Genomic DNA, 115343 nt, shown 5'->3' with positions numbered 1-115343 from the left:
CGGATTCCTCTTTGCGGTAGCGGAAACGGGAAATACCGGCGGCTTCCTCGAAAATTTCGCGGCGGTCTTCGGAACGCGCGGCGACGATGCTGTCAATCTTGCCCTGTCCGATAATCGAATACCCATCGCGGCCCAAACCGGTATCCATGAACAGCTCGTTGATATCTTTCAGCCGCACCGCGGCCTTATTGATTAAATATTCGCTGTCGCCCGAACGGTAGTAGCGGCGGGTAACGGCGACACTGTCCCCGTCGAACGGAAGCTGGCGCCGGGTATTGTCAATATTCAGCGTAACTTCAGCAAATCCCTGCGCCTTGCGCACGGGAGTACCGTTGAATATGACGTCCTCCATTTTTGTACAGCGGAGTACGCGGTTGGACTGTTCACCCAGAACCCAGCGCACCGCGTCGCTGATATTGCTTTTTCCGCTGCCGTTCGGGCCGACGACCACTGTTATTCCGTTGTCGAAGCTGAGCGTGGTTTTGTCCGGAAATGTCTTAAATCCCTGAATTTCCAGTGATTTCAGCAGCATATACTCACCCCAGTTTTTCTATCGTAAAGCGGTTTTCCTCTACACCGGTATCCTGTACCATCCGGGTCGGATATCCCAGCTCGTTAAGCGCATGCAGATTGCTTTTCTTCTGTCCCAGCGCCTTTGAAATTGCTTTCGGGTTCACCTTTATGATTAAATTGCCCTTCGGCACATGATTGCCTTTCAAATAATCCATGATTTTCTGAAGGATGCGGGCGCTTTCGCACAGTTCGCGGAAAGCCGGATGCCACGGCCCCGCGAGCATGTCCCGTTTCAGTTCCGGGGAATCATGCAGCCCGAGCCGGATGACCGGAATGCCCTGTTCTTCAAAATAATCAAGCAGCCGGGCGCAGAGCGCTACGGTTTCGTCCAGACTCAGCGTTCGGTACTCTCCCCTGAGGTATCGTTCCCCCAGTTCGGTGTCGCGCATGATGATCGTCGGGTAGATGCGGACGTTATCCGGGTGCAGTGCCGCCAGTTTTCGCGCCGTCTGCATGCTTCCTTCTGCGGTATCGCCGTAAAGGCCCGTCATCATTTGAAGGCCGAGAGTGAAAGAATAGGACTGAATCCGTTTCGCCGCGTCTTCCACCTGCTTTTCCGTATGACCGCGGCCGTTCAGCGCCAGCACACGGTCATCCATACTCTGCGCGCCCAGTTCAATGGCGGTTACTCCGTATTCTTTTAATATCTCTAAGATTTCAGAATCAATATAGTCCGGTCTTGTGGAAATCCGGATTCCGGCAAATGTTCCGTCCTTTACGAACGGCGCCGCCGCTTCCAACAGCGAAATCATATAGCTTCGTTCAATCGCGGTAAAGCTTCCGCCGAAAAAGGCAATTTCCGCGTTCTTTGTTTCATCCCGAAGGCTGGCCTTTGCAATTTCAACGGCATTTCGGACATCCTGCGGGGAAGGCTGCGACTGCCGCCCGGTAATGCTTTTCTGATTGCAGAAGCTGCATTTGTGGGGACAGCCGTTATGGGGGACAAAAAGCGCAACGTTTGCGTGCTTCAATAGCCCATCAGCTCCAGCGCTTCGCGGGCGGCCTGCTGCTCCGCTTCCTTTTTGCTGCGTCCGCCTCCCTTTCCGATCACATTGCTGTTCAAATGCACCTCGACCGTAAAATGTTTATCATGGTCGGGGCCGGATTCCCCGGTCAGTGCATATTCCAGATGCTCCTCGGGATTCTGCTGGATAATCTCCTGAAGCGCCGTCTTATAATCCTTAAATGCCTTCGGTTTTGCCGACTGCATCAGCGGAAGCACAAAGCGAAGGATAAATTTGCGCGCTTCCTCCATTCCGCCGTCCATATAGATTGCCGCGATAATCGATTCGAAAGCATCGGCAAGAATGGACGAGCGGGTACGCCCGCCGGAATTTTGTTCCCCGTGGCTTAAAAGCAGGTATTTTCCCACATTGAGCTGGGTGGAAAAACCGCAGCACGCTTTTTCACAGACCAGCGCGGCTCTTTTTTTGGTCAGGTCGCCCTCCGGCAGATCCGGAAAATGCTTGAATAAATAATCCGCGACCACAAGCCCCAGAATGGAATCGCCCAAAAATTCCAGCCGTTCGTTACTCCCCCCGGGCGCCTTGGTTTCATTAGCATAGGAGGAATGGGTGAGCGCTGTTTTAAGATAGCTCTGATCCTGAAAATGATAGCCTAATTTCTCTTCTAATTCTTTCATAAACATATGCTCCCATAGCGAATGAAGTTTTATTCATCGTCCTCCGCGGATTCCTGCCCGTGACTTTCCCGGTAACTCGCAACAGAACCGGCAATTTCGCTCACCACGTCTCCGTCCACGTAGGCTTTTGTAAGCCGCAGAGCGTTATAGAATGTTTTCGCCTTCGCACTTCCGTGCGCTTTAAAAACAGGTTTCGCACAGCCCATCAGCGGAGCGCCGCCGTACTCATTGTAATCCATGGTTTTCATAAGCGCTTTTATATCTTTTAATAAGATAGCAGCCGCCATTTTATTCAGGGCACTCTTTGTAAAAATCTCCTTTAGTTTACCCAATAATAAAATTGCAACGCCCTCATACGTTTTCAAAAACATATTGCCTGTAAAGCCATCGGCTACAACAACATCCGCGGCGTCGATCGGAACGTCGCGCGCTTCCACATTTCCGATAAAATTCAGATCCGTTTTTTGCAGCATCGCGTAAGCTTCGTGCTGCAATTCGCCGCCCTTATGCTCTTCGGTGCCGATATTCGCAAGCGCAACACGCGGATTCGGAATTTTCATGACCTTTTGCATGTATATGGAGCCCATTACGCCGAACTGGCACAGCATTTCCGGTTTGCATTCCACATTCGCGCCGCTGTCGATCAGCATAAAGCAGCCGTCTTTTTTCGGAATTATCGGGGCAAAGGCAATCCGTTTAATCCCCTTGATCCGCTTAACCAATAGGGTTGCCCCCACAACAAGGGCGCCGCTGTTTCCCGCGGACAAAAACGCGTCGCCTTCCCCCGCCGCCAGACGGCGAAGGCCTTCCGCCATAGAGGAATTTGTTTTTGATTTCATGATTTCTCCGGCGTGGTCTTCCATGGTAATGACATCCGGTGCGTCAATAATTTCCATGCGGTTCAGAGAAATATCGTTCTCCTTCGCCACACGCAGGATTTCCTCCTTGCGTCCGGTAAGCAGGATATCGATATCCAGTCCGTCAACCGCCTGGGCGCATCCTTTTAAAATTTCGAGCGGGGCATTGTCACCCCCGAAAGCATCCACTATGATTTTCATTCGTAACACCTCTAACTTCTTGATAACCCAAATTCAACTATAATTTGTTCCAAATCCTTCAGCGCGCGTGCCGAAAAGGCCGCATAACGCTCTTTTTTATCACGAACAGGGGATTCCAGCGCCGGCATAATTCCAAAATTCGCTCCCATCGGCTGAAAATCCGCCTCACCGCCGGATGCGACGTAGCGGCTCAGCGAGCCGATCATCGTGGTTTGCGGCAATGTCACCGTACTCTGCCCCTTCATCCGCCGAACCGCGTTGAGCCCCGCCATGATGCCGGAAGACGCCGATTCCATGTATCCTTCCACGCCGGTAATCTGACCGGCGAAGAACAGGTTCGGGTTGGAGCGCAGGCTGTAATCGGATTGAAGAACCTTCGGCGAATCAAGGAAGGTGTTTCGGTGCATTACTCCGTATCGTGTAAATTCGGCGTTTTCCAAGCCCGGTATCATCCCGAAAACCCGCTTTTGCTCTCCGAATTTCAGATTCGTCTGAAACCCGACCAAATTATAAAGCGTGCCGTTTCTGTCTTCACGCCGCAATTGCACAACCGCCCACGGACGGTGCCCGGTTCTGGGGTCCCGCAGGCCAACAGGCTTGAGCGGACCGAAACGGAGGGTATCCTTCCCGCGTCCCGCCATAACCTCCACCGGCATACAGCCCTCGTAAACCTTTGGGCCGGCGGCGTCAAACTCATGGACCGGAGCGCGCTCGGCGGATACCAGCGCGTCGTAGAAACGTTCATACTCTTCTTTGTTCATCGGGCAGTTCAAATAGGCGTCGTCCTCGCCTTTTCCGTAGCGGGAAGCGGCAAAGATTCTGTCAATTGCAAGGCTTTCCGCGGTTACAATCGGCGCGGCTGCATCGAAAAAGCTGAGGCTTCCGCCGCAAAAAGAAGAAATCTGCCCGGCAAGCGCGTCGGCGGTCAAAGGTCCCGTTGCAATAACGGTCATCCCATCCTCCGGAATATCCTTTATTTCCTCATGATGGATATGAATCAGCGGATGTTCCGCGATCTTTTTGGTAACGGCTTCGGAAAAAGCGCTGCGGTCAACGGCAAGCGCCCCGCCCGCCGGTACGCGGCAGGAATCCGCGCAGGGCATCAGGAGGGAGCCGAGCCGCCGCATTTCTTCTTTTAAAAGACCCGCCGCGCTTTCCACCCGCTCGGCCTTTAAGGAATTTGAGCAGATCAGTTCGGAGAAATTCGGGCTGTGATGTGCCGGCGAGTACTTTTGGGGCTTCATTTCATAAAGTTCCACTTCTACGCCAGCCTGTGCGATCTGCCACGCGGCTTCGCACCCGGCAAGACCGGCTCCGATCACTCTGATACTCATTCTTCCTCCGTCTTTTCGTAACCGCAGTCCGGCGTAATGCAGTAGTACTTGGGATGTTTCCCCTTTTTCTTCAAAAGGGTCTTGCCGCAGCGCGGGCATTTTTCCAGAGTCGGTTCATCCCAGGAGATAAAATCGCAGTTCGGATATTCCGAACATCCGTAAAAAATCCGTCCCTTTTTGGATTTTTTCACAATGACCTTGCCGCCGCACTTCGGGCATTCGGCGCCGTTTTCCTGCACCAGTTTTTTAATATTCTTACATTCGGGATAACCGGGACATGCGATAAATTTGCCGTACCGCCCGGTCTTAATAACCATTTTGCGGCCGCATTTCTCGCAGATGATATCGGTTTCATCTTCCTTGAGCTGGATTTTTACACCCTGCATATCTTCTTTTGCCTGTTTCAGGGTCTTTTCAAAATCGCCGTAAAAATCATGGAGCGTCTGTACCCAATCGGTTTTGCCGTTTTGAACGCTGTCCAGATCGTTTTCCACCTGCGCGGTAAACTTTACATTTACGATTTTCGGAAACCGTTCTTTCATCAGCTTGGTCGAGACCTCGCCGAGTTCTGTGGGTTTCAGGGACTTGCCGTCGCGCGCTACATATTCGCGGCCCGTAATGGTTGAAATGGTCGCGGCATAGGTGGAAGGACGTCCAATCCCGTTTTCTTCGAGCGCCTTGATCAGGGAAGCTTCCGTGTAGCGGGCGGGCGGCTGCGTAAAATGCTGATTTCCGAGAATTTCTTTCAGCTTTAACAGCATATCCTTTTCAAGCGGAGGAAGGGTTGCTTCTTTTTCCGTTTCCTCGTCCTTGCCTTCCACATAAAGAACGGTAAAGCCGTCGAACGTAACGGTATAGCCGGAGGCCTTGAAGATATAATCCTTTGCCTGAATATCGGCCTGTGTGGTGCTTTGTATGCAGTTCGCCATCTGGCAGGCAATAAAGCGCTCCCAGATCAGCTTATACAGTTTATACTGGTCGTTGGAAAGGCTGTCTTTCACCTTATCCGGCGACAGCTCCGGCATGGAGGGACGGATGGCTTCATGGCCGTCCTGCGCATTCGCCTTGGTTTTAAAATGGCGCGGGGTATCGGGAAGATATTTTTCGCCCCAGCGATTCTTGATATATTCGCCCGCGTCGCGAATGGCGTCTTCCGACAAACGCAGGGAGTCGGTTCTCATATACGTAATCAAACCGACCGCGCCCATCTCTCCGATTTCAATACCTTCGTAAAGCTCCTGCGCGGCTTTCATCGTGCGCCGGGCCTGAAAACCAAGCCTGCGCGAGGCTTCCTGCTGCAACGTGGAAGTAATAAACGGCGGAGCAGGGGATTTTTTGCGCGTGCCTTTTTTCAGTTTCACAATGCGGTATTCCGCGTCCTGCAAGTCGGCAAGAATTTTATCGGATTCTTCCTTGCTGGATATTTTCATTTTTCCTTCGGTATTGCCGTAGAAAGTCGCGCCGAACACCTTGCGGGAACCCTGCGGGTTGAATTTGGCGTCGATTGTCCAATATTCTTCCGGAACGAAAGCGCGGATTTCCTCTTCGCGGTCAACAATCAACCGCACCGCTACGGACTGCACGCGCCCGGCGGAAAGACCTCGGCGGATTTTCTGGGAAAGGAACGGGCTTAGTTTATAACCAACCAGACGGTCCAGTATACGGCGGGCCTGCTGCGCGTTGACAAGATCAATGTCAATACTGCGCGGATTTTCCATCCCCTTTGAAACGCCTGTTTTTGTAATTTCATTAAAGGTTACCCTGTTGTTATCCTGAATGTCCAAACCCAGGATATACGCAAGATGCCATGAAATCGCCTCTCCCTCGCGATCAGGGTCGGTCGCGAGAAAAACGGTATCACTTTTTTCGGCTTTATCCTTCAACTCCTGAACAAGTTTTTCTTTTCCTTTTATAATATCATATTTGGGTTTAAAATCATTTTTTACATCAACGCTCAGACGGTTTTCCGGTAAATCGCGAACATGACCCATGGATGCGATTACGTCATAGCCCGAGCCTAAAAACTTCTTGATTGTTTTGGCCTTGGCCGGTGATTCGACAATCACTAGCTTTGACATGGAAATCACCTCATATTTCGTTATTTCATTATTTAAAATGCAGAATTCTTATTCAAAAGGGAAACCCACCATAAAGGAATCATAAACATTGTTAAAACCCGCCGCATGAATCGGCAGTTTTTAACAATATTCAGCCCGGCAGGCTGTAGCGCCGGCCGGAATAGGACCGGATGCAGTCGGAAAGCTCCAGCTCCGTTACGGCGGTTAACAGCCGCGGGGTCGGAATGCCCGTCTGCTTCTCCAAATCGGAAATATGGCACGGCTCCTCCGTAAGCGCGGCATAAAGGGATGCCGCGTCCGCGGAAAGATTTTCCGGCAGTTTCACCGTATTCGGCCGTGTAACCTCCGGTTCCGGGTTTGCCGGATCCGGCAGAATCACATTGGCTCCGATATCATTTAAATTAATTTTATCGGGAAAACGGTAAAGATATTCTTCTAATATTTCACCCGCGTTGGAAACCGGCTTCGCGCCGGATTTGATCAGGTTGTTTACCCCCTGCGAAACAGGGCTGTAAATTCCGGAGGGAACGGCGAAAACATCCCTTCCCTGCTCCAGCGCGCATTGGGCGGTAATCAGCGAGCCGCTTTTGCCCGCGGCTTCAATCACCAGTGTGCCCAAAGCAAGGCCGGAAATAATCCGGTTCCGGATTGGAAAATTGGAATTCACCGGCTGGGTGTGCGGCGGATATTCGGAAAGAACGGCGCCGGAAAGGGAAACGGATTCGCGAAGCGAGGCATTGCTCATCAGATAATTGTAGTCAATGCCGCAGCCGAGCACGCAAACCGTTTTGCCCCCGGCCTGCAGGGCGCCCTTGTGCGCCGCCGTATCAATTCCCAGAGCGCCGCCGCTGACGATGACGGCGCCCAGCTTCGCCAGTTCAAAGGCAAAAGACCGCGCCGCCGTGATCCCTGTGGCGGTCGCTTTTCGCGTACCGACAATAGCGATCGCGGGAATGGACGAAAAATCCGGCAACGTGCCTTTTACATAGAGGGCGCAGGGCGGATTATGAATCTGCCGGAGCGGTTCCGGGTAGTCTTCGCAGTCGGGTGTAAGAACCTTTTGGCCTATTTTTTCCGTGTATTCAATTAAAGCCGCGGCATCTGAAACGGAATAAGCGCTGAGCTTTCCAAGTTCATTCTGGGTAAAATATCCCTCTAAAAGCCAGCTTTCCCTGCCTGCGGCATAGAAATGTTCCAGATTATGGTAATTGGTAAGGATGCGGTTCTGCTTGGAGCTTCCCGCTCCGAGCGCATGCTGCAGCCAAACCCAGTATGCCCTTTTATTGACGGCCAACGGAAACGCCTCCAGACTCTTTGCGCATCATTTCCCACATCAGGATGGCGGCGGAAGCAGACGCATTGAGCGATTCCGCTCTTCCAAGCATCGGAATTGTCACCCTGCCCGAACAGGCTTCAATCGTTTCCCCCGTAAGCCCGTTCCCCTCATTGCCCACAAGAAGCACGGTGGGATTTTGAAAATCAACAGCGGTTACTTTCTGCGCCGCGGCGTCCGGAACGGCTGCAAGACAGACGAATTTCTTTTGACGCAGCAGCTTTACGGCAGAAGGCATGTCGGGGGCGAGAAAAAAGGGCAGACGGAATACGGCGCCCATACTTGCGCGCAGCACCTTCGGGGAATATACGTCACAGCAGTTTCCGCCCAGAATCACCCCGCCGATTCCCAGCGCCTCCGCCGTACGCAGAACCGCGCCGAGGTTGGCGGGGTCCTGAATATTTTCCAGCGCAAGATAATGACGGCCGGGATGAATGTCCTCAAGCGTGCGTGCTTCGCCGCTCATTTTACAGACGCAGAAAACACCCTGCGATGTTTTTGTTTCGGACAAAAGCGCGGCAACGTGGGGCGCTATCTCGTAAACAGCCTGTGCGGAAACGGCAACGGCTGCAATATATTCCTCATATTTCTCTTTTGCCTGCGCGGTATAAAAAAGGGTTTCCACCCTTACCCCGCTTTTAGCGGCGTCGCGGCAGAGCCGCGCGCCCTCAACGAGAAACAATCCCTGCTCCCTGCGGGCTTCCGCGCTGGTGCAAAGCCGGGCGGCTTGCTTTATCATCTCATTTTTACGGCTTGTAATTTGGTCGGGCATTCTGTTCTCTCCATATAAAATTTGCGCCCGGGCATCTTCCGGGCGCAATTACAGCTTTTTATAGTGCTGCCTTCGCTTTTTCAATCAGGCTCTTGAAAGCAGCTTCGTCGGCAACAGCGATTTCCGCAAGCATTTTGCGGTTCAGGGTAATGCCCGCTTTTTTAAGTCCGTTCATAAATACGGAGTAGCTGACGTCGTTTGCACGGCATGCAGCGGAAATACGGGTAATCCACAGACGGCGGAAATCTCTTTTTCTGGCTTTACGGCCGATAAACGCATAATTTCCGGATTTCATAACAGCCTGTTTGGCCATTTTAAAATGTCTGCTCTTGGAACCCCAGTAGCCCTTCGCAAGCTTTAAAACTTTCTTTCTTCTTTTGCGCGTCATCGTCGCGCCCTTTATACGTGCCATTCTATTACCTCCAATAAATGGTTATTTTTTATTTCGACTCATTCTTATTTATAAGGAATCAGTCTCTTAACTTGCACCACATTCGTCTTGTCGGCAACAGTGGTTTTCCTGAGTCCTCTCTTGCGTTTGGTCGTCTTCTTGTTCAGGATGTGTGATTTATTCGCATGGCCGCGAATAACCTTTCCGTTTTTAGAAAGCTTGAAGCGCTTTTTTGCGCCTGAATGTGTCTTAATTTTAGGCATGGTATTGTCCTCCTTGTTTATGATTACTTAGCGGGTTTGGATGCAAGGAACATAAGCATATTCCGTCCCTCTAACTTTGCCGGCTTTTCCACATTGGCTATTTCGCTGAGGGCCTCGGCGAAATTTCTCATAATGACATAGCCCTGCTCCGGATGTCCCATTTCACGTCCGCGAAAGCGGATAGAAGCTTTTACTTTGTCGCCATCCTTTAAGAAGCGGGTTGCGTGACCTACTTTCGTATTAAAGTCGTGTGTGTCAATGTTCAAAGATAAACGAATCTCTTTAATGTCGACTATGCGCTGATTTTTCTTCGCTTCTTTTTCACGCTTCGCCTGCTCAAATCGATATTTGCCGTAATCAATAATCTTGCACACCGGCGGCACGGCTTGCGGTGCGATTTTTACAAGATCAAGATTCTGCTCAAACGCTTTCTGCAAAGCCTGAGCCGAAGACATCAGCCCAAGCTGGGAACCGTCCGAACCAACAACACGCACTTCTCTGTCACGAATTTCCTCATTAATCTGCAGTTCCTTGTTGCTAATTGTTAAGCACCTCCAAAACACGTTGTTCATTTAAATAATAAAGCGCGGGCCGAATATCCGCCCGCGCACCAATACTTACAACGACAGCCCGAAAGCTGTTTTCGTATTGACCTATGACGGACGAAACCCCACAGGTGTGAGCATAAAATGCCCCGCTTTGTTTTACTGGATTATTTTATCAGTCCTCAGCCGGTTTGTCAAGCATTATTTTCAACTGCGGCATTCAGACTGAAAGAATAAAGAAGACAGCCGCCGACTTTTTTGCCCGTACACTGCTCCATCGCAAGCCGGTACAGCGAAAGCTGCGCGCGGTAGCGCTCCCATAACTCCCCGGGATCGCGCGTTTTGTCGGTTTTATAATCCACGATAATCAGGCCGCCGTTTTCCTCAAAAGCGCAGTCCACCGCGCCCTGAAGTACAACCGGCTCTTGTTTCAGACTTTCCGAAAGCCCGGGCCGAACGTCGCCCGCGGAGATTTCCACGGTAAAACGGTATTCCCGCATGACATTTTTGGAAGCGAGAATCCGTTTTGCAAGGGGGCTGCGGAAAAATGCCCGCACGCGCTCCAAATCAACCGCTCCGCCCTGCTCGCGGGTAAGGTAGCCCTGCGCAACCAGGCGTTCCAGTTCGCTGCCCGGGGACTGAGCCGCCTTTTGGTAATCCGCAAACTGCATGTAGGCGTGCAGAGCCGTCCCGCGCTCCGCGGGCGTCAGGCCCGACTTACTTAAAAAGGCGGGACGGGACACCGTGGCGTACTGCTCGGAAAATTCGCGCGCGGCAAGGTCGGACGCCGCTACCTTCGCCTGAACGCCCTTCAAATCGGCGAAAGGATAAACAAAATCCATCTTTTTTTCCATTTCCGCCCGAAGGGAACCGTCCGGTTCGGCCGGAACCGTCCTTTGCGGCTGGACATCAGTTTCCGCCGCCGTTTGCGAAGCAATCAGGTGAATGCTCCACGGTTCGTCGGAATCCGCCGTGATTCCCGGAAGCGCGCCCGCCAGCTCGCGAAGGCTTCCGCCGCTTGGATGGCGCAGGGCGCACAGCAGAAGCCAGTCGGAAATACAGCCCGCGCCGCGCACAACATAGGGCTGTATCCGCTTTTCTTCCGTCAGCCGGGTAGCAAGCTTCCCCAGCGTTTTCGCCGCGTTTTTTACGGCGGTTACCATAATCAGCTTTTCCTTTGCCCTTGTCATGGCGACGTACAAAATGCGAAGCTCCTCGCTCATTTCATCCCGGTCCAGTTCCAGCGCGACGGCTTCCCGCGGCATGGTTGTGTAGCGGGAAAGGCCGTTTGCGCTTTTCAATTTTACGCCGAGCCCCAAAGACGGGTGCAGAAGAACGTCCCCCCTGTCCTTGTTGAATCTTCTGGCGCAGCCCGCAAGGATGCAAACGGGGAATTCCAGACCTTTGGAGCGGTGAATACTCATGATTTTCACCACGTTGGCGGCCTCGCTGATCGTAGACGCCGCCGCCAGATCGGCGTTGTTTTTCTGAAGGCGGTCAATCAAGCGGATGAATCCGGAAAGCCCGTTATAACCGGATGCTTCGTATTTCTTCGCATATTCCAGCAGCAAACGCAGATTGGCAAGACGCAGCTCGCCGTTCGGCATGGACTGAACCAGATTCAGGTATCCGGTTTTTTCGTACAGAATGCGGATCAGCCGGTCCGAAGGCATTGTCGCGGCGAGGGTGCGGTATGCGTCGATATCCTTCAAAAACGCGGACGCGCGCTCGTTGCCGCTGTGCGCCGACGAAACAAGCGCAAGGTAAAGCGGCGTTCTGCGTGAAGGGATACGGATATCCGCCATGTCGTCCGGCGTAAAGCCGTAAATCGGGCTCATCAGAACCGAAAGAAGCGGGATATCCTGCATCGGATTGTCGATTACGCGCAGCAGCGAGACGGCAACCCCAACCTCCGCCGCCGCAAAGAAACCGCCTGCCGTGTCCGCCCAGGCCGGAATGCCGAGGGAGGACAATTCACGCGCGTACTCCTGCGCATATTTGTTGGCGCTGCGGAGAAGGATGCAGATATCGCGGTACATAACCGGGCGCTGTTTTCCCTTATCCGTTACGGTGGTTCCGTTTGCGGTCATCCGGTAAATCAGCTCGGCGATATGCCGGCTTTCCGCCGGTACCGTTTCCTCCTCGCTGTCACAGGCGGAGAGGTCAATGATTTCAAGCTGTGCGGCGGGTTCTTCGCAGGGCGGGTAATCCGCGCCCGCGTCCAGTTCCTCCGCTTTGGTATAATCCAGTTCGCCCGTCTGTTTGCTCATTAGCTGGCGGAATACAAAATTGATCGCCTCCGTCACGCCGCGGCGGCTGCGAAAATTTCTGTCCAGCACAACACAGGCGGGATATTCGTCCGTTGCACGGTCATAATCCGGATACTGTTCACGGCGGCGCAGAAAAATCTGCGGCATGGCCTGACGGAAACGGTATATACTCTGTTTCACGTCGCCTACCATAAATAAATTGCTTTCCCCTTTGGAAACCGCGCGGAAAATCATATCCTGCGCTTCATTCGTATCCTGATATTCGTCCACCATCACTTCATCGAAGCGGCCGGAAAGCTCGACAGCATCTTCGGTCGGCTCAAAACCATCCTCCGTATCCCTTACAAGCAGCTTTAAAGCGTAATGCTCCAGATCGCTGAAATCGGCGGCGCGGCGTTCTTTTTTCATCCCGTCAAGGATTTCGCCGAATCGTTCGGTAACTTGAAACAGTTCCCGCACCAGCGGCGCCAGCCGTTCGATTTCCTCCCCGCACTGTTTGGAATCGGAACAAAACAGTTCCGCAAGCTTTTTAACGGTGCCCTGCACTTCTTTGCGGCTTGCCGTCAGCTTGATTTTCAGAGGGTCGTCACTGTACCCGCGCAGGGCTTTCAGCCTTGCAAACTGAAAATTGTTGCTCTGAAAGGCGATTCTATCCCAGTCGCCCGTATCGGCGGCTTCTTTTAAAGCCATAAGCCCCGCAAGGTCGGAATGAAAAGCGTCGCCGTAAGCATCCGCGATTTTCGCGTCCTCATCCATCAGCGAAAGCGAATTGCGGGTCAGGGAAATGCCGTAATCCACCGCATCCGCGGCATAGGCAAGAATCGTCTTTCCCCATACGGTTTGCGGCGCCGGGATACCGGAAGCATACAGGGACGCTTTTTCAGCCAGCCAGCGTTTTGGAAAGGGGTGGGAACGAACAAAATCATACAGGGTAAAAACCGTCTGTATCAGGCGGCTGTCGTCCCGTCCGGAGGAAAACGTATCCGCGAGGTCGATAAAAACCGGGTCGTTTTTGGCATAGAATTCTTCCAGCGCGGCGGAGGCGGCATCACTGCGCAGCAGATTCATTTCACTGTCTTCCAAAATCCGGAAATCCGGCGAAATGCCGAGTTTATAAAAATTCTCCCGAATCAAATCGCTGCAAAAGCTGTGAATCGTGCTGATGTGCGCGCGGGTAAGCAGAATCTGCTGGCGCCGCAGGGACGCATTAAAAGGGTCGGATTCCAGAAGCTTCGAAATTTCAGCCGCAATACGGCTCCGCATTTCGGCGGCGGCGGCTTTCGTGAAGGTTACGACCAGCAGCCGGTCCGCGTCGGTGGGATGTTCCGGGTCAGTGATGCGTTCGATTACGCGCTGAACCAGTACAGCGGTTTTTCCCGAACCGGCGGCGGCGGAAACAAGCAGCGTTCCGCCTCTTGCGGTAATCGCGTCTTTTTGGCTTTGCGTCCATTCGCGTGCGCTCATTTCTTTTCACCGTCCCTGCTTTTTAAAAGTTCTTTCACGGCCGCGTCCCTGTCCCATTTCTGCATTTCGCGGGAAGGGCCGTCCGGTTCATGACCGCATACGGCGCGATAGGGGCACCATGCGCACGCGTCGCAGTCCCCGGAAAGCGGCAGCGCGGAAACGTCGCCGCTGTGCAGTCCGTCCGCCATTTCGCGGATAAGGCCTTTCATATGGAGCAGTACGCCGGATAATTCGGAAGAGGTTACCACATGGTCACGTTTACTCGGCGCGCCGTCTTTCAGCGAAACCGGAAGGTATTTTCCTTCCCCTTTATGCTCCATGGCCCGGATAAGCTCGGGGTCGTCGAGTATCAGACCGTCCATACGCAGTTTCTTGGCGGCTTCCTGCTCGACGGTTTCCGGAGCCGCATCCCGTGACGCGGAAACAATCGGGCGGTTTGCGGGCATGTACAGCACCCCGGCGGGACGGACTTCCCCATACCGGGTATCCCCGTTTTCCAGCAATGCCGCCAGATAGATCAGCATCTGCATATTGATTCCGTAAACCAGATCGGAGAGCTTGAACTCCTTGTGCCCGGTTTTATAGTCAACAACGCGCACGTAGCAGGCGTCTTCCCGTTTTAGGATATCCACGCGGTCAATTTTCCCGTCGATCTCCACCGTTCCGCCGCCCGGAAGCGGAATCGTCAGCGGAGGAACGCCGCCGTTTCCGACGGCAAGCTCAAAGTCGGCGGGCGTAAATTCGCTTTGCGCAAGCTCCTGTGCAATATGATAAGCAATCACCTGCGCGGAATCGGCAAGACGCTGAAACAGGTACAAAAAGCGCGGCGACTGCTTTTGAACACCGCCCATTTTTGTTTCCGCATAGATTTTAAGCAGCCTGAGAATCTTCTGCCTGAGTTCGCCCGGCTTCATTGCGAGGATTGCCGCGCTGCCGATATTCCGGAACAGTTTTTCCAGCAGATAATGCATTAGGCTCCCGTATTCCAACGCGTCGAGTTCCGCCTGCCTGCGCTCTTTCGCATTCAGGCCGAAGCGGCAGAAATACTGAAACCGGCATTGATAAAATTTTTCAATCTGCGTTGCGGAAACCTGCATATTTTCCCCGAAAAGCGTGCGGGATTTCTCACCGGAATCAAACACTGCGGGGCGGTTTTTCGCCGCGCGGTCAATTGCGGCAAGGCGGTAACCGTACCCGCGCGCTTCGAACAGACTTTTTAAAGTAGCGGAAAGCACGGTATTCCGGTTCCATTGCTGCGCCACCAATTCAAACGCCGGTTCTGAGGCATTCGCAAAATACGTCTGTGGCAGGAGAAGTGCATTACACACATTTATATTCTTAAGGATAGAACAGGCTTCGTTCGGAATGGACGAGGGAGTGTTCGGTTCCCCGGAAGTTCCCGAAAGAGGATACGATATGTACAGCCGCTGCGAAGCGGCGCTCATGGCCGAATAAGCAAGGAAGCGTTCCTGCACCGCCATCCCCTCAAGGGTATCGTTCAGCGGCAGACCAAGGCGAATGAGTTCGCGGCGCTCTCCGTCGCTGAAAACACAGTTCCCGCCGGGAGAAAGCGGAAACCCGCCCTCAACCGTCCCGATCAGGAACACGACCTTCGGCGCGCCGGTTCGCGTGCGGTCGGCGGCTCCGGCGGTGACCTCGTCCAGCCCCTGCGGAATACTGGCCATGTTGTTCGCCAGTATGACAAGGTGCAAAAGCTCAGCGTAACGCGATAGACTGACCGGATTATGGTTCAATACCAGCGCCGTTTGATCGAGGATGTTCATCAGTAAATCCCACAATCGAAGCTGGCGGTCGGCCAGTTCCGTTTCGCCGCAGTCCGATAAATGATGCGCAAGCGCTTTCAGATGGTCGGCCGCGCCCACATCCTGCAGCAGCGTGTATACCGCCGCCGCCATTCCCTCGCCGTCCGCCGAGCGGATATCCGCGGCAAACCGAAGCAGCGGAGCGATTGCGGTTTTGCGGCTCACGTTGATTTCCGCCAGCAGTTTTTCATCCTCCGCCGTCATCTTTTCAGCGAAACCTTTCGGGTGTTCCTTCCACTCCTCTTTCCATCTGCTTCCGGAAATGTCCCAGATAAAAGCATAATTTTCAAGCTGCGCAATTTCATCGGTGCCAAGACCCGCCAGACCGGTTTTCAGGTAGAAAAAAACGGAATCGGAAGAAAAGCCGGACTGAATAATGCGGAACGCCGAAAGCACCAGGCGCATAAGAGGCTCGGCGTCGATCGCCTGCGGCTTGTCCATAAAATACGGAATTTCCCAGCGCTCCAGCGCCGTATCCAAAATACCCCGGTAATCGTCGGGCGTACGCGCGATAATCGCAAAATCACGGTACCGGTAATGCTCTTCCATTACCAGCCGGCGAATGGTTGCGGCGACAAAGGCGGATTCGTCATATGCGTTTTCCGCTTCATAAAGAACAACATCCCCGCAGTCACAATCGCATTCCTTATGTCCGCCGCGGTACACGCCCGCCTCCAGCGCGGCCAGAGCGGGATTTTGAAAACGAAGGCCGCTTTCCAGCTTGACGGGGGCAGCAATTTTCACATTGTTCTGCTGAGCGAGCCGCATCAGATTTTTCCCCGTACGGCGAACAAGCGAAAAAAGGCCCATCCCGTGTTCCGGATCGTCCAGACCGTCGGTGCAAAGCGTAACGTAAAGATCGTCCGCCTGTGCCAGAATCAAATGGATAATATCGTATTCCTGTACCGTAAAGCTCTGAAAGGAATCCAGCGCAACGGTGTAACCCTCGAAAAACGAGTGGCTCTGCAAGATCTTTTTCAGCCTTGTCAGATCGTCGAGCGGATCAACGTAGCTTTGCGCGACAAGCGCGTCGTATGCGGAAAGGATGAGGGAAAGCTCGGTCATTTTCTGTTTCAGCGAATCCTGCTCAAGCTCCGACGCAGTTCGCTCCATATCGGACGGCTGGATTCCGCACATTTTAAATTCTGCGGATACGGAAAGCATCAGCCCGACAAGTTCGGCGCTGTCCGCGTTTTTACGGTAAAAGCGGAGCTGATCCTTTACCTGTTCCAGAGCAAGACTCATAAACATGCTCCGCCCGCCGTCGTCAAGCCGCCGCCCGGCCCCTCCGCCGTAACGGCGGAACACTTCGTCCGCAAGGCGGGAAAAGCTGGTAACCGATACACGCTGCACGTCCTTTGCGCCGAGCCGGTGGAGCATGGCGCGCTCATTTTCAAACGAGGATTGCTCCGGTACGATCAGCATTAACTTTTTCGCGGAATTCCTTGCCATGTTTTCCAGTTCCGCCCGAAGCGTTTCGGTTTTTCCGCTGCCCGCGCGGCCCAAAATAAAACGCAGCATCGTATGCCCTCCATGTTCCGTAATCAATACAGATCATTATAGCATAGATACTGCGCAGAGAAAAGAATCGCAAATTTCTTAAAAGGGAATCAATCCTCTTATTTGTGTTCCATGTAGTCTTTGAATTGCTCATAAAGCTCGACCGCTTTGAATTTCACCTCGAAATCGCCCTTGCCCTCCACAATCTGAAGCTGGTTCGCGTTCAGCACGTCCCCAAGCTCCTTCGGCTCCTCCGCGGCAGGAAGGCACATCGGCGGGAAAATGACGCACCACCAGTTATGCCCCTCGGCCTTGCCGATGGTTACGCGCAGGGAATCGTATTCGCCCGCGGGCAGGGTTACGGTTTTGTACTGCCTTGTTGTAAAATACAGACGCTCCATTTTTACGTCCACCGGGTAATGGTATCCCTGTTTTTGAACCTCATCCTCGGCGGCGGATTTCAGCTTTGGAAGAGCCGTACGGACGGCATTCTGGGCTTCCGCTTTATTGGCAACATTGTCCATTATATGGGAACTTTCCGCTAAAATCCGGTCCCGTACTTTCAGTTTCAGCGCCTGATCCTCTTTTGAATCGGAATTCGCAAGAACATGCAGGCGGAGAACATGATTCGGTATATCTTCACAGCCGGCGGCAAAACCGGTAAACGAAAACAGCACAGTGAATATGAATGCCAAAAGAAGCGACTTTTCAATTAATTTCATAAGTAAATCCTCCAGTAATTATGTTACAGGAGGATTATTGGCGCAATATTTTCTTTTTATTCGTTGTATTTCGGAGATTCGTATTATATAATCATGATAATTTACATAAAGAGGGGTCAATATGTCTAAAACAGTATTCTTTTCTTTCCTTTCCCGCTTTGGTTTTCCGCTTCTGGCAGGACTGATCGTCTATATTCTTTGCTTCATCCTGTTCTTCCGGCATAAAAAACCGTTTCAAAACTTTTGGCTTGCAATTCTGTTTCTATACCTTGCCGTGGTAATCGATCTGACAATTCCCATCACTCTGCCCCAACTCCATATGAACGCAAAAAGTACTGCATGGGCCGTCAGCCAGATCAACTGGATACCGTTTCAGTCGGCGGGAAATATCCTTAAAAATTCCATCCGTATCGGCAACTTTAAAGAGTTCTTCCGCGTGATCGGCGGAAATTTTGTTTTACTGATGCCGCTCGGCGTTCTTGTACCGTTAATCAACCCCCGCTTTCGGCTGGGCCGGATGATTGCGGTATCGCTGCTTGTTCCCATCGGAATCGAGGGATTGCAGCTGCTGCATAATATTCTTACAGGCTCGGTTACCAGAAGTGTGGAGATGGAGGACGTGGTATTAAATGCAGCAGGATGCCTAATCGCTTATTTGATTTTTGCGGGACTGCGTAAACTGTTACATCCCGGACGAACCGCAAAGCACCGTGCTTAACGGTCAGGCAATACGCATTCGTCCCAATCGCAGGATTCTTCAAGAATGCGGGCAAACTCTTCCAGTTCATGAGCATCCTTTTCATCAAAGCGGTTAAGAATCGGGCTGTCGATATCCAGTACGCCGATTACCTTCCCTTCCCGACGCAGAGGAATCACAATCTCCGAACGGGAAGCGCAGTCGCAGGCAATATGGCCCGGGAACTGATGCACATCCTTTACAAGCTGTGTCGCGTTCCGGGCACAGGCCGTACCGCATACGCCCTTCCCCCATGCGATATGCACGCATGCGGGTTTTCCCTGAAACGGGCCCAAAAGAAGTTCTTCCCCATAGCGAAGGTAAAAACCGACCCAGTTAATGCTGCGAAGCGCTCCATTTAACAGCGCGGATGCGTTGGACAGGTTGGGAAGCACGTGGCGCTCGCCTTCCAACAATGCTTTCAACTGCTCTTTCAAAAGAGCATACATTTCTTTTTTATCGTCGGAATAAAGGTATTCCTCCATTGAATAACCTCCAGTTTTACAGAAGAACCGCACACCCTGATCGGTATGCGGTTCTTTTTATTTTACGGGATTGGTGAGTTTTCCAATCCCTTCGATTTCGCATTCCACAATGTCGCCGGACTTCAGGAATTTCGGCGGCGTAAAACCCATGCCGACGCCCGCCGGGGTTCCCATAGCAAGGATGGTTCCGGCTTTCAGCGTAATGCCCTGAGAGAGTTCACTGATTGCCCGGGCAATCCCGGTAATGAAAAGCGCGGTGGTGCTGTCCTGCCGCAGTTCCCCGTTGATGCGGGAACGAATCGCCAACCGGGGCGGCTTTTCAAACGCGTCGGCGGTAACGATCCACGGCCCCATGGGGCAGAATCCGTCCAGGCTTTTGCCAAAATACCACTGTTTATGCCGGGTTTGCAGGTTCCGGGCGCTGACGTCGTTTAGAATGGTATAGCCGAAAACGTAGGAAAAAGCGTCCGCTTCGGATACTTGAAAGGCATTCTTCCCAATGATAACGGCAAGTTCCGCCTCATAGTCCAATGAATCCACTATATCAAAATGTCCGTCAATCGAGTCACCGTCCGCAACCGCGCGGTTTACCCGCTTCGAAAAATAGACCGTATCCTTGCGGTCATTCGCAAAGGCTTCCTTTTTAAACCGCGCCGACTCCTCCGCATGAGCCATAAAATTCACGCCTAGGCAAAGGATATCCTGCGCAGGCTCCGGAATCGGGGCCAACAATTTTATTTGATTCAGCGGAACCACATCCGCCGTTTTTGAAGCAAGCTGTTCTTCCCAATCCGAAAACCGGTGCATTCCGTCCCTGCGGATAAACGCGTTCAGGCTTTCTTCCGCACAGCCGAACGCAGAAAGCGGATAAAAATCCTTCCCGTTATTCGAAAGAATACCCGCAAGTTCTTTTCCTTTATAAGAGCAAGTTACAAATTTCATTTTAACCTCTTTGATTTGATTGGTACTCTGTAAACCTTTTAAATGATAGGCAGTCGAGAGGATGTTTTAAGCAAAGCAAAGCAGGATACGATATTCCGATTAACAACAATGCAGTTACAGAGTCATTTCGCGGATTGGTTCGCAAAGAAACACATCCTGATAATAATCCAAAAGCTTCGTTTTGCAGCGCGCGGCATCCTGTAAATCGGTGAAAATCCCAAATACAGCGGAACCGCTGCCCGTCATACAGGCTCCAAGCGCACCCGAAGCTTTCATAGCGTCTTTAATATGGTTTACTTCCACCAGATGCATCACTTGTTCAAACTCGTTTCCAAGGCTTGCCGCAACCGCGCGGATATCGGAAGCACGCACCGCGTCCAGCATGGCGGCGCAGTACCCGCTTTTCGCCTTTGCGGCGGCGTCCGCCAGTGCGTAGGCTTTTTTTGTGTCGACACTGACCACCGGTTTGCAGATTACAATGCGGCAGGAAGGCAGGGGCAAAAGGGCCGTCAGCTTTTCCCCGACGCCCTCGGCCAAAGCGGTTCCCCCCGCGATGCAGAACGGAACATCGGCGCCGACCTGAAGTCCCAGAGCGCAAAGAGTTTCCCGGGAAAGCGCCGTCCCGTTCATCGCATTCAGCGTGCGAAGCACGGCGGCCGCGTCCGCGCTTCCGCCGCCCAGCCCCGCCTGGGAAGGGATTGTTTTATGGATACGAATCGTCACATCCGGCGCAATTCCGGTATGTTTGAAAAAAGCCGCCGCGGCTTTGTAAACCGTATTGCTTTCATCGCAGGGAATATCCTTGCGGCTGCAAACCACGCGGATTCCCGGTTCTCCGTTTGTAATTTTTATTTCGTCATACAAAGAGACCGACTGCATCACCATGCGGAGAAGGTGATAGCCGTCCTCCCGTTTTCCGGTGATATCAAGCGCTAAATTAATTTTCGCAAAGGCTTTTACCGAAGCAGGCATAGCGCGTTTCCTTTCCATATATATTAATTTAACGTTTTCAAAAAATGCCGGATACGCGACAAAGCTTCCGTAATATGTTTAATAGAATAGGAATACGATACACGCAGGTACCCTTCCCCGCATTCCCCGAACGCGTCGCCGGGAACAACCGCGACACGCTCCGCGTAAATCAGCTTCTCACAAAATTCCTGGGAGGTCAAACCCGTGCTCTTGATGCAGGGGAACACGTAAAACGCCCCTTCCGGTTCAAAACAGGTCAGCCCCATGGCATTCAGCCCGTCAACAATCAGGCGGCGGCGCATATCGTACTGCTCGCGCATATAATCGATGTCGCCGTCCCCGTTTTTCATCGCTTCAATCGCCGCGTACTGCGCCATGGTCGGAGCGCTCATGATGCCGTACTGATGCAGCTTCGTCATCTGCCCGATAATTTCCTTGGGGCCGACCGCGTAGCCAAGCCGCCAGCCGGTCATGGCAAAAGCTTTGGAGAAGCCGTTGACGACAATCGTACGTTCCTTCATGCCGTCGATGGAAGCAAAGGAGACGTGGCGGGTTTCGCCGTACGTAAGCTCGCTGTAAATTTCATCGGAAAGGACCATCAGGTTATGCTCTTTCACGACTTCGGCGATTTCCTCCAAGTCCGCCCGGCGCATAACCGCACCGGTCGGGTTGTTCGGATACGGGAGAATCAAAAGCTTTGATTTCGGCGTAATCTTTTCCCGCAGTGCCTTCGCAGTTAAACGAAATTTGTCCTCCTGCCGGGTCTGTATCGTTACGGGAACGCCTTCCGCCATTTCGGCAAGCGGCCGGTAGCAGACAAAACTCGGTTCCGGAATCAGCACTTCTTCGCCCGGACTTACCAGACAGCGAATGCACAGATCAATCGCCTCGCTGCCCCCCACCGTAACCACCACGTCGGTTTTCGGCTCATATTCGACCCGGTAATGGCGTTTCAGCCAGCGGCAGATTTCCTCCCGCAGCTCCATAAAGCCGCGGTTCGGGGAATACCATGTCTTCCCGTCTTCCAGCGACTTAATTCCTTCCTGGCGAACATGCCACGGGGTGGAAAAATCGGGTTCGCCGATGGATAGGGAAATCACATTATCCATTTCATTTGCAATATCAAAAAAACGTCGGATACCGGACGGTTTTAATTGCTTTACCTCGTCGTTGAGCATGGACTGGTAATCAATCACAGAGAACACTCCTTCTCTCGTCCTTTTCATCCTCGGAACTCAGGATGATGCCGCCGTCTTTGTAACGGGTGAGAATAAAATGGGTTGCTGTTGAAAGGACGGAGTCAAGCGTGGAAAGGCGGCGCATAACGAACATCGCGATTTCCTGCATGCTTTTCCCATGCACCTTTACCGCCAGATCGTAGCCGCCGGACATCAGGTATACGCTTTCCACTTCTTCAAACTGCATAATGCGCCCCGCGATTTCATCAAACCCGCGGTCGCGCTTCGGGGATACCCGCAGCTCAATCAGCGCGCTGGCTTTATTTTGGTCGACCTTTTCCCAGTTGATCAGTGCCTTGTAGCCTCGGATCACTCCCTGTTTCTCATATTCCGCAATGGCGTTCTCAACCTCATCCGGTGTCTTGCCAAGCATCACGGCAAGCTGTTCGGTGGAAAGACGGGCATTTTCATCCAAAAGATTTAATAAACGATCCATAATAGAACTCCTCTCAATAGATAACGATTATTTTATTCGATCGGCAGCATTTTCGGTTCATGGTGCTGATAAATGGTAAAATGGTGGAAACCGGCGCTGCACAAAAGACTGAGCCCCTGTTCAATTCCTCCGCCCACATCCGCCCAGCGGTGCGCGTCGGAACCAATGGTAATGAGTTTTCCGCCTAATTCGCGGTAACGGGCAAGGATCGGAAGATCCGGCAGGGTTTTTCCGATTTTCTGGCGAAGGCCGGAAGTATTGACCTCCAGCGCCTTATGCTTTGCAATCAGGGCTTTTAAAACCATATCGATTCTGTCGCTGTACGTATGGACGGGAGCTTTCCTCTTTTCATTCATATAACGCCAGGGATATGTAAGATGAGCAAGCGAATCAAATTTTCCCCATTCGATTGTTTCGAGCAGTTCATCGAAATAACGGCTGAGGATGTCATCCATGTCCACCTTACTGTAATCGACATCAAAAAAATCCGGAAGATTTTTTACATTATGCACGGAAGCCAAAGTAAAATCAAAATCGCACGCGTTCAGAACATCCTCTGCGGCTTCCTGATCCTGCATGGCCTGTCCCAGTTCAACGCCTGCGTAAACATGCAGGCGGCTGTTGAAAACCGCGGAAGCCTTCCGTGTTTCAAAATAGGACTGGCGGACGCTTCGGTCGTAGGATTCCGAACGGTAAACATTGCACTCACAGTGATCGGTTATGGTAAGCGAGTAAAAGCCGAGCCTTGCTGCGCTTTCGCACATCATCATGACCGGGTCGTTTGCGTCGCGTGAAGAATCCGAGTGAACATGGCTGTCGGATATTAAAGGATATTTCATAGAATACCTCCCGGCATAACCGGTAAAAGTTTTTCTCCCGGCCTGCCTTTTTATAATATTATATAATAGCATAAAATCCTGCATAGTTACAGATGTATCCTAAATTATTTCGAAAGGCGTTTCAAAAACATTTTTAAACAGTTTTACCATTCTGTCCGGCGGACGCACCGGCTCAGCTATTGACAATGCAGGCATTTTCGCTCATAATTACAAAATAAGTTTATACAATCCATATTCATACGGAGGTAATGATATGCGCGCTGTAATCACGGTAATCGGCAAAGATATGGTGGGTATTCTCGCCCGTGTTTCGGCGATCTGCGCGGATAACGGAGTGAACGTTGTTGAAGTAACACAGTCCATTCTTCAGGATTTATTCGCCATGATCATGATGGTTGACATTTCAAAGTCCACTGTCCCGTTCAACGAGCTTTCGGACAAACTGACCGCCATCGGAGACGACATGAACCTTACGGTCCATGTGATGCACGAGGATATTTTCAATTCCATGCACAGGATATAATGTAACATTTACGGAAAGGTCGGAGCAAATGGTAAATTCTCATGACATACTCGAAACAATTAATATGATCGCCAACGAAAACCTGGATGTCCGCACCATTACGATGGGGATCTCCCTTCTCGACTGTATCGACTCCGATGTTGGAAAGTCCTGTGACAAGATTTATGATAAAATATGCCGCTACGCAGGAAATCTGGTAAAGACCGGGGAAGACATCAGCAAGGAATACGGCATTCCGATTATTCACAAACGAATTGCCGTAACCCCTATCGCGATGGTCGCCGCGTCCTGTCCTACAAAAAGTCCCGTACATTTTGCAAAAACGCTCGACCGCGCCGCAAAAGCCACCGGCGTCAATTTTATCGGCGGATACTCGGCGCTGGTTCATAAAGGATTCGGCCCCGGCGATTACGCCCTGATCGAAAGCATTCCGGAAGCATTGAGCGAAACGGATCTGGTCTGCTCCTCCGTGAATATCGGAACCACCAAGGCGGGCATCAACATGGATGCCGTCGCCAAAATGGGCGTTATTGTGCGAAAGCTTGCGGAAGCGACCGCCGACCGCGACTGCATCGGTCCCGCGAAATTAGTCGTATTCTGCAATGCACCGGAAGACAACCCGTTTATGGCCGGCGCGTTCCACGGGGCAGGCGAACCGGACTGCGTGATTAACGTGGGTGTTTCCGGCCCGGGCGTTGTGCGCGCCGCCCTTGCGAAAGCGGGCGACTGCGATATTACGGGAGTTGCGGATATTGTAAAGAAAACCGCGTTTAAAATTACGCGTATGGGGCAGCTTGTCGCCCGTGAGGCTTCGCGCAGGCTCTTTGTTCCGTTCGGCATTGTTGATCTGTCCCTTGCGCCAACCCCGGCCGTGGGCGACTCGGTTGCGCATATCCTGGAGGAAATGGGCCTTGAAAGCTGCGGCGCGCACGGAACAACGGCAGCCCTTGCCCTTCTGAACGACGCCGTGAAAAAGGGCGGTATTATGGCTTCTTCCCACGTTGGCGGGCTTTCCGGCGCGTTCATCCCGGTAACGGAGGACGCGGGCATGATCGATGCCGCAAGATGCGGCGCCCTGAGTATTACAAAGCTCGAAGCAATGACCGCCGTATGTTCCGTCGGGCTCGACATGATTGCGGTTCCGGGCGATACGCCGGCGGAAATCATTTCCGCCATTATCGCGGACGAAGCCGCCATCGGTATGGTGAATTCAAAGACAACCGCTGTTCGCCTGATTCCGGCGATCGGCAAAAAGGCCGGCGACGAGCTGAACTTCGGCGGACTTTTAGGCGGCGGGCCCGTTATGGAAGTCAACCGTTATTCCCCGCTCAAATTCATTCAGCGCGGCGGACGTATTCCTGCACCGATGCAAAGTCTTAAAAACTAAAAAGTATCGCGCCCAGGACTTATGTTTTATAATTTCCCGGGCGCGTTATTTTCAAAAAAAGAAAATGACTTTTATTCATAAACCGGTCACAATTCTAACATAATAACTAATATATGAAAAAAACGATTTCGTGGATTGCGTACAATTACATATTGTAAACGCCAATAAAAGGAGCTATAATAGATTATCGCTTGATCGATAATTAACAAAATTTAGTAAATAAATTGTTTAATTTATCAAGGAGGTGCGGTTAAGTGGAGGATTTAATAAAGCAAATTGTCGACATGGATCGTAAAGCCAGAGAAATTACCGATGCTGCACAGATGGAAAAAGTCAACTCCGAAAAAGAAGTTGCCGCTAGAAGGGAACAGATCCGAAATGATTATCTTGAAAGGGCAAGAAGACGGATTGCCTTAAACGAACCCAAGGAACGCGCGGTTGCCGAGGAAGAATGGAAAGAGAAGGAAAAGAAGAACAAAGTACTTTTTGAAAAACTTGATAAACTTTATGCCGAAAATGGCGATAAATGGGTCAGGGAAATTGTAGAACGCGTTTTAGGGAGTGATTGAAATGATTTCCAACCTCTCTTCCAACGTCATTTTGGCGAAAGCACGCGCAATGTACGGCAGACGCCTGACGATGGAAAATTACAAAGACCTGTTGGCCTGCCGCAATGTGAGCGAGGTTGCCGCTTATTTAAAAACAAGAACCGTTTATAAAAAGGCGCTCGTCGGTATCGACGAAAACAGTGTCCACCGCGGACAATTGGAAGCGAAGCTAAAGCAAAAGCTTTTTGAAGATTACGCTTCGCTCTGCCGGTATGAAATTACCGTGGGTGAACATTTTGCACGATATCTGATTAAGCGCAGTGAAATTGAACAGATTCTGCACAGTCTTCTTACTCTGCATACCGAAACCCCGGGGGATTTTACCCTGCCGATGTATATTACAAGGCATACGCAGCTGAATCTTGCCGCGCTGAATCAAATCGAAAATTTCGACGATCTGCTAAAGGCTTTGAACAAAACCCCTTACCGGAAGATTCTGGAAGGATTCCGGCCTGTTGCCGGTATCCCGCTGAATTACACCGGGATTGAAAACGCACTGTACACGTATCTGTACAACGATGTGTTCGATGTTATTAAAAAGCATACTCGTTTTGAAACAGCAAAACAGCTTCGCGAAATCTTTACCACCTATATTGATTTGACCAATTACGCCCGTATTGTCCGGCTGAAGGTATCCTATAACGCAAGCCCGGATTTTATCCGCAGTTCCCTCCTGCCTTTCGGTCATGTTGAGAAAAAGCTTTTTTCCGATATGATGGCCGCGAACAGCGCTGAAGAAATAACGGAAATCATGGAAAAAACGTTAGTTGGGAAACACTATTTAAAAATCAAGCATTCTTATGTGGATGAAATACCAAATTTTGCAAAATATAGCATCAGCCGCCATGACATGCGGTATTCCACGCATCCTTCGGTTGTATTAATGTCTTATATTTTTCTAATGCAGGCCGAACTGACCGATATTATCACAATCATAGAGGGGATCAGATACAAATTACCTCCTGATGAGATCGTAAAACTTCTCATCATTTATAACTACAAAGAAAGGGGTGATTAATATTTGGCCGTTTTAAAAGTTAAAGTAGTGAGTATGTTCGGATTGATGGCAGACCTGGACCAAACCACCACACTGTGCGGAAAAACCTGTTTTTTCCATCCGGATAATGCATTATCCTTTTTCTCGGATACATCTGATTTTTCACCTCTGATGAATGAAGAAAATCCTTTCGCGGAACCCCTGCAGCAGCTTTCCGATGTTCTGGCGCATTTCCATTATAAAATGGATCTGTTAAGTGAGGAGGAAGTCGAAAAAATTACGACCCCTCAGGAAGAACTATTTTCCTACGTCGGTTCCCTCTCCGCTTCGATCAGCAAACTGCAAAAGGAATATGACGAAGCGCAGGACAAAATTCGCGAGCTGTCCGTTGAAATCGATAAAATCAGTCACTTTGTCGGTTTGAATCTGAATCTCAGTGAAATTCACGACTGCAAATACATTAAAGTCCGGTTTGGCTCCCTGCCAAGGGAAAGCTACGAAAAACTGAAAAACTATAAGCAAAACCCTTATATTGTATTTTTCCCGTCCACAAGTGATCCTTTGCGTTATTGGGGCGTTTATTTTTCACCGATTGAAAACGTAACCGAAGTTGACCGGATTTTTTCGAGCCTCTATTTTGAAAGAACGCGGTTAACCGAGCTGGTCGGCAGCCCCGAATCCGAAGTGGAATCCCTGAAAGCTAAGCTTGACGCCACGAAAAAACAGTTGAAAGACACGGAGGAAGCTTTTGAAAAACTCTGGGAAAAAGAATTCCCCATGTGCCGGAAGGTTTATTCCTGGCTGACCGAGCGGTCCGTTTATTTTGACATGCGGCGGTATGCCGCAAGGTACAACGACAGTTTTATCCTTACCGGCTGGATTCCGGCGGACAAAGAGGAATCCTTCAAAGAGGAACTGGATAAAGTCGGATCGCTTGCCTACACCTTTGACGGCGGAGAGGATGAACTGATCCATTCGCCGCCTGTAAAACTGCAAAACAAAAGTATCTTCCGGCCTTTCGAATTCTTTGTGGATTTGTACGGGCTTCCGTGTTACGACGAGGTCGACCCTACCGCTTTTGTTGCCATTACCTACTTTTTACTCTTCGGCATCATGTTCGCGGATCTCGGGCAGGGGCTTTGCGTTGCGCTTATTGGCTGGCTGGTATGGAAGAAAACGAAAAACAAGCTTGGCCAAGTAATGATCGCCTGCGGTGTTTCCGCCGGTATTTTCGGAACGATATTCGGTTCGGTTTTCGGATTCGAACATGCATTGGATCCTCTCTTTAAGGCAATGGGATTTGCCGAAAAGCCAATCGAAGTCATGAAGCCCGCAACCACCAGCATGATTGTTTATTCCGCCGTCGGAATCGGTATTGCACTGGTTATCCTTGCAATGCTGGTCAATATCTATTCGTCTTTAAAAAGGAAGAACTACGGAAACGCATTATTCGGCCCGAGCGGACTTGCTGGATTAATCTTTTATTCGTCCCTGATTGTCGGCTTCGGCGGACAACTTGCGTTCGGCTGGAAAATTGTAAATAAAACATATGTAATTTGCTGTCTCATACTGCCGCTTATCTGTATGTTCTTCCGCGACATTCTAGGCGATTTGGTTAAGCGCAAACCGGACTGGAAACCAAAAGCATGGGGCGATTACATCATGCAGAACTTTTTCGAAGTATTTGAGTTTTTGCTGAGCTACGCCACCAACACAATGAGTTTTCTGCGTGTAGGCGCCTTCGTTCTGGTTCACGCCGGTATGATGCTGGTTGTATTTACGCTTGCCGAAATGAACAGCGGCATCATGTACCTTCTGATTATCGTAATCGGCAACGCGTTTGTCATGGCGCTGGAAGGCCTGCTGGTCGGCATTCAGGTTTTAAGGCTGGAATTTTATGAGATGTTCAGCCGCTTTTTCGACGGCGGAGGCCGTCCGTTCAACCCAGTTGTTGTTCGTAAGAAGCAGTAATGTTTTTTGCGTGTAACTTTATTTTAATAACATATTTAGTTGGAGGAAGTATCATGATTAAAGTATTAATTTGTTTACCGGTAATCTTTTTAGTAGTCTCCGTTATTCTTTCGATTCGTTCCGTTAAAAACGGAAAGAACCCAAGCCGCGCCGTTTCAACGCAGATCTTTACTTTCCTTGCCGTTTGCCTTCTTACCTTTGCGATCCCTGTTGTTGCTTCAGCCGCAACCGGAACAGATGTAAAAGATACAGCGGCGGCTCCTACCTCTCAGTCTCAGAATGCTCCCATGTCGGATTCTTCAAAAGGTCTTGGTTTAATTGCGGCCGCGGCTGTTACGGCAATTTCCGGTATCGGCGGTGCAATCGCCGTTGCGACTTCCGCTCCTGCGGCAATCGGCGCAACAAGCGAAGAGCCGAAGGTTTTCGGTAAAGCACTGATTTTCGTTGCTTTGGGCGAAGGTATTGCATTGTACGGACTTTTGATTTCCATTCTCATCCTGAACAAGATTTAACCCATTGAAAGCAGAGGTGCATGTTTTATGCGCTTTTATCTAATCAGTGACAATGTGGATACGCAGGTTGGGCTTCGTTTGGCGGGAATCGAGGGCGTTGTCGTCCATGAGCCCGCCGAAGTAAAAAAAGCCCTGAAAGAGGCAATGGAGATGGAGGACGTGGCGGTTATTCTGATGACCGAAACACTGATTTCCCTTTGCCCCGACATGGTTTATGACTTAAAGCTGAATCAGAAGCGCCCGCTTATCCTGGAAATTCCGGACAGACACGGCAACGGCCGTACAAAGGATTCGATCACCCGTTATGTCCGTGAGGCAATCGGGCTGAATATTTAAGCCGCTTGACGGCGAAACGGGGGGTTGTTATGGCTGTCAACGATGATAAAATAAATAAATTCTATGTGGCAATCAATCACTATGCCGAAGAACAGCGTAAAAAAATCGAACAGGAAATAGACTCATTTAAGAGGAAAGAGCTTGAAGGAGCGGAGGTTGACGTATTAACCGAAGCTTACCGGCTGATCCAGAAGGAAATGGCCGAAATGAGAAACGGCATTTCCAAAGAAATGGCGCAGCGCGAAATGAACGTCCGGAAGGACCTCCTTTCAAAACGCAGGGAAATTACGGACGAGGTATTCGAACAGGCAAAAAAAGCGCTTTCCGAATTTACAAAGGAAAAAGGCTACGCGGATTTATTGGTTAAGAAAGCAGAGATATTGTCTAAGACCTTCCAAAAACCGGGCACGGTTATCCGTATCCGAAAAGAAGATGAGCAGTACAAAGAGCTGATTCAGAAGGCTTTCGGAAACGACTGCGAGTTTAAGATCAGCGACGATATCCAAATCGGCGGCATTCTTGCCTATAACTCTGAAATGGGTATCGCGGCGGACGAAACGCTCGATTCCCTGTTGGAAGATCAGCGTGAGTGGTTTGAGGAAAACTCAGGCATGGCCGTAGTCTGACCTATACCTAGTGATATCGGAGATGAATAAGATGGATAATCAGAATGTTATATACGGCATTAATGGTTCTGTTGTAACCATTAAAAACTCACGCAGCTTCTCCATGATGGAGATGGTTTTTGTTGGCAATGAGCGCCTTGTCGGTGAAGTCATCGGTATTACGGACCAGTTTATTACCATACAGGTTTACGAGGAAACAACCGGACTAATGCCCGGCGAACCGATTTACGGCACCGGTAGCCCCATGAACGTAACCTTAGGCCCCGGCATCATCGATAATATTTTTGATGGAATCGAACGGCCGCTCAAAAGCATCGCGGAGCAATCCGGCGCGTTTATCGCGCGCGGCAGCAACGTTTCCGCGCTGGATGAGAACCGTCTCTGGGACGTAACCGTAAAGGTAAAAGAAGGCGATCAGCTCAAAGGCGGCGACATTTACGCCGAGTGCCCGGAAACGACCATCATAACGCATAAGTGCATGGTTTCTCCCCGGCTTTCCGGCGTTGTTAAGAAAGTCGCGGAAAACGGACAGTATAAAGTAAACGACACCATTCTGGAGCTGGAGGATCAGCACGGAGAAATCCACAAGCTTACTCTCTGCCAGAGATGGCCGATCCGCACCCCGCGCCCGGTAACCGAGCGCCTTCAGACGAAGGTTCCGCTGATAACGGGCCAGCGCGTAATCGATACCCTGTTCCCCATTTCCAAGGGCGGCACGGCGGCGATTCCGGGCGGGTTCGGCACCGGAAAAACCATGACGCAGCATCAGCTTGCAAAATGGTGCGACGCCGATATTATCATTTATGTCGGCTGCGGAGAGCGCGGCAACGAAATGAGCCAGGTTCTGGACGAATTCACCGAGCTGATCGACCCGAAATCGGGCAGGCCGATGACCGACCGAACCGTCTTGATTGCCAACACGAGCAACATGCCGGTTGCGGCGCGTGAAGCTTCCATTTACACCGGTATCACACTTGGCGAGTATTACCGTGATATGGGGTATCACGTAGCCATTATGGCCGACTCCACTTCACGCTGGGCCGAAGCGCTGCGCGAAATTTCCGGACGGCTGGAAGAAATGCCGGCGGAAGAAGGCTTCCCGGCATACCTGCCGAGCCGCTTATCCGAATTCTACGAGCGTGCCGGCATGGTTAAGAATTTAAACAATACGGACGGCTCCATTACGATTATCGGCGCCGTTTCCCCGCAGGGCTCGGACTTCTCCGAGCCGGTTACCCAGAACACCAAGCGTTTTACCCGCTGTTTCTGGGCGCTGGACAAAGCCCTCGCTTATGCGCGACATTACCCTGCAATCAACTGGACGCAGAGCTACAGCGAATATTTCAGCGATCTGGACCCGTGGTACGTTAAAAACCTCGGCGAAGAATTTATAAAATACCGCGTACAGATCAACCGCATCCTGCAGGAAGAAAACCAGTTAATGGAAATCGTAAAGCTGATCGGTTCGGACGTTCTGCCGGACGACCAGAAGCTGATCATCGAAATTGCGCGTATCATCCGCGTCGGCTTCCTCCAACAGAATGCATTCCATGCGGAAGACACCTATGTCCCGCTTGAAAAACAGAAGCGGATGATGGAAGTGATCCTTCACCTTTACAAAAAATCGAAGCAGCTTGTAACCGCCTCCGTTCCGATTTCGGTGATAAAACAGACCGGGCTGTTCGATAAATTAATCAAAATGAAGTACGATATTCCCAATAACAAACTGGAAATGTTCGATGATTACATTCAGGAAATTGACCAGGCTTTGTCTGCGATTCTTCAATCCTGATCTGGACGGATTTTTAATTTTTACCTAAGAAGGTGGTTACGCCATGATTCTTGATTATATTGGCTTAAAGGAAATCAGCGGTTCGCTGATTGTAATGGACAACGTTGAGAACGCGTCGTTTGAAGAGGTTGTCGATATCCGTCTGGACAATGGTACCATGCGTCAGGGAAGAATTGTTCAGCTGGACGGCAAGCGGGCCGTAATACAGGTATTTGAAGGCACGCGCGGTATTTCCCTGGACAACACGCGTACCAGACTGAAAGGGCACCCGATGGAGATGCCGCTTTCTCCGGAAATCCTCGGCCGTGTATTTGACGGCGCGGGCCGCCCGATCGACGGACTGGGAAACATTTTCCCGGTGAAAAAAGCGAATATTAACGGAACGCCGATCAATCCGGTATCCCGTGAATACCCGAAAAACTATATTAATACCGGCGTTTCAACCATTGATACGCTGATGACGCTGATTCGCGGACAGAAGCTTCCGATTTTCTCCGGTTCCGGTATGAAGCATAACGAGCTTGCCGTTCAGATCGCGAGGCAGTCGAAAATCAGCGACGACAGCGGCAGCAATTTCGCGATTGTTTTCGCCGCGATGGGCGTTAAAAACGACGTCGCTGAATATTTCCGCCGTTCCTTCGACGAATCCGGCGTACTGCAAAGAGTTGTTATGTTCCTGAACCTTGCAAACGACCCGATCATCGAAAGAATTCTGACGCCCCGCTGTGCGCTGACGGTTGCGGAGTACCTTGCTTTTGAACTGGGAATGCATATCCTTGTTATCATGACGGATATGACCTCCTACGCCGAAGCGCTCCGTGAGTTCAGTTCCTCCAAGGGCGAAATTCCGGGCAGAAAAGGGTTCCCGGGCTATCTGTATTCCGACCTTGCCTCCCTTTACGAACGTGCCGGCATGATACGCGGCAAAAAAGGTTCCGTAACCCAGATTCCGATTCTGACCATGCCGAACGACGACGTTACGCACCCGGTACCGGACCTGACCGGATACATTACCGAAGGCCAGATTGTGCTTGACCGCACACTGGACGGTTCCGGTGTATATCCGCCGGTCGCCGTTCTCCCCTCCCTTTCCCGTCTGATGAAGGACGGCATCGGCGAAGGCTTCACACGTGAAGACCATCCGGCGCTTTCCAACCAGCTTTTCGCCTCCTACGCGAAGGTTATGGACGCCCGTTCCCTCGCCTCCGTTATCGGTGAAGAGGAACTCTCCCCCGTCGATAAAAAATATATTGAGTTCGGTAAACTGTTTGAATCCCAGTTCGTGGCGCAGGGCTTTAATGAAAACCGTTCCATCGAGCAAAGTCTGGATTTGGGCTGGAAGCTTCTTGCCACGCTGCCGCGTGAAGAACTCGATCGTGTGGACGACGCCATTCTTGACAAATACTATGAAAAAGCAATACAGGAGAAATCCTCTGAAACCGAAGCTGAACCTGAAAAAGGCACAAAGGAATAGTATGAGAGCGCAGGATTGCATGTAAAATTGCGCAATATTTTTTGGACTGCACAATTTTTACCAACCAAAGGAGGTGAGCCGCATTGAACAACCAGATCGTTCCAACCAAAGGCAATTTGCTCGCCACAAAAAAGTCCCTTGCGCTTTCACGCACGGGTTTTGATCTTCTCGACCGGAAACGGAACATTTTAATACGGGAAATGATGTCCCTGATTGAGCGGGCGGCTAAAATTCAGGGGAAAATTGACGATACGTACGACGCGGCCTATGCCGCGCTTCAAAGAGCAAATATTACACTCGGTATCTGCGATGAATTGTCGCGCACCGTTCCGCTTGACAACAGCCTGAATGTGGCTTATCGAAGCGTTATGGGCGTGGAAATTCCCATGGTGTCGTTTGACCCCGTCAGCATTCCGATCCCGTTTGGGCTGAATTCCACCAATATTATGCTGGATGACGCCTACAATAAATTCGGAGAAGTAAAGCGCCTGACCGCCGAGCTGGCCGAAGTGGAAAACAGTGTATACCGGCTGGCCGATGCGATTAAAAAGACGCAGAAAAGAGCCAACGCTCTGAAAAATATTATGATCCCCCGGTTCGAAACCACCGTAAAGTTCATAACGGACGCACTGGAAGAAAAGGACCGCGAAGAATTTTCACGGTTAAAAGTGATTAAAAAGCAAAAGATAAACAAATAAAAGGATGCGTCCGCTAAGGATGCACCCTTTCTTTGTATCTTTTTTGAAATCAGATATCTTCCAGATCGACGACCGTTTTATCTTCCGTGGAAGCATAGGTCAGTTTCTCGACGATTTCCTTGGTGTCGCGGGCGATAACGAGCTCTTCATTTGTCGGCACGACATATACGGCAACTTTGGAGTCAAAGGCGGAAATTTTGCCTTCGCGTCCGTGGATCATTTTGTCGTTCAGAACCGGGTCGATTTTTACGCCGAAAAATTTCAGGCCACGGCAAATGGAATAACGCAGATGGGTCTGATTTTCACCCAAGCCTGCCGTAAATACGATACAGTCAAGACCGTTCATCGCCGCCGCGTAGGAACCGATAAACTTGATAATCTGGTAGCTCAGCATCTCGTGAGCGAGAATGGCTCTCTTATTTCCTTCGATTTCCGCCTTTGTAACATCGCGGTCATCGCTGAAACCGGAAATACCGAGAAGGCCGGATTTCTTATTCAGGATTTCGTCCATCTGTTCCGGGGTAAGTCCCTCTTTTTCCATAATAAAGGTTACAACGGACGGGTCAAGAGAGCCGGAGCGCGTACCCATCATGAAACCGTCCAGCGGAGTAAGGCCCATGCTGGTATCAATTACCTCGCCGCCGTGGATTGCCGCAAGGGAAGAACCGTTTCCGATATGGCAGGTAACCATATTGATATCTTCCAGAGGCTGATGCATCAGCTGTGCGCAGCGCGCGCTGACGTAACGGTGGGAGGTGCCGTGGAAGCCATAGCGGCGAATCTTATATTTCTCATAGTATTCATACGGAATGGCAAACATATATGCCTTTTTCGGCATGGTGGAATGAAAAGCGGTATCGAAAACAACGCACTCGGGCACGTCCTTCCCGAAGATCTCGCGGCTGGCCAGAATGCCCTGAAGCTCCGGGCCGTTGTGAAGGGGCGCCAAAGGAATCAGGCTTTTAATTCCTTCTATAACATCATCATTAATGAAAAGGGACTTGCTGAATATGGCGCCGCCCTGCGCTACGCGGTGGCCGATTGCCGTAACCTCGGACAGATCTTTGATTACACCAACCTGTTTATCCGTTAAAGCAGCCGTAACCAGCTTAAATGCATCGGTATGGCTTGCCATTTCGACTTGTAAATCCTTTTTGCGCCCGTCTGCGGTTTTGTGGCTGAATATTCCCCCTTGAATCCCTATCCTTTCGCAGTTGCCTTTTGCAATCATCTCTTCCGTATCCATATCAATCAGCTGATACTTCAGGGAAGAACTGCCGGCGTTGATTACCAGAATCTTCATTCTTATTCCTCCTAAATTTTGCTTTTTGCTTGTATCGACACAAATAACACCATATACTATAATAGTACTACCACTTCGGAAATTCAAGGAGTTTATAGAAAATGCTTGTTTCGGGGATTGTTTCTGAATTTAATCCGTTTCATCGCGGACATGCCTCGCTAATATCGCGTACCCGGATGGAAGGGGCTACGCACGTTGTTGCGGTCATGAGCGGTAATTTTGTTCAGCGCGGTGAACCGGCCATTCTGTCAAAATGGGCAAGGACAAGACAGGCGCTTGCGAATGGCGCCGACCTTGTCATCGAGCTTCCGCTTCCGTGGGCACTTTCCGGCGCGGAGACCTTTGCATTCGGCGGAGTTTCCCTTTTGGATGCCCTGAGCGTTGATATGCTGAGTTTCGGAAGCGAATGCGGCCGAATCGACGAGCTCCGGAAAGCGGCGCAGGCGCTGTCTTCCTTCCGCTTTCACCATGCGGTTCGAAACGAGATGAAAAGCGGAGCGACCTTTGCAAGGGCAAGGCAGAATGCCGTAAGCCAAATTGACGGCGAAGCTTCCCGCCTTCTGCGTGAGCCCAATAATATCCTCGCGATCGAATATCTCAAGGCGCTGAACCGCCTGCAATCAAAAGCGGTGCCGTTTACAATACAGCGCCTTGGAGCCGCGCACGACGCGCAGGCCGCCGTGGATGAAATCGCCTCCGCTTCCCAAATACGGATGTGCATGCACGCCGGGGAGGACTTTGCCAAATGGATGCCGAACAGCGCGGCGGAGATCGCGCTGCGTGAAATCGAAGCGGGCAGCGCGCCGGTTTCGATCGCCGCGGCGGAACGGGCCGTCCTCGCAAAGCTGCGAAGTATGAACCGGGAGGAATTCGCCGCGCTGCCGGATATCAGCGAGGGCTTGGAAAACCGCGTATATGAAGCTTCGCGCAAAGCATGCTCCCTTGATGAATTATATTCCCTGATCAAATCGAAAAGATATACCCATGCGCGCATCCGGCGAATTGTGCTTTCCGCCTTTTTAGGATTGGATTCCTCCATGAACAAGGGGATTCCCCCGTATCTTCGCGTCCTTGGTTTTAACAAACGCGGAACGGAAATTCTGCATTTGTTAAAGCCTTCCGCAAAACTTCCTGTTGTTACCAACACATCAGACATATTGTCCCTTGACAATGACGGGAAAAGTATGATTGAATTAGAAAGCAGGGCGACTGACCTTTATTCCCTTTGCTCTCCCAAAGCCGCGCCCTGCGGAAGCGATAGGACAACCGGTATTCTTTCCATTTCGTCTTGAAGCTGAAAGGATGTGTCTTCAATTGTCTGTTGAAATAAAAGAAATAGAGTATGAGAACTATGGAAAATGTTTGCAGATAAGCAATGGATTAATCGACGTTGCCGTCACAATCAACTTTGGCCCGCGGATTGTACGTTTCGGTTTTACCGAAGGACCGAATGTTCTTTATAATGATCTGGAACGAAAATATACAGTACAGAATGAAAAAACGACGGAACGCTTTGGCAAGGACGCTTTTACCTTTTACGGAGGACACCGCATCTGGCTGAGTCCGGAAAAGATGCCGGATACCTATTACCCGGACAACGAACCGGTGGTATACGGAATTTTGCCGGAAGGAGTCACCTTTACTCCTCCCCACCAAAAGCAGAATGATATGCAGCTTAGCTTTGAAATTATCATGAGCGAAGGTACGACCGACATCATGGTCGTACACAGCGCCAAAAACAGTTCAAAAGAAAAACACGCCTGCTCTCTTTGGGCGATTACGATGCTGAACGGCGGCGGGACGGAAATTCTTCCGCTGAACACGGACAACAGCAATGCAACGGCGCCGAACCGGACCATATCCTTGTGGCCGGGCACGGATTTTCATGATGAACGCCTTTCCTTCGGCAGCCGGTTTATGACCGTGCGGCATGATAAAAATAACGAAAAGCCCTTAAAAATCGGGCTGAACAATCCTTTGGGATGGGCCTGTTATGCAAACGGAGATACCGCGCTGGTTAAACGATATGTGCATACTCCTTCCGCGCCCTACCCGGATTACGGCTGTTCTTCCGAAACCTATATGTGCAAGGATTTTTTGGAAATGCAGACGTTAAGCCCGCTTTACAGCCTGGATCCCGGCGAGGGAATCCGGCACGTGGAAAACCTTTTCCTCATAAAGAAACCTGCTGAATTTGACCCGGCAAATGAAGATTCCGTCGCGAAGTATATACAGGAATTAAATTTATAGAAAAAAGGCTCTGAACCGTAAAAGTTCAAAGCCTTTTTTCATACGCGGATTATCTGCCCCTGTGTTTTTCTTTCTTCTTTTTTTGGCGCAGTGCAAACCGGCGCTGTCCTTCCTCTTCCGACCGCTTCCGGTAAAAAGATTTTCGCTCCAGCTTCCCCTGCTCCTGCTGCAGCTTCAGGGCCTGCTGCGCCTTTGTGCCGATTCCGCTTTGCGACAATTGGCCGTTGATCAGCCGCTGCAGCCGTTTCGGATTGATTTTCGCTTTTTCAATCTTTTGGTTTGCAACGGGCGGACTAAATCGCAGCCTTTTCCAGTTTTTTAAGAAATAGCTGTAGATCTCATAATCCTTCGGTTCGGCGCCGAAGGTTACTTTCGCGGCTTCCAGCTTTCCGTCGGTCAGCCGTTCCATTGCGCCAACCCAGAAGGGGTCCTCAAAAAACACCGTAATTCTGCATTCGTCCATGTGAAATTCCTCCTAAAAGCAACTTAACAAAGACCGGACAACCTTAGGAGGCAGGTTACTGACGGCTGAATGCCGCGTCTGGACTACCGACCAGAACTGTGTTTTCGTCTTTGCGATCTTATCTTACCTGAACAGCAGGCTCTTTTCAAGTCTATTTTTCAAAATGATTCTGTTTATAGGCAACAAACAGGGCCGTATTCCCTTCCTGCGAGATAGCAAAAGGAGCGGTCAAAAAACCGCTCCCCGTTTTAAATTTTAACACTAGGCGAGCCATTGGATAAATGCCGTTTTATCTTTTCGGTTATAGCCTGCCTGTTCGTAAAAATGCAACGTACTTTCCTGCTTTGAACCTGTCATCAGCATAATTTTGTAACAATGCTCTTTTTCAGCGATTTTTCTGGCACATTCCAGAATGGCAGTTGCATTGCCTTGATGACGATTGTTTTCATCGGTAATTACATTCTCAATAAAGGCGTAGGGCCTTTGCCCATGGGTTAAATTCGGAACAATAACGATTACACAGGAAGAAACGATTTTTCGATTCTCAAGTCCAAGCAGAATATGCTGGTTTCGATCATCTAAAATCCGTCTCCAAAGCTTTTCGATGTCCTCGTCTATATCCGGCAGAGGATTCTCGTGCAGTTGCGTATAAAGTTCCAGTAAACCGCGCAAATCCTCTTCCCTTGCTTCCCGAATATCCAATGTGGCCCTCCTGTTCCGATTGTAGGAATGAATCTATTAAAGCGTTCCGAAAATGCGGTCGCCGGCGTCGCCGAGACCCGGGACGATGTAGCCGTTTTCGTTCAGATGATCGTCAACGGCGGCGCAGTAAAGCTCTACGTCCGGGTGCACGGCTGTGAAGGCTTTAATTCCTTCCGGCGCCGCGATAATGCACATAAAGCGGATGCTCTTCGGGTTGCTGCGCTTAATGATTGTCACGGCATCGATTGCCGAACCGCCGGTTGCAAGCATCGGGTCCAGAACAATGACGTCGCGCTCGTTAATATCCAGCGGGAGCTTGCTGTAATATTCGACCGGCTGCAAGGTTTCGTGATCGCGGTAAAGGCCGATATGGCCGACCTTTGCGGCGGGGACCATGCTAAGCACGCCGTCGACCATGCCGAGGCCCGCTCTTAAAATCGGAACAAACGCGAGTTTTCTTCCGGCGATCACCTTCGTTTTTGTTTCACTGATCGGGGTTTCAATCGTTGTTTCCTCCAAGGGCAGATCCCTTGTCGCCTCATAACACATCAGCATTGCGATTTCGCCTACCAGCTCGCGGAATTCCTTTGAACCGGTATTTTTATCACGCAGAAAAGTAAGTTTATGCTGAATGAGGGGATGATCCATAATAAAGACCTGTTTATCCATACTGACAGCCTCCAAAATTATTAACTTTTTTATTACAGTTCGCCGCGCTCGATCGCTGCGATTTCGTCGAGACGACGCTGGTGGCGGCCGCCTTCAAACTCGGTCTGCAGAAAAATCTTTGCAAATTCAACTGCTTTCGCTTCGTCAATCACCCTTCCGCCCATGCAGAGGATATTCGCATTGTTGTGACGACGGGTCATTTCTGTGCAGTATGCGTCGGAGCAAACGGATGCGCGGATGCCTTTCACCTTGTTGGCGGCAATGCTCATGCCGATTCCTGTTCCGCAGCAAAGAATTCCGCTTTCCGCCTCACCGTTTGCAACGCAGTGCGCCACTTTCGCCGCAATCGGCGCGTAGTCGACGGAAGTTTCGTCAAACGTTCCGAAATCCTTGCATTCTATGTTTTCGCTTTCCAAATACTTCTTGATCGCTTCTTTTAACTGCAATCCGCCGTGGTCTGCTCCTAAAGCTATCATTTGTTTTCTCCTTTTATTCGTTTTTTTAATTCGCGCTCCGCCTGCGGCGGGCGCAGATAAACCGGCATCAGAGCTGCCGGAGACACCGCTCCGCCCTGCTCATATACTTTGCACGCGGATTTTGCAACCCCGCAGGCACGCTGATAAATCAGGGGTTCGGGCGGCAAAATCGCATGAAGACTTTGAAACCGCTCATTATTATAGCACAATTTCGCGCCATCTCCAACAAGCATCAGCGGTTTTGCATATTTTTCACATTCCGCCGCTAAATTCGGAATGGAGAGCGCCCGATCCTCCGTAACTCTTTCAAGGCTTCCGCCGTGCGCGCGGAAAACCGCGTTGTAAACCTGCCCGCAGCGCGCGTCCATCACCGCGCATACCGTGCAGTCCATATGTTCCAAGTTCTGCGCCATGGCTTCCAGCGTGGATACGCCTACACAGGGCTTACCCTGCGCCATGGCAAGACCCTTGACGCTCGCAATGCCGATACGAATGCCCGTAAAGGAGCCGGGGCCGGAACTGACCGCAAACAAATCAACGCTTTGCAAGTCCGCCCGCGTGCATTTCAGCACATTGTCAATCATCGGCATCAGCGTCTGGCTGTGTGTCAGCTTCGTATTGATGTAAAATTCGCCCAGCACTTTTCCGTCCTCAACCAATGCCGCCGACGCCGCAGTCGCCGACGAATCAATCGCCAATATTCTCATAGTTCCATCCCCTCAATGTGAAAAATGCGTTCGTTTTCGCCCTCGCCCCGCCGGATTTCAATACGGATGGCATCCTGCGGAAGCGCGGCTTCAATATTTTCGCTCCATTCGATCACCAGAACGCCGCCGTTCTCCAAATAATCGAAAAAGCCGGTGGAGTACAGGTCGTCCCAGCCGGACACGCGGAACATATCGAAATGGTAGACATCCAGCCTGCCGTGGTATTCGTGAACGAGCGCAAAGGTCGGGCTGGAAACGCCCTCGGGAATCCCCAGCCCCCTTGCAAGCCCGCGCGTAAAGGCGGTTTTTCCCATCCCCATTCCGCCGAAAAATGCAATCACTTCGCCGCCGGATAGTTTTTCGGCTACTTTTTCGCCGAGCGCTTCTGTTTCAGCCGGCGAAGATGTCCTAATGTCCCGCATAGCAGTCCCCTTGTATCTTAAAATAATCCCGAAATTTTTCCCTGTGCATCCACGTCGATTTTTTCAGCGGAGGGTACTTTCGGCAGTCCGGGCATTGTGAGAATATCGCCCGCATAGGCAACGACAAAACCCGCTCCGTTGGAAAGGCGCAGGTCACGGATGGTGATGCGGAAACCGGTCGGCCTGCCCAGCAAGGCGGCATTGTCCGACAAAGAATACTGCGTTTTTGCAATGCAGACCGGAAGTTCATTCCCACCGAGCGCTTCAATGTCCCGCATGGCTTTTTCCGCCTGACCGGTATAATCGACGCCGTCCGCGCCGTAAATCTCTTTTGCAATGCACTCGATTTTCTGTTTAATCGTTGAATCAATGGAATAAATCGGCTGAAAATGCGCCGGTTTCTCCGCCGCTTCACATACTTTTCTCGCCAGATCCACGCCGCCCTCGCCGCCTTTTGCAAAGACCTCGGAAAGCGCGAAATCCGCCCCGTTCTCGCGGCAGTAATTCTCAATATAGTTCAATTCCGCTTCGGAATCATTCGGAAAGCGGTTGATCGCAACAATTACCGGAACGCCGTATTTTTCCATATTGGAGATGTGCGCGCCCAAATTGACGATACCCTTTTTCAGCGCGTCCGGATTTTCCAAAGCGGTTTTGTCTTTCGGCACGCCGCCGTTGTATTTCAGCGCGCGCGCGGTAGCGACAAGTACAATCGCATTGGGCTTTAATCCGGCAAGACGGCATTTAATATCCATGAATTTTTCCGCGCCGAGGTCGGAACCGAATCCTGCCTCCGTAATGCAGTAATCGGCGAGCTTCAGCGCCAGGCGCGTGGCTCTTACCGAGTTGCATCCGTGGGCGATATTCGCGAATGGCCCGCCGTGCATAATAACCGGTGTGCCCTCTAAAGTCTGCACCAGATTCGGATTGATCGCGTCCTTCAAAAGCGCGGCCATTGCGCCCTGCGCCTTTAAGTCACATGCATATACGGGCGCGCCCGCGTAGGTGTAGGCCACCAGAATTCTGCCAAGCCGTTCTTTCAGATCCATCAAATCGGAAGCGAGGCAGAAAATCGCCATGATCTCCGTTGCAACCGTAATGCAGAAGCTGTCTTCGCGCGGAATTCCGCTCATCTTTCCGCCGAGACCGATCACAATATTCCGTAAAGCGCGGTCGTTCATATCGAGGCAGCGCTTAATTAAAATCCTTCGGGGGTCAATTCCCAGAGCATTTCCCTGCTGCATATGGTTGTCCAACATGGCGCAGAGAAGATTGTTCGCGGAGGTAATCGCATGAAAATCGCCGGTAAAATGCAGGTTGATGTCCTCCATCGGCACAACCTGTGCATAACCGCCGCCGGCGGCTCCGCCCTTAATTCCGAACACCGGCCCCAGGCTTGGTTCCCGCAGGGCGATAATCGCGTTCTTGCCGATCTTTTTCATTGCTTCGCCCAAACCGGCCGTTGTGGTGGTTTTCCCCTCGCCCGCCGGAGTAGGGTTGATCGCCGTTACCAGAATAAGTTTACCGTCCTTTTTGTCGGCAAGTCTGTTGTAGAGAGCGTCGTTCAGCTTTGCTTTAAATCTGCCGTAGGGTTCCAGTTCTTCCTCGCGGATATCAAGTTCGGAAGCGATTTGTGCAATCGGCAAAAGTTTTGCCTGCTGCGCGATTTCGATGTCAGTTAGCATTCATGCATCTCCTCACAAAAAATATGACAAAATTATATCATATTTTTCGATAAAAAAGAACCACGACAGGGCAAAATTTGAATTTTTCCCGTAAAATCGCCGGACGTAAATTTCATATATTTCTGTTAATATTTCCCATCACGGCAACGATTCCCTCATTTTTAATATTTAATATTAGAAAATAATTAAGATACAGGAATGCCCTGTATGACATCGGATTTATTATTGACCGGATTGTGCCCGTAAAATCCGGTCATAGGATAACATTGCCGGAAATGCCGGACGGGTATCTTCCTCCAACTTCTGGTTTTATTATTTACTTGAAGTTTTCCCGGTAACATAATATAATAAATAGACTAAGAGGTGAAGGAATGCAAAGATTAAATTCATTACTTGATTATATAAAAAGAGCGGACAAGCTCTTGTGGCTTATTATGCTGTCCATTTCAGCTTACAGCCTTTTGCTCCTGAAAACGGTTCCGCCAAGCCCGTCGGGCAGGTCCTATTTTACGGTTCAGCTCATCGCCATCGTAGTGGGATATTTCGGGGCGATTCTCTTTACGCTGATTGATTACCGGGAAATTTCGAATTATTGGTATATTGTGGCCGGATTTTGCCTGTTTTTAATTGTTTACACACAGATCTTCGGGCAGGCGGTTACCAGCAGCGGCGGTATTAACGCGAAGGCCTGGATCAAGCTTCCGGGCGGTACCTTTCAGCCCAGCGAACTGGTGAAAATCGGCTTTATTATTACCTTTTCAAAACATCTGTCCGAATTAAAGGAACGGGATTTGCTCAAGTCCTTTCCACAGATCATGCTGCTGGCCTGCCACGCAATGATTCCGGTCGGACTGGTTCATTTACAGGGAGACGACGGCACGGCAGTCATATTCTTCTGTATGTTTCTTGCCATGGCGTTCGGCGCGGGCATTCAGCTTCGGTACTTCGGGGCGGTTTTTGCGGCGCTTGCGGTGGCTTTCCCCATCGCCTGGAAATATGTGTTAAAGGATTACCAGAAAGACCGGTTTACGATTTTCCGTCATCCGGAAACGGAGCCGCTCGGCAGAGGAATGCAGCAAATTCAGGGCAGGCTTTCCATCGGCAGCGGGCAGATTCGGGGACGCGGCCTGTTCAACAGCGATACCCGCGTGAGCAAAGGCCTTGTACCGGTACAGCAGAGCGATTTTATTTTTTCCGTTGCAGGAGAATTGCTTGGATTCGTCGGCTGTATGCTGATTATCCTTCTTCTCCTCCTTCTTCTTTTCCGTACACTGCGGGTTGCAAGGAAATCACAGGATTGTCTGGGCAATTCCATCTGTTTCGGATTTTTCGGCATGATCGCCGCACAGGCTTTATTCAACTTAGGCATGTGCCTGAATCTTCTCCCGGTAATGGGCGTTACCCTTCCGTTTTTCAGTGCGGGCGGCTCGTCGGCGGCCTGCCTGTATCTCGGCTTTGGTTTGGTTCAGAATGTATATATGCACAGAACCAATTTCGATAAGGTTTCTCTGCACCGATAATTGAATACGTATTACAGAACTGCCCCGCCGGGTTTCTTCGGCGGGGCAGTTCTGTAATAGGATGATAAGGAAAAGTTTGTACCTTATTTGAACAGCTTATCCTGCAATTTTTTGGCTTTTGAACGCCTCTGCTCGGTTGCTTCCGCGTTAATGTTTATCGTACCCTCCGTATCGTTGACGTCGAGGACATCTCCCTCATGCGCGCCCTGCGGCAGCTCGGAAACTTCGATTGCGAAAAATTTCTGATCCTTGTCCTCACAAATAGCATAGGTACCTTCAAAGCGATCGATTACTAAGGTTTTCATCATAAATTCCCCTTTTGTTTTTCTTAGGATTTTATTAAAAGCTTTTCCAAACAAGGCTCATACAGAAACTACTGTTCCGTTAAAACATGAATCCTTTGTCCGTCGCTCATAAAAACGAGCGTTCCGCTTACATCCGTGCGATACACGGGGATTTTCGCGGTCCACAACCTTTTCAGTACATCCTTTTTCGGCAGCTCGCTGGAATCGCGGGCTACGGAAATCGCCGCAAAGCCCGGCTGAACCGCATGCAGAAAGGGTTCCGAAGTGGAAGTGGAACTTCCGTGGTGCCCGATTTTCAGCACATCCGCGGAAAGGTTCTCCCCGCTTTTCAGCAGGTCGCTTTCCTCCTCTTTCTCCGCATCCCCCATTAAAAGAAATCGGCTTTTTCCAAAAGTAAGCTTTAAAACAATGGAATTATTATTGGTGCTGTCCCCTGTATTTACCGGCGCCAGCACTTTTATCTTTAAATCTCCCAGTTGCAGGGATTCCCCGCAAGGAGGATTTTGAACGGAAGTACCCGTTTGCCTAAGCGCGGTCTGCACCGCGGTGTATTCCTCCCCCTTTGGGATCAGATTTTTGGGAATGTTGGGGGCAAAATATTTCTCAACCTTATAATGGCTGATGATATAGCCAAGGCCGCCGATATGGTCTGTGTCCGGGTGCGTATTAAAAACATAATCCAGCTTTTTTACGCCCCGCCGGTCAAGATACTCCGCAATCTCTTCCCCGCAATCCGGGGTTCCCCCGTCGACAAGCATATATTTCCCGCCGCAGGCGATAAAGATACTGTCGGCCTTGCCTACATTTAAAACATGGACGGACAGCGGCGCATCATCCGCCGCGGCGGCAAAGTCGCTTAAGCCGAAGAACCGGAATATTTGCCGCCAGGAGGCTTCCGCGCCAAACGGAAGGATGAAAACAATCAGCCCAACCGCTAAAAACAATAAGAGGGTAACTTTCAGCGCCTTTTTGTTGTTTTTTTGCTGCTCCATTTGCCCCGCTTCTCTCTGCTTTGAACTTTGGAACGCTGCATTTCCGGAGTAGGACGGACAAGACATTCACTGCCCATGCCAATCAGGTCGCTGCGGCCCGCAGCTTTCAGCGCGGAGATCACCAAATCCCGGTTTTTGGGAACGAAATACTGCAAAAGCGCGCGCTGCATCGCCTTTTCGCGGTCGGTACGGGGAACATTGACTTCCTTCAAGGTATACGGGTCTAAACCAGTATAAAACATGCAGGTGGAAATCGTCCCCGGCGTTGGATAGAAATCCTGCACCTGCTCCGGGCGAAGATGCTCCCGCTTTAAAAACAGCGCGAGTTCCACCGCGTCCTTCAGCGTGCTGCCGGGATGGGACGACATGAGATACGGAACAAGGTACTGCTCCTTTCCATCCTCTTTGCTCAGTTTAAAAAACTTCTTCTGAAACTTCAGAAAAGCCTCTATATGCGGCTTGCCCATGCTGTCGAGCACTTCCGGAGTACAGTGTTCCGGGGCAACCTTCAGCTGGCCGCTGACATGATATTTCACGAGTTCCCGAAAGAAAGTGTCGTCTTTATCTTCAATCAGGTAATCAAAGCGGATTCCGGAACGGATAAACACGCGTTTTACTTTCGGCAAGGCACGCAGCTTGCGCAGAATATCGAGGTATTCGCTGTGATCCACGCAAAGCGCCGGGCAAGGCTTGGGGGCAAGGCATTTTTTGCCCGCACAGAGTCCCTGCTTTTTCTGTTTTTCACAGGATGGCTGGCGGAAATTCGCCGTCGGCCCGCCAACGTCATGAATATACCCCTTAAAATGCGGGTTCTCCGTCAGCTTTTTCGCCTCGCGCAGGATGGAATCTTCGCTTCGCGCGGTAATCGCACGACCCTGATGAAACGCGATGGAACAAAAGTTACAGGCACCGAAGCAACCGCGGTTGTGCGTAATGGAAAATTCCACTTCCTGAATGGCCGGAACGCCCCCCATGCTTTCGTAAACCGGATGGTACGTACGCATGTAGGGTAGATCGTAAACGGCGTCCAGTTCTTTCTGCGTTAACGGCGGCATCGGCGGGTTCTGAACCAGAATCCTGTCCCCATGCCGCTGAATCACTTTACGGCCGCGGACTGCGTCCTGCTCGTCCTGCTGTTTCCGGCAGGAGACCGCGTATTCCTTTTTGTTTCGGCATACCTGCTCAAAGCTCGGGCATTCCACCGCGGGACCGGGCCGGTATTCTTTTGTAGGAACCGCATAGCAGGTTCCGCGCACATCTGTAATGGATTCGATCGGCTCTCCGGCATAAAGGCGGCGCGCGATTTCGATCGTCTGGTTCTCCCCCATGCCGTAAGTAAGCAAATCCGCGCCGGAATCCAAAAGGATGGACGGCCGGATTTTATCGTCCCAATAGTCATAATGCGCAAAGCGGCGAAGAGAAGCTTCCAGACCGCCGATAATAACGGGTGAATCCGGATAGATTTCCTTTATCTTTTTCGAATAAACCAGAACGGCGCGGTCCGGCCGCAGCCCCATTTTCTTTCCGGGGGAATAGGCATCCTCTTTACGCGGCCTTCTCGCCACGGTATAGTGGGCCACCATGGAATCAATATTCCCGGAGCCTACCATAAAACCGTATTTCGGTTTGCCAAAGCGTGTAAAATCCTTATCGGTACGCCAATCCGGCTGTGCAAGGACGGCGACATGATAGCCAAAGTATTCCAGCACGCGCGAGATAATCGCCGTGCCAAAAGACGGATGGTCGACATACGCGTCTCCGGTCACGACGATAAAATCCGGCGCGTCCCAGCCCAATGCGGTAATTTCCTCTTTTGTGATCGGTAAAAAAGGCATTCTTTTTATTCTTCACTTTCTTTTTGATCAGCCTGTTGCATCGTCATTTCCAGCCACTGCTGATAGGTAATCAGCACCTGACGCGGCTTCGAGCCTTCGTGGGGGCCGACAATGCCCATCTGCTCCATTTCATCAATCAATCTGCCCGCTCGGGCATAGCCGAGGCGCAGACGGCGCTGAAGCAGAGAGGTGGAAGCCTGTCCCGCTTCCACAACGCATTTGACAGCGTCCGGCATCATCGGGTCGGTGTCTTCGCCAAGGGCGCTGTCGGAGCCGGAATCCTTCTCCGCAACGGCGTTTTTCTCGATTTCTTCCGCTATATCCTTATCATACCCGGCTTCCTGTGTTTTCTTCACAAAATTAACAACGGATTCGATTTCGCTGTCGCTTACGAAACAGCCCTGAATACGAATCGGCTTTTGCGACCCGACAGGGGAAAACAGCATATCGCCGCGGCCCAAAAGCTTTTCCGCCCCGCCCATGTCCAGAATGGTACGGGAGTCAACCTGTGACGACACGGCGAACGCGATTCGGCTCGGAATATTCGCTTTGATAATCCCCGTGATAACGTCGACGGACGGACGCTGCGTCGCAATCAGAAGGTGCATGCCCGCGGCGCGCGCCATCTGTGCCAAACGGCAGATGGAATCTTCCACTTCGTTCGGCGCGGCCATCATCAGATCTGCCAGCTCGTCGATGATAATCACAATCTGCGGCAGATGCGGCATAGGCTGGCCGTTTTCATCCTTATACCCGCTGGATGCGGCAAGCGTGTTGTAACCGTTCAGGTCGCGGACATTTTTCTCCGCGAAGGTTTTATAGCGCTTCAGCATTTCGGTCACCGCCCAGCCCAGAGCACCCGCGGCCTTGCGCGGGTCGGTGACGACCGGAACCAAAAGCTGGGGGATTCCGTTATAAATCCCCAGCTCCACAACCTTCGGGTCGATCATCAAAAACCGCACTTCTTCCGGAGTGGACTTATATAAAAGACTCATGATGAACGAATTGATACAGACCGATTTACCGGAACCGGTTGAGCCCGCAATCAGCAGATGGGGCATTTTTGCCAGATCCGCCGTTGCCACTTCCCCCGCGATATCGCGTCCCAAAACAACGGTCAAGCGGCTTTTGGCCGTACAGAAGCTGTTGGATTCAATCAGTTCCCGCATACGGACAACGCTGACTTTTTTATTCGGAACCTCAATGCCGACGGCGGCCTTGCCCGGAATCGGGGCCTCGATACGCACGCCCGAAGCGGCCAGATTCATGGCAATATCGTCCGATAAATTCGTGATTTTACTGATTTTTACACCGGCGGCGGGCTGCAACTCATAACGCGTTACCGCAGGCCCGCGGCTGATATCCATAATTTTTGTCTGAACGCCGAAACTTTTTAAAGTTTCCACCAGCATCCGCCCGTTGGTTTTCAGTTCCTCCGCAATTTCCTGATCGTTTGTTACCTTTGTTGTTTCCAGCATCGTAATCGGCGGGAAATGGTAGGAACCGTCCTGCGGAGGCTCGTCGGCAAACATGGTCATCTGCATGGAAGCACCAACCGGCGGCTTTTTTTCTTCCGGCTTCGCCGCAGAATTTTTCACCGCTTCCAAAACGGCAGCCGACGGTTCCGTCTTTTCGCCGGAACCCGGAACGGATACCGGATTGCTTTCGACTTTCTCGACAACCGGTTCTTTTACCCCAAACACCTTTTCCAGCTGGTCGAGCTTTTCATTTTTTCCTTTTTTGCTTTTTGCCTTTGTTATGCGCTGCGTAACATCCTCTTTGTCAAGCGGAATGTCGATATAGGAATTTTCCTTACGGGCGCGTTCGATCGCCCGCTGTTCATACACACTGCTGATATTGGAAGCGACCATGTCGGCCGGCTTTGTAATAGCACGGAAAAGCTGTACAAGGCTGGTTCCGGTTAAAATCATAATCGCCACGAAAAGGGCCAGAATGATCACAATTTTTGCCCCGGTTGAGCCGAGCGCCGCAACAAAGGGAATCCCCAGCAAACCGCCGAACAGACCCGCGCCGGATCTTTGCATCCCCAGTTTATAAAGGTTCACAAGCTGGCTTTGCAGCGAATGCACCGATGTTTTGTCCGCAGCGGAAAAAATATAAACCGCCGAACAAAACAGGGTAATGATCACCACCATTAAAACGACCTTGCCGCCAAGCCAGTTATTCTGGCGTTCAAAAGCGGTTACAATGGATATGTAAAATAATAATATCGGCCAGATAATGGCGCAGCTGCCAAACAGGCCCAAAAGGGCGTTATGGCACCAAAGCCAGATATGGTCCCCTGAAATTAAAACCAGACAGACCATTAAAATGGCCACGGCAAACAGCACAATCGCGTTAATCTGATTGCGCTGTCTGACGTATTCCGCATCCCGCTCCGGTTTTTTCCCTGCGTTTTTTGCCATATGCTGTGCCTTCGGCGCACGGCTCGTACGGGCGGGAGCTTTCTTTTTCACGCTGTGTTTTTGATTTGCCACCGAATTCTCACCTTATAATTTCATATTCCTTAGTTTTCGTTAAAAATGCAGAGCCGCGCCGGTAATTGCGTTCACACCGGTGTGATGCTCCATAATGCCAAGTACCAAAACGGTAACGCCTAAAATGAACGTATAAATTGCAAAAATATGTAATTTATTGGTTGTAACCATCCAGCGAAGGAGTTTTATCGCCATAAAGCCTACAATCGCGGACACAATGACGCCTGCCAGAATGGCCGCTGTGGAAATCGCCGTCGGTTCGTGCACCGCGTCTTTCAGTTCCAGAACCGCCGCCGCCAGAATGGAAGGGATTCCGATTACAAAAGAATAGTCCAGCGCTGTCTGACGGTTGATTCCGCGCATCAATCCGGCGGAAAGCGTGGAGCCGGAACGGGAAAGCCCGGGGAATACGGCGGCAACACACTGAACCAGACCGACCGTAACCGCATCCGGCACGTTGAACTGTTTTCTGCCGCCGGTGCGGCCGTATTGCGCGTGGCGGGCGCCGGAACGGTTGCCTGCAAGAATACCGAGCGTCAGCAGGATGCTCGTCATGATAAGGGAAGCGCCTTCGATCACGATGTCGCTGTCGGACGCCCATTTGTCCGCAAAGTCCTTTAGCTTCATCCCGGTTCCGGGAACCGGCAGGAACAGCAGAAACAGCGGCACAAGGCCGATAATGAGCATGATTAACATGCGGCGGTCCGGGTTCATCTTATTCCATTTGAACCGGCCCGTAAAAAGGTCGCGGATCAGCAGGAAAAATTCACAGATCAATCGGCCGACCAGCCGGTAATAAACCGCTAAAACCGCTAACAGCGTACCAATATGTAACATCACGTCAAAAAAGAGACCCGGTACCTGTACCCCCATAAAATGCTGCGCGAGTGATAAATGCCCGCTGCTGGAAACCGGTAAAAACTCCGTCGCTCCCTGGATAATCCCTTGTATGATCGCTTGCAGTACAGTCATATAGTCATAATCCCCCTATGTAAATTTAAGATGAAGAATGAACAATGAATTTTGTTTCTCATTTCCATTCTTCATCCGTTATCAGGAAAGTTCTCCTGTATTTTTTCCGGACGGCGGTTCGCCCTTCTTCCCGCCCGCTCTTCTGGTTTTCACTCCCGCTCTTTTACGCTGCGGTTTGCTTTCCTGCGGCTTATTTCCTTTATATTCATCAATCATACCATAAAGGCAGTCAATGGCGTCGGAAAGACTTCCAAGCGAGTCGATCAACCCTTCGGCAACCGCGTCGTTGCCGTCCAGAATGGTACCGACGTCCATCACCAGTTCCCGTGTATTCATGGAAAGCTCGTGGAACCGTTCGGGTGTAATTTTTGAATTCTTTGTAACGAATCTGGTAATCCGTTCCTGCATGCGCTGAAAATACTCCAGCGTCTGCGGCACGCCAAGCAGCATTCCGTTCATTCGCACCGGATGGATAGTCATTGTCGCGCTCGGCGCGATGAAAGAATGTTTTGCCGCAACCGCGAGCGGCACGCCGATGGAATGTCCTCCCCCAAGCACCAGGGAAACGGTCGGCTTCTTCATTCCGGCCACCAGTTCCGCTAAAGCAAGGCCCGCTTCAACGTCGCCGCCCACCGTATTTAATATGATAAGAAGCCCGTCGATTGCGGGATCTTCCTCAATAGCAACAAGCAGCGGGATAACATGTTCGTATTTTGTTGTTTTATTCTGTGAAGGAAGAATAAAGTGCCCTTCGATCTGCCCGATAATAGTCAGGCAATGAACGCGGTGCTGTCCATTGCCGGTAATTACGGAACCGGTATCGATGATCTGGTCGGTTTGCTTTTCACTTTTCTCGGCTTCCCGGATATCCTTTTCCTTCTCTGAACGATCTTTCTGATTCATTTTCCGCACCTCCTACGGCATTATTGTACCGTAAGAAGGCGATTCTCATACACAGAAACAGTCCTTTTAGAATATCAGATTTTATTATAGCATTTGTTTCGGTATTCAGCAAGAAAATAAAGCCGCAATATAAGGAATATGATATAAATAGAAACAGACAGATTGACAATTCCGGTTTTTTATTAGATAATAGTTATATATTTAACACAATAGATTGGGAGGAACTAGGATAATGGGCCTGACACTAGCACAGAAAATCATTCAGTCGCACCTTTTGAGCGGAGAAATGACAGCAGGCAGTGAAATCGGTTTAAAAATAGATCAGACTCTGACGCAGGACGCCACCGGAACGGTGGCTTACCTGGAGTTTGAAGCCATGGGTGTCCCCCGTGTAAAAACAGAACGTTCCGTGGCCTATATCGACCACAATACCCTTCAGACCGGCTTTGAAAATGCCGACGATCATCGGTTTATACAATCCGTTGCGAAAAAACACGGAATTTATTTTTCGAGACCGGGCAACGGCATCTGCCATCAGGTTCATCTGGAACGGTTCGGCATCCCGGGTAAAACCTTGATCGGCTCCGACAGCCATACGCCGACTGGCGGCGGCATCGGAATGCTCGCCATGGGCGCGGGCGGTCTTGACGTTGCGGTCGCCATGGGCGGCGGCGCGTATTACATTACTATGCCGAAAATGCTCCGGATTAATCTGACCGGAAAACTTTCCCCTTGGGTTTCCGCAAAGGATATCATTTTAGAGGTTCTCCGGATTTTAACCGTTAAAGGCGGCGTGGGAAAAGTTGTGGAGTACGGCGGCGAAGGCGTCTCCACTTTAAGCGTTCCGGAGCGCGCAACCATTACAAACATGGGCGCGGAGCTCGGCGCAACAACTTCCATCTTCCCTTCCGATGAAATTACAAAAGAATTTTTGAAAGCGCAGGGCCGGGAACAGGACTGGATCGAACTGAAACCAGACGCCGACGCCGTTTACGATGAAGTCCTTACGATCAACCTGTCCGAACTCGCCCCGATGGCGGCTTGCCCGCACAGCCCCGACAAAGTGAAAAAAGTCGGGGAAATCGGCAAAATGAAAGTCGACCAGGTATGCATCGGCTCCTGCACAAATTCATCCTACCGCGATCTGATGCGTGTTGCTTCCATTCTGAAAGGGAAAACCGTAAACCCGAACGTCAGTCTTGCGATTGCGCCCGGTTCCAAGCAGGTTTACACCATGCTTGCGCAGAACGGCGCCCTCGCCGACCTGATCTCCGCCGGTGCGCGCATTCTGGAATGCGCCTGCGGCCCCTGCATCGGAATGGGACAATCCCCGAACACGGCCGGTATTTCCCTTCGTACGTTCAACCGTAATTTCGAAGGCCGTTCCGGTACGGCGGACGCGCAGATTTATCTGGTGAGTCCGGAAACCGCCGCGGCTTCCGCCATTACCGGCGTACTGACCGACGCGCGTACATTAGGAAAAGAAAACCCCGTAGAAATGCCCGCGCATTTTTACATAAACGATAACCTGATCGTTCCGCCTGCCGACGAGAGCGAAGCGAAGGACGTTGAAATCCTCCGCGGGCCGAATATTAAAGAATTCCCCGCCACCGCGGCGCTTCCGCAAAGCATTGAGGCAAAAGCCCTCCTAAAGGTCGGCGACAACATCACGACCGACCACATTATGCCGGCCGGTTCCAAGATTCTTCCGTACCGTTCTAATATCCCCTACCTTTCGAATTTCTGCTTCGGCGTGTGCGATAAGGAATTCCCCGAACGGTGCAGACAAAACGGAAAAGGCATCATCATCGGCGGCGCGAACTACGGACAGGGTTCTTCCCGCGAACATGCCGCGCTGGTACCGCTGTACCTCGGAATCAAGGCCGTCATTGTGAAAAGCTTTGCGCGGATTCACTGTGCAAACCTTGCAAACGCAGGCATTATTCCCCTGATGTTTAAAAATGAAAAGGATTATGATACCATCGACCAGATGGACGAGCTGGAGCTGCCCAACATCCGCACGGAAATCGAAAACGGAACAGCGGTTCTCGTAAAGAACCTAACGAAGGGTACTACTTTCGAAGCCGAAGCTGTACTGAGCGAACGCCAGCGCAAAATGGTTCTTGCTGGCGGTCTGTTAAACTACACCCGCGAGAACAGCGGAAAATAAAACCCCAATCTTAAAAGAGGCGGAGGATTACGGATAGATGGATAAAATCAAAATGAAAACGCCGCTGGTCGAAATGGACGGCGACGAAATGACCAGAATCATCTGGAAGATGATCAAAGATATTTTGATCGTTCCCTATGTTGATCTGAAAACGGAATATTACGATTTAGGCTTAGAAAACCGCGATGCAACAGACGACAAGGTTACTTATGATTCGGCAGCCGCCACAAAAAAATACGGCGTTGCCGTGAAATGCGCGACCATCACGCCGAACGCGGACCGGGTAAAAGAATACAACCTAAAAGAAATGTGGAAATCACCGAACGGCACGATCCGCGCCATTCTGGACGGCACTGTGTTCCGCGCCCCGATTGTCGTAAAAGGAATCGAACCGCTCGTAAGCAACTGGAAAAAGCCGATTACCATCGCGCGCCACGCTTACGGCGATGTTTACCGCAACGTGGAAATGACGGTTCCCGCCGGAGCAAAGGCGGAGCTGGTCGTTACAAAAGAGGACGGCTCCGAGGAGCGCGCGCTGATTCACGATTTTAAGACAGCCGGTATTCTTCAGGGACTGCATAATATAGACAAAAGCATCGAAAGCTTTGCAAAGGCCTGCTTCCAGTTTGCGCTCAGCACAAAGCAAGACTTGTGGTTTTCTACGAAAGATACGATTTCCAAAAAATACGATCATCGTTTTAAGGATATTTTCAATGATCTGTACGAAGCGGAGTTTAAATCAAAATTTGAAAAAGCCGGTATTACGTATTTCTATACTTTAATCGACGACGCAGTCGCCCGCGTCATTCGTTCGGAAGGCGGTTACATCTGGGCCTGCAAGAACTATGACGGCGACGTCATGAGCGACATGGTTGCAACCGCATTCGGAAGCCTCGCCATGATGACAAGCGTGCTTGTTTCCCCCGACGGGGTTTACGAATATGAAGCGGCGCACGGGACCGTTCAGCGCCACTATTACAAACATTTAAAGGGTGAAAAAACATCCACAAATTCAATGGCAACCCTTTTTGCCTGGACCGGCGCGCTGAAAAAGCGCGGCGAGCTTGATCAGCTTCCGGAGCTTGTCCGCTTTGCGGAAAAGCTGGAAACGGCCTCTGTTCAGACAATTGAAAATGGTATCATGACCGGCGACCTTGCCGGCCTTTCAACGCTGCCTAACAAGACGACGGTAGATACCGAAACGTTTTTAAAGGAAATCAATAAAAACCTTATAAAGCTTTTATAATTTGATACAGCACAACGGAGGATAACGTATGCCAAGACGTGAAAATATTTCGATGTCGGTAATCAGAAGATTGCCGCGGTATTATCGTTTTTTAACGCATTTGAAGGACAAAGGAGTTACCAGGATTTCTTCTACCGAATTGTCCGTAAAACTGGGGCTCACCGCTTCCCAGATCCGTCAGGATCTGAACTGCTTCGGTGGTTTCGGCCAGCAGGGCTACGGCTACATCGTCGACCAGCTCTGTGATGAAATCGGAAATATTCTCGGGCTTTCCAGCCGGTACAAAACCATTCTGATCGGCGCCGGCAACCTCGGAAGGGCGATCGCATCCCATATGCAGTTTGAAGACGAAGGTTTTGACCTGATCGGCATTTTCGACAGTTCCCCCAGCAAAACAGGAACCCGAATCAACGGGCATATCGTGATAGACACAACGGAACTGGAAAATTTTTGCGAGAAGGAAAAACCCGTCATGGCGATCCTCTGCATCCCGCGCGAGGGCGTACAGTCGATCATCGAGCGTCTTTACGGCATGGGTGTCCGCAATTTCTGGAACTTCAGTCACTACGATATCTCCATGCGGTATGAAGATACCGTCGTTGAAAATGTGCACCTGAACGACAGCCTGATGACCCTTTGCTACCGGATTTCCAATCCGAACGACAAATAAATACGGAAGGGAAGGACGAAATGTCCCTCCCTTTTTTGTTCCGGCAGAAATTGCTTTCTTTCTTATCTTTTCATTTTCATAAAATTATGGTACTATGTTCATAATTATAAGGAGGTATCCATTTATGAATCCAATCACAATCGGTATAATTGTTCTCATCCTGCTTTTGCTCGTCTGGGGCGTCAGCATGTATAACCGGCTGGTTTCCTTTTCTGTCCGGGTGGACAACGGATGGGCGCAGGTGGATGTACAGCTTAAAAAACGGTTCGACCTGATTCCGAATTTAGTCGAAACGGTCAAAGGCTATGCGGCGCATGAAAAAACAACGCTTGAGGAAGTAACGAAATGGCGCGGAGCGGCAATGAGTGCAAAAACGCCGGAGGAAGCAATGGAAAATAACGCAAAGCTTTCCCGCGCGATTGTCAATTTGTTCGCAACCGCGGAACAGTACCCGGATTTAAAAGCCAATCAGAATTTTCTCGATTTACAGGCACAGTTAAAAGATATTGAAACGAAAATTGCCATGGCCCGTCAGTTTTACAACGATACGGCTATGAAATACAATGAATATGTCCTGCATTTCCCGTCAAATCTCATCGCTTCCATGTTCCACTTTGGCCGGAAAAAATACTTTGAGATTGCAGAAGCAGACAAAGCGGTACCGCAGGTTAAATTTTAATCCCTCTGGAGGAAAAAATGGGTAAACTATGTAGGAAATCACTGAAAAGGGTTGCCGCGGCCGTTCTTGCCGTAATGCTTATTCTTTTCACACTGAGTGGCTGCGCGGACAGCTACAAATCCGATTCCAAACAGACGCTGGAAAAGCTGGACGTTGCTTCGCAGCTTTCTGCAAACGGAGACCTGCGGGTAACGGAAACCTGGTGTGTCAACCTGGAAGACCGCGGAAAGCCCTATTCGAATCTCTATAAAATATTTCCTGTTGATACCGGCAGCAGCATTCGCATAACCGACCTGTCCGTATACGACATGGACAACAAAACAGCGTATACGTTCCGTGACAATATTGACCCGGAAGCCGCAGCGGGAATGGGATTCGAGAATGTCTGTTATCTTTATCCTTCCGCGGAGAAAACGGAAATCGGCTGGTTTATGCCTGAGATCGGCAGCGGAATACGCAATTTCCGGATTTCCTATACGATAAAAAATATCGTCGGTGTTTATCAGGACACTTCCGTATTGTACAATGCATTTGTCGGGGAGAATTTTGGATTGCCGATCACCGAAATGCACGGGTCGGTTACGTTTCCATCCGCTGCGAAGCAAGGTTCGGTGATGGCCTGGCTGCATTGCACGGCGCAGAGCAATCTGACGGTCTCGGCAAATCGGATTACCTTTACGGCGAGTAAAATCCCGCCAAACACCTTGGTGGAAACGCGCGTCTGCATGCCTGTTTCCTTATTCCCGGATTCCAATAAAAAATTTGCTTCGAAAACCTTTGAAAAGATTAAAAAAGAAGAAAACGACTGGGCAGCCCAGTGGGCGCAAAAGCAGAAACTGGAATTCATCGTAGGCATTGTGGACGCCGTATCGGGTGCAGTGCTTGTAGTAGCAGGCATTCTGCTTTTCCTATGGATTAAAAAGAAAACAAAACCCTATAAAACGAACGCCCCCGAATACACGCGGGAGATACCGGAAGACAGCTCGCCGGGCGGCGCCGCAAATCTGTTCTATTTCTATAGCGGCGGCATAACCGACCGGGTGCAGGGACGGGTTTTCAGCGCTACGCTAATGAATCTCGCGCGGAAAGGCTATGTCCGGTTTTTTGCAACTGAAAATAAAAAGTTTTCAGTTGAAATTACGGGTGATGCGAAAAATGTTCCGCTTACAATGAGCGAACAGGTCTTCTACGATATGATATCCACCGTCGCATCGGAAACCGGCGGCAGCTTTACCATGCGTCAATTCGAGTCATATGCAAAGACGCATAATCAGTATATTGACTCCAGCATTCAGGATTTCCTGTTACAGACCAAAAGGGAAATCGCCGGACGGGGATATTATGAGCACCATCCCGGTTATTTAACGGCCTGTACAGCCGGAGGAATTTTCGGCATTGCGGGAGCGATCTTTTTACTGGCCATCACACAGGCATGGCTGCTTTACCTGCCGATCGGCATCCTGATTTTCAGTGTGCTTCTGCTGATCGCCTCCAAAGGGAAATCCCGCCTCAGTCAGAAGGGCGAATACGATTATGCCGTTTGGCAGGGCCTTAGAAAATACATGCTCGAATTTTCGCGCATGACGGAATACGGCGTTCCGGAGCTTGCCCTGTGGGAAGAATATCTGGTCTACGCGACAATGATGGGAATTTCGAAAAAAGTCTGCGAGGAACTGAAGATGGTCTATCCTCAGTTGAACGATGACGCCTATCTCAACACCAACTTCGGCACAAGTTATCTTTACTACATGTTTGGCCGTTCGGTCGGCATGGGCGGATTCAGCCACATCGGCAACGACTTTGGCTCTTACCTCGGCACCACGATCAGCAATATCAGTACTTCCGCGACAAGACTTGCGCATCCCCCGGAATCCGGAAGCGGAGGCTTCGGCGGTGGTTTCGGAGGCGGAGGATTTGGCGGCGGTGGTTTTGGAGGAGGCGGCGGCGGCTTCGGCGCAGGCGGGGGCGGCGGCGTCCGGTAACTCCTAAAAGAGCATGACCGCTCTTGAAAGAGGTGGCAGCACAACCCGCATAAAAGCAAAGAAAGCCAGCGCCTTTTCGGTGCTGGCTTTCACTTTGCTTTCGCTTCATTCCGTAATGGACAAGATGCATTTTAAAGGGCCTCCGGCAAAGCCGGAGGCCCTTTAATCAATTCTCTTAGTGGGAATCGCGGTACTCGATTGCTGCGCCTACAAGCCCCTTGAAGAGCGGATGCGGGCGGTTCGGACGGGATTTGAATTCCGGATGGAATTGGGAACCCACAAACCACGGATGATCCGGAAGCTCCATCATTTCCACGATATGCTCGTCCGGCGATTTGCCGCAGAAAATCACACCGGCTTTTTCCAAGCGCTCACGGTAATCGTTGTTCACTTCAAAACGGTGACGGTGGCGTTCGGAAATCAGCGGAACGTTGCTGTAAAGCGCCGCCGCTTTCGTCCCCTGCGTAAGCTTGCAGGGATACTGCCCCAAGCGCATGGTGCCGCCGATCTGGACTACGTCCTTCTGCTCCGGCATCAGATCGATCACATGGTTTTTGCTCTGCGGGTCAAATTCCGCGGAGTTGGCGTCCGCAAGGCCGAGTACATTGCGCGCGTACTCCACAATCATAAGCTGCATGCCAAGGCAGATTCCAAGGCACGGGATATTCTTTTCCCTCGCATAATGAATTGCCGTAATCATGCCCTCGATTCCCCTTTGGCCGAAGCCGCCGGGAACAATAACGCCGTTCACGCCGGAAAGAATATCGGCGACATTCCCCGCCTCAATCATTTCGGAATCAATCCATTTGATCTTTACCTTCACATTGTTGCCGATTCCGCCGTGCGTCAGCGCTTCGGCAACGCTTAAATACGCGTCGTGCAGTTCCACATATTTTCCGACAAGACCGATCGTCACGCTTTGTGTAACGGACATCGCCGTATTCACCATGGCGATCCAGTCGCTTAAATCGGCGCCGGGCGTGTCCAGCCCAAAGCGTTTGCAGACAATATCATCCAAACGCTCCTCCTTCAGCGCCAGCGGAACCTGGTACAGAAGCGGAAGGTCAAGGTTCTCAATTACGCAATTCTCATTTACATTGCAGAACAGAGCAATTTTCTTTTTAATATCGTCTCCGACCGTTTTTTCGGAACGCAGAACGATGATATCCGGCTGAATGCCTATGGAGAGAAGTTCCTTCACGCTGTGCTGTGTAGGCTTCGATTTGTGTTCATGGGAACAGGTCAGATAAGGCACCAGTGTAACGTGGATAAACAGGCAGTTATTCCTGCCGACTTCCGTTGCAAACTGGCGGATGGCTTCCAGGAACGGCTGGCTTTCGATATCGCCGACCGTACCGCCCACTTCAATGATCGCTACGTCAATATTATCTTTGCCTTCATAAATGCGGGACTTGATTTCGTTTGTAATATGAGGAATGACCTGAACCGTGCCGCCGTCATAATCCCCATTGCGTTCTTTTTGCAGAACATTCCAGTAAATTCTTCCGGAAGTAATATTGCTGTTCTGCGTAAGGCTTTCATCGATAAAGCGCTCGTAATGGCCAAGGTCGAGGTCGGTTTCCGCCCCGTCATTGGTTACGAATACCTCTCCGTGCTGAAACGGGTTCATCGTACCCGGATCAACGTTCAGGTATGGATCAAATTTCTGCATCGTGATCCTCAGGCCCCGCGCTTTCAGCAAACGCCCTAATGAAGCCGCTGTAATTCCTTTTCCCAAACCGGAAACAACCCCGCCTGTTACAAAGATATATTTTGCTGACATAGTTCCCCTCCATAAGCTCTTTAAATATCTGCCACTAAAAAACAAAACAAAATAATTATATCGCCTATTGTATTGGCTTGTCAATGCAATAGGCGACAATTCTTTACATTATCTTACTATTTGAAACAATGTACCAATAATCGGCAGCGGTTCTTCCCGATCGTGTACCGCATGCATAATGCCGATGATCATAAAAGAAAGGTAAATCCCCCACACCGCCAGCGTCAGCATGCTGTTCAGAGCCGAACCCAGATGGGGAATAATCACCGCCCCGGAAAAAGGCAGAACAAATATGGCGTTGACGAACCCGTTTAAAAAAATCAGCAGGAACCTTAAAACGACATAGAAAATCGTGAGAATAATCCCCTGATTCACATGAAAGCGAACCTTGGGATTATACCGGTCCGCTAAAAGGCCTACCAGCCAGAGAATGCTGATATAGGACATGATACAAAAAGCTTTTGTATTGTCGGCTGGCGCGTCATAAGCGCTGTAAGCCGGACGAACCGGCGGTTTCGGCGGAATCGGCGGCTGCTGCCATGGGTCCTGATGATACTGCGCGCCGTAGGGCGGCGGGCTCTGATACTGCCGGTTCTGCTGCCGGTAATGCGCCTCATAGTCAAAAGGCTGCTGCCCCTGCTGGTCCCTGTTTGTACCCGGATCGTTCTGATTCATAAAAAATCCTCCATTTCCTGCCGATTCTACTTCGATTTATACGGAACAATTTCTGCTTTTTGAATCGATACTTTTGAAGCGGGTTTGCTCTTTTCACCCTGATCATTTTCTGCAACGGGCACAGCCGCAATTTTATCAACAACGTCCATTCCCTCGAGCACCTGCGCAAAAACAGTATGTCCTTTTTCTACAATGCTGTATGCGCCGTCGAGATTCGGGTTTCCGCCGTATTTTTTATAAAGATCCTTGTACGCGTCCGTCACCTTATCCATATCGAGCCAATAGGTACCGTACTGCTGAACAAACGCCTCCGGAGACTGCTTATACACACCAAAAGCCTGCTGGTAAGAATTCCAGTCGATCGCTTCCTTTGTCCCCCTCTGATTAATAAAGAACTGGCTGCCGTTCGTATCCTTTCCGGCATTCGCCATGGAAACCGAACCGCGGATATTGACTAAATTCGCATTGAATTCGTCCGCGAAAGGTTTGTTCCAAATGCTCTCGCCGCCGGTGCCGTCCCCTTTCGGGTCGCCGCTCTGAATCATAAAATCGTTGATCACGCGGTGGAAGGTAACTCCGTTATAATAGCCCTTTTTAATCAGCCCTTTGAAATTTTCAACCGTTTTCGGGGCCGCCTGCGGGAACAGGCGCAATTTTATCACGCCCATATTGGTGGTTAGAACCGCAATTTCTTCCCCATTGGCGGGCTTATCCAGCTGATAGCCTAATTTTTTGCCGTCGTCCGGGCGGATTCTGCCGTCGTCGGAAGCCTGGGAAGCCGCGCTGCTTACGGCCGAAGAAGCCGAAGAAGATGCCTGGCTCGCGGTGCTGCCGCCGGAACACGCGGTGAAATTCAGTGCCATTGCAAGGAGGGCAATCATGCCGATTACTTGTTTGCTTCTATGCATATTTTGAACTCTTCCTCTCATCATACATAAATTATATTTTATAATAATACGGGATAATATTCAAGCTGCATGAGGTTAAATTAACAATTTAATAATTATTGAGGTTAGTATTACCTTACTTTTTTAAGCATATAGATAAGCAGACACATAAAGGAGGTAGGAAAATGTTTGATTACTATCCGGAAGGTTGGATCATCGATACACCAGAAAATCGCGCGGCGTTACAAAATATTTCCGCGCTGAACGATGCCTGCCGGGATGGACAAATTTTGGAAGGACGTGCGCTGATTTGTGACAGCTCGCACAATTTGCTGGTGGATTTAGGCTGCATGAAGGGAATCATCCCGCATGACGAAGGGGCTTTAGGCATTCGTGAGGGGACCGTGCGGGACATCGCGATCATTTCTCGGGTAAACAGACCGGTTTGCTTTATGATAACAAATTTCCAGAAGGATTCCGAAGGACATTTAACCGCGCTGCTTTCGCGGCGGGCCGCGCAGGAAAAATGCATGGCGGAATATGTAAAGAAACTGACTCCGGGCGATATCATCAACGCGAGGATTACCCATCTGGAAAGCTTTGGCGCTTTTGCGGATATCGGCTGCGGAATTATTGCGCTGCTGCCGATCGATGCGATTTCCGTTTCCCGCATCGACCATCCCCGCGAACGCTTTACCGTTGGAATGGATGTGAAAGTCATCATTAAATCCATCGAAAACGGACGGATTACGTTAAGCCATAAGGAGCTGCTCGGCACGTGGGCGGAAAACGTAGCGATGTTTAAAGCCGGCGAGACGGTCGCCGGAATCGTTCGTTCCGTGGAGCCTTACGGAATCTTTGTTGAACTGTCGCCCAATCTGGCGGGACTGGCGGAAGCAAAGGAGGACGTTGTCCCCGGCCAGCAGGCCAGTGTTTACATTAAAAGTATCATTTCTTCCAGAATGAAAGTCAAACTCGTTATTATCGATACATTCGACTATTCCTACCGTCCGGCGGCGCCGAAATATTTCTACAGCGGGAACCGGGTCGACCGGTTCGTATACTCTCCTCCGGACAGCGAAAAGGAAATTTCAACGGAATTTCTATCGAAATGATTCAAACAGGCTAAGGTGTTATAGAGGAAAACCTTTGTAACTATCTTTAGCCTGTTTTTAATGCTTTTTGAACTGTACGATTTTGAAAACGATCTCCGCAAGATCATCCGCCTCCTCCGGCGTAAGCTGATTCAGAAGAGCGGTAATTTTCTTTAACGCTTCCCCCCTTCTCGTTTCCTGCTTCGGATGGTCAAAATCAAGGAGTTCGGACAGGGTAATGTTCAATGCGGTGGAAATTTTATTCAGCGTATCTACCGTAGGGCATTTCAGGCATCGTTCGATATGGCCCAAAAAAGCAGGGTCCATGCCTGCCATGGCCGCCAGCGATTTTTGACTTAACCCCGCGGCCGTCCGGTAATACCGGATTTGATTTGCGGTTTTCGTCATAATATCAAATTTAGATTTTTCCATTAATTACCCCTCCTCAGTCACAATATTAAATTCTTTTAAAAAATCTCTATAGATACTTTAATAAAAGGGACTATAAGTATTGAAAATTCGACAATAAGCGAGTATACTGTTATCAAATGTTACTATATATTCCCCTATATTATTTTATTTATAGGATAGTATTCCATAAAGTATTTGTACAAGGTGCTTGCATTTTCGTCGATAATATAGCAATAATCAATAAATCTAAACTGTAAAAGGGGTAGAATGATGTTAAAGAACATGAAAATCGGCAAGAGGTTGATGCTGACTTTTATTCTGGTGGCAATTATTTCAGGAATCGGGGGCTGTGTTGGATATGCTGTAATGACCAAGTTGAACGCCGAATATACCAACGCCTTGGAAAACTACGGTTTTGCTCAGGGCGACATCGGGCGTCTGAGCGCGGAATTTAACTCTGCGAGGGCAGTTACGAGGGACATCGTAATTTATACCGACGTTCATAAGATACAGGAGACCGAAACCAAATTAAATGAATCCTCCATGCTGATTAACCATTATCTGACACAAATCCAAAAAGAAATGGTCAGTGAAAAAGAAAAATCTTATTATAATGCAATCAGCAATGATATCGCTTCTTACAATGAAGCCAGGGCACGCGGCGTGGCACTGGCCAAACAAAATAAAAAGACAGAGGCGCAGGATCTTTTAACCAATGAAGCCGGCCCGATCAGTACAAAATTAAGTACTGAAATCAATAATTTATTAAACTCGAAGACAGAAGAAGGCAACCAGCTTGCGCAGCAGTTGGCAAAACAAATGCAAATCGCGCGGATTGCCATCATCAGCATCATTTTATTGAGTTTTATCATCTCTGTTCTGATAGCATTGCGAATTGCCAAGAGTATCAGTAAACCGATTACAGAAATGAAGGAAGCCGCTCAAAGAATGGCTGATGGTGATTTGAACTCCCAGATAGCGATCGATTCAAAAAATGAAATCGGCATGCTGGGACAAGCATTCTCACAATCGGTTTCATCCATTAACATGTACATATCGGATATTCAAAGAAATCTTCATGAAGTGGAGCTTGGCAACCTTACCGTAAAATCACAAATCGATTACATCGGCGATTATTCAAATTTGAAGAAGTCTTTAGAGGGGATTATTGCCTTTTTCAATGATACATTAGTGAGCATTAACCAGGCATCGGAGCAGGTTTCCAGCGGCGCGGAACAAGTTGCCAGCGGCGCGCAGGCACTTGCACAGGGTGCAACGGAGCAGGCCAGCTCCGTTGAAGAACTCTCCGCGTCCATTACGGAAATCTCTACCCATATAAAAGATAATGCCCGGCACGCCGTCAGCGCAAGCAAGAACGTGTCCGATGTGAGCGACGAGATTGAAGTAAGCAACCAGCATATGGGTGAAATGCTGGGGGCAATGAATCGAATCAGCGAATCTTCCAACGAGATCGGCAAGATTATAAAGACGATTGAAGATATCGCTTTCCAGACAAATATTCTGGCCTTGAACGCGGCGGTGGAAGCCGCGCGGGCGGGAGCCGCCGGCAAGGGCTTCGCCGTTGTTGCGGATGAAGTCCGGAATCTGGCAAGCAAGAGCGCGGAAGCCGCTAAAGATACCACTTCTTTAATCGAAAACTCGATCCGGCAGGTGGAAAGCGGAACAAAAATTGCGGACGAAACCGCGCAATCGCTTCAGCGTGTTGTAAAAAGCGCGGAGGTAGTTTCTGAAACGGTAGCAAAAATTGCGGACGCAACCAATCGGCAGTCGGATGCCATTAATCAGGTAACCATTGGTGTAGAACAAATCTCCAGCGTGGTACAGACCAACTCGGCAACCGCCGAAGAAAGCGCCGCCGCCAGCGAAGAACTTTCCGGACAAGCCAAGGTTCTGAAAGAACTGGTCTCAAAGTTTAAGCTCAGTGACACAGGAAATCGCGCTGCACTGCCTGCCGGGGCTTCACAGGAAACATTCCAGGAAACAAAACCGGAGCCGGATAATTTGGACCAAACGGCAGGCAAGTATTAATCTCTTCTAAATAATAACATTTTAACCGCTGGAGAGAATTCTCCAGCGGTTTTTTAACGAGACAAAGCGGAGCCGCTTCAGCAGCTCCGCTTTTCTTACAATTTTAGGATTTCAGTCTTCCTGCAACTTCAGGATCTGCGCGTCCAAAAGCTGTTTAAACAAATCGTTTTTCCGCGTATTGCCCTGTAAATCCTTATATTGAATAGGAACATAATACTGGCTTTCTTTCTGCTGCTTTAAAAATAAAAGAGCTTCTTCCCTGCCGTGTTTCTTTGCAATTACATCCGCTACTTTAATCGCGTTCATCGCACTGTACGGAGCAAGGCGGTATGCTTCCATAAAGTTCAGCAGGGCCGCGTCCAGATGGCCAAGTCCCTCCTGCGCTTTTGCCAGGTCAACCAGAACGGAAGCCCGCTGGGCGGACGCAAAATTTACCGTAATCCCGTTTTCGACTTTAACCCGGTTCGGAAGTTCATTCCAACTGGCGGTATGCAGATACTCACTGGCATATTTTGCCGTTTCGTTATAATATTTTTTTCCAAGCCAACTGTATGCCTTTTCAATCAGATAGAGATGTTTCGGTGTTTTCGGTTCACCACAAAGCTCAATAATTTTCAGCAAAATCTTTTCCCGGTCGCGAATCTGATGAATCAGGCGTTTTGCTTCCTCTTCAAATGAGTGGTGGTGTGGAACAGCCTCACCTAAAAGTGAAAACAGGGCTGCAGCCAAATCCGTATTTTCTTTTTTTAAATCCGCCATAACCTAATCCCACCTTATCTTTCTTAGAAATTTTGTGTACCCGCATCCTTAACGTATATTATACCGCACTTTCAGAAGAAATGATATATTCATTTATACAGCAAATCACGAACCTGATTTGCGCGTAAAATCCGGCGTTCATTCTGCGTCAGCTTTTTCCCGCTTCGCAGCGTAAGCGTCGCGGGCTGCATGGCAATGATCAGCCGGTTAAGCTGATCACTGCGAATATCCCCAATCAGGCCGACGGAAATACCGAAACGAACGTTGGAAGCGAGCTGTAAAAACTCATCATACGCCATCATTTTCGCGCTTTGCAGAATCGCAAGGGAGCGGCTGACGGTATCCTGTATTTCCGGTTTTTCCGCAAGTTCCTCCCACAAGGCGCGTTCCTGATGAATAAGCTGTGTGGCAATGCTTTTCAGATTCGCGATTGCCTCCTGCTCGGAAATGCCGAACGTCACCTGGTTGGAAAGCTGATAAACCGCTCCCTTCGAGTCTTCTCCCGTTTCGAAAACCCCGCGCAGGGAAAGCCCCAGTTTGGAAAGATTCGAGGAAATCCGGACAATCCCGCCGCTGCCGCGAAGAGCGGGAAGGTGCAAAATCAAAGAAGCACGCATGCCGGTGCCAAGTTTTACAGGATTCTGCGTCAGATAGCCTAAGTCTTTATCAAATGCGAAATGAAGGCTCCGGTTTAAAAGATCATCCAGAATATCCGCCTTTTGGTATGCGTTTTCAAGGTTAAGGCCCCACAAAGAAGATTGAATATGAATGTGGTCTTCCTCATTCACCATGATGCTCATGGATTCGTCGTCCGTAATAAAAACGCCGCGGCCTTCGCAGTCCGAGATAAATTCCGCGCTCACCAGATACCGTTCCACAAGGGAAACCGCTTCCGTCTTGGACAGGCTCCCCATATCCATATAGCGAAGGATATGGGAAAGTGCCTTGTTTTCTTCGACCGCATCCATTGCTTTGTGCACCAGTGTTAACCGGTCGGTCCGGTTCATTTTCGACGGGAAAGGAATATCCCGCAGATTTCTTGTAAGATGAATCCGTGTACGGATTACAACGTCCTGTTCGCTTCCGTTTTCCCGAAGATCATCCATGGGAATTTCCCCCTTCCAGTTCTTTAATCCGATCCCGCAGATTTGCGGCCTGCTCAAAATTTTCGGTTCGAATCGCTTCCCGCAGTTCACGCCGCATTAAGCTGAGCTGTTCCTGCGGAGGCTTTCTCAGCATACTGCCGCCCGGAACTTTTCCGCGATGATTGGTATCGCCGTGGATGCGCTGAATCAAAGGGATGAGCCGGTCGTAAAAAGTATGGTAACATTCGGCACAACCTACTTTTCCGCTGCGTACAATGTCATTAAAAGAGGAACCGCAGCATTGGCACCGAACCGAGTCCGTCCGTTCGGCTTCGCCGAAAAATTCGCCCAGAAGGCTGCCGTAATTGCAGCCCAGTTCGGTTAAGAGGTTTCCGTATCCCAATCTCTGCGCACATTCCGCACAAAGCAGGTATTCCGTAAGTTTTCCGTTTATGATCGTTTTTACGTGAGTGGTAACAGGATTTTTCCCACAAGATTCACACAGCATAAAACCACCTCATATTATACTATATAAAATATTCTACGAATTGTTTATCGTTGAAAGAACTGTAAAGCACAGATTATCTCAGCTAAGGAATAAAAAATTGTAACACGTCTTGTTCCTACGCAATATTATATACTGTAAACCGAAAGGAGGCAAACAATTATGTGTAACAGTGGATTTGGCTGCGGCGGTGGCTGCTCCTGGATTATCATCCTTATCCTCATCATCTTCTGCTGCTGTGGTGAAAATGATAGCTGCGACAGAGGCTGTGGATGCAACAACAGTGGATGCGGCTGCTAACAGCGCAAAAAAGGGCTGCGACTCAAATCGCAGCCCTTATCCATTTTTATTTCATCCGCTGCTCCACCATCTGAGATAATGCTGTTGCAAGCTGATCCGGGCAGGAGGTCTGTTTAAATCCGCACTTGATCCCTTTCAGGCGTTTGATAACCTCATCCGCCTTCATTCCTTTCACAAGCGCGCCGACCCCTTTTGCATTTCCGTTGCAGCCGCCGGTAAACTTTACTGATTTTACGATGTCTCCATCGAGCTCGATAACGATTTCGGAGGAACAGGTTCCCCTGGTTTTATATCGATAGACCAAGTATTATCACCCGCTACTATTCATTTAATCTTAACTTTTATCTTTTTCAATTCTTCAAGCTGATCATCCGGCGTTAGGCAGGTTCCGATCGGCATTTTGTTCATGGTGTACATGCCATGGAAATCGGTTCCGCCCGTCATAACCAGATTGTTTTTCTTTGCAGTCCCGATAAAGCGTTCCTCATCGCCCGGTTTGTTGCGGGGATGCCAAACCTCTACGCCCTCGATTTCATGGTCTGCGGCAAGCTGTTCAAACAAATCATAGCTGTCGTAAACGCCGGGGTGAGCCAGTACGGCAACGCCGCCCGCCTCGTGAACCTGTTTGATTACATCATGCACATCGGGGTAACGTACCGGGTAGTAGGCAAGCCCTGTTTTGGAATTAAAAAGCTTATGATAGGTTTCGCCAAAGAAATCGCTCGCATAACCCGCATCAATCAGCGCATGCATAATATGTTGTTTGTAAATATTTGTGCTGCCCTGCGCACGGCGCATAACCATTTCCGCAGTAATCGGATAAAGCCGCATTACCTTTTGAATCATAATGCACGAAGCACGGCGGCGGCGGTCGCTTATTCGCTTGCATAAGCCCTCTAAGCGGTCCGTATTCTCACACAAATAACATAAAATATGTGCCTTTCGGCCTGTCGCCGGGTCTACCGTGGAAAATTCCACCCCGGAAAGCACTTCAACACCGTGCCTGTCCCCAAAAATTTTTGCTCTTGTTGATCCCGCAAATGTGTCATGATCAGTGACGGCAATCGTGGGAATGCCATGCGTTTTGGCAAGTAGAACAACCTCATCAATACCAACCGAGCCATCGGACATCTTGGTATGACAATGCAAATCTGCGGCCACTTAATCACCTTCCAGTCTTAATCTTTTTCTATGTATTACTATACTATTATAATACATTCTGCAGATTAAGGCAAATATCGGTTTATTTCAACAGCTTTTCCGGGGTAAACAGCCGCGAGGCAAAAAGCCAGAGAAGAAAGTCGGCAACGACAACGACGGCTGCCGCAAACAGAAGGAGCAGCGCGCTTAATTGGAACAGTCCTGTAAACTGCCCGACAAAAAGAAGAATCAGGGGAAGGACGATATAGCCCGACGTTTGGATGGATTCCATATAGCTTTTACTTCTTCCGGATACCAAAACCATGAAAACGACTCCGAATACGGTAATGGCCGGAGCAAGCAAAAGCACAAGAATCAGCCAGTTCCAGTTCAGGAAAAACGGCATTTGCAGGATAATATCGCCTACTGAAATCACAATCGCAAAAGCGACGAAAGAAATCGCTGTGGTAATGGCCGAAAGAAGGATACAGCCCAAAACCTTGGCTTTAAAGATCGATTTCACGCTCAGCGGCGTAAGAAGCAGAGTTTCAATCGTGCTGCGTTCCTTTTCCCCGACAAAGCTGCATGCCGCCGAAACGCTTGAGGACATTAAAGGAATCATTAAAAAGAACATGGGGCAGATCATATTCGTCATAAGATAGAACATGCTCTGCTGGGCATTAAAACCGGCCGCCTCCTTCGGAAGCAGCTTCATCATCTGGTCCGCGCCGTTTATTTGATTGGACGGCACAAAACAGATGAGGACGAGGTACAGGATGGGCAGGAAAACCGCCATAATGACCGGCACGAGAATCATTGTGTTCCGCACCATTTTTGTGCTCCAGATTTCACCGAAATCCTTTTTTACAACCGCCTGTTCAGGCAATGTCAGCAACTTCATTTCGATACCTCCCGGCGCTCTGTATATTCAAAATATACATCCTCCAGCGTTGGCTTCACCAGACGCGCTTCATAGAGATCATGTCCGGAATCGATCAGCTTTCGGACAAGCCCCGGCATTTCGTCCTCGTCCCGAACCTCGGTGCGCCACCATTCCCCGGCTTTTTGCAGGCCCTCCGGAGATTGCCCCGGCGCAAGGCGGAACTCCGCCCGGATCCGGCATCCAATATTCTTGCAGAGCGTGGGGAGATCCCCCGCCGCCAGCAGATTTCCTTTTTCCAGAATCCCGTATCCGTCGCAAAGATCCTGCGCATACCGGAGCTGATGGGTGCAGAGAAAAACCGTAACACCGGTATTTCTCGCCAAAGACAGAATCATTGCATTCACGGTCTGAGCGGATTCCGGATCCAGTCCGCTGGTGGGCTCGTCCAAAAAGAGAACGCCCGGCCGGTGAACCAAAGAACGCGCAAGGGAAAGGCGCTGTGTCATTCCGGTGGAATACTCGCTCAGTTTCCTGTCCCGCGCATCCCATAAGTCCAAACTCTTTAACAGCTCGTCCGCCCGCTGATCGCTTTCCGGCCCGTCCATGCCCGCTGTCTGCGCGAAAAACTGGAGATTCTGCCTTCCGGTCATCTGGCCGTACATTCTCGCTGTTTCCGTCATTACTCCGCAAATCCGGTGAACGTCGCAGGGCTTTTCCTGCGGAGACATATCAAACACCGTACACACGCCCTCCGTGGGTTTTAAAAGTCCCGTAAGCAGTTTAACCGTTGTTGTTTTTCCGGCCCCATTTGGCCCCAAAAAGCCGAATATGCCGCCCTGCGGGATATCGAGATTTAGTCGGTTCAGGGCAATGATTTTCCCATCATAGGATTTCGTAAGATTTTCCATATGGATAGCAGCCAAGAGCATTTCCCCCTCTCTCCCTATTCTGGGGAGATAACATCCATTTTAATCTTTGAAAAGTCATGCAGCTCTTGAATATTTTCAGAAATTCCGCGGTCATCCGCGGTACCGATCAATCTTGCACGGTTTTTCAGTATCTTCTGCACATCTTCCACTCCGCCCGGACCTGCTATGCAGCCGCCGTCGCAAGCCATTCCTTCGATAAAGTTTTCCGTCAGGCGGCCGGCGTTCAGCAGCATCAACGCTTTCTTACAGTCTGCGGCACCGCTGCATCGTATGTGGGTAAACGGAACGGCAAAGTTTTCCTCGTTCAGAAGCGAAAAGACCGCTTCGGATACGCCGCCGCTCTGTGCATAGCCCTTGCCCGCGCGGCTTCCGTCCTGCTCGTTGGGCGCTTCCTCCAGAACATTGACCTTTTTCGCGGCAAACAGGGCCTGCAGTTCCTCAAAAGTCAGCACGTAATCCGCACTGTCCTGAACTTTCTGGATTTCCGCTTTTTTCGCAAGGCAGGGACCGATAAAGACAACCTTGCTGCCGGGATGCTCGGCACGGATGTACCGGGCGGTCAGCGTCATCGGCGAACCGGTATGCGAAATGAGCGGGATCAGTTTCGGGAAATTTTTCTCAATCATTTCCACAAAGGCAGGACAGCAGGAGGTGGTCATCTTCCGTTCATCGGCGATTGCCTCCTTTAATTCATGCGCCTCGTGGACAGTCGTCGCGTCCGCGCCGAGGGAAACTTCAAACGCCCCGGCGAAGCCAAGCTTCCGCACGGCGGATTTCAGCATTCCGATATTTGCCGCTCCGAAATGGCCTTCTATTGCCGGAGCAAACGCCGCGAAGACCGGCTTTCCGCTTTTGATTTCTTCGATAACGGCAACGATGTCCGAACGGTCCGTAATTGCCCCGAACGGGCAGTTTTTCGTACAGGCTCCGCAGTTAATACAGCGCGAATAATCAATTGCCGCGCGCTGATATTCGTCCTTTGTAATCGCTTTCACCGGGCACGCGCGAATGCATGGGCGCATGGTATCGGATATGGCGTTGTACGGGCACGCCGCCGCGCAGCGGCCGCACTCCTTGCACTTCGCGGGGTCAATGCAGGCGCCCTTCGGCGTTATGGAGATCGCTCCGAAAGGACAGGCCGACTGGCACTTTTTTGCCAGACAGTGCTGACAGTTGTCCGTAACGTTAAAACGGTTGATCGGGCATCCTTCACAGGCAGCGGGAAGAACCGCAATAATGTTGCCGTCGTCCTGCCCGGGAAGGTTTTTCCCGCGTGCCGAAACCAGCCGCTCCCGGATAATTTCACGCTCACGGTAAACACAGCAGCGGAAGGTCGGAAGAGGCCCGGGTATCATATCATACGGTATTTTCTCCAGGTTTTCCTCCAGAGTACCTTCGTACGCAAACCGGGCAACCTGGGTAAGCACCTCATATTTCAATTGTTTGGCATCATTATTGTATCTCATAAACAGTCCTCATTCAGTAATAATTTTTCCTTACGTTCTTCCCAAGCTGCTGAACCAAGCCGCAAAGCTCTTCGATCAGCTTGACTTTTATACTCAGGTCGGCCGGAAGACCGGGGTTTTGGTGCGCGGGGTTGACGGCTTTCCCGATATAAACCGTTAAATCCGTACAATCCTCCAAAAGTATTTTTGCCAGCATGGCGGCCCCGTTCGGTTCGTCAAGCCTGCGGAAATAATAGGAATCCGCCTCCCTGGACAAATAGCTTCTCAATATTTCAACCGTCCGGCTCAATGTTAAAACGCCCTCGGTAACGAGGTCGATCCCCTCGATCTTTCCGGTCGGCGGGATGTCCGGATCGGTATAATTGATGGTGGTTTCCACCTTGCGGTTCAGCACTCTGGCGACAATATTCGCACTCGTCCCGCCGCAGACAACCCGCTTCCCCGGAGAGGTCATAAAATCATGGACCATGCGGCCGTCGTCTTCCTTTCGCACGGGCGGCCCGGAAAGCAGATTGACCACACTGCGCGGTTCGATTTTCAAAATCAAATTGGTGGAATCGTCCCCCGGTTTTCCAAGGTATAATTCATCCACAGCCTCCGACAGCGAAACCGCCAGCCGGGGCGCAGACGTTTCCTTCAGCGACGTTCTAGCAAGCCATGCGGATACATTGTCCCAGTTCCAGCCGAAATTCAGCGCCTGTCCTACCCCTGCATAAATCACGCCGTCACTGACAAGGGAGATCACATCGCCGGGCTGTACGGAAAAGCGGCTGACGGTAACGGATTTTCCGGCGCATTCCATCACTTTGGAATACCCTTCCAAAGAAACAACTTTGCCGTTTCGTACAAAAATACAGGGCGGGTTGTCAAACTCGATCAGCGAAGCCTCGCCGCTGTCCGCTATTTTAAGCACGCTGAAGGTAGAATAGGCCAGCTTCCGCTCACTGCATACCGGCAGCGTTTTGGCAACCGTTTCCACCGCCTCCACCAAAGCCGCGCCCTCTTCCAGCATGGTGGAAAGGATGCTGCTTGTCAGCGTGGAAAGAATGTTTGCTTTTACGCCGCTGCCAAGCCCGTCCGCCAGCACGGCGATAATTTCGTCTTTTGTCCGCGTAATCTGAACCTTGTCGCCGCAAAGTTCTTCGCCGTATTTATTTAAACTTCGATATGCCGCGTCGATATGCATTTTCATGGATTATCACCGTCAAACACAATCATATTTTTCAGCTTTGTAAGCGTCACCTTTGTTTCCGCTGTGGTTTCGCCGAGCAGGCTGGCAATCTGCTGCGCGGCGACCATCTGTTTGTCAATCACCTTCTGCGCCATTTCCATGGTATCGTTCCGGAGCCGGTACTTGTTCTCCAGTTCCGCTTCTTCGCGCGTGATATCCTTGAAAATTCCCATTGCGATATTTTCTTTCGCTATGTAAACAATGGTCTGCATCGTTGTGATTCCGTACTCTTTGAAATGTACCTTCTTGTCGGGTATGGACTGTTTTTCATCAAACACATACTGAAAATCGGAAGAATCCATGATTTCGTAAATGCATTTTTGCAAAGCCTCGTGGCGTGTAATTTTAAAAGCCTTTTCCGCCGCCGTGTTGAATTCAATGATATTTAAATCCTTATCCACAATCAGCGTAATATTTGGCGTTTCCGTTAAAACGCAGTTGGAAAGCGATTCGGCGCGTTCTTTCATATACGGCATACACATGGTAAGCTCCGCGCGGTTCTGATAAACCGCAATCGCCTTGTCGCGGCAGGTCGGGTAACCGCAGGAACCGCAGTTCAGCTCGTCTTCCCGAGATTCTTTCCCAATTTTCAATAAAATCGAGCGGATGGTTGCTTCGTCCGGAATTTCTTCCCGAATCGACCGGTCCAAAAAGCGCATTTTCAGCGGGACCACTTCCGGCAGTCCCGGGTAATCCCCTTCGTCCTGTTTTGCATATTCCCGAATTTTGACAGAGGAGGAGAAGCGGGCCGCAGAATCCTTCAGGGAGATCGGCCCGTTAATGCAGCCATCCGTGCACATATTGATCTCTATAAAGCAATGCTGCAATTCATCGCGCTCCAAAGCCCTGCAAAGGTCTATGCATTCTGCGGAACCGCTGACGCTGAGCATTTTCCAGTCGCCGGTATCGCCCATCGCGCGCAGGGAAGCGATAATTCCCTGTGAAACCGGGTACATGCGCAGGATTCTTGAACTGGAATTCAAAAACGAGGCTTCCGGCGCATCCATAATCGGAACCCCGGCCTGTTCCAGCCAGTTTGCTAAATCGTCAAAGGTAAGCACGGCGCTTACTTCACTATTATGCCGGAGATCGGCCGCTTCGTCAATTTTGGCGATGCACGGACCGGCGAAAACGATATGCGTCCCGCTCCCATAGGTTTGTTTCAGCAGACGCGCGTGGGCGATCATTGGGGAAACCACGGGAGCCATCTGCGAGATCAGGGAAGGATAGTACAGCTCAATCAGCCTGTTCGCGGACGGACAGCAGGTAGTTATTATATTTTTCATTTCATTTTGCTGAAGCAGTTTATGATATTCCGCGGTTACATAAGCCGCTCCCATGCTGGTTTCGGCAACACCGTAAAACCCCAGCATTTTCATTGCCCCGGCAAACTTTTTTGCGTCGTCAAATGCAAATGAGCCGATATAAGAAGGAGCAATGGAAAGAATGACCTTTTCGCCCTTCTGAATCAGTTCCTTCACCACCGCGATATCGCTGTTCAGTGTTTTCGCATTTTGCGGGCACTGCTCCAAACAAGTTCCGCACAGGATGCATCTCCGCTCAATGATCTGCGCCTGTGCGTTTTCAACCTTGATCGATTTGACGGGACACACCTTGACGCATTTATAGCAATTTTTACAATTTGCCGCTTTCAGCCCGATAATGGCCACCGCGATCACCTCTTTTTCGTTCTTACTTTATTCTTTTCATTATTACGTCATTAAAAAACAGTTCCGTATCAAGGGGAGCAACATTAAAACGATCGTTGTCCACACAAACGCAAACGCCGTTTTTCGAACATTCCCCCATGCAAAAAGAACCTTTCAATGTTATCTTATCTTCCAAACGATGCAGGGAAATCAGCCTTTCCAATATTTTAATTACGTCACGCGAACCTTTTAAATGACAGGAGCTTCCCACACAAATCGTGATTTCCAAATTCGTCATCCTTTCGTTAAATTTTTGACATTTGAATCTGCACCGCCAGAATCAAAATAAAAAATTGCGCATCTGCGCCTTTGTCTATACTTTACATTATAGATTTTTTACGGCTAAATTTCAATATCAATTCCGTATTTCCAGTTGTTCACAGACATAATGCCGCAGCCGCTTGTAACTTCCGCGCGCCAAAGAGGGATTCTTTCTCCCCTGCCCCGCCCGGTAAACGCGGCCCGGCAGAATGGAGAAGGAGGAATCTTTGTGAACCCGGATACGGCAAAAGGCGCGTTTTGCAACGCGCCTGAGTTGTATTTCCTTTATTCCAAATTCAATTTTTTACGGAGCATCCATTCTGTGAAGAAATAGAGAGCCACGCCCACGATAACCATATAGGCTATTAAAACAAGCAAAACCGTTTCCGCTGCCTGCACCTGAGCAAACTCTCCCGCTGTTTCCAGTAAATTAAAATAGCGCGTAATACTTTTGTCACTGGAGGATAGGATAATCGACACAATGATCTGCTGGATGACACCGAAGCCGAGATATGCGCCTATGCCTGTCAAAAGCTTATGTTTGGAACTCATATTGCCGACCGTAATCGCTGCGTATATTTCAACCGTGGAACTGAGAATTCCGAATATAACCAGAAGAACGGCTTCCAGTATAAGAACATATCCACTAGGGCCTATCTGGCTAAAAGCAGCCATCAATTCATTCATAAATCTCTGAAACGACAATATGGTTGTTTCATTGACCGACATAACAAAGATGGAAATCAGAGAAACCAGCACGCTTAATACAGACCACATCAGGGTTACAATCATTTTCGAGTCAATATGGCTGTGAACTCTTACCGGCAATGTAAAGGATAAATATCCTTCATCGGTCAAAAGGTTCTTATTGAACCGCTGTATTGTTACGACCAGGGTCATCACACAGATACCGATAATGATGAAAACAAAAACGGACATGGCAATCGCTTGCGGAATTTTCAGATAGCTGGAATTTACCGCCATAAAGAATTTATTAATCAGCGCAAAGACGATTAAAAGCGCATACATCGGGAGAAATGTCCGGCTGGTCGCTTTTATTTCGTATCTTAAAAGCTTTCTTAGCATTTGAATACCTCCCTAAACAGCGCGTCAACGCTCTTGTTCTCATTCTCACGGATATCGTCGACTGTGGAAACCAAAACAATATTTCCCTGATTAATAAAAATAACTTCATCCAGTATTTTTTCGACGTCTGCAATCAGATGGGTGGAAATGATCACCGTTGCTTCCGGATTATAATTGCCGATGATCGTATCCAGAATGTAATCCCTTGCCGCAGGGTCCACACCGCCGATCGGTTCATCCAGAAGATAAAGCTGCGCTTCCCGGCTCATAACCAGAATCAGCTGTACCTTTTCCTTGGTTCCCTTGCTCATGGTCTTCAGTCGCAGGGAGGGGTTCACCCCGAGTCTTGCAAGCATATCGTAAGCCTTGCTCTTGTTAAAATCCTGATAAAAATCACCGAAGAAACCGATCATATCGTTCACGGTCATCCAGTCGTTCAGGTAAGTACGCTCCGGCAGGTATGAAACGATTTTTTTGGTTTCAATGCCCGGCTCCATACCGGCAATCAAGATTTTTCCGCTTGTCGGCTGAATCAGATCGTTCGCCAGTTTAATCAGGGTACTTTTGCCGCTTCCGTTCGGGCCAAGCAGTCCGACGATCTTCCCCTTTGGTACGGTCAGATTCACGGAATTCAACGCCAAACACTTGGGATAAAATTTAACCAGGTTCTGACACTCCAGAATATTCTCCATTATTTTTCCTCCTCTATTGTCCTCTCAAGAAGTTGTATTGCCTGCTTTACATCGTAGCCAAGGTTTTCCATATTTTCTATAAACTCTTTAATCAGCCCCTGTGCAAGGCCGTTTTTGATTTTCATAATCTGATCCACATCCTCTGTAACATATCTGCCGCTTGTGCGCTGCGAATAAAGCAGGCCGTCATTTTCCAATTGCGCCAGCGCCCGCTGCATAGTGTTCGGATTAACCGATGCTTCCCCGGCCAGATCTCTTACCGACGGCAGTTTCGAGCCGGCGGGGTATATTCCGGAAACGATGAGCAATTCAATGTGTTCGATCAGCTGCGAATAAATCGGCCTGTCGGATTTTAGATTCCATGCCATAAATCCACCTCCATCTGTGTTAATGTACTAATGACTTAATACAATAATACACTATTTTTATTTTTTGTCAATCCTTTTTCTGAAATTTTTTTAATCCTTCTATCCTTCATTCCCCTGCCGTTTGCCCACAGCAGGAAAACCGCCGCAGGGTTTTGGGATATCGTGTGTTTCGAAATCGGACAATTCATCCAACTTTTTACAGCACTTTGTATCGCTGTACTAACCGATTAATACAATAATACATCTTTTCCGTTTTGTCAATCCTTTATTTAAATATTTTTTTATTTGTTTCTTATTAGATAAAATTTACTGACCATTCGGGTGCATTCTGTTTGTATTGCCCCTGTTTGGGTTGAGGATAGAGGGTTTAGAGACAATTTGAAATTCCTGATAAACCGGGCTATAAACACAAAGGAAGCCGGGAATTTCTTCCCGGCTCCTTTTATCATCTTCTATTTTCCATGTACTACGGAAGTTCCTTTTTCACACAGATAGGTACTTTCCAGATCCGCGAGATGCAGTTTCACGGCGATGGGATATTTCTGCCATGCAAGCCCTATGGAAAAGCTTCCGCCCCGCACCGATTCATCAAAGCCGCCCATATGCCACCGAATGGCGATTGCTTCGCTGGTTTTCAGGCGCAGAAACCGCTCGATTAAAAACACGGACTTTTCACCGTGCCCGTAAGGATAGCTGTCCTCAATCGCATAATAGGGGCGCTTTTCCCACATTCCGGTTTCCTCGTTTTTTACGTTGCGGGTACTTTCCTTGTAAAACTGTGCTTTACAAACATCATGCAGAAGCCCGCAGATTGCAAAGCTCTCTTCATTATCCGTGTCGGGCTGAAAATGCTTCTCCATCATAACATGATAAACGCTTACGCTGTGCCGGACCAGACCGCCAAGGCAGGCACAGTGAAATTTCGTGCTGGCCGGAGCGGTAAAAAAGTCCGTGGTTTTCAGCCATTCCAGCAGCTCGGCACTGCCCGCCCGTGTGATTTTCGACTGATATATTTCTTCGAATTCTTCCTTAAATCCCATGAAAATGCCCCCATATGTATGTTTGTTTCTATTCACTAAGCAATCATTTTCAAAGTCGCTCTACGCTGCTTAACGGCAGCCGCATCGAAATGATTGATTAAAATAGATTATAACATAGATTCAGGTGCATTCCCAGTGATTCAAATTTTAATCTCAGAATTTTCTCGTAAAAATACGGTTATCTTCCAGCAGGCTTTCCACCGTGTCAAATCCAAGCCGGTGTAAAAGCTCAATGACATACGGATTGTCAATCGGTGTTTGATACTGGGCCTCTTCCCCATATCTGTTTACGTTTTCTCTGCCTTCTTCACGGGGGATCAAAATCCTCGGCCCGCCGACGCAGCCGCCGACACAGCCCATTCCTTCCAGAAAATTCGCGTCAATCTTTCCGGCAAGCAGATCGTTGATCATCGCCTTGCAGGCGGGCACGCCGTCCGCTTTATGCGCACGCACCGTAATTTTGCGTTCCGGGCTGAGACGTTTGGAGGTGCTCTGAACGGCTTCGCTGACTCCCCCGCATCTCGCGTATATTCTGCCCGCCCGTGATGAATGGTCACGCTCATCCTCAGGTAAATCGGCCAGATTCAATTTTGTAAAATCAAATACGTCTTTCATTTCCTGGAAGGTAAGCACATAATCCGTTGAATCGGAAACATCCGGTTCGCGTGCTTCCGCTTTTTTAGCAATGCAAGGACCGATAAAGACGGTAAGCGCGTCCGGGTGAAGAAGCTTGATCGCCCGCCCGCATGCCGCCATCGGCGACACCGCCCCCGGGACATGCGGAAGGAGCTCGTGATATACCTTCCGGATCATGGAAATCCACATCGGGCAGCAGCAGCTGGTAAGCTGGAAATCACTTTCCTTCACAATATTTTTATTAAACTCCAGCGCTTCCTTGAGGGTAAGGATATCCGCAAAAAGGGCAACCTCCACCATTCCGGCAAATCCAAGCATTTTGAACGCGGTACGAAGTTTTCCCGGCGTTACCTCTTCGCTGAACTGGCTGATAAACGCCGGAGCGATCATGGCATAAACCGGGGCCTTTGACGAATGCACCGCGGCAAGGGCCGGCAGAATATCACGGCTGGCTACAAGCTTTTTCGCTTTGCAGCTGTCAATGCACTCGGAGCAGCCCACACAGCGATCGGGATCAATTTCCACATTGCCCTTTTCATCCCTGTAAAGTGCGTCAAAAAGGCATTTCACTCCGCAATTCCGTTGGGATTCCGGGCAGTCGCAGTCTCCGATGCGTATGACCGGCGCATACTTTTTAGGATATAACAGGCAGTCAAGCTGATGAGGGTCAAATTCTTCCTTCCGGATATTTTCGAGCTCTTCATCCCCCCTGTTTTCCAAAGACGCTTTTACCAGCCGATTGTATAATTCATCAAACGTCGTCATTTTTTCGCCCCTTTTCATTTAAAATAGTCTTTCCATCGTTTGATCTTTCAATCTGATTATCACATATTATTTTATTAGAAAAAGTTTTAAAGGGAAATTCTGTGAATTTTCTCAATTATTTAAAAATATGAGAATGAAATAAAATCTCTAAACTGACAACCACTTGTTGTAAGATAACCTGTTTTCTGCTCATCGTAATGGGATATGTGAATCCATTCCTTCCTTTTTCCGTATCTCCTCTATTGAAAGATCACGAAGCAATTTTCGAGTCTTGTTTAGCATGGGTATAAGGCGATTCGGATCATTTTAAAACGGCAATAATGCTATTCAGATAATTTACTGCGCCGTCAGTATCCAAAGTGTTTTGGATACTATAGTCTACCTGCAGATCGACAGAAAGAAGGTCCTTATATTTTACTCCATCCATATATCGGGATACAATTTCCGGATGATGTTCCATAAAACGATGTACAATATCCTTCGACCATGATATTGCTGCTACCCGCTGAATTGTCTCCTGAATAGAAACGGAAGAATCACGGCAATATAGCAAAGATTTCTTGTCATCTAATTGATAAACCATGTTATCATTCACAATGTCAAATAATAGCTGTAACGTCCTATTTATCTTGCTTCCAGCAAAAGTACGCAGCCCTATGCCGAAATTGGTTGTAACCCAGTAAGGATTATCTGGGTAAATCATATCGGAGGCAAGCTCCTTGAGTGCAGCCCTGATTTCTTGATCATACTCATTCCATGCCTGCGGCAGCAGGATAATCCGCTTCATTTCCTGGCGTATTTCATGGCTGATATCCATACCGCCCCCCAAGAATACAGGAGGATTTCCGTCAGTAGCCTTCGTTACATAAATTTTTTTGCCGTAATAGTCAATCTGAGTAATTTTCCAGACCTGTGCCGCTAGAAATATATTGACTCCAACCGCTACACTTGGGGTGAGGGGAAGCTCGCCAATCCGCTTTTGCTCGCTGTGTACTGCGAAGTTCTTTTCTGTAACAAAGTGAGCGAAAAACTCGGAGCCCTTCAGCAGTTCCTCCGTTTGTGTCCCGGTAATAGCCTCCTGCCCCAAAACTTCAATATAATTCCGCTGTATTAAATATTGTAAAAGTGCATGATATTCGCCGTCTGAAATGGTCTGCCAACACAAAAATTCCCGATTCAGCCGGTACAGGTCTTTTAGCGGGAGGCCGGAATGCTCTAAAAGAAGAGACAGCACTTGATGGGCCAGAACGTCATATGGCTTTGGGATAGAATCCAGCCGGTCTATCCCGCCCCGGCAATATAAATTTATCGCGGCAAGACCCTGCAGCAATTCCCATGGATTTGTTGCAATAAAATGCAGAATGCTCTTTTTTGTTTTTCGTCCGCTGCGGCCCAATCTCTGCCCCAGGTCGGAAACAGAGGGTGGCGCATTGTACTGGACAATGCTGTCCACAGAGCCGATATCAATTCCCATCTCTAAGGTGGAAGTACAACAGATCGTAAACAGATGCGCTTGGCTATTTTTAGCGAAGTTTTCAGCATTGATACGCATTTCTTTCGTTAGTGCGGAATGATGAGCAAAGTAGTTTGCATAGGAGCCGCGCTGTTTTCCCAGCCTACTCAGGTTAACTGAAAGATATTCCACATCACTCCTTGAGTTCGGAAATACCAGCATAGACTCCTGCTGGGAATATTCGTAGATTTTTTCCACTGCTTTACAGGATTGCTGCTTTATATTATCGGGGAAGTACTCAATGGTAGTAAGCAGTTCGTTGTGGGAATGATCCATCAGGATTTTGGTATCTATCCCGTTGCTGAAAAATGCTTTGACAGTGTCACTGTCCTCCCCATTCAGTGTAGCTGACATACCGATAAACCGTGGTGTCTGCTTCATATATTTTTGTATGCGTTCCGTTAAAGAATGTAATTGAATGCCCCGGTTATTATCCAAAAATCCATGGATTTCATCAATCAGAATCCATTCCACTCCCTGGAACAGGTTCACTGCTTCACCTGGCCGCAGAGCCAGCATTGCTTCAATCGATTCCGGCGTGATAAGAAGAATTCCGCTGGGGTTTGCCAGCAGTTTCCTCTTTTCACTTTGGGAAGCCTCACCATGCCAACTGGTGACCGGAACGGAAAGGTACTCGCACAATTCGCTAATGCGTTTAAACTGGTCGTTGATCAAAGCGATCAGCGGCGAAATATACACGATTTTCAGTCCACTGTTCCAATCTTCCACCGAATTGATGGCTGGTAGAAAAGCCGCCTCCGTTTTACCAGAGGCTGTAGGTGCAGCAAGAACATAGTTGTAGGGCATTTCAGAAATATACCGAATTGCTGCTTCCTGAATTTTAGTCAGCGCGGGCCATTTCTTGTCATAAATATACTCCCTTATTTCACGGCGCAGCAAATCAAAGCTGTTCATTACAGCACCTCAATATCATCATCGGTATTAGCGGCATCCTTCCCGACTGGCATCGCATTTTTTCCAAATTTGCTCAAGATTATTCCATCGATAGTTTCATCCGGGTTCTGTCTTACCAAATCCAGAATTTCCAGAAAGTCCTTAATCACGGCACGTGGTGTAAGAAACTCTGCCGCACCGGGACGGTTCAGCTGTTCTTCCATATAGGAGTGAATTTGCTCCATACTTAAATTGATTTCTGTTTTATAGTGGATGTTATAGATGGTAGTCAGATGCTCCAAAAGTGTAAAAATTTCTTCGTTGGTCAAGGGCATGAGGGGAAGCACTGTGCGGTTGGTATTGATCAATTTAGAATCCATAGCAGCTTCATCACCCAGCCGACCCTTCAGCGCTCCATAGCTGGCCATGCCACGCTGCTCGTCAAATACAGTCTTTCTGGTTGCACCAAAATTGATAAACAGATGCTTTGCATCGCTGGATTTACATTCATTGTAAATGTTGAGAATCTTCTCATAGTTCCGCTCTCGGGTCTGCCGCAGCGGCAGCTTATACAGGTTTACAGCTTCGTCAAAGTTGATGATAAAACCGGAATACCCAAGCTGGGCAAACAATTCGGAAAGGTTCTTTATCGCATCGTACCAATTGTCATCCGAGACAATGCGTTCGATTTCCAGCTCCTTTTTCGCCTCTGTTTTTGTATCTATATCGCCTCGAATCCAGCGCAGTGCCTTTAGCTTCAGGATACGGTCATTTCCTAGTATACCTTGATAATATCGAATAATTGCCTGTCCAAATTCAAAAGACAAGCCACTAGAGGAAAAGGAACTGGTAATATCGATGATTCGGTCAGTCATAATCATTTCATTTTCTGTGGAAAGCATATCAGAAACAGAAACTTCTCGTTCAGCGGCAAGTTCTGCTGCCAGCTGATTGATCCATTGTTCTAAAATGGTACCGATGGCATTTCCGTTCTGCAAAGATTGGGTGAGAATATTGTCCACAATTTCATTGTAAAGGGCTTTGGCCTTGCCATCAGAGGCGTAAAAGCGGCGGGTAGGAGTCAGGTCTACAGTAGAAACAACAAAATTTTTCTGAAGTGCAATTGATTCTATCGTGCGCAACATAAAGCTTTTGCCACTGCCGAAATCGCCCACCCAAAAACGAATATCACTGTCACCCTGTGCAATGGTATCCAGAATGGAGATAACCTCCTGCACCTCTTCATTCCTTCCAACCAGCAGGTGCCGCACCCCCCTGCGGGGAACAATGCCGCCTTCCAGCGCTTTTATAATATTATCTGCTTCTTTGGGATTTACTCTAGGCTTCATGTGTCAGCAACTCCTTGGCTAAATCTATGTAAAATTCATCAACAATAATTTGGTCATTGTCTATCAGCAGAAGCTGGTCGCCTATATAGTCAAAAAACTCCTGATTTATTCCGCTAATATAGCTGTTGAGAAGCTTACCTTGTGACAATGCATATTCCTCCAGCTCCTGAGCAGGAATTTGGCCTTGCTCCAGTATTTTTTGCACCAGATGTACAGCTTCTGTAGAGAAACCACCGATTGCATTTGGGTTCTGGCCTGTTTCTTCAGGAATTTCCGTATCCGCTGAGGAAGAGTCCGTTGTATCGGTGGATTCATCAGCAAAATCGGTGAGGATGGATACTGTCTCGTTTAATTCCTGTTTGGATTTTTCAATTTCGGTAGAATTAAGCTGAATTGTTTTACGTACTGGTTCTTTCAGTTTGAGCAGGTTGTGGAAAACTTCTTCTGTTAATGCTGTAGTCGATGATGCTAATTTTTCGAAATATGGCAGGTTATTTTCATACAGCAGATGTTCCACCTTCTTTTTAAGGGCTGGCGTTAATTTACTGAACCGGTTAAGCTCGAATATAACCAGCAAAACCAAATCTTTGTTTTCCGATGTCTTGACGATTTCGTGCAGGAGCTTTTCATAATCCGTAGTTTTCTGGTTTTGAAGTAGAATTGTTACCCAATCTTCTGATGGCGATTGCAAAAGCAGCTCTGCAGCAGTTCTCCAGTTCCCCGCCTCACTATTCGACAACGCAGATAGCATTGCCTTTACTTTTGCAGGGGGAATTGCCTGCGGATAGCCCGCAAGATACGCATCCAATTCCGCAACACACTGTTTGGGGAGAAACAGGCTGATAACATGCTGTTCCTGATCCGTCTTCAAACTTTGTGTATAAGAAGATTTGGGAAGCAAACTGCGGACAGTACTTTCTGACATTTTCAGCAGCGCTGATAGAAGATCACAGATCTTTTCATAATACTGATTATAGTTGTATGTTCCATTTGCAATGGCCTGCAGATTTTCCCGGACATATTTTTTCCACTTTATATCCTTAGAGAAGTTTCTTTGAATGATTCCCCAAAGGTTTAAATAGAGTGATACGATTTCTTGTTTGACAGCTGGCAAATCCCAGAGCTTTGTGTTGCGTGAAGGGGTGCACTTCAGGATAGAGATTTCCTGCGGGGTCATTGCAATCTGTGCCCGCAGTGATCCGTCCCAATCCCACCATACAATAGGCAATCCGTTGGGTGTCAGTGAAAAATCCCTGCAGGTTTCCTCGCTTGGCGCTGGAAGGTTCTGTTCTAATGCCACAGCTTTTTTATAAATCTGTTGCTTAAGCTGTTCGCCGATATGGGATTGCAAGATTTGATAGGAATAGTCATAGTTGTAGTAATCTCTTCCGCTATAGCCTTTCGTGACATGTCCTTCGGCAATGCAGTAAAAGGTATACAGAATATTGTCATAATACCCGGCGCGTTTCTGTAGCCGCTGCACCTCTTGCTCTAGTGATTTTCCCTGACTTTTCAGCAGATTGTCTGCATAGGAACAAAGCGCGCTGTACATACGAAGTGTTTCCGATTTAATTTGGGGGTTTTGCATGATGCTTCGTTCATAGGGAATTTCCAGTTGCTGTATCCAGTAATCGTTTGTTGGAACCGAAAGACTAGGTGTGACAGACGCTGCTGTGATGGGTGAAGGGATAATATTGCTAATGTCAATGACAGCATCACCAGACTGAGGCACAAAATTCTCTTTTGCTTTTTTATATTCATCGGGTCTTACCATTAATGGGGTATCCTCAAAATGCCCGCTATTAATTTTAATGGGATTTGGCGTAGCCGAAGAACCGGTTATGTCAGGTGTTGCTAAAATAGGTAAGGGAGTATTACTACTATCATTTATGATGGCATCAACAGGCTGAGATGCAGACTGCTCTTTTGCCTTTTTATACTCACTCAAATGCATTCCTACCGGTACGTTTTCAAAGCTATTCGAATTGTCATTCATTGTATTGTTTTGGTTCTGAACGGGGTTAGGTTCCGCATGCTGTGTAGAGGCCTGTGAGCAGCTTTTAAGATATGCCTGATAAGAAGAGACTGCTTTACCGGCAGCTACAGGGGTTTGATCGTTAGAAGTCATCAGTTCTACAGTAAAGTTCGCAGCATCCATAGAAAGCAAGCCATAAGAAACGACTGGTATTTTCCGGTTGTTCTTATATCGTTTGTCCGGTGTTCCATTTTGATTGACATAACGCCATGTATAATCAATTACCCGGCCGTCCTTCGGAACAGAACCATTTTCGATAAACCGGGTAGCAGAAGTGTGCATTAACACGGCAGAATAATTGGCGAAGGTAACGAGGTTGCCCTTCTTTATCAATACAATCTCAGGAAGAAAAAGAATTTGGATACTATGTATATCAAACAGTAGCACATCAATATTTGTTTTTATATAAAAAGGCTTTACCAAGCAATCTGCCTGAACGATTTGAGGAGGGGCAACAGAAGTTTTGCCGATCAGACTGCCCGCCCCTGCATTTTTCTTTTGGTCATAAATAGAGTTTAATTTCTGTAATTGAGTGATGTTCCACATTTTTTGGGTGTTGTTTATCTGCAAAAAAGATTGAAGAAATAGCTGGTAATGGCGCTGCATCTCGGCATCAATTTCATAGTTGAGAACAGTAGTTTTCATTCGTTTATCCCAAGTGGATACCGGAATACAGAGAAGAAAAAGCCAAAAAAAAGCCGGATTTGCAAATATGGTAAGAAAAATTATAACAATAATCAGCAGCGTATTGAGCTTTAATTTTCCAATTCCTTCGTTAATAGCCTTTATCAGGTCATCTTTGGTTACTGCTTCTTGTCCCTTGCTAGAAAAGTAATCAATCCTGCTTTGGGTAACCTTTGCCTTAAATTCTTTATCTAAATGAGTACTTGTGGTATGTGACATTTTATACCTCCATACAACATAATATATGTACATTATACATTGTTTTTCTATAATATACCAGACGCAAGTATGTAAATGGCCAATGAAGGCTAAATGCGTTATTGTGGCTTATTCCTCACACAAAATATGCTTATCATCCTCACCACAAATGCTGTGAAACATGATCTTTCATCAATATAATCGTTATTTTTATTCCATGACATCTGATGGAGTAACCTAACTGATCATGCTAAAATATATGTAAAGCCGAGCCTTTTCGCAAAGGTTCGGCTTTTTGCCTCTGCGCCTTGTTCAGGACTTCCTTGCAAGGTGAATTCGTGAGTGTCCATATCAGCCTGTACGAAAGGGGGTGGTTATATAAGAAAAAAATTAGAGGCAGGCAAAATTACTTACTGGAAGAAATCCGTACACACCGAAAGTAAACGGCAAAAAAAGAAAGAGCGCATTCAGCAAGCTTTTTCCAATGCAGCAAATGTGGAAGTTATCCCGGCTACAGAATCAAATCTGCTAGATAATAACACCATATTGCGCGTTGCCGCTTATTGCCGTGTCAGCACCTATGAAGAAGCTCAAGCCGGGAGCTTTGAATTACAGGTGCAGCACTATAAGGAGATGATTGAAGAAAATCTAAAATGGGAATTAGCCGGAATATACGCCGATGAAGGTGTTTCTGCCACTTCCATGCAAAAACGTGTTGACTTTTTACGTATGATTGAGGATTGCCGCTCTGGGAAAATTGATTTGATTATCACCAAGAGTGTGAACCGTTTTGCGCGAAATACACGTGATTGTCTTGATGTGGTAAGACAGCTTAAAATGCTGAATCCACCTGTGGGTGTCCTTTTTGAAACCGAAAATCTCAATACGCTGGAAAGTAAAAATGAGTTTACTCTCGGTGTCATGAGTTTGGTGGCCCAAGGTGAAAGCGAGCAAAAAAGCGCTGCTATCACATGGTCTATCATTGAGCGTTTTAAAAAGGGTATCCCTATTATTTCTACGCATAATCTCTTTGGTTATGATAAAGACTCTCTTGGTCAGATTGTGATTGCAGAGGAAGAAGCAAACATTATCCGCTATATTTATGACAGCTATATGGACGGCTCTAACGCTCGTGAGATCGCGCAATCCCTTACGGATGCTCGTATTCCTACTGCACTGGGAAAACCTATGTGGAAAAGCAGTGCCATTCTTCGTATTTTAAAAAACGAGAAATACTGCGGTGATGTTCTGATGCAAAAGACATTTACCGTGGATTGCTTTACACATAAGAAGATGAGGAACACAGGCCAGCGCCCTCAATATCTTTTAAAAGGCGGTATTCCGGCCATTATACCGAAAGACAGATGGCTGGCAGTACAGAAGTTACTCAAGGAGCGCCGTTTTTCAAAGGAGCCGACTAAAAAACCGAATATTGGCATATTCATCAGACGAGTAAAAACTGGCGCTTTACAAGGATTTGTTTATATTAATCCAAACTGGAGCAAAAAAGAAGTTGCTCAGGTGCTTGAAAAATTGTTACAAGAAAGGAATTAAAATAATGTTTGATCAGATGAATTTTGAAGACTTTTGTTTTGAGGTTATTGATGTTTCCGTTACAGGTACTCCCGATGTACACATTACGCAGAATGGGATTACTTTTACCCTCAAGTGTATTGAAGATATGGGATACCCCCAGTACATAACGCCCATGATTGATGTCAAGAATAAGGCATTTGCTATCAAAGCCTGCAAGGCGGATAACGAACATGCCATACGCTTTTCTAAGCCCAAGGGAGAGCAAAAACGGGCGATTGCCACATCTTTCAGTGCCATCCGCAGGGTGATACGTGGTGTCATGGGTGAAGAGTGGCAGCAGAAGAACCGCTACCACATTACTGGAATTTGGTATGCAGAGGCAAAGGCTATGGTATTTAATCTGAATGCAGCTAAGGAACTACCTCCATTTTTAAAGCCGGGATTTGTGCCTGTAGAAAAATAACCATCTGGATTTGAATTGAGAACGGTGGCAAATGCAACCCGCATTTGCCACCGTTCTTTTATATCATAGCAAAAATCCTGTAAACACGCGTGTTTACAGGATTTTCAGCTTGGAGCTACTGGTCAGAATCGAACTGACAACCTGCTCATTACGAATGAGCTGCTCTACCATTGAGCCACAGTAGCAAATATGGATTTTTAAAAAGTATTCTCAATTGCTGACTAAGCTATTATACAAAATCAAAAAGGGATCGTCAAGTGCTATTTTGATTTTTTTAGCCATAAAGATGCTATTTAAGTGAATTATTGTCACGTTATTATTATTATTCACGTATAAAACTATATAATCTAGGGTAAACAGGCTTTTTCATTTCTTAGAAAAGGTGGTGTTACCAATTATTGAAAAGATACATATTAACGAAAGACTTAGAGAGCTAAGAATAAAAAGCGGTTATACGCAGGTACAGATTGCAAAAATATTAAATATTGACCGCTCAACATACTCCTATTACGAAATTGGTAAAACAACGCCAGACGTGACCGTTTTAATAACATTGGCGAAAGTTTTCAATATTCCAATTGAAAATTTACTTTCCGATGAAGGCTCACAGGAAATTGTGTCTGATAGCGAATTGAAAACAAATTATATTAAGAGTAAAAAAAATTCCAGTCATATTTACGAACTCTCCAGCGATGAAAGAATCCTTGTGGGAGCTTTCCGGTCATGCCCTCCGGAGGGTCAAAAGAAAATTATGGATTATATTAAAAACATATTAAAAAGGCATACGTATGACAAAAATCAAGATTGAAAGTACTTTATGAATATGTTAAAATAGGAATAGTGCACAGGAGTCAAAGCATATCCTGCTCCAACGTTGGAGCTTGGTCGCTTTGACTTTTTTTGCATAGAAATATAAAATCGGAGGTGCTTGTTATGGATTATAACGCCTTTACCGGAGGTATCGAGCCGGGCGGTCTCAGAAACAAAAATGAAATTCGAATTTTGATCTGTTATCTTCTGTCAAGCGTGGACAACCCTCTGTCGAAAAGCGATATTTTAAATATTATACAGGATAATGGGTTGGCAAATTATTTTGAAGTGACCGACTCGCTTGCCGAGTTGGTTGAAAAGGGAAATATAATTGCCAGCGGGGAAAACAACGAGCTGTATTCCGCAAGCAAAACCGCACGCTTAATTGCAAAACAGCTGGATAAAGACCTCCCGCCGGTAGTGAGGGATAAAGCCGTTGCGGCGGCGATCAATCTGCTGGCAAAAACCAGACGGGAACGCGAAAACAAAGTGGAAATTTTAAAAACGGAACGGGGCTACAATGTCGTCTGCCATATCTCCGGCGGAGAGATGGACTTAATGAATTTCACGCTGCATGTACCGGATCTGTATCAGGCGAACATGGTCAAAAATAATTTCCATCAATCACCCGAATATGTGTACCAGATGCTTCTGGCGCTGGTTACCAATAACCGGGAAATGGCCGCCGGTATTCTAAGCGGAAAGTTTAAATCCGCTTCAAAATAGGTACCCGCCGAAACGCCGGTGCAATCCCCGACGGTATTGCGTACACAATAAAAGGCAAAGAAAAAACGGGCTTATCACCCGCTTTTTTCTTTGCCGTCATTTCACAATTAAATTGAGCAGGAGAAGCATGGTAACGCCCGGAATCCCGGCGGCTCCCGAAACGCCAATGGTCAGCGGGCTCAACGGCAGGCTGACACCGGTAAAGAAACCGGTAAAATTCACAGCCGCAAGGGCGCAGAGGCCCGTGATCACTCCTCCGGCGGCTCGCTGCACGGGTTTTGGCGCTTTCACAATCACCTGAATCAGTATTAAAAGCGCAAAAACACCGCACAGACTAAGCAAAACAACCATGTTGTTCGGCAATCTTACTCCCCCTATCCTTTGCAGGCAAGGGACGCGTTAATTCCTTTGAGCCTCGCCTGATTCAGTAAATACCGATAGCGGGAATTCAGCGATTCCCGCTGATAAATGCATGCCTCAATCAGATTTTCATCGTTTTCTAAGGCGAACCAGCTTTCGTTGCAGGCAATGAGACGGCATACTTCCTTGATTTCATCCATTATCCTGTCTTTATCTTCATTTTCCTGAGCGGCTGTGCAGTCTACACGCTGTACAAGCTTTAAGACAGATTCCATACTAACATTACCGCCTTTCGGTTAATTTTATGTTAGTAGGATGGTCATTTATTCCAAAAATTATACCAAACTTTCTATATTTACCCTTTTATTGTTGTTCTTTAGCTCCATTATCAGGAACAAAGTCGATTCTGCCGCTTGCAACGTCCGCCGCCGCAACCCGGATGGACAAAGGCTGCCCGATAGTAAGCTTGCGGCCGGTATTTTCATCGATTTGCGTAATCATTCCGTCAAACCGGAACTTTGCCCCTTCGAAGCTTTCCACCGAAACAAAGCCCTCAACGGAATTCGGCAGTTCGACGAATACGCCCCGCTGGGTCACCCCGCTGATAATGCCGTCATAGCAGTCGCCGATATGCTGTGTCACATACTCCGCCATATAGCAGCTTTCCGCGCTGCGTTCGGCCTGCATGGCACGCACTTCCGCTGCGGAAGATTCCGACGCCGCCGCGTTGGCAAACGCCTCGTACCGCCGAACCAGCTCTTCTTTGTTTTTGGTTTTTAACATAGCGGAAAGGATACGGTGAATCGCGGTATCCGGATATCGGCGGATTGGTGACGTAAAGTGACAGTAATCCGCAAGTGCAAGTCCAAAATGGCCGATCGGCGCGGTATCATAGCGTGCCTTTGCCATCGTCCGCAGCAACTGATGGGAAATCACCTTCTGCGCGGGCGTTCCGCTTGCCTGCTTCATAATATCGGCAAAGTCGGCAGTTTTCAGCTCGCCGTCCTTTTTCAGCCGCTGCGCATTCAGCCCAAGCGCGCCGACAAGCTGCACCAGATTCGCTACACGCTCCGGGTTCGGCTGTTCATGCACACGGTATACAAACGGAATGCCGCTTGCTCTGGCAAGCTTCGCGGCCGCCTGGTTGGCTGTAATCATCAGCTGCTCAATCATCTGTTCCGACTCGCCCGTTTCGCGCGGCTCCACGTTAATACAGACGCCCTCTTCATTGAGCGTGAATTTGGATTCGGTACTGTCCAAGTCTACCGTACCGTTTTGAATGGAACGCGCTTTTAAAATATCGGCCAGTTCCCTGGCTGCGTTTAGGGAACGAATCACCGGAGCGTATTTTTTACGCAATTGTGCGTCGGCGGTTTTATCGAATAACTGATTTACTTCCGAATAAACCCCGCGTACTTTGGAATTAATAACGCTCTTTTTAAATTGATAGGATAAAATCGCGCCCTGCTTATCCAGCTCGATGATCGCGGAAAAAGTCAGTTTATCCTCCCCCGCATTCAGGGAACATACCCCGTTGGAAAGCTCCTTGGGAAGCATGGGAATGACGCGGTCGGCAAAATAGACAGACGTGCCCCGCTCCATCGCCTCGGCGTCGAGCGCGCCGCCTTCTTTTACATAATGGCTCACATCGGCGATATGAACGCCAAGTTTGTAGCCGTTTTTCGTCCTGCTTACAGAAATCGCGTCGTCCAGATCCTTCGCATCCGCGCCGTCAATGGTGCAGATGCTTGTTTTCCTTAAATCCAGTCTCCCTTTTAAATCCTGTTCCGTAACGGTCTGGCCGGAAATCCGCCGCGCTTCTTCAAGAACCTCTTCGGAGAAACGGGTCTTGATCCCGTTTTGGTCAATGATCGCGTCCGCGCAGATTTTTGCGCTTCCCGAATTGCCGTAAACCTTGACAACCCGGGCGGATAACAGAGAAGTGCGAGGGGTTCGGTGTATTTCCGCCTGAACCTTGTCCCCGTTCCTGATATTCCTCGCAGAATCCTTTTCCACCGGTATATGGTACCGTATCGCGCCGTCCGGAATCAATTCGCACAATCCCGAGCCGCGGCACAGCGTGCCTGTAATCATGCGGCTGCTCTTTTCCGAAATCAAATGCACGTCGGCGCTCGGCCCTTTTTCGCTTTCTTTCACGTTCTTCAATACAACCGTGTCGCCGATAAAGGCCCTATTTAAGTGATTCACGTGAATAAACAAGTCTTCGCCGCCGTCCTCCGGGCGCGCAAAAGCAAAACCTTTCGATAAAGATACAATCTTTGCCTTTACGGTTTTCTTTTCCTCCGCAGGGCGGATCCGGTGCTTTTTGTTAACCGAAACCGCTCCTTCGTTTTTCAATTGATTCAGGGCGTTGTAGAAGCTCTTCGTATCTTTCACTTTCAGCTTTTTAATCATCCCCCGGGAAGTAATGCTTTGCGGGTAATGTTGTAAATATTCCAGTATCTTGCTCTTTAAGTCCTCTGTCATTTTTCTTCCACCTCAAGCGAACCGTATTGTCATACAGTCCTGTCCGTTTCTTCTTATATAAGAAAAGCCCCGCACTTAGCGGGGCTTTAGGCATTTTATTACTTAAAATACATGTAAGCGTTTACGCCAATTACAAGTAAGAAAAAACCAATCGCAATCACTTTTGTCCATCTGGCAAGGAACGAATCCACAGAACGGGCTTTATTCTTTGAAAGGAATGTGTCCGCACCGCCTGTAATTGCTCCAAGCTGCTGCTGATGCCCTTCCTGAAGAAGAACGATTACTGTAATTGCAACTGAAAATATTAATAAAATAACTCCGAATACGATTTCAACGACTGTCATAGCGCACCTCCGAAAATACTACATAACAACTTAATTTATAGTATCACATAATACGCTTCATTGCAAGCATATTTTATGTGAAACCGTAAGATTTATGCATATTGGTTGAACGATCGGGTAATCTATTTACGGACCTGCCGAAGTGTTTGCGTTTGCTGCTTTGACAGGACCCGCTGCTGGATTGCTATTGGCTTTTCAGCGGCGTTTTATTTTTTTACCCGTCACTTTTTATAATTTTAACTGTTCGCCCGCTGTTTCTTCCGCGGCGGGAAGGGAACCGGCTGCCGGGATATTTTTACGGTACCGGTTCGGATTTACCAGCATATCCTCCCGGTAACGCTCCGCTTTCAGCAGCCGGCTGCCTTTCCGGAGCGTCATCGCGGCAACGCCCTGCGTGCTGCGCGTGGTTTTGCTTTGAATGGCCCCGGAGTGTACCAAAAGGATACGGCCCTGCAGGGACGTCAGGAGGAATTCGCAGTCTTCCTCTGCATATTCGATTGCCACAACCGGAGACTTGTCGCTGTAGGCATTTAAAAGCTTGCGGCGGTTGGTTTTGGTCGCATACGCGGACATATCCACCTTGGCGATCTTTCCGTTTTCAAAGAAGAACAGGACGTAGCCGTTGTATTCATGGGTTACCGCCATATAAACCGCGTTTTCCCCTTCGTCCATCGCAAGCTTCGCCGGAATATAATCCCCCAGAACGCTTGCCTTGGTGTCGCCAAAATCGCTGGCCTTCGCCTTATAGACCTGGCAGCGGTCGGTAAAGAACAGCAGGTCGGCGGTATTGGTGTCTTCGATATGCTGGGTAACCTCGTCGTCTTCCTTCAGCTTCTGCTCTCCGCTCATGCGCAGGGACTGCGGGGTAATTTTCTTAAAATACCCTTCCTTTGTGAAGAACAGATTTACAGGATAATCCGGTATATCCTCTTCTTCGGAATATTCTTCGATTTCATTCTGATAAATGATCATCGTTTTGCGCGGCTGGCCGTATTTCCTGGCGATCTCGCCCAGTTCCGAGATAATCACGTTTTTCACTTTGGACTTACTGTCCAGAATAGCCTGTAAATTGGCGATTTCTTTTTCAAGCTGGCTGATTTCTTCCGTGCGTTTCAGAATATATTCCCGGTTCAAATGACGAAGCTTGATTTCCGCTACATATTCCGCCTGCACCTCGTCGATACCGAAGCCGATCATCAGGTTCGGCACAACCTCCGCTTCCTCTTCCGTTTTGCGGACGATTGCAACCGCTTTGTCGATATCGAGCAGGATCGCCTGCAAACCCTTGAGCAAATGCAGTTTTTCCTTTTTCTTCGTTAAATCGTAGAAAGTCCTGCGGCGAACGCATTCAATGCGGAACGCCGTCCATTCTTCCAGCAGCTCGCGCACGCCCATTACGCGCGGCGAACCGCCTACAAGCACGTTGAAATTGCAGGAAAAGCTGTCCTCCAGCGGAGTAAGCTTGAACAGGCGCTGCATGAGCTTGTCCGGTTCCGTACCGCGCTTGAGGTCGATCGTGATTTTCAGTCCGCTGAGTCCCGTTTCGTCGCGGATATCGGAAATCTCTTTAATTTTTCCCTGTTTGACAAGGTCGACGATTTTCTCCACGATCGCTTCCACCGTGGTTGTCGGCGGAATCTGTGTGATATCAAGGCAGTTCGCGCTTTTATCGTAGGAATAACGGGAACGGATACGCACGCTGCCGCGCCCGGTACGGTAAATTTCGTCCATCGTTCCGTGATCGTAAATCAGCTGACCGCCGCCGGGAAAATCCGGCGCTAAAAGCGTTGAGGCGATTTCATGCTCCGGATCGCGCATCAGGGCAATGGTCGTCTGGCATACCTCGTTTAAATTGAAGGGACAGATGGAGCTTGCCATTCCGACGGCGATTCCCGTGTTGGCGTTCACCAAAACCGACGGAAAGGCGGCCGGCAAAAGGGTCGGCTCCTTTAAGGTATTATCATAATTGTCTACAAAATCAACGGTGTCCTTATCAATATCGCGAAAAAGTTCCTCGCAGATGTTGTCCAGCCGCGCTTCCGTGTAACGGGAGGCCGCCCAGGCCATATCGCGGGAATAAAATTTACCGAAGTTTCCCTTCGAATCCACATACGGATGCAAAAGCGCTTCGTATCCACGGCTCAAACGCACCATGGTATCGTAAATAGCGGAATCACTGTGCGGATTCAGCTTCATGGTCTGGCCTACGATATTGGCGCTTTTGGTTCGCGCGGAGCCTAAAAGCCCCATTTTGTACATGGTAAACAACAATTTGCGGTGGGACGGCTTAAAGCCGTCAATCTCCGGAATCGCACGGGACAGAATTACGCTCATCGCATACGGCATATAGTTTGTTTCCAGCGTATCCGTAATTTTCTGCTCTACTACCGCTCCCGCGCCTTCAATTACGCCGCGTGCCCGCGGAGCGCCCGGCTGTTCTGTTCTTTTTTTCGGCATCCTCTATATACACCCACATTCATTCTATTTTTCCGTATTCAAACTAACTGACATCCGCCGTGTCAATATAACAGTATCCGTTTTCTGCGATAAAATCCTTCCGGCCGCTCAGATTGTCGCCCAATAGCAAATCAAATACTTCGCTTGTGCGCAGCGCGTCGGTGGGCATAACCTTAATCAGGCGCCGCGTGGCAGGGTTCATCGTGGTTAAATTCATCATATCCGGTTCATTTTCGCCAAGTCCCTTGGAACGCTGAACCGTAAACCGCTTGGTTCCCAGCTTCTGGATTACCTCTTCCTTTTCCCGTTCGGTATAGGCAAAATAGGTCTCATCCTTGGAAGCAATTTCAAACAGAGGGGATTCGGCAATAAACACCTTACCCTGCTCAATCAGCGTAGGCGTCAGGCGATAAAGCATGGTTAAAAGCAGGGTTCGTATCTGGAACCCGTCCACGTCGGCATCGGTGCACAGAATGATTTTATTCCAGCGCAGAAGCGACATATCAAAGGAAGAAAGATCCTTATTTGCCTTTGACTTAACCTGTACGCCGCAGCCCAGCACCTTAATCAGATCCGTTATAATATCATTTTTAAAGATTTTATCGTAGTCGGCTTTCAGGCAGTTCAAAATCTTGCCGCGAATCGGCATAATGGCCTGAAAATTCGCATCACGCGCCTGTTTGCACGCGCCGAGAGCCGAATCGCCCTCCACAATGAAAATTTCCCGCTCGTTCACGTCGCGGGTACGGCAGTCCACAAATTTCGCGACGCGGTTCGTGATATCCATATTGCTGGTAAGCTTTTTCTTGATGTTCAGGCGCGTTTTTTCCGCATCCTCGCGGCTGCGCTTGTTAATCAGCACCTGTGCCGCAATCTTGTCCGCGTCCGCGGGGTTTTCAATAAAATAGACTTCCAGCTGATGGCGGAGCATTTCCGTCATTGCTTCCTGAATACCCTTGTTCGTAATCGCTTTTTTGGTCTGGTTCTCATACGAGGTACGGTTGGAAAAAGAGGAAATGACAAGAATCAGGCAGTCCTCTATATCGGGGAAAGTGATTTTGCTCTCGTTTTTATTGTACTTTCCCGTCTGCTTCAAATACGAATCAATCTGATAAACAAACGCGTTGCGCACCGCTTTATCCGGCGCGCCGCCGTGTTCCAGCCAGCTGGAGTTATGGTAATATTCAATTAATTTGTTCCGGTTGGAAAACGCCACCGCTACATTGATTTTCGTCTTATATTCCGGCTTGTCCGCACGGTCGCGAACCTTCTTTTCCGTTTGCCAGAACTGCACCGGGGTCAGGCTTTCCTCGCCGGCGGCTTCCTTTACGTGGTCGACAATCCCCTGCTGGTAAAGGAATTCGGTTTCCTCGAATTTTCCTCCCGCCTGGCTGCGGAATAAAAAGCTGATGCCGTCATTGACGATCGCCTGCCGCTTGATAACATCAAGGTAATATTCAACCGGGACGTTAATGTCGGTAAACACCTGTATATCCGGTTTCCAGTGAATAATCGAACCGGTATCCTTTTTCGTATACGGCTCCTTGTGCAGTCCTCCCACATTTTCACCGTGCTCAAAGTGAAGGGTGTAACGGAATCCGTCGCGCCGAACCTCTACATCCATGTATTCGGAGGCATACTGCGTAGAGCAAAGCCCCAGCCCATTTAAGCCAAGGGAATACTCATAGCTCTCATCGGAAGCGTTGTTGTATTTTCCGCCTGCGTAAAGTTCGCAGAACGCCAGCTCCCAGTTATACCGCTGTTCTTTTTGGTTGAAATCGACCGGGCATCCCCGGCCGTGATCCTCCACCTGAACCGAATTGTCGCTGAAGCGGGTAATGACAATCTGCTTGCCGTACCCTTCGCGCGCCTCGTCTATGGAGTTGGACAGTATTTCAAAGATGGAATGTTCACAGCCCTCAATGCCGTCCGAGCCAAAGATAACCGCCGGGCGGCGGCGCACACGATCGGCGCCTTTCAGGGATGAAATGCTTTCATTTCCATATTCCACTTTTTTCTTCATTCATTATTCGCTCCTAATTGCATTATCGAATTTCCACTCCGCCAAACACCGAAGTGTATTTTATGGTAAGAAGCGGAAGCGACGTGTCGTTCGGACGCTGCGCAGAACACTGGCAGCCGCCCAGAAACGGCATTCCGCTGACGTGGATTCTACAGTTTTCCGGCGCAAGAATCTTTATTCCTCCGAAAATCGCGTTGGTCTCGATCATTGCGCCGTCAACCGGAACAGCGCCGCGCAGGTCGAGGGTCACACCGCCGAAAATCGCACTGACGCTTCCGCCGCAAAGGGTCGTTGAGTTATTGGAAACATCTACCGAACCGAAAACCGCTGTGTATTCAACCGAGTTGCTGGTGTCGCTTGCTCCGTGGACGCCTTCCAGAATAACCGGCGCAGACGGAGCCCGGCGCCTTTTAAAGGAACCGAAAATCAGTTCCAGGCCAATGAGAAGAAGGATTACAACAAGAAGAATGGTATCGGATATCGCTTTGGGAATCCAATGCTGGGCGCTTGCCAGCATCCATCCGCCGATCAATACCATGCAGAAGCTTCCAAGATTAAAGCCGCAGCTTATCAGCCCTGCAATCCCCGGAACGATCAGGAAAAACGTCCACCAGCCGCTGAAATTCGTGATTGACCACCACCCGGCAGAGTTGCCGAGCAGTAGGATTGCCGTCAGAATGAATAGGATTCCAAATAGAAACCGGGTTATGTTCTTTTTCATGTATAAAGCCCCTTATGTTCTTATAGTAAACAACATCAAAAAGGGGAAATGCAGTAACATTCCCCCTAATGATTATTCTTCTGAAGGATTGGCCGGCTGCACGTCTCCGGATGGTTCGGCCGGAAGTTCGGTCTGCTGTTCTTCCATCACAGCTTTGAACTGCTCGCCGCTCATCTTTTCATTTTGATAAAGGTACTTGGCGACCTCATGCAGTTTATCCATATGCTCTTTTAGAATACTTTCCGTACGGTTGTAAGCCGTTATCATCAGATTCCGGATTTCCTGATCAATCGCGGAAGCGGTTGTTTCGGAATAATTCCGGATGTGACCCATGTCGCGGCCAAGGAACGGCTCTCCGTCGTCCTGCCCGTAAGTAATCGGGCCGAGCGCGTCCGTCATGCCGTATTTGGTAACCATGCCGCGGGCCAGTTTCGTTGCGCGCTCGATATCATTCGAAGCACCGGTCGAAATATCGTCCAGCGTAAGCGCTTCCGCCACACGTCCGCCCAGCAGGCCGATGAGGTCTTCCTGCATCTCTCTGCGGGTTCTGTAGGAACGATCCTCGGTGGGAAGATGCATCGTGTAACCGCCTGCCATGCCGCGCGGGATGATGGAAATCTGATGGACGGGGTCCTGCGTGGGACAGAAATAAGCCGCAACCGCATGGCCGCCTTCATGATAGGCGGTAAGCGTTTTCTCTTTTTCGGTCATGACGTGGCTCTTCTTTTCCGTACCGACGACAACCTTAATCGTGGCCTCTTCAATTTCCGACATGGTAATCGCTTTCAGGCTCTTTCTGGCTGCCAGAAGCGCCGCTTCATTTAAGAGGTTCTCCAAATCCGCTCCGGTAAAACCGGCGGTGGATTTCGCGATGGTTTTCAGCTCGACGTCCGGTGCAATCGGCTTACCGCGGGCATGTACCTTTAAAATTTCCTCACGGCCTTTAATATCCGGATAACCGACCATGACCTGACGGTCAAAACGGCCCGGACGCATTAAAGCGGGGTCAAGGATATCCGGGCGGTTGGTTGCGGCAATCATAATGACGCCTTCGTTCGCGCCGAAACCGTCCATTTCAACGAGCAGCTGGTTCAGCGTCTGTTCGCGCTCGTCGTGCCCGCCGCCGAGCCCGGCGCCGCGCTGACGGCCAACCGCGTCAATTTCATCAATAAAGATGATGCAGGGGGAATTTTTCTTCGCCTGTTCGAACAGGTCGCGCACACGGGACGCACCGACGCCGACGAACATTTCCACAAAGTCGGAACCGGAAATCGAGAAGAACGGCACGCCCGCTTCTCCCGCCACGGCTCTGGCCAGCAAGGTTTTACCGGTACCCGGAGGGCCTACGAGCAGCACGCCTTTGGGGATACGCGCGCCAAGCTCGTTGTATTTTTTCGGGTTTTTCAAAAACTCAACAATTTCGCGCAGCTCTTCCTTTTCCTCGTCCGCGCCGGCAACGTCGGCAAAGGTGGTTTTGCGCTTTTCATCGGCCATCTGCTTGATTTTCGCCTTGCCGAAGTTCATCTGCTTGCCTGCGTCGCCCATGCTGGAGTTCAGACGCTTCATCATGAACCACCAGAACAGAACCATGATGCCTAAAGTGACAAGCATCGGAAGCATGCTGGCCAGCCACGAGGTTTCCGCCGGATGCTTCAGGTTGTAAACCATGGGGCTGTCCGGATGATCTCTGTCATACTGCTCGAGAAACGGCTTGACATCCCTGTAAAGCAGCTCTGCATTCGGAGCCACATAGGAAATCTGCGTTTTATCCTTGAGCTTGATGATCATTTCGCCGCTGCCCATATCCATAGAGAATTCCGTAACCTGCCCATTTTTGAAATCATGCAGGATATCGGAATAATTAAAGGTCTTTTGGGGGCGGCTTCCATAAATCATCGCGATCAGGATAAACAGCAATATGGGAACCCCGATAAACAAAGCTATATTTTTAAGCGTTTTCTTATTATCCAAATGAAGTTCACTCCTTACTTGGGCTGCTTCTTACTTCCAATTTATTTTTGGTAAACCTCTGGTTTCAAAATGCCGACAAACGGAAGATTTCTATATTTTTCTGCATAATCAAGGCCGTAACCGACGATGAATTCATCCGGAACGACAGTTCCTGCGTAATCCGCTTTAAGGTTCACCGTACGCCTGTCCGGTTTGTCAAACAGCGTACAGACCTTGATGCTTTTCGGAGAACGGGATTGCAGCAGCTCGAGTATGTAGCTTAAGGTTAAACCGCTGTCGAGTATATCCTCAACGACCAAAAGGTCGTAACCTTCCAAATTGATGTCCAAATCCTTTACGATTTTTACCACTCCGGAAGTTTTGGTACCGGAGCCATAGCTTGAAACGGACATGAAATCAATGCTGCATGGAATGGTGATCGCGCGCATCAAATCGGCCATAAATACCACCGAGCCTTTCAGCACGCTGACCATCAGAAGGTTCTTGTCTTTATAATCCTCACTGATGCGCTTACCGATCGACTGTACGATTTCAGCGAGCTTTTCTTCGCTGAATAAAACCGATTGAATGTCATTTCTCATGTTCAGAACTCCTTAATTTTAATTTCCGCTATATTCTGCGTATTTTCATCCACACAGGCATCCTGCGCGGCACCAAAGTTCTCTATCCAAATAATTTTTCCGCCGCTTTCAAGCATCGCCAGATTCCCGCGAAGCATCGGCGCAATTTTCGCTTCATTGAAAAGCTTTTTCAGGCTTTTGGAAACACCGCGGCCAAAAGGGCGAAAAACATCGCCGCGGCGTCTGTTTCGAACCGAGGTAATACTAGATATTGTATCATAGTTAATGAAATTATTAAATAACAAATTATTAAATTTACGGCGTTTTTCGAATTCTTGTCGGGAAAGTCTGTTTACGGTGAGTTTTCTGCCGTCCGGCAGAACGGTTTCCGGTATCCTAAGCGGTACGCACCACGCAGAATCCGCCGTTTTCTCATCGGGATCGGTAATAAAAAGAGTATTGCCCTGTGCGGAGCATTGTATTCCTCCGGCTACGGTAACCGAACCGGCTCCTGAACGGACAATTTCCGTGACCGCCTCAATATGTCCGCCCGCCAGCCGCGCGGGGCTTTTCTTTTTGATAGCGGCGAAAACCGCACGGTTCAGAATCGCATCCGGCAGGGAATTTAAAACGGACAGCCGGTAGCCGTGGGGGCAGACCGCCTCTTTCAGTTTTTTCTCCGCAAGGGAGCACAGGCAGTCTTCATCTTCTTTCAGATGCGCTGTCATGGAGAAAACCGCCGATTCAAAGGCAGGGTTAATTTCCCGCAGAACCGGGATTACCCCCAGGCGGATTTTGTTGCGCGTATAATCCTCAGAAAAATTGGTGCTGTCCGTTACATAATCCAACCGATAATAAGCGCAGTAGGCTTCCACCTCCGCTCTTGTAACAGCGATAAGCGGGCGGATAATATTCCCGCGAACGGCGGGAATTCCGCAGAGGCCGCGCGCGCCCGCGCCTTTCACCAGATTGAGAAGCACAGTTTCCGCACTGTCGGAAAGCGAGTGGGCGGTGGCAATTTTCGTATTCTCTTCGCAAAGGCTGCGAAAATAACGGTATCGTACATTCCGGCCGCACTCTTCCAGGCCTTCGGATTTTTCCGCGGCCAGAGCGCGCACGTCCGCATGAAGAATTTTTAATTCCATCTTGTTTTTGCGGCACCATTCCGTAACAAACTGCTCGTCGCGGTCTGCTTCCGCGCCGCGCAGTCCATGGTTAATATGTGCCGCCTGAATCGGAATATGACGTTCGGCGGTGTATTTTAAAAGAAAATGAGCAAGCGCGATAGAATCCGCGCCGCCGGAAAGCCCCACCACTACGGAGCATCCCTGCGGAAGCATGTTCCAATCGACGATTGCTCTTTCGATCTTTTTCTCAATCTTCTGAATCTGATCATTCACTGCGGACTACCTCCTGTGCGGTAAAACGCATGAATTCACCCTGCCAGTGCAGCGGAACGGTCTTTGTTTCGCCGTGGCGGTTTTTTGCAATAATACATTCGCCGCTGTTCCTGTCCGCGTTTTCATTCGGCGTTTCCCCGTCCTGATAATAATCCTCACGGTACAGAAATAAAACGATATCGGCATCCTGTTCAATGGAACCGGAATCGCGCAGATCGGACAAAACCGGGCGATGGTTGGTACGTTTCTCACTGTCACGGGCAAGCTGGGAAAGCATAAGAACCGGTACGTTCAGTTCTTTCGCCATGATTTTCATATTTCGCGTAATTTTGGAAATTTCCTGCACACGGTTGTCTATTTTCCCGGAAGCGCTCATTAACTGCAAATAGTCGACGACCACCAGATCGACATCTTTCAGACGGCGGATTTTTGCCTTCATTTCCCCTACGGTAATCGACGGGTTATCGTCAAAATACATTTGGGTTTTGGAAAGGATATCGCCCGCCTCTACGATACGCACCCATTCATCTTCGCTCAGCTTGCCGGTGCGCAGCTTTGTGCCGCCGACCATGGCTTCGGTGGAAAGCAAGCGCGAAGCAAGCTGCTCCTTGCTCATTTCCAGCGAGAAAAAGGCGATCTTTTTATTGGCCTTGATCGCCGCGTGCCGGGCAATATTTAAAGCAAAGCTGGTTTTTCCCATACCGGGGCGCGCGCCGAGCAGAATAAAGTCGGAACGGTTCAGGCCGGTAATCGTTTCATCCAGTTCAGCGATCCCCGTCGGCACGCCTTTGTATAAATCGGCATCGGGGGAATTCAGAAGATCCAGCCGGTCAAAAGTCTGCACAATGATTTCGTCGATGCGCTGCAGCCCCTGCATATTTTTTCCGCGGCGGATGTCGAAAATCCGCTGCTCCGCGGAATCCAGGAGGGTAGCGGCGTCCACCGTTCCCTCCGACGCTTCTTCAATGATATCGCGCGAAGTCGTGATTAAGGTGCGTACATCGTATTTATCGCGCACGATACGCGCGTATGACTCCACATTGGAAATAGACGGTACAAGCTGCGCAAGCTGAAGCAGATAGGTCTTCCCGGCCGCTTCGTCAAAGCTTGCGTTTTCCTTCAGTTTTTCCAGAACGGTAACAAAGTCCACCGGCTGTCCCGCTGTGAACATCTCCAGCATCGTGCCGTAAATCAAACTGTTATTCGTTTGGTAAAAATATTCCGGGCGCGGCAGAATTTCCGCTACCCGGTCAAGGCAGGAGGAATCCAAAAGCACGGCGCCTAAAACGGACTGCTCCGCTTCGGGGCTGAACGGAAGGTTCAACGCGCTGTATCCGCCCATTACCGTTTCATTCATGCTTGTCCCTCCCTTCTCATTTGAAAGCTTACTCTTTTTCGCTTACAACCGCAAAAACTTTGGCTGAAATTCCGCTGTAAAGCTTTACTTCACATTCATAAGTTCCAAAGGCCTTGATATCGCCGTTCAGAACAATTTTACGCTTGTCAACATTCACTTTATACTGGCGTTTCAATTCCTCGGCAATTTCCTTCGCGGTAACGGAGCCGAATAAGCGGCCGCCCTGCCCCGCTTTTGCAAACAGCTTTACGCTTTTTTCATGAATGGTATCGGCGGTTTTCTGCGCGGCTTCCTTTTCGGTTTTTATTTTAAAGGCTTTCGCATCCGCCGCATTTTTCAGTTCATTCAATGCCTGCGCATTTGCTTCTTTTGCAAGTTTGCGCGGGAAAAGGTAATTTCGGGCGTAACCGTCACTCACGTTGATCAACTCTCCTTTTTTACCGCTTCCTTTAATATCATCGAGCAATACGACTTTCATTGGTATTCCCTCCATTAGTATAGTAAGTTTATTGAACGGCTTTCGCCATGGTATCCTGAATCACGGAGATAAGCTTCTCGCGGGCCTGCTGAACCGTCATATCGGAAAGCTGCGCGCCCGCCATTGTCAGGTGGCCGCCGCCGCCCAGCGCCTCCATGATGAGCTGAACATTGATATCGCCCAGCGAACGGGCGGATACGTTCACAACGTTTCCCGTCGGAAAAAGGACAAACGACGCGTTTACTCCTTGAATAGATAAGAGTTCGTCCGCCGCCTGCGCCGAGGTGATACGGATATCCGGGAATTCCCGGTCGGCGGAGGCAATCGCACAGTCGTTTAAAATCTCCGCGCCGGAAACAATTTGATATTTTGCTTTATAGGTGTCGATCGTATCGGAAAACATGCGCTTTACTTCCACCGTATCCGCACCGCGCCGGCGCAGATACGCGGCCGCTTCAAAGGTGCGTACACCGGTTTTCAGCACAAAATTCTTGGTATCCAGCATAATGCCGGACAAAAGCCCTTCGGCTTCCGCCTGCCCCAGCGTATTGTCGCCGATATACTGCACAAGCTCGGCAACCATTTCCGAAGTGGAACTTGCGTAGGGCTCGTGATAAAAGACCAGCGCATTTTCAACGTGCTTGACCATCATTCGGTGATGATCGATAATCACCACGCGGGGAACCGCGCTTAAAAGTTCCGCGCTTTCCACAAAATCCTGCGAATGCGTGTCAACGACAATCAGCATGGTTTTGGGGTTCACCATCGTCATGGCGTCCATCGGGGAAATAAAGATTTTCTGCCCGGTGGCTTCCATGGAGGAGATCAGCGGAGACGCAAGGGACTGCGATCGGTTTAAAACCACAAAAGCCGGTTTTTTCAACGCTTTCGTTATCGCGCTCCAAAGGCCGACGGAAGCGCCCACGCTGTCCAGATCGGAATATTTATGCCCCATGATTAAAACATTGTCGCTGTTTTTGATATGGTCGGAAAGGGTGGCGGCAATAACGCGGGTGCGTACTTTGTCGCGTTTTTCCACCCCTTTGGAAAGGCCGCCGAAGAACTCATATGTATCGTCCTTTTGTTTGACGGCCACCTGGTCGCCGCCGCGGCCCAAAGCCATGTCGAGCGCTTTGCGCGCCCATTCCTCCGCTTCCTTCAGGGAATCGGCGCCGCGGCCGACGCCGACGGAAACCGTTGCGCTGCGGCGTTCCCCCGCCTTGATGCCGCGGACCGTATCAAGGATTTGAAAGCGTTTACTCATTGCTTCCCGCACACAGGCTTCATCCGTCAGGATAAGATACCGCCCGCCGCTCAGCCTTTTGAGAAAACCGTTCATATTCTGCGCCCAATCGATCAAAGCGCCCTCAACCTCCGAAGCAATACGGGTATCTTCGCTGCCGCTGGAATCGCGGGCAAGCTCCTCCCGATTGTCGAAGCAGGCGATCATGACAACCGGCCGCTGTTCGATATACTCGCGATTGATTACCTTATAATACGTATCGTCTATAAAATACAGGATACTGCCGCACTCGGTTTTCGCGGCAAACACCGTGAAATTCCGATCGCCGACGGCAATGTCGGTTCCGCTGTCTCCCATAATTTGATTGACGGTTTTGGGGTAAATAAATTTTAAAATATTTTCGCCCCTGCATTCGTGTTTCGCCCCGACTTTGGCGGTAAACGCACTGTTCACCCAGATGATGTCGCCCGCTTCCCCTACCACCGCCACCGGCATGGTAAAGTCCATTAATGCGCGGTATTGGTCCCCGGAAAGAATTTTCTGGGCGCTTTTCATCGCGGTAGACACATGCGCCTTAAACTGCTCCGTTAAAAGCATGACCGCAATGACGGAACAAACCGCGAGCGTTCCTTCAATGTAGAACAAGATCGGGTTGTAAAAATAACTGATACAGGCCATGATGAGCATAACAGCGGTAATTACGAAAAACACCGGTGATGATACCCATACTTTTCTTTTCAAAACGATTACCCCTTTTGGTGCTTAAACTTCCATTATAATCGGCAGAATCATCGGATTGCGCTTTGTCCGGTCATAAAGCATGCGGGAAAGTTCGTCCTTAATTCTGGTTTTGAGCGTTCCCCAGTCGTGGATATTGTTTCCGGCGCAATTCTCCAGAACGGAATTGACCAGTTCCTTTGCTTCCTCAATCAGCGGCTCCGATTCACGCACATAGACAAATCCGCGCGAAACCACATCCGGGCCGGAAATAACGCGGCCGTCGTCCTGCGCGATTGTACAGACTACAACAATCAGCCCGTCTTCCGCAAGATGTTTGCGGTCGCGAAGAACAATGCTGCCCACATCGCCGACCCCAAGGCCGTCGACCAGCACACGGCCAGCCGGAACGGAGGGGAGCTTTTTCATGTAATCCTCGTTCAATTCCAATACGTCGCCGATGTCGCCGATATATACTTCCGAAGCGGTTTTGCCCAGCGCGTAGGCCAGTCCGGCATGCTTGCGCAGGTGTTTCTGCTCACCGTGCACCGGGATAAAATATTTGGGTTTCGTAATTCCCTGCATCAGTTTCAGTTCTTCCTGGCAGGCGTGACCGGAAACATGCACTTCGTACATGGACTCATACACCACTTCACAGCCGCGTTTCATCAGCTCGTCGATTACCGTGCCGACCGTTTTTTCGTTGCCCGGAATCGGTCGTGCCGAAATAATGATGAAATCGCCGGGGCCTACTTCCACCTTGCGGTGGTCGGCAAAGGCCATACGCGTCAGGGCGCTCATCGGCTCCCCCTGGCTGCCCGTTGTAACCAGAACAATTTTTTCCTTCGGGTAACGGTTAATCAAATCCAGATCGATTAAAACGCCGTCCGGAACATTCAGATAGCCCATTTCCACGCCGATGCCCATCACGTTGAGCATGCTGCGGCCGGAAAGCGCAACCTTCCGCCCGTATTTGACCGCGCAGTTGATAATCTGCTGAACGCGGCTGATATTGGAAGCAAAAGTCGCTATAATGATTCGGCTGTTTTCCGCCCGCTTAAAAAGGCGTTCAAAGGAATCGTTGACCTTACTTTCGGTCATCGTGTAACCCGGTCGTTCGGCATTGGTAGAATCCGCAAAAAGGGCGAGAACGCCTTGCTGTCCCAGTTGCGCGAAGCGGGCAAGGTCGATCATTTCCCCTTGCGCGGGCGTGCAGTCAATTTTAAAGTCGCCGGTATGCACCACCGTGCCCGCCGGGGAATGAATCGCAAGGCCGACCGCATCCGGTATGGAGTGGTTCACATGAATGAACTCCACATTCAGGCAGCCGAGTTTTACCTGCCCGCCGGGGTGAACCACACTCAGTTTTGCTTTTCCCTGCAAACCATGCTCTTTCAGCTTGCCTTCCACAAGGCCAAGCGTCAGCGGCGTACCGTAAACCGGTACGTTGATCTTCTTTAACAGATAAGGGATTGCGCCGATATGATCCTCGTGACCATGGGTCAGCACAATACCGCGTATTTTCTCTGCGTTGCGTTCCACAAAAGTGAAATCCGGCAGAACCAGATCGACCCCAAGCATATCGCCGTCGGGGAAGGCCATACCGCAGTCCACAATGACCATATCGTTTTCGCATTCAAACAGCGTAAAGTTTTTTCCGATCTCATTTAAACCGCCCAGAAAATAGACCCGAATGGAAGGCTTTTGCTGACCGTTCTTCCCCCGTTTGCTTTGCTGGCGCGGCGTCTGCTTTCTCGGACGCGTCTGTTTCGGCTGGCCGGGCTGGGCCTCTGTTTTCGGGGCTTTTGTTTTGCCCAGCTGTGCCATCACCTGCGGCGCCTTCAACTGCTGCGACTGTTTTTGCGGCTGGCGGCGCGGTTTGCGCTGCTTCGGAGCGGGTGCCGGTTCGCTAACCTCCACCGTACCGCCCCCAATTACCTGATCCGCAGGTTTTTGCGCCTTGCTTTTCGCAGCCGTTTCCGTTCTATGCCCCTGTTTTTTGGGAAGCACAACCTTCTGATAAAGCGAAGAGTGGCCCTCACCGGCAGCGCCAACGTGCAGTTTCCCTGAATTTTCGGAATCTGCGGATTTTGTTTGATTTTTTTCCGTCACAAAATAACCTCCATTGTTAATCAGGGTACAACCAATAAAAGTCCGCCGGCAAACGGTGCCGAAGCGGGCATAGGCGTATCCATATAAAATTGTTGCATCCTTTCGCACTGCGCGGGCAGCTGCAAAAGAGAATTGTGTTAACCGCACAGCAATGCGGTTCAAATATATTTAATGTCTAAATATAATGCTTCTTAAAAATAAATCCGGACACAAATATTGTTATCATTGTACCTTGATTCCCATTTGCTGTCAAGATACCGCATCTTTGACCGGCAAATTATATTATTGCCCGAAAAGAACCCGCTAAACGGAAAATTGCGTTGTTTGTAAAAAGCTCCCATGCTATAATAAAATTTATAAGTTTGGAAAAATTAAGGATGATGAAAATGAAGCGTGTTGAAATATTCACGGATGGCGCATGCAGCGGGAACCCCGGTCCCGGCGGTTTCGGCGCCATACTGCGTTATAACGGCGTTGAAAAAGAGATCAGCGGCGGCGAAGCCGGCACGACCAACAACCGTATGGAATTAAGCGGCGTGATCGAGGCGCTTCGCCTATTAAAAGAGCCATGCGAAGTGATTCTTTGCAGCGACTCAAAATATGTCTGCGACGCGATCACCAAGGGCTGGGCCAAAAGCTGGCGGAAAAACGGGTGGCGCAAAGCCGACAAAAAGCCCGCGCTGAACGCGGATTTATGGGAAACCCTTCTTCCGCTTTTAGAGAAGCACAAGGTCACGGTGAACTGGGTAAAGGGACATGCGGGCCACCCGGAAAACGAGCGCTGCGACCGTCTGGCCGTTGCCGCAATTGAAAAATTTCGGTAAGTTTAGAATTGCCTATTGAAATATACACTAAAATGGTGTATATTAAAAACGCAGGAAATCTGCAATTGAAAATAGACAAGTAAAGGTGATAAACATGGGACGTTTTATTTACGCGGACAACGCCGCTACCACTCCTGTTTCAAAAGCCGTCTTAGAGGCGATGGAGCCTTTCTATACGCAATATTATGGAAACCCTTCCAGTCTTTATTCGGTTGGTCGGGAAGCCAAAAAACCGCTTGAGCTGGCGCGTGAAAAAGTCGCTCAATGCCTTGGGGCAAAGCCGAACGAAATATTCTTTACTTCCGGCGGAAGCGAAAGCGATAACTGGGCGATCAAAGGCGTAGCCCATGAGCAGGCCAAAAAAGGCAAGAAGCATATTATTACTTCAAAATTTGAGCACCATGCCGTCCTGCATTCCTGCGAAACGCTGGAAAAGGAAGGCTTTGAAGTTACCTACCTCGACGTACATCACGACGGTCTGATAAGGCCCGAGGAACTCGAAGCGGCGATCCGCGAGGATACCGCGCTCGTTACCATTATGTACGCGAACAACGAAATCGGAACCATTCAGCCGATTCCGGAAATCGGCGCGATCTGCAAAAAGCACGGCGTTCTTTTCCATACCGACGCGGTTCAGGCAGTCGGACATGTTCCTATTAACGTAAAAGAGCAAAATATTGATTTGCTTTCCCTCTCCGGACATAAATTCCACGCTCCCAAAGGCGTCGGAGCAATCTATATCCGCAACGGCGTGCGGTGCCCGAATCTGATCGACGGCGGCGCGCAGGAACGCGGGCGCAGGGCCGGTACGGAAAACGTTGCCGGAATTGTCGGCCTGAGCGTTGCACTTGAGGAAGCATGCAAAAACATCGACGCAAATACGGAGCGCCTGACAAAAATGCGCGACCGCCTGATCGACGGTTTACTGAAAATTGAACGTTCCCGCCTGAACGGCGACCGGGTAAAGCGTCTGCCCGGCAATATCAATATGTGCTTTGAAGGCATTGAGGGCGAATCCCTGCTTCTCAGCCTCGATCTGCAGGGCGTCTGCGCATCTTCCGGTTCCGCCTGCACTTCCGGCTCGCTTGACCCGAGCCATGTACTGCTCGCAATCGGGCTTCCGCATGAAATCGCCCACGGATCGCTCCGAATTACCTTCAGCGATCAAAATACAGAGGAAGACGTCGACTATATTCTTGAGATACTCCCCAAAATCGTCGACCGCCTTCGTTCCATGTCTCCTCTTTGGGAGGAAATTATTACAGGTCAGAAGAAATATTAAAGAAAATTTCGATATAAGAGAGGTAATCGATCATGGCCTACAGTGAAAAAGTAATGGATCATTTTGCCAACCCGCGCAACGTTGGGGAAATCCCGGACGCAGACGGTGTCGGCGAAGTCGGAAACCCGAAATGCGGCGATATCATGCGCATGTACATTAAGGTCGACGGCGACGTTATCACCGACGTTAAGTTTAAAACATTCGGCTGCGGCGCCGCAATCGCAACCAGCTCCATGGCCACTGAACTGATTAAGGGCAAGAAAATTGAAGATGCTTTAAAGCTTACCAACAAAGCGGTAATGGAAGCACTGGACGGTCTGCCGCCGGTTAAGGTGCATTGCTCCGTATTGGCGGAGCAGGCGATCAAATCCGCTGTTGCGGATTATTACAAGAAGAAGGGAATTGACCCTGCGCCGATCGTCGGTGATATTCCGGAATGTGAATCCTGTGCCTGTGAGTTATAAGATATATTGGAAGAGGGAATGTCCGTCAGCCGGACATTCCCTCTTTTTATCCGTAACGTAATCTTTATGCAGCTCTCATCAAAAATCCTCTTTGCATATTTTTCCTGGACATTCTGTGTGTTATAATTTACGTTCATTTGGATGGAAGGATTGGCGGATAGGCCCTGCGGGCCATGCATCATGAAGAATCTATGCCACCTGATTACAGTATCCCATCTTTTCTCTTTTCGTTTAGCAATCCTGTATTTTGCTGCATAAAATGGCTCAGGAGGCGGTTTTATTGTACTCTGATCCACAATTTGGTCAACTGCAAAATATAGTGAATCGTCCGCCGGAAGCGCAGGCTCTCCTAAAAGGCGGTCCGAATTTTCCGAATATAAACGGCATTGTTTTCTTGTACCAGTTAAGTACCGGTGTTTTATTAATGGCGGAAGTGCAGGGTCTGCCCCAAGGCACGGCAGCCTGTGCATCGAACGTATTTGGGTTCCATATTCACGAAGGGAACTCCTGTACCGGGAATGCCCAGGATCCCTTTGCAAACGCAGGCGCACACTTCAATCCCCATAATTGTCCGCACCCTGCGCATGCCGGTGATTTGCCGCCGTTATTCGGAAACAAGGGCTACGCTTTTCTGGCGTTTTTTACAGACCGATTCGCTGTCAGTGAAGTGATAGGACGTACCATAATCGTGCATATGCTTCCGGATGATTTTACAACCCAGCCATCCGGAAATTCCGGAGCGAAAATAGCCTGCGGTCAAATCACTTATACCGGAAGATAAACTTGCAGGGAATCATCACAAAATACGGCTCCGGCATTACTGTTGGAGCCGTTTTTCCATTTAGCATTTTGCCGGATTTGTGAATACAATATAGAAATAAATTGTACTGGAGATAAGGCCATGGAAATGAATGAATACAATTGCTCGAATCCGAATAAAATCCATATTCCAAGCAGGATGAAATCCAAATTTGAGAAACCAAAAGAGGCAAAGACCGACCTGATTCAGAAATTTAAAAGCGATCCGGATTCCTTTTTTTCGTCGATTATCCCGCCTGTTAAACCAAAATAAAAAGGATGTTTCAGGATTACCGCCCATTACGGGCGGTTTTTTCAGCGTACGGGCCAAATCCGTGGCAAAACGGAATTTCCTCCGCCTTTTCGGTATGGAGGATTTATTATAATCAAATTGCCGGCGCATAGTGACAGGTAATTTTAAAACTCATATTATGTAATATCACCGACGAAAGGACAGATTAAATGAATAGAGATAACCGCAACAGCAACAATCGTTGCCGGCCCGAACGCCGCCAAGATAATAATAGAACAGAAAATCGCCAAATTGAAAGCACTGCCAACAGTAATAGTAACAGCAACAGCAACAGCAACAGCAACAGTAGCAGTAGCAGTAGCAGTAGCAGTAGCGGTAACAGCAATCGCAATAATAATAACAGGCGCCGCCCCGGATGCCGCGGAGGCAAATAAAAATAACGGCGCTCGCCTTTTAACGGGCGCCATTATTTTTGCTCGGTGTCTGTAGTTAAGCAGGATGCTACACCTATTTAACTCTAATCCTAAACTCTCCAATTGACAAGCCGCCTTTCCGATTCATATTATGTTATTGCCCCACTGTCCGAAAGGAGGCGATTCATGATGTGTTGCTGGAATAATTGCCGGCGTTGCTGCCGATGGAGAGGGTGCCGTTGCCGCTGCCGTCGTTGGTGGTGGTAAATAAATAAAACGGAATCAGCATCTTACCGTTTGGCAGGATGCTGATTCTTTATTTTGTGCCGATATTCCAATCATCCGTATCCAATCCGAATTGCTGCTAGATCGTTATGGTCGCTTTCCTGCTCATGTCAGAAGGCTGATCCAGAGTTTTTGCGGCCACCTTAACTGATTCCGTTTTATGATTTCTTTTTTTACATAATAGCAGATTTTTAAGAAATAATAGTAAAAATCAAATAATCTAAGGAGTCTGACTATGGGAGTTGTAAATATGAACAACAAAAACCAAACCTGCATTGACGAATGTAACAAATGTGCGCAGGCATGTCTTGAATGCATGAAGATGTGCCTTGAGGAGCCCGACGTAGCAAATCGGAAAAAATGTATTGCAAAGCTGCACGAGTGTGCCTGTATTTGTAAAGAGGCCGCCTCATTCATGATTACGGATTCTTGTCATGCAATCGATTTGTGCAAACTTTGTGCCACTATTTGTGAGGAATGCGCACAGGAATGTAAAACCTTTAAAGACGACCATTGCGCCAAATGCGCTGCTGAATGCCAAAAATGTGCGCAAGAATGCAAGTCCATGCAATAGTTTACGGCGGAATAACCGCCTACATATGATCAACTTTTACAAGTTCATGAAAGGGCCGACACATTGTCTCGAATGGTTTTGCCTGGTTGGTGCGCCATCCACATTGAAATTTTATGCAGCCCCAATGCTCCTCTCTTCATTTGTGCCTTTATATCAAGATTTTCTCTCATCCCTTCCTTCTTTCATTTCCAAGACTTACATTTGCAAAACAGTTACAAATTTGTTACTATTTAACCATCCCAAGAAGATAAATACAAAGGAGGTTGCTGATATGTGCTGCGCTCAGATGTTGAATTATATTTATAAGTGCTTTGGATGCTGCCATTTCTGTGGTTAAAACCGAATAAGTGTCCATACATGCGGCTCTTGCTTTACGGTAGGAGCCGCCATTTTCTGTTTTAGGCATACCAATCGCTCATATTGGCAACTCTTTGTCAATGGCCATAATATAGTACAACACTTTTAAAGGAGTTGTACTATATGAGTTTAAACCATTATACGAATTCGCCTGACTGTGACCACAATGAATGTGATGACCATGATCATCACGACGATTGCGACAACAGGGGCTGCGATAAAGACAGCGCTAAAGCATTAAAACGAATTCTTGAATTACTGGACGATCTCAATGATAAGGATTTACGCTTGCTCGACGACATTATTGACCGGCTTTTATGCAGCCAAAAATGTTAAGCATTCCGCGTCTGATTCTTCCTACCGCCCTGTAACAGGGGCGGTTCTTTATAGCGCACAGACGTTAGTTGATAACTGATTTCAATCGCGGCTATTTCCTTTAAACAATTGATATTCTTCAGCATTATAAATGCCCACTTGATAACTTATTTTGCAGCTGACAAAGCACAATTTCTGCCGTTTGCGCAACCGTATCCTGCATATATTCAATCTCTTTCAAAAGGAGCAGCTTAAAGCTACTTCTTTCACTTTTCCGTTTTTGGTTTACCTCTATATAAAGCCGATTTTTCTCGCTAAAATAGCATAAGAAAAAACGTATCAAACAGCTAGTTTAGCTGTTTGATACGTTTTTTCATGGTGGGCCATCAAGGACTCGAACCTTGGACCGACCGGTTATGAGCCGGTTGCTCTAACCAACTGAGCTAATGGCCCGGAAAAAAAGCTGCCGCCGCTAATTTAATAACGGCGGCTGAGCTTTGCTGGCTCCCCAAGTTGGACTCGAACCAACGACCCTGCGGTTAACAGCCGCATGCTCTACCGGCTGAGCTATTGAGGAATATTAATGTTGGCGCCTACCTATTGTTCCGGGCCGTTGCCAGCCAAGTATCTTCGGCATGGATGAGCTTAACTTCCGTGTTCGGGATGGGAACGGGTGGACCCTCATCATCATCAGTACCAACTCTATATTTCACACATTGCTGTGCAAATATCTATGAAAATCAATTAGCAATTTGGTGACCCGTGGGAGAATCGAACTCCCGTTATCGGCGTGAGAG

At 49.2% G+C, this 115343-nt stretch carries 107 protein-coding genes, 3 tRNA genes and 1 rRNA gene (1 of these 111 running past the window's edge); 34 read left to right on the top strand and 77 right to left on the bottom strand.

All coding sequences use genetic code 11. The features are described 5' to 3' along the window. From smc to spoIIR, 14 genes are all read right to left on the bottom strand, one after another. On the bottom strand, nt 1-532 hold the start of the coding sequence (gene smc / locus OUY18_RS10135) for a chromosome segregation protein SMC (RefSeq protein ID WP_268058667.1). The gene continues 3047 nt to the left of window position 1, outside the view; only the first 532 of its 3579 coding nucleotides appear in the window; the start codon lies at nt 530-532; its stop codon lies off the left edge, out of view. 4 nt (nt 533-536) lie between these two features. Beyond that, nucleotides 537-1544 carry an elongator complex protein 3 gene (locus tag OUY18_RS10130; RefSeq protein ID WP_268058666.1) on the bottom strand — a complete coding sequence of 336 codons (1008 nt, stop codon included), beginning with the start codon at nt 1542-1544 and terminating at the stop codon, nt 537-539. Continuing rightward, the gene (gene rnc, locus OUY18_RS10125; RefSeq protein WP_268058665.1) at nt 1541-2215 is read right to left on the bottom strand and encodes a ribonuclease III; all 675 of its coding nucleotides are present in this window, start codon (nt 2213-2215) and stop codon (nt 1541-1543) included. Before rnc ends, OUY18_RS10130 begins: the two co-directional genes overlap by 4 nt. A 29-nt stretch (nt 2216-2244) precedes the next feature. Further along, nucleotides 2245-3273 (bottom strand): phosphate acyltransferase PlsX, encoded by a 1029-nt coding sequence (gene plsX / locus OUY18_RS10120; protein ID WP_268058664.1) that lies wholly within the window; start codon nt 3271-3273, stop codon nt 2245-2247. A gap of 11 nt (nt 3274-3284) precedes the next feature. Continuing rightward, nucleotides 3285-4607, bottom strand: a complete 1323-nt coding sequence (gene trmFO, locus OUY18_RS10115; protein WP_268058663.1) for a methylenetetrahydrofolate--tRNA-(uracil(54)-C(5))-methyltransferase (FADH(2)-oxidizing) TrmFO — start codon at nt 4605-4607, stop codon at nt 3285-3287. Then, entirely contained in the window at nt 4604-6685 is a 2082-nt protein-coding gene (gene topA, locus OUY18_RS10110; protein WP_268058662.1) for a type I DNA topoisomerase, read from the bottom strand. Before topA ends, trmFO begins: the two co-directional genes overlap by 4 nt. A 130-nt stretch (nt 6686-6815) precedes the next feature. Continuing rightward, complete coding sequence (gene dprA / locus OUY18_RS10105) at nt 6816-7979, bottom strand: DNA-processing protein DprA (protein ID WP_268058661.1); 1164 nt, start codon at nt 7977-7979, stop codon at nt 6816-6818. Further along, a complete protein-coding gene (locus OUY18_RS10100; RefSeq protein WP_268058660.1) occupies nt 7966-8790 on the bottom strand; it encodes a TrmH family RNA methyltransferase in 825 nt (274 codons plus the stop codon). The genes dprA and OUY18_RS10100 overlap by 14 nt, the downstream gene beginning before the upstream one ends. 58 nt (nt 8791-8848) lie before the next feature. Continuing rightward, nucleotides 8849-9202 carry a 50S ribosomal protein L20 gene (rplT, locus tag OUY18_RS10095; protein WP_268058659.1) on the bottom strand — a complete coding sequence of 118 codons (354 nt, stop codon included), beginning with the start codon at nt 9200-9202 and terminating at the stop codon, nt 8849-8851. Nucleotides 9203-9246: 44 nt separating this feature from the next. Continuing rightward, nucleotides 9247-9444: a 50S ribosomal protein L35 gene (rpmI, locus tag OUY18_RS10090; protein ID WP_268058658.1), complete on the bottom strand. Its 198-nt coding sequence runs from the start codon at nt 9442-9444 to the stop codon at nt 9247-9249. A 23-nt stretch (nt 9445-9467) separates the two neighbouring features. Further along, nucleotides 9468-10016 (bottom strand): translation initiation factor IF-3, encoded by a 549-nt coding sequence (infC, locus tag OUY18_RS10085; protein WP_268058657.1) that lies wholly within the window; start codon nt 10014-10016, stop codon nt 9468-9470. Between the two features lie 167 nt (nt 10017-10183). Then, nucleotides 10184-13723 carry a helicase-exonuclease AddAB subunit AddA gene (addA, locus tag OUY18_RS10080; RefSeq protein WP_268058656.1) on the bottom strand — a complete coding sequence of 1180 codons (3540 nt, stop codon included), beginning with the start codon at nt 13721-13723 and terminating at the stop codon, nt 10184-10186. Then, nucleotides 13720-17067, bottom strand: a complete 3348-nt coding sequence (locus OUY18_RS10075; protein WP_268058655.1) for a PD-(D/E)XK nuclease family protein — start codon at nt 17065-17067, stop codon at nt 13720-13722. Before OUY18_RS10075 ends, addA begins: the two co-directional genes overlap by 4 nt. Before the next feature lie 98 nt (nt 17068-17165). Next, the gene (gene spoIIR / locus OUY18_RS10070) at nt 17166-17768 is read right to left on the bottom strand and encodes a stage II sporulation protein R (protein WP_268058654.1); all 603 of its coding nucleotides are present in this window, start codon (nt 17766-17768) and stop codon (nt 17166-17168) included. 121 nt (nt 17769-17889) lie between these two features. On the opposite strand from spoIIR, the gene OUY18_RS10065 reads away from it, so the two are divergent. Continuing rightward, a complete protein-coding gene (locus OUY18_RS10065; RefSeq protein ID WP_268058653.1) occupies nt 17890-18486 on the top strand; it encodes a VanZ family protein in 597 nt (198 codons plus the stop codon). Here the strand turns inward: OUY18_RS10065 and OUY18_RS10060 are convergent. From OUY18_RS10060 to OUY18_RS10035, 6 genes are all read right to left on the bottom strand, one after another. Beyond that, entirely contained in the window at nt 18483-18989 is a 507-nt protein-coding gene (locus OUY18_RS10060) for a GAF domain-containing protein (RefSeq protein WP_268058652.1), read from the bottom strand. The two genes, OUY18_RS10065 and OUY18_RS10060, sit on opposite strands and share 4 nt — an antisense overlap. A 57-nt stretch (nt 18990-19046) precedes the next feature. Continuing rightward, nucleotides 19047-19931, bottom strand: coding sequence for a fumarylacetoacetate hydrolase family protein (locus OUY18_RS10055; protein WP_268058651.1), 885 nt, complete (start codon nt 19929-19931; stop codon nt 19047-19049). Nucleotides 19932-20045: 114 nt separating this feature from the next. Then, the gene (gene ispE / locus OUY18_RS10050) at nt 20046-20903 is read right to left on the bottom strand and encodes a 4-(cytidine 5'-diphospho)-2-C-methyl-D-erythritol kinase (RefSeq protein ID WP_268058650.1); all 858 of its coding nucleotides are present in this window, start codon (nt 20901-20903) and stop codon (nt 20046-20048) included. A gap of 23 nt (nt 20904-20926) precedes the next feature. Further along, nucleotides 20927-22096 carry a pyridoxal phosphate-dependent aminotransferase gene (locus tag OUY18_RS10045; RefSeq protein ID WP_419196136.1) on the bottom strand — a complete coding sequence of 390 codons (1170 nt, stop codon included), beginning with the start codon at nt 22094-22096 and terminating at the stop codon, nt 20927-20929. Beyond that, a complete protein-coding gene (locus tag OUY18_RS10040; protein WP_135657155.1) occupies nt 22092-22577 on the bottom strand; it encodes an Lrp/AsnC family transcriptional regulator in 486 nt (161 codons plus the stop codon). Before OUY18_RS10040 ends, OUY18_RS10045 begins: the two co-directional genes overlap by 5 nt. Before the next feature lie 32 nt (nt 22578-22609). Beyond that, nucleotides 22610-23416: a histidinol-phosphatase HisJ family protein gene (locus OUY18_RS10035; RefSeq protein ID WP_268058649.1), complete on the bottom strand. Its 807-nt coding sequence runs from the start codon at nt 23414-23416 to the stop codon at nt 22610-22612. Nucleotides 23417-23669: 253 nt separating this feature from the next. On the opposite strand from OUY18_RS10035, the gene OUY18_RS10030 reads away from it, so the two are divergent. The 11 genes from OUY18_RS10030 to OUY18_RS09980 all read left to right on the top strand — a co-directional run bounded on the left by OUY18_RS10030 (nt 23670) and on the right by OUY18_RS09980 (nt 34340). Then, nucleotides 23670-23939 (top strand): ACT domain-containing protein, encoded by a 270-nt coding sequence (locus OUY18_RS10030; protein WP_268058648.1) that lies wholly within the window; start codon nt 23670-23672, stop codon nt 23937-23939. Between the two features lie 28 nt (nt 23940-23967). Then, entirely contained in the window at nt 23968-25326 is a 1359-nt protein-coding gene (locus tag OUY18_RS10025) for a PFL family protein (RefSeq protein ID WP_268058647.1), read from the top strand. Nucleotides 25327-25580: 254 nt separating this feature from the next. Continuing rightward, nucleotides 25581-25895, top strand: coding sequence for a hypothetical protein (locus OUY18_RS10020; RefSeq protein WP_268058646.1), 315 nt, complete (start codon nt 25581-25583; stop codon nt 25893-25895). A 1-nt stretch (nt 25896) separates the two neighbouring features. Next, complete coding sequence (locus OUY18_RS10015; protein WP_268058645.1) at nt 25897-26952, top strand: V0D/AC39 family V-type ATPase subunit; 1056 nt, start codon at nt 25897-25899, stop codon at nt 26950-26952. Between the two features lie 3 nt (nt 26953-26955). Next, nucleotides 26956-28902: a V-type ATP synthase subunit I gene (locus OUY18_RS10010; protein ID WP_268058644.1), complete on the top strand. Its 1947-nt coding sequence runs from the start codon at nt 26956-26958 to the stop codon at nt 28900-28902. 53 nt (nt 28903-28955) lie between these two features. Then, the gene (locus tag OUY18_RS10005) at nt 28956-29414 is read left to right on the top strand and encodes an ATP synthase subunit C (protein WP_268058643.1); all 459 of its coding nucleotides are present in this window, start codon (nt 28956-28958) and stop codon (nt 29412-29414) included. Nucleotides 29415-29441: 27 nt separating this feature from the next. After that, a complete protein-coding gene (locus tag OUY18_RS10000) occupies nt 29442-29750 on the top strand; it encodes a V-type ATP synthase subunit F (protein ID WP_268058642.1) in 309 nt (102 codons plus the stop codon). A 29-nt stretch (nt 29751-29779) separates the two neighbouring features. Beyond that, nucleotides 29780-30376 (top strand): V-type ATP synthase subunit E, encoded by a 597-nt coding sequence (locus OUY18_RS09995; RefSeq protein WP_268058640.1) that lies wholly within the window; start codon nt 29780-29782, stop codon nt 30374-30376. A 31-nt stretch (nt 30377-30407) separates the two neighbouring features. Next, on the top strand, nt 30408-32168 hold the full coding sequence (locus OUY18_RS09990; RefSeq protein ID WP_268058639.1) for a V-type ATP synthase subunit A: 1761 nt from the start codon (nt 30408-30410) through the stop codon (nt 32166-32168). 43 nt (nt 32169-32211) lie between these two features. Then, nucleotides 32212-33642, top strand: coding sequence for a V-type ATP synthase subunit B (locus tag OUY18_RS09985; RefSeq protein ID WP_268058638.1), 1431 nt, complete (start codon nt 32212-32214; stop codon nt 33640-33642). A gap of 83 nt (nt 33643-33725) precedes the next feature. Then, nucleotides 33726-34340 (top strand): V-type ATP synthase subunit D, encoded by a 615-nt coding sequence (locus OUY18_RS09980; RefSeq protein ID WP_268058637.1) that lies wholly within the window; start codon nt 33726-33728, stop codon nt 34338-34340. A gap of 49 nt (nt 34341-34389) precedes the next feature. Here the strand turns inward: OUY18_RS09980 and OUY18_RS09975 are convergent, their stop codons facing one another. After that, complete coding sequence (locus OUY18_RS09975; RefSeq protein ID WP_268058636.1) at nt 34390-35643, bottom strand: acetate/propionate family kinase; 1254 nt, start codon at nt 35641-35643, stop codon at nt 34390-34392. A gap of 101 nt (nt 35644-35744) precedes the next feature. On the opposite strand from OUY18_RS09975, the gene OUY18_RS09970 reads away from it, so the two are divergent. Continuing rightward, entirely contained in the window at nt 35745-36935 is a 1191-nt protein-coding gene (locus OUY18_RS09970; RefSeq protein ID WP_268058635.1) for a nucleotidyltransferase family protein, read from the top strand. 22 nt (nt 36936-36957) lie between these two features. After that, nucleotides 36958-37893, top strand: coding sequence for a hypothetical protein (locus OUY18_RS09965; protein ID WP_268058634.1), 936 nt, complete (start codon nt 36958-36960; stop codon nt 37891-37893). Nucleotides 37894-37942: 49 nt separating this feature from the next. Here OUY18_RS09965 and OUY18_RS09960 read toward each other — a convergent pair whose 3' ends face one another. The 7 genes from OUY18_RS09960 to OUY18_RS09930 all read right to left on the bottom strand — a co-directional run bounded on the left by OUY18_RS09960 (nt 37943) and on the right by OUY18_RS09930 (nt 43017). Next, nucleotides 37943-38356 carry a YjdF family protein gene (locus OUY18_RS09960; protein WP_268058633.1) on the bottom strand — a complete coding sequence of 138 codons (414 nt, stop codon included), beginning with the start codon at nt 38354-38356 and terminating at the stop codon, nt 37943-37945. Between the two features lie 261 nt (nt 38357-38617). After that, nucleotides 38618-39058 (bottom strand): GNAT family N-acetyltransferase, encoded by a 441-nt coding sequence (locus tag OUY18_RS09955; protein WP_268058632.1) that lies wholly within the window; start codon nt 39056-39058, stop codon nt 38618-38620. A 36-nt stretch (nt 39059-39094) separates the two neighbouring features. Further along, complete coding sequence (gene upp, locus OUY18_RS09950) at nt 39095-39727, bottom strand: uracil phosphoribosyltransferase (RefSeq protein ID WP_268058631.1); 633 nt, start codon at nt 39725-39727, stop codon at nt 39095-39097. Nucleotides 39728-39759: 32 nt separating this feature from the next. Beyond that, nucleotides 39760-40203: a ribose 5-phosphate isomerase B gene (rpiB, locus tag OUY18_RS09945; protein ID WP_268058630.1), complete on the bottom strand. Its 444-nt coding sequence runs from the start codon at nt 40201-40203 to the stop codon at nt 39760-39762. Next, the gene (gene tsaB, locus OUY18_RS09940) at nt 40200-40910 is read right to left on the bottom strand and encodes a tRNA (adenosine(37)-N6)-threonylcarbamoyltransferase complex dimerization subunit type 1 TsaB (protein ID WP_268058629.1); all 711 of its coding nucleotides are present in this window, start codon (nt 40908-40910) and stop codon (nt 40200-40202) included. The genes rpiB and tsaB overlap by 4 nt, the downstream gene beginning before the upstream one ends. Continuing rightward, entirely contained in the window at nt 40907-41332 is a 426-nt protein-coding gene (gene tsaE / locus OUY18_RS09935; RefSeq protein ID WP_268058628.1) for a tRNA (adenosine(37)-N6)-threonylcarbamoyltransferase complex ATPase subunit type 1 TsaE, read from the bottom strand. Before tsaE ends, tsaB begins: the two co-directional genes overlap by 4 nt. Before the next feature lie 17 nt (nt 41333-41349). Further along, entirely contained in the window at nt 41350-43017 is a 1668-nt protein-coding gene (locus OUY18_RS09930; RefSeq protein WP_268058627.1) for a formate--tetrahydrofolate ligase, read from the bottom strand. Nucleotides 43018-43388: 371 nt separating this feature from the next. Here OUY18_RS09930 and OUY18_RS09925 point away from each other — a divergent pair, with 371 nt between their 5' ends. Beyond that, complete coding sequence (locus tag OUY18_RS09925; RefSeq protein ID WP_268058626.1) at nt 43389-44537, top strand: FtsW/RodA/SpoVE family cell cycle protein; 1149 nt, start codon at nt 43389-43391, stop codon at nt 44535-44537. Nucleotides 44538-44620: 83 nt separating this feature from the next. Here the strand turns inward: OUY18_RS09925 and OUY18_RS09920 are convergent, their stop codons facing one another. From OUY18_RS09920 to OUY18_RS09895, 6 genes are all read right to left on the bottom strand, one after another. After that, nucleotides 44621-44842: a DUF3006 domain-containing protein gene (locus tag OUY18_RS09920; RefSeq protein ID WP_268058625.1), complete on the bottom strand. Its 222-nt coding sequence runs from the start codon at nt 44840-44842 to the stop codon at nt 44621-44623. A gap of 68 nt (nt 44843-44910) precedes the next feature. After that, nucleotides 44911-45834: a ComEC/Rec2 family competence protein gene (locus OUY18_RS09915; protein WP_268058623.1), complete on the bottom strand. Its 924-nt coding sequence runs from the start codon at nt 45832-45834 to the stop codon at nt 44911-44913. Next, nucleotides 45801-47669, bottom strand: a complete 1869-nt coding sequence (locus tag OUY18_RS09910) for a YgiQ family radical SAM protein (RefSeq protein WP_268058622.1) — start codon at nt 47667-47669, stop codon at nt 45801-45803. The genes OUY18_RS09915 and OUY18_RS09910 overlap by 34 nt, the downstream gene beginning before the upstream one ends. 5 nt (nt 47670-47674) lie before the next feature. Further along, on the bottom strand, nt 47675-50167 hold the full coding sequence (locus tag OUY18_RS09905; protein ID WP_268058621.1) for an FtsK/SpoIIIE family DNA translocase: 2493 nt from the start codon (nt 50165-50167) through the stop codon (nt 47675-47677). 39 nt (nt 50168-50206) lie between these two features. Next, complete coding sequence (locus OUY18_RS09900; protein WP_268058620.1) at nt 50207-51139, bottom strand: undecaprenyl-diphosphate phosphatase; 933 nt, start codon at nt 51137-51139, stop codon at nt 50207-50209. An 81-nt stretch (nt 51140-51220) separates the two neighbouring features. Beyond that, a complete protein-coding gene (locus tag OUY18_RS09895; RefSeq protein WP_268058619.1) occupies nt 51221-52042 on the bottom strand; it encodes a ClpP family protease in 822 nt (273 codons plus the stop codon). Between the two features lie 232 nt (nt 52043-52274). Here OUY18_RS09895 and OUY18_RS09890 point away from each other — a divergent pair, with 232 nt between their 5' ends. The 5 genes from OUY18_RS09890 (at nt 52275) to OUY18_RS09870 (ending at nt 58789) form a co-directional block, all read left to right on the top strand. Further along, on the top strand, nt 52275-54212 hold the full coding sequence (locus tag OUY18_RS09890; protein WP_268058618.1) for an aconitate hydratase: 1938 nt from the start codon (nt 52275-52277) through the stop codon (nt 54210-54212). A 37-nt stretch (nt 54213-54249) separates the two neighbouring features. Beyond that, on the top strand, nt 54250-55458 hold the full coding sequence (locus OUY18_RS09885; protein WP_268058617.1) for an NADP-dependent isocitrate dehydrogenase: 1209 nt from the start codon (nt 54250-54252) through the stop codon (nt 55456-55458). Between the two features lie 28 nt (nt 55459-55486). After that, a complete protein-coding gene (locus tag OUY18_RS09880; protein WP_268058616.1) occupies nt 55487-56128 on the top strand; it encodes a redox-sensing transcriptional repressor Rex in 642 nt (213 codons plus the stop codon). Between the two features lie 124 nt (nt 56129-56252). After that, a complete protein-coding gene (locus OUY18_RS09875; RefSeq protein WP_268058615.1) occupies nt 56253-56807 on the top strand; it encodes a LemA family protein in 555 nt (184 codons plus the stop codon). Between the two features lie 17 nt (nt 56808-56824). Continuing rightward, nucleotides 56825-58789, top strand: a complete 1965-nt coding sequence (locus tag OUY18_RS09870) for a DUF2207 domain-containing protein (protein WP_268058614.1) — start codon at nt 56825-56827, stop codon at nt 58787-58789. A 175-nt stretch (nt 58790-58964) separates the two neighbouring features. Here the strand turns inward: OUY18_RS09870 and OUY18_RS09865 are convergent, their stop codons facing one another. From OUY18_RS09865 to OUY18_RS09855, 3 genes are all read right to left on the bottom strand, one after another. Then, entirely contained in the window at nt 58965-60572 is a 1608-nt protein-coding gene (locus OUY18_RS09865) for a CTP synthase (RefSeq protein ID WP_268058613.1), read from the bottom strand. A 108-nt stretch (nt 60573-60680) separates the two neighbouring features. After that, nucleotides 60681-61247: a hypothetical protein gene (locus tag OUY18_RS09860; RefSeq protein ID WP_268058612.1), complete on the bottom strand. Its 567-nt coding sequence runs from the start codon at nt 61245-61247 to the stop codon at nt 60681-60683. Nucleotides 61248-61273: 26 nt separating this feature from the next. Beyond that, nucleotides 61274-62155, bottom strand: a complete 882-nt coding sequence (locus OUY18_RS09855) for a peptidylprolyl isomerase (protein WP_268058611.1) — start codon at nt 62153-62155, stop codon at nt 61274-61276. 164 nt (nt 62156-62319) lie between these two features. Between OUY18_RS09855 and OUY18_RS09850 the strand changes: the two genes are divergently transcribed. Beyond that, on the top strand, nt 62320-63249 hold the full coding sequence (locus OUY18_RS09850; protein WP_268058609.1) for a S1 RNA-binding domain-containing protein: 930 nt from the start codon (nt 62320-62322) through the stop codon (nt 63247-63249). Between the two features lie 57 nt (nt 63250-63306). Here OUY18_RS09850 and OUY18_RS09845 read toward each other — a convergent pair whose 3' ends face one another. Then, nucleotides 63307-63660 (bottom strand): helix-turn-helix domain-containing protein, encoded by a 354-nt coding sequence (locus tag OUY18_RS09845; protein WP_268058608.1) that lies wholly within the window; start codon nt 63658-63660, stop codon nt 63307-63309. Nucleotides 63661-63906: 246 nt separating this feature from the next. Here OUY18_RS09845 and OUY18_RS09840 point away from each other — a divergent pair, with 246 nt between their 5' ends. Next, complete coding sequence (locus tag OUY18_RS09840; RefSeq protein ID WP_268058607.1) at nt 63907-65688, top strand: methyl-accepting chemotaxis protein; 1782 nt, start codon at nt 63907-63909, stop codon at nt 65686-65688. Between the two features lie 111 nt (nt 65689-65799). On the opposite strand, the gene OUY18_RS09835 is transcribed toward OUY18_RS09840, so the two are convergent. The 3 genes from OUY18_RS09835 to OUY18_RS09825 form a co-directional block, all read right to left on the bottom strand. After that, nucleotides 65800-66447 (bottom strand): hypothetical protein, encoded by a 648-nt coding sequence (locus OUY18_RS09835; protein WP_268058606.1) that lies wholly within the window; start codon nt 66445-66447, stop codon nt 65800-65802. An 89-nt stretch (nt 66448-66536) separates the two neighbouring features. Continuing rightward, nucleotides 66537-67553 carry an ATP--guanido phosphotransferase gene (locus OUY18_RS09830; protein WP_268058605.1) on the bottom strand — a complete coding sequence of 339 codons (1017 nt, stop codon included), beginning with the start codon at nt 67551-67553 and terminating at the stop codon, nt 66537-66539. Next, a complete protein-coding gene (locus tag OUY18_RS09825) occupies nt 67546-68040 on the bottom strand; it encodes a UvrB/UvrC motif-containing protein (protein WP_268058604.1) in 495 nt (164 codons plus the stop codon). The genes OUY18_RS09830 and OUY18_RS09825 overlap by 8 nt, the downstream gene beginning before the upstream one ends. Before the next feature lie 159 nt (nt 68041-68199). Here OUY18_RS09825 and OUY18_RS09820 point away from each other — a divergent pair, with 159 nt between their 5' ends. After that, nucleotides 68200-68337 carry a hypothetical protein gene (locus OUY18_RS09820; RefSeq protein WP_268058603.1) on the top strand — a complete coding sequence of 46 codons (138 nt, stop codon included), beginning with the start codon at nt 68200-68202 and terminating at the stop codon, nt 68335-68337. 46 nt (nt 68338-68383) lie between these two features. Here OUY18_RS09820 and OUY18_RS09815 read toward each other — a convergent pair whose 3' ends face one another. From OUY18_RS09815 to OUY18_RS09740, 16 genes are all read right to left on the bottom strand, one after another. Beyond that, on the bottom strand, nt 68384-68641 hold the full coding sequence (locus OUY18_RS09815) for a TIGR03905 family TSCPD domain-containing protein (protein WP_268058602.1): 258 nt from the start codon (nt 68639-68641) through the stop codon (nt 68384-68386). Between the two features lie 20 nt (nt 68642-68661). Then, entirely contained in the window at nt 68662-69498 is an 837-nt protein-coding gene (locus tag OUY18_RS09810) for a PHP domain-containing protein (protein WP_268058601.1), read from the bottom strand. A gap of 82 nt (nt 69499-69580) precedes the next feature. Continuing rightward, the gene (locus OUY18_RS09805; RefSeq protein WP_268058600.1) at nt 69581-70378 is read right to left on the bottom strand and encodes an ABC transporter permease; all 798 of its coding nucleotides are present in this window, start codon (nt 70376-70378) and stop codon (nt 69581-69583) included. Continuing rightward, nucleotides 70375-71289: an ABC transporter ATP-binding protein gene (locus OUY18_RS09800; RefSeq protein WP_268058599.1), complete on the bottom strand. Its 915-nt coding sequence runs from the start codon at nt 71287-71289 to the stop codon at nt 70375-70377. The genes OUY18_RS09805 and OUY18_RS09800 overlap by 4 nt, the downstream gene beginning before the upstream one ends. A 14-nt stretch (nt 71290-71303) precedes the next feature. Continuing rightward, complete coding sequence (locus OUY18_RS09795; protein ID WP_268058598.1) at nt 71304-72755, bottom strand: 4Fe-4S dicluster domain-containing protein; 1452 nt, start codon at nt 72753-72755, stop codon at nt 71304-71306. A gap of 13 nt (nt 72756-72768) precedes the next feature. Beyond that, nucleotides 72769-73947 (bottom strand): SpoIIE family protein phosphatase, encoded by a 1179-nt coding sequence (locus tag OUY18_RS09790; protein ID WP_268058597.1) that lies wholly within the window; start codon nt 73945-73947, stop codon nt 72769-72771. Beyond that, complete coding sequence (locus OUY18_RS09785) at nt 73944-75656, bottom strand: [Fe-Fe] hydrogenase large subunit C-terminal domain-containing protein (RefSeq protein ID WP_268058596.1); 1713 nt, start codon at nt 75654-75656, stop codon at nt 73944-73946. The genes OUY18_RS09790 and OUY18_RS09785 overlap by 4 nt, the downstream gene beginning before the upstream one ends. 22 nt (nt 75657-75678) lie before the next feature. Continuing rightward, complete coding sequence (locus tag OUY18_RS09780; protein WP_268058595.1) at nt 75679-75933, bottom strand: (2Fe-2S) ferredoxin domain-containing protein; 255 nt, start codon at nt 75931-75933, stop codon at nt 75679-75681. Nucleotides 75934-76241: 308 nt separating this feature from the next. Beyond that, nucleotides 76242-77042 (bottom strand): hypothetical protein, encoded by an 801-nt coding sequence (locus tag OUY18_RS09775; RefSeq protein WP_268058594.1) that lies wholly within the window; start codon nt 77040-77042, stop codon nt 76242-76244. After that, the gene (locus OUY18_RS09770) at nt 77036-77734 is read right to left on the bottom strand and encodes an ABC transporter ATP-binding protein (protein WP_268058593.1); all 699 of its coding nucleotides are present in this window, start codon (nt 77732-77734) and stop codon (nt 77036-77038) included. Before OUY18_RS09770 ends, OUY18_RS09775 begins: the two co-directional genes overlap by 7 nt. Beyond that, nucleotides 77734-78102 carry a GntR family transcriptional regulator gene (locus tag OUY18_RS09765; protein WP_268058592.1) on the bottom strand — a complete coding sequence of 123 codons (369 nt, stop codon included), beginning with the start codon at nt 78100-78102 and terminating at the stop codon, nt 77734-77736. The genes OUY18_RS09770 and OUY18_RS09765 overlap by 1 nt, the downstream gene beginning before the upstream one ends. A 452-nt stretch (nt 78103-78554) precedes the next feature. Continuing rightward, the gene (locus OUY18_RS09760; RefSeq protein WP_268058591.1) at nt 78555-79142 is read right to left on the bottom strand and encodes a hydrolase; all 588 of its coding nucleotides are present in this window, start codon (nt 79140-79142) and stop codon (nt 78555-78557) included. Between the two features lie 153 nt (nt 79143-79295). Beyond that, on the bottom strand, nt 79296-80543 hold the full coding sequence (locus OUY18_RS09755) for a [Fe-Fe] hydrogenase large subunit C-terminal domain-containing protein (RefSeq protein ID WP_268058590.1): 1248 nt from the start codon (nt 80541-80543) through the stop codon (nt 79296-79298). Between the two features lie 301 nt (nt 80544-80844). Continuing rightward, nucleotides 80845-82971, bottom strand: a complete 2127-nt coding sequence (locus tag OUY18_RS09750; protein ID WP_268058589.1) for a DEAD/DEAH box helicase — start codon at nt 82969-82971, stop codon at nt 80845-80847. Beyond that, nucleotides 82971-84299, bottom strand: a complete 1329-nt coding sequence (locus tag OUY18_RS09745) for an ATP-binding protein (RefSeq protein ID WP_268058588.1) — start codon at nt 84297-84299, stop codon at nt 82971-82973. The genes OUY18_RS09750 and OUY18_RS09745 overlap by 1 nt, the downstream gene beginning before the upstream one ends. Then, nucleotides 84289-87237, bottom strand: a complete 2949-nt coding sequence (locus OUY18_RS09740; RefSeq protein WP_268058587.1) for a tellurite resistance TerB C-terminal domain-containing protein — start codon at nt 87235-87237, stop codon at nt 84289-84291. Before OUY18_RS09740 ends, OUY18_RS09745 begins: the two co-directional genes overlap by 11 nt. Before the next feature lie 321 nt (nt 87238-87558). On the opposite strand from OUY18_RS09740, the gene OUY18_RS09735 reads away from it, so the two are divergent. Together OUY18_RS09735 and OUY18_RS09730 are read left to right on the top strand one after the other, a co-directional pair. After that, complete coding sequence (locus tag OUY18_RS09735) at nt 87559-88770, top strand: recombinase family protein (protein WP_268058586.1); 1212 nt, start codon at nt 87559-87561, stop codon at nt 88768-88770. A 4-nt stretch (nt 88771-88774) separates the two neighbouring features. Then, the gene (locus OUY18_RS09730; RefSeq protein ID WP_268058585.1) at nt 88775-89215 is read left to right on the top strand and encodes a hypothetical protein; all 441 of its coding nucleotides are present in this window, start codon (nt 88775-88777) and stop codon (nt 89213-89215) included. Between the two features lie 110 nt (nt 89216-89325). Here the strand turns inward: OUY18_RS09730 and OUY18_RS09725 are convergent. Continuing rightward, nucleotides 89326-89400: transfer RNA gene (locus tag OUY18_RS09725), tRNA-Thr, on the bottom strand. A 200-nt stretch (nt 89401-89600) separates the two neighbouring features. Between OUY18_RS09725 and OUY18_RS09720 the strand changes: the two genes are divergently transcribed. Both OUY18_RS09720 and OUY18_RS09715 read left to right on the top strand, forming a co-directional pair. Further along, on the top strand, nt 89601-90023 hold the full coding sequence (locus OUY18_RS09720; RefSeq protein WP_268058584.1) for a helix-turn-helix domain-containing protein: 423 nt from the start codon (nt 89601-89603) through the stop codon (nt 90021-90023). 125 nt (nt 90024-90148) lie between these two features. Then, nucleotides 90149-90751: a DUF4364 family protein gene (locus OUY18_RS09715; protein ID WP_268058583.1), complete on the top strand. Its 603-nt coding sequence runs from the start codon at nt 90149-90151 to the stop codon at nt 90749-90751. Between the two features lie 96 nt (nt 90752-90847). Here OUY18_RS09715 and OUY18_RS09710 read toward each other — a convergent pair whose 3' ends face one another. The 14 genes from OUY18_RS09710 to OUY18_RS09645 form a co-directional block, all read right to left on the bottom strand. Further along, nucleotides 90848-91114, bottom strand: coding sequence for a pro-sigmaK processing inhibitor BofA family protein (locus OUY18_RS09710; RefSeq protein ID WP_268058582.1), 267 nt, complete (start codon nt 91112-91114; stop codon nt 90848-90850). Nucleotides 91115-91125: 11 nt separating this feature from the next. Next, on the bottom strand, nt 91126-91386 hold the full coding sequence (locus tag OUY18_RS09705; protein ID WP_268058581.1) for a DUF2508 family protein: 261 nt from the start codon (nt 91384-91386) through the stop codon (nt 91126-91128). A gap of 88 nt (nt 91387-91474) precedes the next feature. Next, nucleotides 91475-93598 (bottom strand): ribonuclease R, encoded by a 2124-nt coding sequence (gene rnr / locus OUY18_RS09700; RefSeq protein ID WP_268058580.1) that lies wholly within the window; start codon nt 93596-93598, stop codon nt 91475-91477. Between the two features lie 98 nt (nt 93599-93696). Continuing rightward, nucleotides 93697-93942, bottom strand: coding sequence for a preprotein translocase subunit SecG (gene secG, locus OUY18_RS09695; protein ID WP_268058579.1), 246 nt, complete (start codon nt 93940-93942; stop codon nt 93697-93699). 228 nt (nt 93943-94170) lie between these two features. After that, nucleotides 94171-96399, bottom strand: coding sequence for a DNA gyrase/topoisomerase IV subunit A (locus OUY18_RS09690; RefSeq protein WP_268058578.1), 2229 nt, complete (start codon nt 96397-96399; stop codon nt 94171-94173). A 43-nt stretch (nt 96400-96442) separates the two neighbouring features. Further along, nucleotides 96443-98422: a DNA gyrase/topoisomerase IV subunit B gene (locus OUY18_RS09685; protein WP_268058577.1), complete on the bottom strand. Its 1980-nt coding sequence runs from the start codon at nt 98420-98422 to the stop codon at nt 96443-96445. Nucleotides 98423-98444: 22 nt separating this feature from the next. Next, a complete protein-coding gene (locus tag OUY18_RS09680) occupies nt 98445-99143 on the bottom strand; it encodes a LiaF transmembrane domain-containing protein (RefSeq protein WP_268058576.1) in 699 nt (232 codons plus the stop codon). A gap of 72 nt (nt 99144-99215) precedes the next feature. Beyond that, nucleotides 99216-101114, bottom strand: a complete 1899-nt coding sequence (gene ftsH / locus OUY18_RS09675; RefSeq protein WP_268058575.1) for an ATP-dependent zinc metalloprotease FtsH — start codon at nt 101112-101114, stop codon at nt 99216-99218. Nucleotides 101115-101155: 41 nt separating this feature from the next. Continuing rightward, nucleotides 101156-101695: a hypoxanthine phosphoribosyltransferase gene (gene hpt, locus OUY18_RS09670; RefSeq protein WP_268058574.1), complete on the bottom strand. Its 540-nt coding sequence runs from the start codon at nt 101693-101695 to the stop codon at nt 101156-101158. 2 nt (nt 101696-101697) lie between these two features. Beyond that, complete coding sequence (gene tilS, locus OUY18_RS09665; RefSeq protein ID WP_268058573.1) at nt 101698-103074, bottom strand: tRNA lysidine(34) synthetase TilS; 1377 nt, start codon at nt 103072-103074, stop codon at nt 101698-101700. Next, nucleotides 103067-104431, bottom strand: a complete 1365-nt coding sequence (gene dnaB / locus OUY18_RS09660; RefSeq protein ID WP_268058572.1) for a replicative DNA helicase — start codon at nt 104429-104431, stop codon at nt 103067-103069. Before dnaB ends, tilS begins: the two co-directional genes overlap by 8 nt. Before the next feature lie 28 nt (nt 104432-104459). Next, nucleotides 104460-104909: a 50S ribosomal protein L9 gene (gene rplI, locus OUY18_RS09655; protein WP_268058571.1), complete on the bottom strand. Its 450-nt coding sequence runs from the start codon at nt 104907-104909 to the stop codon at nt 104460-104462. A 28-nt stretch (nt 104910-104937) separates the two neighbouring features. Continuing rightward, the gene (locus tag OUY18_RS09650; protein WP_268058570.1) at nt 104938-106893 is read right to left on the bottom strand and encodes a DHH family phosphoesterase; all 1956 of its coding nucleotides are present in this window, start codon (nt 106891-106893) and stop codon (nt 104938-104940) included. Between the two features lie 21 nt (nt 106894-106914). Then, nucleotides 106915-108696 carry a ribonuclease J gene (locus OUY18_RS09645; protein ID WP_268058691.1) on the bottom strand — a complete coding sequence of 594 codons (1782 nt, stop codon included), beginning with the start codon at nt 108694-108696 and terminating at the stop codon, nt 106915-106917. Nucleotides 108697-109367: 671 nt separating this feature from the next. Here OUY18_RS09645 and rnhA point away from each other — a divergent pair. The 5 genes from rnhA (at nt 109368) to OUY18_RS09620 (ending at nt 112623) form a co-directional block, all read left to right on the top strand. After that, the gene (gene rnhA, locus OUY18_RS09640) at nt 109368-109805 is read left to right on the top strand and encodes a ribonuclease HI (protein WP_268058569.1); all 438 of its coding nucleotides are present in this window, start codon (nt 109368-109370) and stop codon (nt 109803-109805) included. 94 nt (nt 109806-109899) lie between these two features. Further along, entirely contained in the window at nt 109900-111087 is a 1188-nt protein-coding gene (nifS, locus tag OUY18_RS09635) for a cysteine desulfurase NifS (RefSeq protein ID WP_268058568.1), read from the top strand. A 32-nt stretch (nt 111088-111119) separates the two neighbouring features. Beyond that, the gene (nifU, locus tag OUY18_RS09630; protein ID WP_268058567.1) at nt 111120-111551 is read left to right on the top strand and encodes a Fe-S cluster assembly scaffold protein NifU; all 432 of its coding nucleotides are present in this window, start codon (nt 111120-111122) and stop codon (nt 111549-111551) included. A 247-nt stretch (nt 111552-111798) separates the two neighbouring features. After that, a complete protein-coding gene (locus OUY18_RS09625; RefSeq protein WP_268058566.1) occupies nt 111799-112332 on the top strand; it encodes a superoxide dismutase family protein in 534 nt (177 codons plus the stop codon). Between the two features lie 120 nt (nt 112333-112452). Continuing rightward, a complete protein-coding gene (locus OUY18_RS09620; protein WP_268058565.1) occupies nt 112453-112623 on the top strand; it encodes a hypothetical protein in 171 nt (56 codons plus the stop codon). Nucleotides 112624-112778: 155 nt separating this feature from the next. Here OUY18_RS09620 and OUY18_RS09615 read toward each other — a convergent pair whose 3' ends face one another. Then, entirely contained in the window at nt 112779-113138 is a 360-nt protein-coding gene (locus OUY18_RS09615) for a hypothetical protein (RefSeq protein ID WP_268058563.1), read from the bottom strand. Nucleotides 113139-113535: 397 nt separating this feature from the next. On the opposite strand from OUY18_RS09615, the gene OUY18_RS09610 reads away from it, so the two are divergent. Then, nucleotides 113536-113874 (top strand): four-helix bundle copper-binding protein, encoded by a 339-nt coding sequence (locus OUY18_RS09610; RefSeq protein ID WP_268058562.1) that lies wholly within the window; start codon nt 113536-113538, stop codon nt 113872-113874. Between the two features lie 226 nt (nt 113875-114100). Here the strand turns inward: OUY18_RS09610 and OUY18_RS09605 are convergent, their stop codons facing one another. Beyond that, complete coding sequence (locus OUY18_RS09605; protein WP_268058561.1) at nt 114101-114280, bottom strand: hypothetical protein; 180 nt, start codon at nt 114278-114280, stop codon at nt 114101-114103. 74 nt (nt 114281-114354) lie between these two features. Between OUY18_RS09605 and OUY18_RS09600 the strand changes: the two genes are divergently transcribed. After that, a complete protein-coding gene (locus OUY18_RS09600; RefSeq protein WP_268058560.1) occupies nt 114355-114567 on the top strand; it encodes a hypothetical protein in 213 nt (70 codons plus the stop codon). A gap of 355 nt (nt 114568-114922) precedes the next feature. On the opposite strand, the gene OUY18_RS09595 is transcribed toward OUY18_RS09600, so the two are convergent. The 3 genes from OUY18_RS09595 to rrf form a co-directional block, all read right to left on the bottom strand. Continuing rightward, a tRNA-Ile gene (locus tag OUY18_RS09595) sits at nt 114923-114999 on the bottom strand. Nucleotides 115000-115047: 48 nt separating this feature from the next. Beyond that, nucleotides 115048-115123, bottom strand: a tRNA-Asn gene (locus tag OUY18_RS09590). Between the two features lie 7 nt (nt 115124-115130). Then, nucleotides 115131-115247 (bottom strand): 5S ribosomal RNA (gene rrf, locus OUY18_RS09585). Nucleotides 115248-115343: the final 96 nt, after the last annotated feature.

The sequence above is a fragment of the Caproiciproducens galactitolivorans genome, assembly GCF_026672255.1.
Lineage (GTDB): Bacteria > Bacillota > Clostridia > Oscillospirales > Acutalibacteraceae > Caproiciproducens > Caproiciproducens galactitolivorans_A.
The sequence above is the reverse complement of the archived record's forward strand: the minus strand, read 5'-3'. Positions and strand labels throughout refer to the sequence as shown.

What these genes read in the sequence shown, in the direction of transcription:
- OUY18_RS09885 (WP_268058617.1), top strand. Translation starts at nt 54,250, where the DNA reads ATGGATAAAATCAAAATGAAAACGCCGCTGGTCGAAATGGACGGCGAC.
- OUY18_RS09800 (WP_268058599.1), bottom strand. Translation starts at nt 71,289, where the DNA reads ATGCTCTTGGCTGCTATCCATATGGAAAATCTTACGAAATCCTATGAT.
- OUY18_RS09745 (WP_268058588.1), bottom strand. Translation starts at nt 84,299, where the DNA reads ATGAAGCCTAGAGTAAATCCCAAAGAAGCAGATAATATTATAAAAGCG.
- rplI (WP_268058571.1), bottom strand. Translation starts at nt 104,909, where the DNA reads ATGAAAGTCGTATTGCTCGATGATATTAAAGGAAGCGGTAAAAAAGGA.
- OUY18_RS09845 (WP_268058608.1), bottom strand. Translation starts at nt 63,660, where the DNA reads ATGGAAAAATCTAAATTTGATATTATGACGAAAACCGCAAATCAAATC.
- rpiB (WP_268058630.1), bottom strand. Translation starts at nt 40,203, where the DNA reads ATGATAGCTTTAGGAGCAGACCACGGCGGATTGCAGTTAAAAGAAGCG.
- OUY18_RS09870 (WP_268058614.1), top strand. Translation starts at nt 56,825, where the DNA reads ATGGGTAAACTATGTAGGAAATCACTGAAAAGGGTTGCCGCGGCCGTT.
- OUY18_RS09715 (WP_268058583.1), top strand. Translation starts at nt 90,149, where the DNA reads ATGGATTATAACGCCTTTACCGGAGGTATCGAGCCGGGCGGTCTCAGA.
- OUY18_RS09930 (WP_268058627.1), bottom strand. Translation starts at nt 43,017, where the DNA reads ATGCTAACTGACATCGAAATCGCGCAGCAGGCAAAACTTTTGCCGATT.
- OUY18_RS10035 (WP_268058649.1), bottom strand. Translation starts at nt 23,416, where the DNA reads ATGAAATATCCTTTAATATCCGACAGCCATGTTCACTCGGATTCTTCA.
- topA (WP_268058662.1), bottom strand. Translation starts at nt 6,685, where the DNA reads ATGTCAAAGCTAGTGATTGTCGAATCACCGGCCAAGGCCAAAACAATC.
- OUY18_RS09990 (WP_268058639.1), top strand. Translation starts at nt 30,408, where the DNA reads ATGGATAATCAGAATGTTATATACGGCATTAATGGTTCTGTTGTAACC.
- rnc (WP_268058665.1), bottom strand. Translation starts at nt 2,215, where the DNA reads ATGAAAGAATTAGAAGAGAAATTAGGCTATCATTTTCAGGATCAGAGC.
- OUY18_RS09910 (WP_268058622.1), bottom strand. Translation starts at nt 47,669, where the DNA reads ATGCCTTTTTTACCGATCACAAAAGAGGAAATTACCGCATTGGGCTGG.
- infC (WP_268058657.1), bottom strand. Translation starts at nt 10,016, where the DNA reads ATGAACAACGTGTTTTGGAGGTGCTTAACAATTAGCAACAAGGAACTG.
- nifU (WP_268058567.1), top strand. Translation starts at nt 111,120, where the DNA reads ATGGCCTACAGTGAAAAAGTAATGGATCATTTTGCCAACCCGCGCAAC.
- OUY18_RS09610 (WP_268058562.1), top strand. Translation starts at nt 113,536, where the DNA reads ATGGGAGTTGTAAATATGAACAACAAAAACCAAACCTGCATTGACGAA.
- OUY18_RS09830 (WP_268058605.1), bottom strand. Translation starts at nt 67,553, where the DNA reads ATGGATGATCTTCGGGAAAACGGAAGCGAACAGGACGTTGTAATCCGT.
- OUY18_RS10100 (WP_268058660.1), bottom strand. Translation starts at nt 8,790, where the DNA reads ATGCCCGACCAAATTACAAGCCGTAAAAATGAGATGATAAAGCAAGCC.
- OUY18_RS09685 (WP_268058577.1), bottom strand. Translation starts at nt 98,422, where the DNA reads ATGAAGAAAAAAGTGGAATATGGAAATGAAAGCATTTCATCCCTGAAA.
- OUY18_RS09805 (WP_268058600.1), bottom strand. Translation starts at nt 70,378, where the DNA reads ATGAAGTTGCTGACATTGCCTGAACAGGCGGTTGTAAAAAAGGATTTC.
- OUY18_RS10000 (WP_268058642.1), top strand. Translation starts at nt 29,442, where the DNA reads ATGCGCTTTTATCTAATCAGTGACAATGTGGATACGCAGGTTGGGCTT.
- hpt (WP_268058574.1), bottom strand. Translation starts at nt 101,695, where the DNA reads ATGAGAAATGACATTCAATCGGTTTTATTCAGCGAAGAAAAGCTCGCT.
- tsaE (WP_268058628.1), bottom strand. Translation starts at nt 41,332, where the DNA reads ATGCGGGACATTAGGACATCTTCGCCGGCTGAAACAGAAGCGCTCGGC.
- OUY18_RS09755 (WP_268058590.1), bottom strand. Translation starts at nt 80,543, where the DNA reads ATGACGACGTTTGATGAATTATACAATCGGCTGGTAAAAGCGTCTTTG.
- OUY18_RS09705 (WP_268058581.1), bottom strand. Translation starts at nt 91,386, where the DNA reads ATGGAATCTGTCTTAAAGCTTGTACAGCGTGTAGACTGCACAGCCGCT.
- OUY18_RS09760 (WP_268058591.1), bottom strand. Translation starts at nt 79,142, where the DNA reads ATGGGATTTAAGGAAGAATTCGAAGAAATATATCAGTCGAAAATCACA.
- OUY18_RS09790 (WP_268058597.1), bottom strand. Translation starts at nt 73,947, where the DNA reads ATGAAAATGCATATCGACGCGGCATATCGAAGTTTAAATAAATACGGC.
- OUY18_RS09795 (WP_268058598.1), bottom strand. Translation starts at nt 72,755, where the DNA reads ATGAGATACAATAATGATGCCAAACAATTGAAATATGAGGTGCTTACC.
- OUY18_RS09765 (WP_268058592.1), bottom strand. Translation starts at nt 78,102, where the DNA reads ATGGCATGGAATCTAAAATCCGACAGGCCGATTTATTCGCAGCTGATC.
- OUY18_RS10060 (WP_268058652.1), bottom strand. Translation starts at nt 18,989, where the DNA reads ATGGAGGAATACCTTTATTCCGACGATAAAAAAGAAATGTATGCTCTT.
- OUY18_RS09895 (WP_268058619.1), bottom strand. Translation starts at nt 52,042, where the DNA reads ATGAATCAGAAAGATCGTTCAGAGAAGGAAAAGGATATCCGGGAAGCC.
- OUY18_RS09855 (WP_268058611.1), bottom strand. Translation starts at nt 62,155, where the DNA reads ATGCATAGAAGCAAACAAGTAATCGGCATGATTGCCCTCCTTGCAATG.
- trmFO (WP_268058663.1), bottom strand. Translation starts at nt 4,607, where the DNA reads ATGAGTATCAGAGTGATCGGAGCCGGTCTTGCCGGGTGCGAAGCCGCG.
- OUY18_RS10025 (WP_268058647.1), top strand. Translation starts at nt 23,968, where the DNA reads ATGGTAAATTCTCATGACATACTCGAAACAATTAATATGATCGCCAAC.
- OUY18_RS10040 (WP_135657155.1), bottom strand. Translation starts at nt 22,577, where the DNA reads ATGGATCGTTTATTAAATCTTTTGGATGAAAATGCCCGTCTTTCCACC.
- ispE (WP_268058650.1), bottom strand. Translation starts at nt 20,903, where the DNA reads ATGCCTGCTTCGGTAAAAGCCTTTGCGAAAATTAATTTAGCGCTTGAT.
- OUY18_RS09860 (WP_268058612.1), bottom strand. Translation starts at nt 61,247, where the DNA reads ATGAATCAGAACGATCCGGGTACAAACAGGGACCAGCAGGGGCAGCAG.
- OUY18_RS10075 (WP_268058655.1), bottom strand. Translation starts at nt 17,067, where the DNA reads ATGCTGCGTTTTATTTTGGGCCGCGCGGGCAGCGGAAAAACCGAAACG.
- OUY18_RS09645 (WP_268058691.1), bottom strand. Translation starts at nt 108,696, where the DNA reads ATGGCACAGCTGGGCAAAACAAAAGCCCCGAAAACAGAGGCCCAGCCC.
- OUY18_RS09620 (WP_268058565.1), top strand. Translation starts at nt 112,453, where the DNA reads ATGGAAATGAATGAATACAATTGCTCGAATCCGAATAAAATCCATATT.
- OUY18_RS09850 (WP_268058609.1), top strand. Translation starts at nt 62,320, where the DNA reads ATGTTTGATTACTATCCGGAAGGTTGGATCATCGATACACCAGAAAAT.
- OUY18_RS09770 (WP_268058593.1), bottom strand. Translation starts at nt 77,734, where the DNA reads ATGGAGAATATTCTGGAGTGTCAGAACCTGGTTAAATTTTATCCCAAG.
- OUY18_RS09995 (WP_268058640.1), top strand. Translation starts at nt 29,780, where the DNA reads ATGGCTGTCAACGATGATAAAATAAATAAATTCTATGTGGCAATCAAT.
- rpmI (WP_268058658.1), bottom strand. Translation starts at nt 9,444, where the DNA reads ATGCCTAAAATTAAGACACATTCAGGCGCAAAAAAGCGCTTCAAGCTT.
- OUY18_RS10065 (WP_268058653.1), top strand. Translation starts at nt 17,890, where the DNA reads ATGTCTAAAACAGTATTCTTTTCTTTCCTTTCCCGCTTTGGTTTTCCG.
- OUY18_RS09835 (WP_268058606.1), bottom strand. Translation starts at nt 66,447, where the DNA reads ATGGCGGATTTAAAAAAAGAAAATACGGATTTGGCTGCAGCCCTGTTT.
- OUY18_RS09690 (WP_268058578.1), bottom strand. Translation starts at nt 96,399, where the DNA reads ATGCCGAAAAAAAGAACAGAACAGCCGGGCGCTCCGCGGGCACGCGGC.
- OUY18_RS09900 (WP_268058620.1), bottom strand. Translation starts at nt 51,139, where the DNA reads ATGACTGTACTGCAAGCGATCATACAAGGGATTATCCAGGGAGCGACG.
- OUY18_RS09920 (WP_268058625.1), bottom strand. Translation starts at nt 44,842, where the DNA reads ATGAAAACCTTAGTAATCGATCGCTTTGAAGGTACCTATGCTATTTGT.
- OUY18_RS09825 (WP_268058604.1), bottom strand. Translation starts at nt 68,040, where the DNA reads ATGCTGTGTGAATCTTGTGGGAAAAATCCTGTTACCACTCACGTAAAA.
- upp (WP_268058631.1), bottom strand. Translation starts at nt 39,727, where the DNA reads ATGGATAAACAGGTCTTTATTATGGATCATCCCCTCATTCAGCATAAA.
- OUY18_RS09605 (WP_268058561.1), bottom strand. Translation starts at nt 114,280, where the DNA reads ATGCCTAAAACAGAAAATGGCGGCTCCTACCGTAAAGCAAGAGCCGCA.
- plsX (WP_268058664.1), bottom strand. Translation starts at nt 3,273, where the DNA reads ATGAAAATCATAGTGGATGCTTTCGGGGGTGACAATGCCCCGCTCGAA.
- rnhA (WP_268058569.1), top strand. Translation starts at nt 109,368, where the DNA reads ATGAAGCGTGTTGAAATATTCACGGATGGCGCATGCAGCGGGAACCCC.
- OUY18_RS09840 (WP_268058607.1), top strand. Translation starts at nt 63,907, where the DNA reads ATGATGTTAAAGAACATGAAAATCGGCAAGAGGTTGATGCTGACTTTT.
- OUY18_RS09975 (WP_268058636.1), bottom strand. Translation starts at nt 35,643, where the DNA reads ATGAAGATTCTGGTAATCAACGCCGGCAGTTCTTCCCTGAAGTATCAG.
- OUY18_RS09820 (WP_268058603.1), top strand. Translation starts at nt 68,200, where the DNA reads ATGTGTAACAGTGGATTTGGCTGCGGCGGTGGCTGCTCCTGGATTATC.
- secG (WP_268058579.1), bottom strand. Translation starts at nt 93,942, where the DNA reads ATGACAGTCGTTGAAATCGTATTCGGAGTTATTTTATTAATATTTTCA.
- addA (WP_268058656.1), bottom strand. Translation starts at nt 13,723, where the DNA reads ATGAGCGCACGCGAATGGACGCAAAGCCAAAAAGACGCGATTACCGCA.
- OUY18_RS09880 (WP_268058616.1), top strand. Translation starts at nt 55,487, where the DNA reads ATGCCAAGACGTGAAAATATTTCGATGTCGGTAATCAGAAGATTGCCG.
- rplT (WP_268058659.1), bottom strand. Translation starts at nt 9,202, where the DNA reads ATGGCACGTATAAAGGGCGCGACGATGACGCGCAAAAGAAGAAAGAAA.
- OUY18_RS09600 (WP_268058560.1), top strand. Translation starts at nt 114,355, where the DNA reads ATGAGTTTAAACCATTATACGAATTCGCCTGACTGTGACCACAATGAA.
- OUY18_RS09680 (WP_268058576.1), bottom strand. Translation starts at nt 99,143, where the DNA reads ATGAAAAAGAACATAACCCGGTTTCTATTTGGAATCCTATTCATTCTG.
- OUY18_RS10055 (WP_268058651.1), bottom strand. Translation starts at nt 19,931, where the DNA reads ATGAAATTTGTAACTTGCTCTTATAAAGGAAAAGAACTTGCGGGTATT.
- OUY18_RS09970 (WP_268058635.1), top strand. Translation starts at nt 35,745, where the DNA reads ATGCTTGTTTCGGGGATTGTTTCTGAATTTAATCCGTTTCATCGCGGA.
- tsaB (WP_268058629.1), bottom strand. Translation starts at nt 40,910, where the DNA reads ATGAGAATATTGGCGATTGATTCGTCGGCGACTGCGGCGTCGGCGGCA.
- OUY18_RS09925 (WP_268058626.1), top strand. Translation starts at nt 43,389, where the DNA reads ATGCAAAGATTAAATTCATTACTTGATTATATAAAAAGAGCGGACAAG.
- OUY18_RS10015 (WP_268058645.1), top strand. Translation starts at nt 25,897, where the DNA reads ATGATTTCCAACCTCTCTTCCAACGTCATTTTGGCGAAAGCACGCGCA.
- OUY18_RS09865 (WP_268058613.1), bottom strand. Translation starts at nt 60,572, where the DNA reads ATGTCAGCAAAATATATCTTTGTAACAGGCGGGGTTGTTTCCGGTTTG.
- OUY18_RS09875 (WP_268058615.1), top strand. Translation starts at nt 56,253, where the DNA reads ATGAATCCAATCACAATCGGTATAATTGTTCTCATCCTGCTTTTGCTC.
- rnr (WP_268058580.1), bottom strand. Translation starts at nt 93,598, where the DNA reads ATGACAGAGGACTTAAAGAGCAAGATACTGGAATATTTACAACATTAC.
- OUY18_RS09750 (WP_268058589.1), bottom strand. Translation starts at nt 82,971, where the DNA reads ATGAACAGCTTTGATTTGCTGCGCCGTGAAATAAGGGAGTATATTTAT.
- OUY18_RS09915 (WP_268058623.1), bottom strand. Translation starts at nt 45,834, where the DNA reads ATGGAGCAGCAAAAAAACAACAAAAAGGCGCTGAAAGTTACCCTCTTA.
- nifS (WP_268058568.1), top strand. Translation starts at nt 109,900, where the DNA reads ATGGGACGTTTTATTTACGCGGACAACGCCGCTACCACTCCTGTTTCA.
- OUY18_RS09780 (WP_268058595.1), bottom strand. Translation starts at nt 75,933, where the DNA reads ATGACGAATTTGGAAATCACGATTTGTGTGGGAAGCTCCTGTCATTTA.
- OUY18_RS09740 (WP_268058587.1), bottom strand. Translation starts at nt 87,237, where the DNA reads ATGTCACATACCACAAGTACTCATTTAGATAAAGAATTTAAGGCAAAG.
- dnaB (WP_268058572.1), bottom strand. Translation starts at nt 104,431, where the DNA reads ATGAATGAAACGGTAATGGGCGGATACAGCGCGTTGAACCTTCCGTTC.
- OUY18_RS09890 (WP_268058618.1), top strand. Translation starts at nt 52,275, where the DNA reads ATGGGCCTGACACTAGCACAGAAAATCATTCAGTCGCACCTTTTGAGC.
- spoIIR (WP_268058654.1), bottom strand. Translation starts at nt 17,768, where the DNA reads ATGAAATTAATTGAAAAGTCGCTTCTTTTGGCATTCATATTCACTGTG.
- OUY18_RS09985 (WP_268058638.1), top strand. Translation starts at nt 32,212, where the DNA reads ATGATTCTTGATTATATTGGCTTAAAGGAAATCAGCGGTTCGCTGATT.
- OUY18_RS09960 (WP_268058633.1), bottom strand. Translation starts at nt 38,356, where the DNA reads ATGGACGAATGCAGAATTACGGTGTTTTTTGAGGACCCCTTCTGGGTT.
- OUY18_RS10030 (WP_268058648.1), top strand. Translation starts at nt 23,670, where the DNA reads ATGCGCGCTGTAATCACGGTAATCGGCAAAGATATGGTGGGTATTCTC.
- OUY18_RS09730 (WP_268058585.1), top strand. Translation starts at nt 88,775, where the DNA reads ATGTTTGATCAGATGAATTTTGAAGACTTTTGTTTTGAGGTTATTGAT.
- OUY18_RS09775 (WP_268058594.1), bottom strand. Translation starts at nt 77,042, where the DNA reads ATGCTAAGAAAGCTTTTAAGATACGAAATAAAAGCGACCAGCCGGACA.
- OUY18_RS10005 (WP_268058643.1), top strand. Translation starts at nt 28,956, where the DNA reads ATGATTAAAGTATTAATTTGTTTACCGGTAATCTTTTTAGTAGTCTCC.